We start from the raw sequence: 113,622 nt of genomic DNA on the forward strand, positions 1-113,622 counted from the left end.
CTCGGCCTCCTCGACCGCCTGCGGCGCGACGGTGTCGACGTGCCGGGGGACGTCTCGGTCGTCGGCTACGACGACAGCCTCATCGCCCGCCTCGCGACCGTCGACCTCACGAGCGTCAGCCAGATCCCCCAGGCGATGGCGACGGCCGCGGTCGAGGCAGCGACGCAGCGACTCGACGCGGGGCGCACCGAGCCCGTCGAGCTCGTCCTCGAGCCGCAGCTCGTGGTCCGCGGCACGACGGCGCCGCGCGGTGACACGACGACCCGGCGCGGCGGCATACGCGAGCCGTGAGGGCCCGCACGTCGGTGCCGCGGGCTACGGTCGCTTCATGGCCGACAAGCTCACGCGTCAGGCGGCGTCCGACGCCCTCCCCACGTGGCGGTTCCTGCTCCAGCGGATGCACCTCACGGTGCGCGCGCCCGGCGTCGCGACGGCCTTCGACTTCGTCGCGCGGGTCGGCGCCGTGGCGGCGCCGCTGGGCCGGCAGCCCGACCTCGACGTGCGCGGCGCCGTCGTGCACCTCGCCGTGTCGACCGAGCCCGCCGGTGGTGTCAGCGACGCCGACATCGCGGTCGGTCGGGCCGTCGACGCAGTGGTCGCCGAGATGGGGCTGACGTCGCAACCAGGCACGCTCACGGTCGTCGAGATCGCCATCGACGCCATGGACATCGATGCCGTCCGTCCCTTCTGGGACGCCGTCCTCGGATGGGACGTCATCGCCCGCGACGACGTGCAGGATCCGCTCCGCCTGGGCCCGGCCGTGTGGTTCCAGCAGATGGACGAGCCTCGGCCGCAGCGCAACCGGATCCACCTCGACGTCACCGTGGCCCACGACGAGGCGCCCGGACGCATCGAGCGGGCTCTGGCCGCGGGAGGGCACCTCGTGTCCGACTCGAGAGCGCCGGCGTTCTGGATCCTCGCCGACCCCGAGGGCAACGAGGCGTGCGTCTGCACGTGGCAGGGCCGCGACCCGGTCAAGGCGGACTGACTCCCGCCGTCAGTGGGCCGTCGCGTCGGCGGCCGCGAGCGCGACGAGCTCGGCGATCTCCTCCGGGTGCGTGAAGAGGTTGTTGTGCGAGCCTCCGAGCAGTGACGTGCGCACGCTCGGTGCGCTCGCGGCGGACGAGGCGAGCCGGTCGAGCCACGTGACCGGCACGAAGGCGTCGCGCACCCCTGCCGTCACCGTCACGGGCACGGGCAGGTGTGCGATCCGCTCCTCGGGGGCGTCGTGCAGTCCCGACTGGAGCATCGCGATGATGCCGGTGCGACCCCGGTAGACCTCCATCGCGTCGATCTGGTCGAGGCGGTCGTCGCGGTAGGCGAGGAGGGTGGCCAGGGCCAGTCGGCGCAGGCGACGTTGCTCGGGGGCGAAGGTCGTCCCGGCGAGCACGAGCGAGAAGTCGCGACGCCGGGCGCTGAGGGCGAGGGCGGCGGTCAGCGCGGCCTGCCCGCCCGTCGAGTGGCCGAGCACGACGACGGGGTGCCCGGTGGCCTGGGCCTCGATCCAGCGCGCCGCGGTCAGGCCCGCGGCGTGGATCGACGGGCTCGTCGGCCGCGGCAGGTTGGAGCCGAAGCCGGGTAGGTCGAGCACGGTGCAGGCCAGGCCCCGGGCGACGATGGCCCGCGCGGTCGGCACCGTGTAGAACGGCAGCCCGAGGCCGGGGAGGACGACGACGAGCGGTGTCGTGCGCGGCGCTTCGCCCCCGAGAGCCAACGACCGCACGACGTGGCCACGGAGGCTCGTGAACTGCACGCGCACGTCCGGCCCGACGTCGCGACCGAGCACGTCACGCGGCCTCACGAGCGCGCGCCGTGGCGCGTGGCCGGAGCCGTGCTGGCACGCACGACCAGCTCGGGCTCGATGACCACCGGGGCGGGTGGCGTCGTGCCGGAACCCCGGTCCGAGGACCCGCCGTCGAGCCGGTCGGCCAAGGTGCGCACGGTCTCGGCGCCGAGCCGCTCGGCGTCCTGGCGCACCGTCGTCAGGGCCACGTGCGGGTAGCCGGCCTCGGTGATGTCGTCGAAGCCGACGACGGACACGTCGCCGGGCACGTGGAGCCCGGCCTGCCGCACCACGTCGACGAAGCCGATCGCGCAGCGGTCGTTGAAGGCCGCGACGGCCGTGGGACGTTCGCGCGGGCCGAGCCCGAGGAAGGTGCGGGCTGCTTCGGCGCCCTCGAGCTCGGTGACGCCGCCGGTCAGGACGACCTCGGTGAGGGTCGGTGAGCGGCGCATCGCCGTGCGGTAGCCGCGTCGCCGCTCGGCCGCGCCCGCGGTTCGACCGCCGTCGAGGAGGGCGATCCGCCGGTGGCCGAGGCCATGGAGGTGCTCGACCGACAGGCGCAGCCCGGCGGCGTCGTCGGTGCGCACGACGCCGACCTCGCCGCGGGCGACGGGTCTCAGGACGCTGACGACCGGAAGGCGGGCGGCAAGTCGCTCGAGCCGGGCCGTGTCCTGGCTGCTGCCGAGCAGGATAATGCCCTCGCACCGCTCGGCGAGCAGGGTCTCCACCGCGGCCGCCTCCGAGCGCGACGGCGTGACGCCGCTGAGCACGAGCTCGTAGCCCGCCGCGTCGGCGTGCGTGTAGAGGCTCTCGAGGAGATCGCCGTGGAAGGCGTGGCCCACGCTGAACGTCACACCGAGCGTGCGGGTGCGGCTGCTGCCGAGACGGCTGGCGCGCGTGTCCGGGCGGTAGTCGAGCTCGCGCGCAGCGGCGAGGACCCGCTCGCGGGTCGCCTCCGACGCGCCGGCGACACCGCGGAAGACGATCGACACGAGGGCGCGCGAGACCCCGGCACGTGCGGCGACGTGCTCCATCGTGACCCTCTCGCTGCCCACGTCGCGACTCTAGAGCGCTCCATGAGGGTCGGCCAGCCCTTGACCGGCGTGGCGGTGGACCGGTTCAATAAGTCCCAAACTAGAGCGCTCTAGTACCGATCTGCGAAGGAGCAGCCATGACGCGCATCGAACCGGTCCGAATCGGTCTCATCGGGGCCGGCCGCATCGGCACCCACCACGCCACGACGCTGGCTCGGAGGCTCGGCGAGGCCGAGCTCGTCGCCGTCGCCGACCCCCGCGCCGCGGCGGCCGAACGTCTGGGTGAGGAGCTCGGCGTCGACTGGCTCACCGACCCGCAGGCCCTCATCGACGACCCACGGGTCGAGGCGGTCGCCATCACGTGCGCCAGCACGGCGCACGCCGCGCTCGTCGTCGCTGCCGCGGAGGCCGGCAAGGCCGTCTTCGTCGAGAAGCCGATGGCGATGACCCTGGCCGACGCCGACCGCGCCGTCTCCGCGGCCGAAGCTGCCGGCATACCTCTGCAGGTGGGGTTCAACCGGCGCTTCGCCCGCGACTTCGCTGCCGCCCACGAGACCGTCGCCGCCGGCGGCATCGGGACACCGCAGCTGATCCGCTCGCTCACCCGCGACCCGGGTCTCGCCGACCCGGCCGGAGTGCCGCCGTGGACGATCTTCACCCAGACGCTCATCCACGACTTCGACGCGCTCAGCTGGTTCAACCCCGGCGCGACGGCCGTCGAGGTCTCCGTCATGGCGGACGCGCTCGTCGAACCCGACTTCAAGGACGCCGGCCTGCTCGACACCGCCGTCGTGACCATCCGCTACGACAACGGCGCGATCGCCGTCGCAGAGGCGAGCTTCTCGGCCGCCTACGGCTACGACGTGCGCGCCGAGGTCTTCGGCTCGGCCGGCATGGTCACCGCCGGCAGCCCAGCCCACCTCAGCACGGCGCACTGGGGTGCGGCGGGGATGGCGAGCCCGACGGCCCGCGCCGACACCGACCTCTTCACCGACGCGTATGCCGCCGAGCTCGCGGCCTTCTGCGCCGCGGTCCGCGCCGGCGGCCCCACGCATGTCGGTGGCGAGGACGCCCGCGCCGCGCTGCGGATCGCGCTCGCCTGCATCGAGGCCGTCGAGACCGGCGGCACGGTGACGATCCGCGACACTGACCGCGTGGCGACCGGGGCGGGTGCCTGATGGCGACCCCGTTCACGCTCGCCGTGAGCGCCGAGATGGTCTACCTCGACCTGCCCTTCGCCGAGCGGGTGCGCCGCATCCACGGGCTCGGCTTCCAGGTCGAGATCTGGGACTGGACGCGCCACGACGTCGACGAGCTCGTCGCCCTGCGTGACGAGGGCGTCGTCTACTCGTCGATGACGGGCTACGTCCGCGGCCGGCTCGGCGACGCGGAGGGGGCCGACGAGCTGCTCGCGACCGCCGCCGAGTCGGTCCCGGTGGCGCGGCGGCTCGGCATCCCGCGGCTCAACCTCCACGGCACGGGCCTCGACGACCGGGGCCTGCCGGTGCGGCCCGAGCCCGTCGCGACCGGGCCGATGTGGCTGACCGCCGAGCGCACCCTGGGGCGGATCGCCGAGCTGGGGGAGCGCGAGGACGTGACGTTCGTGCTCGAGAACCTCAACACCGCCGTCGACCACCCCGGCGTGCCCTTCGCGACCGCCGCCGACTGCCTGGCGCTCGTCGCGGCCGTCGACAGTCCGCACCTCAAGCTGATGCTCGACCTCTACCACGCCCAGATCGGCGAGGGGAACCTCATCGAGCTCTGCCGCCGGGCGTTGCCGCACATCGGCGAGATCCAGGTGGCGGACGTGCCCGGCCGGTGCGAGCCCGGCACCGGCGAGATCGCCTACCCGGCCGTCGCGAGGGCCCTCGCCGAGATGGGCTACACCGGTCCGGTGGGTCTCGAGGGCTTCGCCTCCGGCGACGACGAGCTCGCACTGCAACGCTTCCGCGACGCCTTCACCCCCTGAGTCAGCCGCGCCCGCCCGCGCCGATCCCGTCGGGGAGGATGCCGCTGCCGAGCGCGGCCGCCCGGAGCGGCGCGGCCAGCTCGGCGACCCGGCGCGTGCCCTCGAGCCCCAGGTGAACCCAGCCCTCCAGCGACATCCGGTCCGTCTCGTGCTCGAGGTCCTGGCGGAAGGCGAGCCCCTCCTCGGTGAGCGCGTCCCCGTCGACGAGCCCCCGCTCGGTGAGCCGCTCGACGCCGGCGGCCCACTCGTCGTCCGACCAGCCGCGGCTCGACCGCATGAAGCCGGTGGTGCCGGAGAAGAGCCCGCCGACGACGACCGACTCGACGGGGTCGAGCCCGGCGCGGAGCAGCGCTGCCACGTGACCGTCCCCGCGGTGCTCGCGGATGAGGGTCGAGGCGTGCCAGAGCGCGAGCCGCGGCTCGTCGGGCCACGCGAGCCCGGCGTGGGCGGCGTACAGCGGGCGTCCGGGGGCCGTGAGGCCCGCGCAGACGGTGCGGGCGAGGTCGAGCAGCTCGGTGACGTCGGTGTCGCCGACGACGCGATCGAGCACGGCGGTCATGCCGGCGCGACGGGCCCGCTGCACCTGCTCGGGGCTCGCCACCGCCCACGACGAGGGCAGGGCCTTGGCGTGCAGCCACGGTGCGAAGACGTAGAACGTCGCGGTCGGGACCTCGGGCCCGACCGCCCCGAAGGCGGCCGACCGCGCGGCGAAGTAGCTGAGGCGCGGGTGCAGGCCGAGGGCGACATAGGCGTCGCGCACCTCGTCGGCGAAGTAGCCGAGCACGTGGAGCGTCTCGAGACCTCCCCAGGCCCGCCGGGAGGCACGGATGAGATCGAGGTCGTCGGCGTCGTGGCTCATGACGAGCACCCTAGGACGCGCGCCGGGGGAGCCTCAGCGGACGACGAGGGCGAGCGCCGACACGATGGTCGCGGCGAGCACGAGCTGGTCGAAGCGGGTCTGGCTGAGGCGCCGTGCCGTGTGCAGCCCCACCCACGTGCCGACGAGGACGAGCGGAGCGAGCAGGGCTGTGCGCCAGAGGGTCTCGACGCTGAAGAGACCGAGTCCGATGCTGAAGGGCAGCTTGCAGAGGTTGACGCCGAAGAAGAAGAGCGCGCCCGTGCCGAGGAAGCGGCGCTTCTCGACCCCCTGCGCGACGAGGTAGAGCGTCATGACCGGGCCGGCAGCGTTCGCCGTCATCGTCGCGAAGCCCGCGGCCGCTCCCGTGCCGAGCGCGGCGGCGCGTGAGGAGCCGACCCGGGCCGTGTCGGGGGAGCGCCACGTGAGGACGAGCTGGAGCGCCGCGAGGACGAGGAGGAGGCCGCCGATGGCGCGACGCAGCGTCGCGTCGTCGACCCAGGAGAGGAAGAGGGCGCCGAGGGCGAGTCCGGGCAGCACGGCCGGGATGAGCCGCTTCAGCAGTCCGAGGTCGGCGTCGCGGCGGTAGTGCCACACGGCGACGACGTCACCGATGAGGAGCAGCAGCAGGATCGCCGCCGTCGACTCCTTCGTCGGGAGCACGAAGGCGAAGATCGCGATGGAGATGCTCGCGACGCCGCCGATGGCCGTCTTGGCGAAGCCGATGAGCAGCGCGGCGACCCCGAGCAGTGCCAGCGACGTCACGGTCATGGCATCGGAGCGTAGGCCGCCGCGGCCGGGCGCGTCCGTCCGTCCACGGCATACGGCTTCGGTCAGACACCGGTCAGACGTCGGGTCAGGCGCCGGGTCAGACGGCGGGTCAGACCCCGAGCGAGGCGCCGAGCTTGCCGAGCAGGCGCGCGAGGGTGGCGCGCTCCGACGCGGTGAGTGGCTCGAGCAGGCGCGCCTCGTTGGCGAAGTGCTCGGGCGCCGCGCGGTCGATGAGCTCGCGACCCTTGTCGGTGAGCACGACGATGCGGCTGCGGCGGTCGCCGCCTGCGACCCGGCGCTCGACGAGGCCGGCGCCCTCGAGCCGGTCGAGACGCTTGGTCACGGCGCCCGACGTCACCATGGTCTGGTCCATGAGCTCGGTCGGGGTCAGCTCGTGCGGCTCCCCGGTGCGGCGCAGGGTCGCGAGCACGTCGAAGTCGCCCTCGCCGAGTCCGTACGCGTTGTAGACCTTGACGAGCTCGGTCGTCAGGGCCAGGGCGACGCGGTGCAGCCGGCCGATGACGAGCACCGGGGTGACGTCGAGCTCGGGGCGGACGACGGCCCACTGGTCGACGACGTGCTGTGCGTGGTCCTCGCGGCGCTCCATGGATGGAATATATCTTCTCCGGAAGGTATATTACCTTCCATGGAAGGTAATCGAGCGAGCTGGACGAACGTCGCGCTGACGGCGCTCCCCGCCGCCATCTGGGGATCCACGTATGCCGTCACGCAGCAGTGGCTCCCACCCGGCCGTCCGCTCTTCGCCGCCACCGTCCGGGCGCTGCCCGTCGGCCTGCTCATGCTCCTCTGGCTCCGGCGCCTGCCTCGGGGCGACTGGTGGTGGCGCTCGCTCGTCCTCGGCTCGCTCAACATCGGCCTCTTCTACGCGCTCCTCTTCTTCGCGGCCTATCGCCTGCCGAGCGGCCTCGGTGCCACGCTCGTCGCCACCGCCCCCATGGTGACGATGGCGGTCTCGTGGATGCTCCTGGGCCAGCGGCCCGCCCGGGTCTCGGGGGCCGCCGGTCTGGTCGGCCTCGTCGGGGTCGCGCTGCTCGTGCTGCAGAACGGGCTCGACAAGCCGCTCGACCCGGTCGGTCTCGGGGCCGGGCTCCTCGCCGTCGTGCTGTCGTCGTGCGGCTTCGTCCTGACGAGGAAGTGGGCGCCCACCGACGACGTCGTCACCATGACGTCGTGGCAGCTGGTCGCCGGTGGCCTCGTGCTGCTGCCGATCGGGCTCGTCGTCGAGGGCGCGCCGCCGGCCCTCGACCTGCCGGCCGTGGGGGCGCTCGTCTACCTCGGTCTTCTCGGCAGCGGCGTCGCCTACGTCCTGTGGTTCCGGGGGTTGGCGATCCTCGGCCCGACCTCCGCCTCGATCATCGGCCTCGTCAACCCGGTGATCGGCGTCCTGCTCGGCGTCGCGCTCCTCGGCGAGCGCTTCGGTCCCGTGCACCTCGTCGCCATGGTCCTCGTCATCGGCAGCGTCCTCGCTGCACAGGAGCCGGTCCGGGCCCGTTTCTCCCGGCGCGCCCCGTCGACCGGCGAGCGCACGTCGACCCGGCGGCATACGCCCGCTCTTCCCAGCGGGGCTCCGGCGGGTAAGGCTGTGGCATGGCCACCGACACCGACCACACTTTCGACGTCATCGTCATCGGGCTCGGACCGGGCGGTGAGCACGTCGCCGGGAGCCTCGCCGAGCGCGGCCTGCGCGTGCTCGGCGTCGACCGCCGACTCGTGGGCGGTGAGTGCCCCTACTGGGGCTGCATCCCGTCGAAGATGATGATCCGCGCCGCCGATGCGCTCGCCGAGGCACGTCGTGTCGACGGGCTGGCGGGGTCGGTCGGCGACGTCACGCCCGACTGGTCGGTCGTCGCCACGCGCATCCGCGAGGAGGCGACCGACGGCTGGGACGACAAGGTCGCCGTCGAGCGACTGACCGGCAAGGGCGCGACCTTCGTCCGCGGCACGGCCCGGATCGCGGGACCGGGCCGCGTCGACGTCGACGGCACCGCCTACACGGCGACGACGGGCATCGTCGTCAACACCGGCACCACGGCAGCGATCCCACCGGTCGACGGTCTCGCGGACACGCCCTACTGGACCAACCACGACATCGTCGAGGCGACCGAGCTGCCTGCGTCGGTCGTCGTGCTCGGCGGTGGTGCCATCGGCTGCGAGCTGAGCCAGGTCATGGCCCGGTTCGGCGTCGACGTGACGGTCGTCGAGGCCGCCGACCGCATCCTCGCGCTCGAGGAGCCCGAGGCATCCGAGCACCTCAAGCGTGCTCTCGAGGCCGACGGCATCACCGTGCGAGACGGTGTCGGCGCCGAGAAGGTCACCCACGACGGCTCGACGTTCACGGTCACGCTGGCCGACGGCTCGACGCTGGCCGCCGAGAAGCTCCTCGTCGCCACCGGCCGCCGGGCCGACCCCGCCGCCGTCGGGCTCGACACGGTCGGCGTCGCCCGGGACTCGCGCACGGCGCCCGTCGACGACCGCTGCCGCGTCGCCGACGGCGTCTGGGCCATCGGCGACATCACCGGGAAGGGCGCCTTCACGCACGTCTCGATGTACCAGGCGGGGGTCGTCATCCGTGACGTCCTCGGCGACGACGGCCCACCGGCGGAGTATGCCGCCCTCCCGCGCGTCACGTTCACCGATCCCGAGGTGGGTGCCGTCGGGATGACGGAGGCGCAGGCTCGCGAGAAGCTCGCGAACGTCCACGTCGGCGTCACCCCGCTCGGCGAGACGACCCGCGGCTGGATCGCCAAGGCGGACGGTCTCATCAAGGTCGTCGCCGATGCCGACCGAGGCGTCCTCGTCGGCGCCACGACGATGGGTCCGGCCGGGGGAGAGGTGCTCGGGGCGCTCGCCGTCGCCGTGCACGGCGAGGTCCCCATCGAGCGGCTCCGCTCGATGATCTACGCCTACCCGACGCTCCACCGCGGCATCGAGGACGCGCTCGGCCGCCTTGCCTGAGCGGCGCGTTGCGCCGACGGCAGCGGGCGCTGCCTGCGTCAGTGCTCCGTGTGGCGGGGCACTGACCGGGCGACCTTCGGGTGACGGGTCGGTGACGGCCGCGCGGCGCGCGGGCGACGAGCATCCGGGCCTGCACGGGCGGCTCGAGGCGGGCGATACGGTGAGCGCATGGCACAGCGACTGCTCGCCCTCGACCTCGACGGCACGACCCTCAACCACATGGGCGAGCTCTCCGACCGCGTCCGTGACGCCGTCCAGGCGCTGCCCGACGACGTCGCCGTCGTCATCGCGACGGGCCGCTCGATCATCGCGACGACGCCCATCCTCCAGGCGCTCGGCCTGCGCCAGGGTTACGCCATCTGCTCCAACGGTGCGCTGACGCTCCGGCTCGACCCGGCTGCGGCAGAGGGCTACTCGATCATCGACATGGTGACCTTCGACCCGCGGGCGGTGCTCGAGAAGATGCGCGTCGCCCTGCCCGACGCGCTCATCGCCGTCGAGGAGCCCGGCGTCGGCTTCAAGGTGAGCAAGCACTTCCCCGACGGTGAGCTCATGGGCGAGTCCCGCGAGGTCGACTGGGACGAGCTCATCGCGCACCCCGTCACCCGCGTCACCCTCCGCCAGCCCGAGGCCACGGCCGAGGAGTTCATGGAGATGGTCGAGCGCGCCGGCCTGCACGGGGTGTCGTATGCCGTCGGCTGGTCCGCGTGGCTCGACATCAACCCCGAGGGTGTGTCCAAGGCGAGTGCGCTCGAGCTCGTCCGTCGCCAGCTGCGCGTCGAGCCGATCCACACCGTCGCGTGCGGCGACCAGCGCAACGACCTCGAGATGCTGCACTGGGCCGCGTGGGGCGTCGCCATGGGCAACGCCCCCGACCAGGTCAAGGCCGTTGCCGATGAGGTCACTGGCCATGTCGACGACGACGGACTCGTGCCCGTGCTCGAGGCCGTCGCGCAGGCCGCGCGGGCAGGTGTCGCCTTCCGCGACGGTGTCGAGTCGGCCGCGACCGCGCGGCTCGAGCTCTAGACCCGGACGACGGGGTCCCGCGTGCCGATCGTCTTCGTCCACGGCGTCGCGGTCCGCGACGAGGACCCCACCCTCGCCCGGGCGACGCGGGCCTTCGGGGAGGTCCCCTGGACCACCATCGAGGCGCAGCTGCGTGAGCACGTCGCGCCCGCCGTCTCGGACGACCCCACCGGGGTGCCGATCATGCGGATCTACTGGGGTGACCTCGGCGCCCACTTCGCCTTCGGCGGCCGATCCCTCGTCTCGCGACCGCTCGACCTGCCGGAGGCGGCCCAGGACGCTGCAGGCGCCGTGGCGGAGGCCGCCGCCGAGGTCGTCGACGACGTCGCTCCCGCGCCGCGGCACATCCGACGGCTGCGCGGGGCGGCCACGTCGCTGCGGCGGCCGCTCGAGGACTTCGTGCCGGTCTTCCTCGGCGACGTCCTGACCTACGTGTCGACGCGAGGCAGTGCCGAGGCGCCGGGGCCGATCGTCGAACGCGTCCTGGCCGGCCTCGACGCCGCGGCCTTCGCCGCCGAGAGCCGGGACGAGCCGCTCGTCGTGCTCACCCACAGCATGGGCGGACAGATCGTCTACGACCTCGTCACCCATTTCCTGCCCCGGATGCCGGAGCACCGGGGCATCCGCATCGACTACTGGTGCGCGGCCGCCTCGCAGGTCGGCCTCTTCGAGGAGCTCGGGCTCTTCCTCGAGAGCGCGCCCGACCGCGGGCCCGGCCCGGCGGCATACCCCCCTCCCGAGCACCTCGGTGGCTGGTGGAACGTGTGGGACCACGCCGACCTGCTGAGCTTCCGTGCGGAGGGCATCGTCGAGGGCGTCGACGACTCGGCGTTCTTCGCGGCGGGCAGTCTCGCGACCGACCACTACCGCTATCTCGCGAACGCCGACTTCTACCGCGCCCTCGCCGGCCGCGTCCGTGCCAGCATCGGACGACCGGACCGTCGCTGAGCCGTCGCCGGAGGATTCCCGGGTGTCGTGTCGAGAACCGTCCGACCCGTTCGACGTAGAGGTGAGCACGGTCCGACGACCGTGCACCGACCGCAGGAGGAGACCGCCATGCGTTTCATGATCATCGTCCACAGCACCCCCGAGACCGAGCAGGGCACGACCGGCACCGAGCAGCAGTTCGCCGACATGCAGGCCTACAACGAGGAGATGCTCAAGGCGGGCGTCTTCGTCGACGGGCAGGGGCTGCACCCGAGTGCCAAGGGCGCACGCGTCACCTACGAGGACGGTGACTGGGTCGTCACCGACGGACCCTTCGCCGAGGCCAAGGAGCTCGTCGCCGGCTTCAGCATCATCGACGTCAGCTCCCGCGAGGAGGCGCTCGAGTGGCTCCGGAAGTGGCCGGTCTCGTGCGCGCCCGACCCGGGCCAGGCGCTCGAGCTGCGCCAGGTCTTCTCGCCCGAGGACTTCGGCGACGCCTTCACCCCCGAGCTGCGCGAGCGCGAGGAGCAGATGCGCGCCGAGGCCGCCCGCAACGCCGCCCAGGGCTGAACCGACACCGGTCCGTGCCAGAGTGTCGGGGTGTCATCCACCGCCGACCAGACCCACGAGACCACCGCGTCACAGGCCACTCGGGCATCCCACGACGACGTCCAGCGCACGCTCGAGGCCGTGTGGCGCATGGAGGCCGCCAAGGTGACGGCCGTCGTCGCCCGCGTCGTGGGCGACGTCGGTCTCGCCGAGGACCTCGCGCAGGACGCGTTCGTGCAGGCGCTCGAGCAGTGGCCGCGCGACGGGATCCCGACGAAGCCAGGTGCCTGGCTGACGGCGACCGCGAGGCGGCGGGCCATCGACCGCATCCGGCGCGACGTCAACCTCGCGAGCAAGCTGCAGCAGGTGGGACACATGGAGGAGCTGCGCGTGGCCGAGCTGGCCGAGGGCGACTTCGACGCCGCGCTCGAGGACATCGACGACGACGTGCTCGGCCTCGTCTTCGCAGCGTGCCATCCCGCGCTGACGGCCCAGGCGCGAATCTCCTTGACGCTGAGGATGATCGGTGGCCTGACGACGCGCGAGATCGCCCGCGCCTTCCTCACCACCGAGCCGACCATCGCCCAGCGGATCTCGCGGGCGAAGAAGACCCTGAGCCAGGACGGCGTCACCATCGAGGTGCCGTCGGGCGCCGAGCTGGCCCCACGCCTCGCGTCGGTCCTCGAGGTCGTCTACCTCATCTTCAACGAGGGGTATGCCGCCACGTCGGGTCGCGACTGGGTGCGCGGCGACCTCATGGAGGAGGCCATCCGGCTCGGACGCGTGCTCGCGGCCCTGGCGCCCGGGGAGCCCGAGGTGCACGGCCTGCTCGCCCTCATGGAGATCCAGGCCTCGCGCACCCGGGCCCGCATCGGTCCCGACGGCGAGCCCGTTCTGCTCCTCGACCAGGACCGCACGAAGTGGGACTGGGCCCTCATCCGTCACGCGCTCGCAGCGCTCGAGCGTGCCGTGTCGCTCGTGGACCCCGCGCGTGGTGCCGCCGGCCCCTACGTGCTCCAGGCCGCCATCGCCGCGTGTCACGCCCGCGCCCGCACGGCCGACGCCACCGACTGGGCGCGCATCGTCGCGCTCTACGCCCAGCTCGGAGCGAGTCGCCCGTCGCCCGTCATCGACCTCAACCGTGCGGTGGCCCTGTCCTACGCCGAGGGGCCGGCCGCCGCGCTCGAGGTCGTCGACGGACTCGTGGCCTCAGGATCGCTCGCCGACTACCACCTGCTGCCGAGCGTCCGTGGCGACCTGCTCGCCCGCCTCGGCCGCGACGAGGAGGCCCGCGCCGAGTTCGCCCGCGCGGCAGGGATGACGCAGAACGACGCCGAGAAGGCGCTGCTGCTGCGCCGCGCCGCCGGCGACGGCTGAGCGGCCGCCGACCTGCGCGGTCGCCCAAACCGCCGATCCACCGGACGGGTCTGATGTATCAGGACTACCGTCGAGACACCCTGCACTGACAATGGCTGTCGATCGGGTGGAGGTCTGCCATGGCCGTCGTGCACCAGAGCTGTGTCGGCTACGGCGCCGAGCCCTTCGCGTCGCTCGTCGCCGACTATCCCGGCGACGACGTCTACCCGTCGGCCGACTTCCGCACCGAGTGGGGGCCCGTCTTCCACCGGGGACGGCTCGACGGCAGCGCCCGCGTGCTCGTCCTCGGCCAGGATCCCGCGACGCACGAGGCGATCTCGCGCCGCATCCTCGTCGGTGAGGCCGGCCAGCGCGTCCAGGGGCTGCTGGCCAAGGTCGGCGTCCACACGGCACACGCCATGGTCAACGTCTACCTCTACAGCGTCTTCGGGCAGGCCGCCGGCAGCCGCCACGCCAAGGACCCGGCCATCGCCGCCTACCGGAACCGCTGGCTCGACGCCCTGCTCGTCGGCACCGACGTCACGGCGGTCGTCGCCCTCGGCGACCTCGCCGCGACGGCCTACGCCGCCTGGGTCACGACGCAGCCCGACACGGCGGCGTCGCTGCACCTTGCAGCAATCCGGCACCCCACGTACGCAGAGGGATTCGCCCGGGCGTCGGGCACGCCGCTCGCTGAGACGACCGCGTCGCAGCTCGCGAACTGGAACGACCACCTCGCCGACCTCGCTGCACACGTCGCCCCCGAAGGACCCACCGACCTGACTCCGTATGCCGCCGCGTGGGGTCCCACGGACCTCGCGCCCATCCCGGAGGTCGACCTCCCACCCGGCGCGCCCTCGTGGTGGCGCGACGTCGACGCGTGGGCGTCCCGCACCGGCGACGACAAGCAGACGAAGCGCGCGACGATCAGCGTCGTCGTCCCGAAGGGAGCCCGCACATGGCCGGCACTGTGAAGCGCAGCGCACCGGGTCCGTTCGCCAAGGCGTACGCCCGCGGCATCACCGAGGAGCTTCCCGAGCCGACGCGCCGCTCCCGGGCGCTGCCGCCGGCGCCCTTCGCGCTGCACGGCGCCGTCATCACCCCCGACGGGGCGTGGTCGAGCGGCTACGTCACGGTCGCGGGCGGGCTCATCGACCGGGTCTCCAAGCGCAGGCCGACCGACGTCGCCGTGCTCGAGACCGACGGCGTCATCCTGCCCGGTCTGCTCGACCTGCACGGCCACCCGGAGTTCAACGTCTTCGCCGCGTGGGAGCCGCCGAAGCTCTACGACAACCGCTACGCGTGGCGACGGTCGAAGCCCTACCAGGCACTCGTCCGCGACCCGCAGAACGTCCTGCTCACGCAGGTACCGCCCAAGACGCAGACCCGCTACGCCGAGGTGCGCGCGCTCGTCGGCGGCGTCACCGGCATCCAGGGCGCGTCGGGGGCAAGCAGTGCGTCGTCCGAGCCCCTCGTGCGCAACCTGGACCAGTGGGCCTTCGGTGCACACCGCGCGCGCTCGATGATCGACCTGCCCTCGGGGTCGTTCGGGCTGCCGAGCTTCGAGGCCGTCATGGCGCGGATCGCGGCCGGCGACGTCAACGCCTTCTACCTGCACCTGTCCGAGGGGCGGCGTGGGGATGCCGTGAGCGCCAAGGAGTTCCAGCGTTTCCTGACGCTCGGCGGGGCGACCTCGGCGACGAACATCATCCACGGCAGCGCCCTCACCGCCGACGACCTCCACACCGTCGCGGAGCTCGGCTGCCGGCTCGTGTGGTCGCCACAGTCGAACCTGCGCCTCTACGGCGAGACGACCCTCGCGGGCGAGGCCATCGCGGCCGGGATGCCGGTCGCCCTCGGCGCCGACTGGCTGCCCTCCGGGTCGACGAGCCTGCTCGCCGAGATGAAGGTCGCCCGCCGTGAGCTCGCCCGCCAGGGTCACCCGGTCGCCGCCGCCGACCTCGTCGCCATGGTGACCTCCGTCGCGGCGCGGCTCGCCGGGCTGGACGACCATCTCGGCTCCGTCGCCCAAGGGCGCCCGGCCGACATCGTCGTGCTCGAGCGGCACCACCCGGACCCCTACGAGAACGTGTGCCTCGCGGACCCCTCGTGGGTCGACCTCGTCTGCATCGGGGGCGACATCACGTACGCCCGCGCCGACTGGTTCGGGCAGCTCTCCGGTGCCGCGACCGGCACGACGGTCGAGGACCTCACCGCGTGGGGCAAGCCGATGCGGCTCGACACCGGCTACCAGGGCGGCACGGACGTCCCATCGCTGACGGCCGTGCGCACGGCCCTCACCACCGCCTACCCGGCCGTGGGCCCGATCTTCGCCTGACGGCATACGCGTTCTCGACCGCAGGTCGTCGAGTCCCTTTGGTGGCAAAGGGGATGCTTCGCGCTCACCCGCACGGGGTGATTTCCCCCTCGGCGACCCTGATTGCCGTGCAGCCCCGGATCCCGCTGGCTACCTTGACGATTCGTCACCCCTGCGGGTGACGTCACGCACCCGGGGGTCCGCCGGTGCAGGTCCACCGCGCGAGGAGCGAGCACGCTCGGCATCGCAGACCGGAAGGATCATCATGTCCCGCGAGCACCCGACCACGCCTCAGGGCAGTGGCCTGACACGACGCACAGTCGCCAAGGGCGCCGTGTGGTCGGTCCCGGCCGTCGCGCTCGTCTCGGCGGCCCCCGCCATCGCCGCCTCGGGTGGAGGGCCCCTGAACTTCGTCGGGACGCCCTGCAAGCTCCCGGGCAACAGTGCCCAGGACTGCGCCGGGGTCTTCGCCGGGTTGCCCGGACTAGACCCGGCCAAGGCGTTCGCGGTCCCCCTGCTCGTCACCAACAACACGGTCAAGCCGATCGTGCTCAAGCCGTCGATCGCGATCAGCTCGTCCGGGCTGCCGTTCGTCGTCGTGGGGATCGTCCCCACCTACTGCACCCGGATCGCCCCGGGCGCGTCGGTCAAGGTCATCGTCTACGCGAACTCCGACAACAGTGCGAACCAAGGGGTCACACTGTCCATGACGGTGCGGTGGGGCCATGACTGCAACGACACCGACCACCCGCCGATCAGCATCCCCGGTGTCTCGATCACCGGCTTCGCTCCGTGCTCGTCGAGGACGCCGTTCCCGACGGGATCGCCGACCTGCGACCCGCCCTTCTACCAGAGCGGGTGAGCCTCTCGCGCCCGCGCCGCGTGGGTCAGGCCGCCGCGCCGGGGCCCGGGAGGACGTCGACGTCGTCGGCGTGCATCGGCTCGCCGCAGTGGCTGCACCTCGGGTCCACCGACGCGATCTCGCCACAGGCGTGGTGCCGGTAGAGAACCGGTGGACCGGCCGGGCCGGCCAGCCAGCGGTCGCCCCACCGAACCATGACCATGAGCATCTCGACGAGCTCGGTCCCCTTGTCGGTGAGGTGGTACTCGAAGCGGGGACGCGCGTCGTAGGGGCGCCGCTCCAGCACGCCCTGCTCGACGAGGTGGTGGAGCCGCTCGGTCAGCACCTTGCGCGAGATGCCGAGGTCGGCCTGGAGCTGGTCGAACCGCGTCATGCCGACCCACACGTCGCGCAGGATGAGCGGCGACCAGGGCTCGCCGATGACGTCGAGCGTGCGGGCGATCGAGCACGTCATGTCGCCGAAGCGGGTGCGCTGCATGCGCCTAACCTAGCATTTGGGGTTCCCTGAAGGAACTCATGCTGCTACGGTGGCGAAGTCTCTTCAAGGAACGCCGGAGACGTCACGACACGACACCGCGAAGGAGCACGACATGCTCGACGACGACGTCCGCACCGTCCTGGACGGCACCCCCATCGCCCACCTGGCGACGACGCTCCCCGACGGTTCGCCGCACTCGGTGCCGCTCTGGATCGGCACGGTCGGCGACCGCGTCGCGTTCCTCACCGGACCGCAGTCGCGCAAGGCCCGCAACCTCCGTCGCGACCCCCGTGTCGCCATCTCGCTCACCCCGCCTGAGGACCCCTTCACGCCGCTCGTGCTGCGAGGCCGAGTCGTCGACTGGCTCGACGGTGACGCCGGTTGGGCGGCCGTCGACGACCTCGCGACGAAGTACACCGGCGCCCCCTACGGCCGCGACGTCGAGCGGGTCGTGGCGCTCGTCGAGGTCGACCACCAGAAGCTGGGGATGTGACCTCGGTGGACGACAGCACGGGACGCACGAACGTCAGCGACGCCGCCGCGTTGCCCCTCGCGACCGACACCGAGGTGCAAACGCTGGCCGGGACCGCCCGCCCGTTCACCTTGCTCGTGCTGCGGTGGGCACCCGGGCGTCACCAGGACGGCGCCGAGGCCTTCGAGCGCGCGCACCAGCGGCGGATGGTCGGCCTCCGTGCCGGGGGCGTGATCGCGGTGCTCTGCCCGGTCCTGTCCGACGAGGTCGCCGGGGTCGCCGTCATGACCGTGAGCCCCGAGGTCGCCGACGAGGTCATGGCGGCGGACCCGTGCGTCCTGGCCGGGATGATGACCCACGAGGTGCTGCCCTGCCTCGGCTTCCCCGGTGACGCACTCCCGGTCTAGCCGGGCGCCCGAACACGATCCGAACACGACCCGGACCGAGGCTTCACCCGGGTGCGCGAACGTAGGGGCATGACCACCGACACCCGCCGGACGACCGGCCTCAAGCGCTCCTCCACCGCCCTCGGGGCGGCCGTCCTCGTCCTCGGCAGCCTCGTGCTCGGCGCCTGCTCGAAGACCGACTCGGCCGGCACCGCCACCAGCACCATCGGTGCCGCGCCGATGCAGGACTCGGCCGCCGCTGACGGCGACACCATCGACCTCGTCTCCGCGGCCCTCGACACCTCCGCCGTCGACGCCTCCGCCCTCGACATGCCGGCCGTCGACGACGCGACCCGAGGGGCAGTTGCGGCCGCGAAGGGCGACCGCAAGGGTCTGCGCGCCCGGATGCTCCGCGCGCTGCACGGCACGTGGGTCACCGAGGGCACGTCCGGCCCGGTCACCCACCAGGCGATCCGCGGCGACGTCACCGCCGTCTCGAAGGGCTCGATCACCGTCAAGGCCAAGGACGGCTTCTCGCAGACCTTCGCCGTGGCAGCCGACACGAAGGTCCGGGTCCGTTCGAACGGCAAGGGCGCCGACTCCACCATCGGGGCGGTCGCGGTGGGCACCAAGGCGCTCGTGACCGGGGTCGGCGCGACGAACCTGACGGCCCGTCTCGTCGTCTTCAAGGTCACGACGTCCCAGCCCGGCGGCTCTCCCTCCCCGAGTGCGACGAGCTGAGACGCGGCACCCGCCCGGGGACGGGCCGGACGGGTTGCGCAGTCGAGGGAGGCGCCCCGGCCCCCAGCGGGACGCCTCCCTCATGACGGTCGACACGGCATACGACCGCGTATGCCGTGTGGCCCGTCGGCCGGGCGGACGGGCTGCCCGTCAGGCGAGTGGCACCGACGGTGCCTCGTCCTCGGGCTCGCCGGCCCGCTCGGCGTCTGCGTCGGCACGCCTGTTGGCCGCCAGGCTCGTCACGGTGACGACCGCGAGGATGCCGATGATGACGCCGAGCGAGAGCAGCGTCGGGATCTCCGGGACGGCCGGCCACGCGCCGTGCGCCCAGTGCAGGACGAGCTTGACGCCGATGAAGGCGAGGATGAGCGACAGGCCGTGGCCGAGGTGCACGAGCTTGGCCAGGGCGCCCTCGAGGACGAAGTAGAGCGCGCGCAGGCCCAGCAGCGCGAAGGCGTTCGTCGCGAAGACGAGGTACGGGTCGCCGGTGATGCCGTAGACGGCCGGCACGGAGTCGATGGCGAAGACGATGTCGGTGCCGAGGATGGCGACGGCGACGAGGGCGAGCGGCGTCAGGGCGCGCTGGCCACCCTGGCGGACCGTGAGGCTCGTGCCAGCGTAGGTGTCGGTGACGGGGTGGATGCGGCGGATCAGCCTGACGGAACGCAGCTGGTCGACGTCGATGCTGTGGTCGGTGTGCGACAGCGCGTCACGGCCGACCTTGACCGCCGTGGCGAGCAGGATCGCGCCGAAGAGCAGGAAGGTCCACGCGAAGCTCGCGATCATCTGCGCGCCGAGCGCGATGAAGACACCTCGGAGCACGAGGGCGCCGCCGACGCCGATGAGCAGCACCCGCTGGCGCAGCTCGCGCGGCACGGCGAACGCCGAGAGCAGGATGATGAAGACGAAGAGGTTGTCGACCGAGAGTGACTTCTCGACGATGTAGCCGGTGTAGTACTCGACGCCCTGCTGCGCGCCGTACTGCCACCAGAGCCAGCCGCCGAAGACGACGGGGATCGCGATGTAGAAGGCCGACCAGCCGATCGCCTCGCGCATGCTCGGGTCGTGCGGGCGGCGGGTGATGAGGAAGTCGATGACGAAGAGGGCGGCGACGCCGGCGATCGTCGCGATCCACAGTGTCGGTGAGCCGATCGACTCGGCGGGCGGCGCCGGGGTGGCGGCGGACAGGGCAGTGAGCATGAGTCTCCTCAGACCGTGATGTCTGAGGTCTCCTTCACCGACTGCCGTCGGCCACGGACCGGGGTGGTCGTGGGACCACCGTACTGACCGGAGCGCGCGAGGAAGTACTCCCCTCGCTCGTCAGTCTACGGGTGACGGGGCCGCCTCCAAAACGGCCTGTCGAGGGTTGCGAGCGGGGAGCGGCGCGCTCAGGCCTCGCGCGTGCCTTGCACCGCGCGGCCGGCGAGCTCGTCGGCGTCGACCGGGCGGGCCCCGGCGGTCCAGTCGCTCTCGTCCTTGGCGTACTGCAGCCCGTAGGCCGGCTGGCCGGGCTGGGTGCGCCAGCCCTCGGCGAGCGGGCCGAGGTCGAGGGTGTCGTAGCCGATGGCGTCGAGAGCCCGTCGAACGGCGTCCTTCGCGGCGGCGTCGTCACCGGCGATCGCGAGGGCGCTGCGGCCGTCCGCGCCGGAGGGCAGGAGCGGCTGGGCGAGGTCGCGCAGGTGCTGGAAGTAGATGTTGTTGAAGCCCTTGACGACGTGCGACTGCGGCAGGTGCGCCTGGAGCAGCTCGGAGCTCGTCGTGGAGCCGTCGTCGAGAGCCTCGATCTGGCCGTCGCGCTGGGGGTAGTAGTTCATCGTGTCGATGACGACCTTGCCGGCGAGCTCGTCGACGGGCACGTCGCGGTAGGCCTTGAGCGGGATCGTCACGACGACGAGGTCGCCGGCCGCGGCGGCCTCCTGCGCGGTGGCGGCTCGGGCGTGCGGGCCGAGCTCGGCCACGAGGTCCGTGAGGGTCTCGGGACCCCTGCTGTTGCTCAGCACGACGTCGTGTCCGGCCGCGATCGCGAGCCGGGCGACGGTGCTGCCGATGTTGCCGCTGCCGATGAAGCCCCAGGTGGTCATGCCTCGTCAACCGTCGGGGTGCCCCGCCCATTCCGAGGGCGGGACGGTCCTGCCGATGGTGTGGCGTCCGGTGGGGTCATCACCCCACCGGAGGCAGGACCATCCGCCGATCCATGCGACGGGCCTTCACGGCACCGCACCGAGGGCGTATGCCGTCCGCTGCCCAGAGCGGGCCGGCGCCGTCAGGGCGTGGTGGCGTGGGGGAAGCGCAGGGTGAAGCGGGCGCCTCCCTCGGTCGCGTGCCCCGCCTGCACGGTCCCGCCGAGCAGGTGGGCGAGCCGCCCGACGATGGCCAGGCCGAGCCCGGTGCCGACGGGGCGGATGCCGCGGTAGCGCTCGTGCAGGACCGACGGCTCGAACGCGACGGCGAGGTCGTCGTCGGTCAGCCCGGGACCGCCGTCGCGCACCTCGACGACGGCCACGTCCGTGGGGAACCCCGGCTCACGGCGCACCTCGACGACGATCGGGCGGCCGGACGGGGTGACCCGTAGGGCGTTCTCGAGCAGGCCGTCGAGGAGCTGGCGCACCCGGGCCGGGTCGGTGACCGTCCACGTGGCGGCCACGGACGGGACGAAGGTGAAGGGAACCCCCACGGCGGCGCACCGCCGGGACCAGATGGCCTCGACCTCGCGGCCGAGGGCGACGAGGTCGGTGCGCTCGGGGTGGATGCTCTGGCTGTCGGCGCCGAGCCGCGCGAGGTCGAGCAGGTCGCCGACGAGCCGCTCGAGACGCTTCGCCTCGGTGAGGACGACGCCGCCGACCCGGGCGGTGTCCTCGGGAGGGACGACGCCGCTCGCGAGCGACTCGGCATAGCCGCTGATGCCGGTGAGGGGCGTGCGCAGGTCGTGCGACACCGAGAGGAGGAAGTCGCGCTGGCGCTCCTCGGACCGGGAGAGCGAGCTCGACAGGGAGTTGAGGGCGCTCGCCACCTCGGCGACCTCGTCGGGGCCCTCGACCGGCACCCGGACGTCGCGCTGACCGGCCGCGAGGGCGTGTGCCGCGTCGGCCGTGCGCCGCAGCGGCCGGGACAGGCGCCGTGCGACGGCGACGCTGACGACGACCGCGACGACGGCGGCGATGGCGAGCGCGAGCAGGACGCGGCGCACGAGCCGGTCGGAGTCGGCCGTCGCGTCGGACCTGCGCTGGACGAGGACGATGCCGCCGGCGTCGGTCGGGCGGCCCTCGACGAGGACGAGCGCGCCGCCGAGGTCGTCTCGGGTCGAGATGGTGCGTCCGGCGAGCAGGGCCTTCTGCCGGGCCGGGGTCAGGGCGTCACGGGCGAGGGCGCTCGTCGACGTCACGGCGCCGCCGCGTCCGATGCTCGCGGACTCGATCCCGAGCGCGCCGAGCGTACGGACCGCCTTGTTCTGCGCTGCCCGCGCGACGACGCCCGAGTCGGCGCGCTCGGCGGCGGCGTCGGCGATGCGCGACAGCGTGCGCCGGGCCGAGTCGTCGGCGGACGTGCGGGTCAGGCCGACGGCGAGCAGGCCGGCCAGGAGCGCGGTCAGCACCGCGATGCCGACGGCGAGCAGGACGATCCGTCGCGACAACGTCCCCCGCGAGCCGGTCACGCCCCCGGCCCGGTCGCTCGTAGGTCGTCCGGGGCAGGGGCGGCACCCTCGTGCGGAGCCCGCGCGGCGGCATACCCGACGGATCGGACGGTGCGGATCGGGCTGGCGTCGCCGAGCTTGGCGCGCACCTGGGCGACGTGGACGTCGACGGTGCGCCCGCCCACCGTCGCGGCATACCCCCAGACGTCGCTGAGCAGCTGCTCGCGCGTGAAGACGACCCCCGGACGCCGCACGAGGTGCGTCAGGAGGTCGAACTCCGTTGCCGTCAGGGCGATCTCGCGCCCGGAGACCCGCACCTCGTGGCTCGTCAGGTCGATGCTGAGGTCGCCGGTGCGGAGCACCTCGGGTGCTCGGGAGTCCCCGCGGGTGCGTCGCAGCACGCCCCCGAGCCGTGCCACGAGCTCCCGCGGGGAGAAGGGCTTCGTGATGTAGTCGTCGGCCCCGAGCTCGAGACCGACGATGCGGTCGACCTCGTCGTCGCGGGCCGTCACGAAGAGGACAGGGGTCCAGTCGCCGCGCCCCCGGAGACGGCGACACACCTCGATGCCGTCGAGGACCGGCAGGCCGATGTCGAGCACGATGGCGCTCGGGCGCAGGTCCCGGGCGGCGTCCAGGGCGCTCGCCCCGTCGGTCACGACCTCGACGCCGTAGCCGGCGGCCCGGAGGTTGAGCCGCAGCACGTCGGCGATGGCCGGCTCGTCCTCGACGACGAGCACGAGACCGCGGCCGGGGTCGGGGCGGCGGTCAGGGCCGGGGTCGGGCTCGGTGGACACGATCGCAGCGTAGTGAGCGCAGGCGGCGCGCACGTCACGCTCGTGTTCGGGTCGTGTCAGAGGTCGGGGGCACTCACTCGACGGGGACGGGCTGCGCTCTCGGGCGGGCACGGCGGCGACGGGACACGACCCACGCGACGGCCCCGGCGACGACGAGCACGACGACCGCGGCGCCCCACCACGACCCGGCCTCAGCGGCGAGCCAGGCCTGCACCACGGCGAGCCCGACCGTCGCGTAGAGCACCGCCCAGAGGGTCGACCCGACGACGGCGGCCGGCAGGTACCAGCGCAGCGGCATCCGCATCACCCCGGCGGTGAGGTGGATCGCCGTCTGGACCCCGACCGTGAGGTAGGACAGCGTCACGGCGAAGGGCCCGAAGCGGCGCAGCAACGCCTCGGCGCGGGCCGTGAGGTCGCCGTGCGTGCCGCGGTAGCGACGCCAGCCGGCCATGGCCCCGCGCCCGACCCAGTAGGTGCCGTTGGACCGCACCATGGCGCTCGCGAGGAGCGCGAGGAACGCCTGCCAGAAGGGCAGCGCAGCCAACGTGTCGAGCATGGCGCCAGCCTAGGCGGGGGCTCGTGCCCGGCCCGCCGCGGGCCACGCCCCCCGTCAGCGTGGGCGGAAGTCGACCTCGGCCGCGGGCACGACATCGCCGGTGCGGCCGGGCGCGTCCGACCAGGACCAGTAGGTGTTGGTGTGGGCGATGACCTGCTCGGGGGCGACAGGGACACCCCACTGGCGGAGGTCCTCGGTCGTGTGGGCGTCCCCGACGAGGGTCGTGTCGTAGCCACGGACGAGAGCGCCGTGCAGTGTCGAGCGGATGCAGGCGTCGGTCTGGGCGCCGGTGACGACGACCCGACCGACCCGGCGCTCGGCGAGGACCGACTCGAGGTCGGTGTCCTCGAAGGAGTCGCCGTAGCGCTTGTGGACGAGCGGCTCGGACTCGGCACGGGCCAGCTCGGGGACGTACTGCCAGCCCTCGGTGTCGATCGGCATGTTGTCGTCGGAGTGCTGCACCCAGATGACGGGGACCTGCTCGTTGCGCGCCTTGTCGACGAGGGCGTTGATGCGGGCGATGACGCCGTCGCGGTCGTGCGCGCCCGAGACGACGTCGTTCTGGACGTCGATGACGAGCAGGGCCGTGTTGGGGCGTCCTTCGAGGGTGGTCATGGTGTCTCGCACCTCCGGGTCTCGGTCTGCTTCCTCGTCCCGACGACGCTACGCCTGCGCACCGACAGCGTGGGCTCTCAGGGCGCGACGAGGAGACAGAACGGGTGGCCGGCCGGGTCGGCGAGCACGACGAGCGGCTCGCCGTCGTCGTCGGTGCGATCGAGCAGCACCTGCGCGCCCAGCGAGAGCGCGCGATCCCGATGACGCTCGAGGTCCGCGATGGTCGGCACGGCGTAGTCGACGTGCAGCTGCATCGGCACCTCGTGGCTCGGCCACGTCGAGCGCGGCAGCGGACCGTCGACCTGCTGGACCGCGAGTCGCCGCACCCCGTCGGCGTCGAGCAGCACGAGCCAGTCGGCGTCGTCCTCGGCCCCGCCTGTGGGCGGCTCATCGCCCGGCCGGTAGTGCAGGCCGAGCAGCATGCGGTAGAACTCGGCGAGCGCGCGGGCGTCCTCGGTGTCGAGGGCGGTGTGCATGAGACGTGGGTATGCCGGGTGCTCGGTCACGGCTCTTCCTCGGTCGCGGTCGCCACCCACCCTAGGAGCGCCCGCGGGGTTAGCGTGCCCGTGTGGGTGTGCCGATCGACCGGACCCGCCCCACCCCGCAACACACCGAGAAGGTCACAACACGCCGGGGTCCGATCGCGGGGTGTTGTGACCTGCACGGTGTGTTGCGTCTGCATGCCCGAGGTGTTCGCGACCCTCGTCGGCCTCGCCCTCCACGCGCCGAAGAACACCGTCGACCGCATCCTCAAGGGCGCCCGCCTCCACCCCTGACCCACCCCTCGTCGAGTGAGCGTCCGACCACAGTCGAGTGAGCACGTCGTCACTCCAGTCGCCGTGGAACGGGACGGAGCGCTCACTCGAGTGGGACGGGGCGCTCACTCGAGTGGGACGGGGCGCTCACTCGAGTGGGACGGGGCGCTCACTCGAGTGGGATGCTGGGCCTGCCATGACGAACCCGACCCACCTCTCCCGCGAGCTCGCCATCACGTCCGCATCCAACCCGCGTCTCAAGGGCCTGCTCGCGCTGCGTCGCCGTCGCACGCGCGAGGAGACCGGCCAGACCCTCGTCGAGGGCTACGAGGAGATCGGCCTCGCCCTGTCGGCCGGCGTGCGGCCCGGCACCGTCTACGTCTGCGAGGAGCTCTTCAGCCCTGCCGGCCGCGCCGGCAGCCAGGACATCGGCCACCAGACCGACCTCCTCTCGCGCCTGCGCCACGACCGGGTCGAGGTCGTCCACCTCAGCCGCAGCGCCTTCGAGAAGGTCAGCTACCGCGAGGGGCCGGACGGGCTCATCGCCGTCGTCGACCGCATCGGCGTCTCCCTCGGCGACCTGCGGGTCGACGGTCCCGACCACCTCACCCTCCTCAGCCAGGGCGTGGAGAAGCCCGGCAACCTGGGAGCGATGCTCCGCACCGCCGACGCCGCGGGGGTCGACGCCGTCGTGGCGGCCGACCCCGTCACCGACTGGGGCAACCCCAACGTCGTCCGCGCGAGCAAGGGCACCGTCTTCGCCGTTCCGGCCGCGAGCGCGACGACGGCCGAGGCGCTCGAGTGGCTCGCGGCCAACGAGATCCGTCTCGTCGTCACGACGCCCGAGACCGACCTGCTGCACACCGACGTCGACTACACCGGCCGCGTCGCCATCGCCGTCGGGAGCGAGAAGCACGGCGCCGACCGCACCCTGCTCGACGCAGCGACCCATCGTGTCCGGATTCCCATGCACGGCAAGGCGAACAGCCTCAACGTCGCCGCCTCGGCCGCCATCGTGCTCTACGAGGCGGTCCGCCAACGCGACGCGCACTGACCGGGCGGCCCTCGGTGAGCGCGCGGGACGGCATACGAGATGACGCCCAGGTTTCATTCATGTGACGCGTGTGACGAGCCCCGCAAGAGACAGGCAGGGGTGGTCAAGAGCACCCCTTGGCGTGTGTCACGATGTTCTGTATGCGAGTTGACCACGTCTCCTATGCAGCGGAGGCCGGTGGCCTCAAGGCCACAGCCGCCCGACTGTCCGAGCTCATCGGCGTCGCGCCGGTCGACGGAGGGGTGCATCCCCGGTTCGGCACGCGCAACGTGATCTTCCCCCTGGCCAAGGACCACTACCTCGAGGTCGTCGAGGTGCTGGACCACCCGGCCTCCGACAAGGCCCCCTTCGGGCAGGCCGTCCGCGCCGCCTCCGAGGCCGGCGGTGGCTGGCTCGGCTGGGTCGTCGCCGTCGACGACATCGCCGTCGTCGAGCAACGCCTCGGTCGCGAGTCGGTCCCGGGCAACCGGCACCGCCCCGACGGCACCGAGCTCAAGTGGCGCCAGCTCGGCATCAAGGGCCTCATGGCGGACCCCCAGGTCCCCTACTTCATCGAGTGGGACGACATGACGGTGCACCCCTCCGCGGGCGCCGACACGTCGGTCTCCATCGACAACCTCCAGATCGCCGGTGACCCCAAGCGCGTGCGCGAGTGGCTCGGCCCGGAGGACACCTTCGACAAGGGCGGCATCGACTTCACGTTCGTCGCCCCGCACGGCACGCCGGGTCTGCTGTCGGTCACCTTCGACACCCCGGCCGGCAAGGTCACCATCTGACCGAGTCACCAACTCGCACGCGAACGGCGGTCACCCCGAGGGGTGGCCGCCGTTCGTCGTCCCGAGGGCGTATGCCGTGTCGCGGGTCGGGCGGCCGCGCGCGGTTCGGTTACGGTGCCTGAATGCCGTTGGAGCCGCCGGTGTCGGGACGCGACCGTCGGGGGGCCGTGCCGCCCCTCGATCTCGAGACGTTGCCCCGCGAGGTGCGCGCGGCGGTGATGGCGATGGTTGCCGGGCACGAGGTCACGCTCCGCCGCGACGGACGCGAGATCGGCGTGCTCGTGCACCGCCCGAGCGTGCTGGTGGGCACCGTCGTGGGCGGACCGGAACCGGGGCGGGACGGCCGCGAGGGCGACGACGGTCGGGGTCCGGAGCGCGTGCCCGAGGGCGTCATGGTGGTGGCGACGGCGACGAAGCTGTCGAAGGCCGCTCGCCAGCGCCTGTCCGACGAGCTCGGCGAGGGCTACATCGTGCTCGACCTGCTCAGGGCCCCGACGAGCGCCGACGTCGTGCTGACCCACCCGGTCAGCCCGCAGCTGCTCGGGTCGCTGCGCGGGATGTTCCCGCGCGCCCGGATCATCGTCACCGAGATCGAGGACGACGAGATGGGTGTCAGCGCACCGGGTCCCGTCAGCCGGCTGCTCGACGCGGGGGCGTCCGCCTACCTGCCACCCCGCCCGTTGCGCGAGGTGGCCGCGAACGTCCATGCGTACCTGACCGGCTCCGGTGCGCAGCAGCTCACGGCCGGCGACTCCGGGACGCCGCCACGCGTGGCGCTGGGTTGGTCGCCCGAGGCCGCCCCGCCTCCCGGCTGAGGTGTCCGCGCCGCGGAAGCCGCCGTGGGCTCACCTCGTCCCGCAGCTGCACGGGGTCCGAGGTGTCGACCGAAGCATCGAGTCGTCCTGACGCCCTTCAGGACTCGACGCAGAACTCGTTGCCCTCGGGGTCGGCCATGACCACGAGGTCGCCGTCGCTGCCGATCACCGTGGCGCCCAGGGCGACGAGACGCTCGACCTCTGCCTCGACGGTGTCCATGGTGCGCAGGTCGAAGTGCTGTCGGTTCTTCGCCGTCTTCGCCTCCGAGACGGGCTGGAACCACAGGGTCGGTCCGCCCCAGCCCGCCGGCTCGACCCAGGCCCGCTCGTCGGTGCTGTCCTCGTCGACGTTGGAGCCGAGGGCCGCGGCCCAGAAGGTCGCGAGCCGCAACGGCTCGGCGCAGTCGAACGTCACCGACTTCACGAAGGCCACCATGACCCGAACCTAGCGGCTGGAGGGGCGGGCTGGCCGGGTCTGCCGGGTCAGCGGTGCCAGCGCTTGAGGCGCAGGGAGTTGCTGACGACCAGCACCGACGACAGGGCCATCGTCGCGCCGGCGATCATCGGGTTGAGCAGGCCGAAGGCTGCGAGCGGGATGGCGGCGGTGTTGTAGCCGAACGCCCAGGCGAGGTTCTGCTTGATGATGCGCAGCGTCTCGCGGGAGAGCCCGATCGCGTCACCGACGGCGTCGAGGTCGGTGCGGACGAGGACGATGTCGGCCGAGTCCATCGCCACGTCGGTGCCCGAGCCCATCGCGAGACCGAGGTCGGCCTGGGCGAGGGCCGCGGCGTCGTTGACACCGTCGCCGACCATGGCGACGACCCGACCGGCCTTCTGCAGCTCGGTGACGACGGCGTGCTTCTGGGCCGGCAGCACGTCGGCGCGCACGTTGGAGGCGTCGATGCCGACCTGCTCGGCGACGCTGCGCGCGTTGGAGGCGCTGTCGCCGGTGAGCAGGTAGGGCGTCAGGCCGAGCGCCCGGAGCCGCGCGATCGCGGCCTTGGAGGATTCGCGCACCGTGTCCTCGACGGTGAGGGCCGCCTGCGCGACGCCGTCCCAGCCGACGTAGACGGTCGTGCCGGCGTGGCTGCGGGCGTGCGCCATGAGCTCGGGGTCGACGCTCTCGAAGAGGACGGCCTTGCCGACCGTGACCTCGGTGTCCTTGATCCGCGCGGTCGCCCCCTCGCCCGGGTTCGACTGGAAGTCGCGGATGCGCGGCAGGTCGAGCCTGGCCAGCCGGGCGCCGTCGACGACGGCCCGGGCGATGGGGTGCTCGCTGCCCTGCTCGACGGCGGCGGCCGCGATGAGGGCGGCCTTCTTGGAGAGCTTGCCGCGCACGGTGATGCTCCGCAGCCGCAGCTCGCCGGTCGTCACCGTGCCCGTCTTGTCGAGCACGACGGTGTCGACGCGGCGCGTGTCCTCGAGCACCTGCGGTCCCTTGATGAGCGTGCCGAGCTGGGCGCCGCGGCCGGTGCCGACGAGCAGGGCCGTCGGCGTCGCGAGACCGAGGGCGCAGGGGCAGGCGATGATGAGCACCGTCACGGCCACGGCGAGCGACGTGCCGAGGTCGTGTCCCGTGAGGAGCCACGCGACGAAGGTGACGACCGCGATGACGAGGACGACGGGGACGAAGATGGCGGAGACCCGGTCGGCGAGGCGCTGGACGTCGGCCTTGCCGGTCTGGGCGGTCTCGACGAGACGCTGGATGCCGGCGAGCATCGTGTCGGCGCCGACCTTGCGGGCCTCGACGACGATGCGCCCGGTCGTGTTGATCGAGCCGCCGGTGACCTCGTCGCCGGGGGAGACGTCGACGGGGGTCGACTCGCCGGTGACGAGGCTCGCGTCGACGGCGCTCGACCCGTCGCGCACCGTGCCGTCCGTCGCGACCTTCTCACCGGGCCGGACGACGAACTGGTCGCCGACGACGAGCTGGTCGACGGGGATGCGCAGCTCGCTCGTGATCCGCGACTGCGGGTCGATGCGCAGGACGGAGACGTCCTTGGCGCCGAGGTCGAGCAGCGAGCGCAGCGCGTCCTTGCCGGAGTCCTTGGCGCGCGCCTCGAGGAAGCGGCCGACGAGCAGGAACGTCGTGACGACCGAGGCGACCTCGAAGTAGAGGTGCATGCCGCCCTGGAGCAGCTCGACGACGGAGTAGCCCCAGGCCGCGAGCACACCGATCGACACGAGGGTGTCCATCGTCGAGGCGAGGTGACGGGCGTTGACGGCAGCGGCGCGGTGGAACGGCCACGCGCACCAGAAGACGACGGGCGTCGCGAGGAGCAGCTCGAGCCACGGGCTCGCGCCGAACGTCGGCAGCACCATGGCGAGCAGCAGCACCGGGACCGTCAGGGCGATGGCGACGACGAGCCGGGGCTTGAGGACGTCCTGCGCCGGCGTGTGGTCGAGGTGGTTCTCACCCGAGCCGTCGTGGCCCGTCTGACCGTCGTGGCCCGTCTGGCCGGAGGAGCCCGCGTGGCCCGCGTGGCCCTCGGGGCCCACCGGGGGCGTCGCAGTCGTCGCGGGACGGGGGTCGACCTTCGTGGTCGCGGCGGCGTCGCGGACCTTCTGGCGGGCCAGCTCCTGGGCCCGCAGCTTCTCGAGCAGCGCACCGGCGGCGGGCCTCGCCACCTCGTCGCCCGCGGAGCCGGCCGGGGCGCTCTCGGACGGCACGGCATACGTGCTCGGGGCGGTGGGGGCCGCCGGGGCAGGGCGCGAGCCGTCGATGACGGTGGCGCCATAGCCGGTCTTCTTCACCTCGGCGACGATCTGCTCGACCGTGACGGGGGCGGTGAACGAGACGAGCGCCTTCTCGGTGGCGAGGTTGACGGTCGCGGACTCGACGCCGGCGACCTTGGAGAGCTTGCGCTCGATGCGGGCCGAGCAGGAGGCACAGGTCATGCCGGTGATGGCGAGGCGGACCTCGTCGGGGGTCCGCTCGGCCGTGGTCACCGGCGCCTGGCCCTCGGTCATCGGAGGCTGTAACCGGCCTCCGCGACGGCGTCCGCGACGGCGGACGGGTCGAGGGGGGCCTCGCTCGTGATGGTGACGGGGGAGTCCTCGCCGGGGTGCAGGTCGACCGCGACCGCGACGACGCCGGGCAGCGCGGACAGCTCACCGCTCACGGCGGCGGTGCAGTGGCCGCACGTCATCCCGGTCACGGTGATCTCGGTCTGGGTGGTGGTGCTCATCGGGTGCCTCCTCGGGCAGTGGTCGGTGGGGGTGCTCAGCTGCGCACGAGTCGGGCGATGGCCTCCGAGGCCTCGCGCACCTTCTCGGCGGCGGCCTCGTCGGACTCTCGGGCGGCGTCGACGACGCAGTGGGCGACGTGGTCCTCGAGCAGGCCGAGGCTCACCGCCTGCAACGCCTTGGTGATGGCGCTGACCTGGGTCAGGATGTCGATGCAGTAGGTGTCGGTGTCGACCATCTTCTGCACTCCACGCACCTGCCCCTCGATGCGGCGCAGCCGCTTCAGGTAGTCGTCCTTGCTGCCGGTGTATCCAGCCATGGCACCTCCTCGTCGTGGTCAACAGGATACCCCTCTGGGGTATTCCCCTCCGGTCACGAACCGCCGAGCACCTCCTTCGCCAGCCGTTTCGGCGCCTTGGCCAGCCAGGCGTCGGTGACGACCTCGCGGATCTCCTCCGCCGTGAGCCTGCCGAGGTCCCGCTCGAGCAGGAGCACGGCGTTGTAGCCGTTCCAGTGCGGCGTGGTGAACCACGGCGAGTCGGGGTCCGAGACCATCGACTCCTTGTCCTCGGCCGTGCACGAGAAGGCGAGCACGTCGTCGTACGGCTCGCCCGTCGCGGGGTCGTACGCGTCCTTCCGCGGGCCGCGGGCGAAGGCGAACGTCTTGCCCCTGACCTGGAAGCTGGGTCGCCCGCCCGACGGCGGGTCCCTCGTCACCTCGGGCAGCGTGGCGGCTGCCTCGTCGATGTCGCTGAGCCGGGCGGGGCGCGAACGGGCCATGCCCTCGCACGTTAGCCCGCCCGACGGCATACCTGAAGGGGCCACGCGGCCCCGTGCGAACCGGGCGCCGGGCACCCCGGCGGACGGTGCGGCGGATCCGGCCAAACCGGTCACGAAAGTCGCGGTTCGGGCGTATTTTCTGGGGTGAGCAGCCCACCTCGATGTGTGGGGGTTAGCGTGGCCGTCTCGGGGCTCAGACTCAATCTTCTCGGTGCTCCGACGCTCGTCTCGGGAGACGATCCCGTGGCGCTGTCGCCGGGCACCGCGGTGCTCGTCGCCTATCTCGCGCTCGCACCGCGCGAGGGGCGCCGGCGCGCGGTCGCCGCTGCCCAGCTCTTCTCCGACTGCCCGGAGGACTCGGCCCGCCGCCGGCTCAACACCGCCGTCTGGCGGCTCCAGTCCGAGGTGCGCGCGAGCACGGGCGTCGAGCTCGTCGGCCGCTCCGGTGGACGGTCCGTCGCGCTGAGCGCGGCCGTGCCGATGACCGTCGACGCCGTCCACTTCGAGGACCTGCTGACTCCCGTGCTGCGCCGCGGCGTCGTCGACCTCACGGACGACGACGTCCGCCGGCTCGAGGACGCCGTCGCCCTGCACCGCGGCCGGCTCGTCGAGGTCTGCGACGACGAGTGGGTGCTCGGGGCGCGACACCGCATCGAGACCCTCTACCTCACCGCCCTCGACTACCTCGTCCAGCACCACGGCAGCCGCGGCGACGTCGCCGCCGTCGACCGCTACGGGACGCTCGCGCTCGCCATCGAACCGCTGCGCGAGGACATCCACCGGCACCTCATGGGGGCCTACGCGGCGTGCGGCCGGCACGACCTCGTCGAGCGGCAGTTCGAGCAGTGCCGCCTGACCCTGCTCGCCGAGCTCGGCGCCGACCCGATGCCCGAGACGGTCGCGCTCTACGCCCGGATCACCCGTGGCGATGCCGGTCAGGCCGCCTCGGTGGCCGCGCTCGTCGCCGAGCTCGAGCGGGCCCGGCGCGAGGTCGTGCGACTCGCCGAGATCGTCGACCGCGCGCTCGATCGCCTGCACCGCATGCCCTGACGGGCACCGGGGGCGTATGCCGTGTCGCCGGGGAGGCGACCGACCCCGGCCCCCAGCGGTCCCCGACGGTGGTGGGTCGGTGGTGATCGGGTCGTGATCGGGCGGCAGGGGTGTCGTGAGCGGTCGGTGATCGGGGGCCGGGACGCTCGTTCGTGAGCAGAAGGGTCACGGCCTGGTGATGCGAGCGTGGAGGCGGCGATTCCTCATCGACGTGTGGGCCGAGCCCCGCGACGTCGACTCGCTCCCGGCCGTCATCAGGGCCCGGGTGCGCGACATGGCCACGGACGAGGAGACCTACGTGGGATCGTTCGCCGAGATCGAGCAGATCGTCGAGGCACGCCTCGACGACGACGACGTGGCCCCGAGGCGCTGGGAGCGACCGTGATCCGCGAGGTCAGCGAGGCGCTGCGCGACGTCATCCACCGGGCCACCCCCGACCTCGGTGCGTGGGTGGTGCTCCACTCGCTGTCGCAGGGCGACAAGACGGCCCTGCCCGACACGAAGGGCATCCTCGCGCTCATCGCGGTCGCCGAGCACCCGCACCTGCGCAACCGGCCCCTCGTCGACGGGCTCGCCGGCCTCGTCCGGGCGCCGCTGTCGCTCCAGCTGACCTACCTCGTGACCTACGTCGGCGACCACGACGAGGCGCAGACCCGGCTGGGCCGCATCGTCCAGGCCTTCCACACGACGCCGATCGTGCGTCCGCCGGACCTGGCGCCACCGCTGTCCGACGAGGTCGAGAGCATCGCCGTCCGGCTGCTCGCGCCGAACGCCGACGAGCGCAACCAGGTGTGGGGGTCGCTCGGTCGGGCCGGGCGGCTCGCGCTCTTCTACGAGGTCGACGTCGCTCCGGTGCCGGTCCTCGAGCGGGACGGCCGCGGCCGCGTGCGCGAGCACCGCATCGACTGGGTGGGGGCGACGTGAGCGTCCAGCCGGCGGCCCCCCACCTCGCGACCGTGACGACGACGCTGCGGCACACCGTGCGCCTCGTCCACGCCTCGACGGGTGCGCGGCTGCGCGGCCTCGACGCCCACCTCGAGCCGGCCCCGGTCGGCTGGAGCCTCCGCGTGCTCCCGGACGTCCTCGTCGTCAGCGCCCGCGCCGACGCCCCGGAGCCGGCCGCGCCGCCGACGGTCGTCGTGACCCTGACCGACGGGGCGCTCGCCGACGTCCTCGTCGTGCCGCCGGTCGTGGGCCGGCCGCCGCGGACGCTCGTCATCGACCTCGACGCCCCGGACGTCGAGCACGTCGTCCACCCGGTCCCGATGACCCTCACCGTCGTCCTCACGACGCCGTCGACGGGCGCGCCGCGCACCGGTGCCGCCGTCACGGCGCGCGCGACGTCGGGCCCCGACCCCCGCCCGAGCATCGCCCTGCCCGAGGTCGGGACGGGAACCTATCGGTCCGCGCCCGTCGAGTGGACCGCCGCCTTCACCCCGCTCGACCTGCTCGTCGGCGGCCAGCCGCTGCGCACGCTCGCCGTCGACGTCTCGACGTCGTCGACGACGGTCCACCTCGTCGACACGACCTGACGAACCGCACCCCACCGCACGACATCACCCGAGATGCACCACGACCGAACCGCACCACGACCGAACCGATTCGCACCGCACCCCACCTGAACCGCACGACAGAGCACGAGCCGAGGAGGGCACCGTGACGACCTACCTATCACCTGGCGTCTACGTCGAGGAGGTCCCCTCGGGGCCGCAACCGATCGCAGCCGCCCCCACGAGCGTCGTCGCCGTCCTCGGCACGACGCGCCGGGGGCCCGTCAAGGAGCCGACGCGCGTCACGGGATGGGCCGACTTCGTGCGGACGTTCGGGGCCGCCACGGCACGGGGCTTCACGGGGGAGTCGGTCTTCGGCTACTTCGAGAACGGCGGTCCCGCCGCCTGGATCGTCCGGGTCGACCCGTCGACCGGCGCCTCGTGGACGGCCTTCGACGTCTCCGGCACGGAGAGCTTCGACATCGAGGCGAGCTCGCCCGGCACGTGGGGCAACGACCTGTCGGTCGCCGTCTCGGCCGACGAGTCGGCCGCGTCGGGCTCGTTCTACCGCGCGACGACGACGTCGGCGACGGGCGCCATCGCGAGCGGCGGGAGCGGCACGATCGCCGTGGCCTCGACCGCGGGGCTCAAGCCGGGAGACACGGTCGCCCTCGTGGCCGCGCCGACGAGCGGGTCGGTCGCGGCACCGCCGACCGCGCTCGTCACGGCACTGACGACGACGTCGATCACGGTCGGCAGCGCGAGCGCCGCCGTCACCCTCCCGGCCGGCTCGGTCGTCGCCAGCGCGGCCGCCGCTGGGGCGACCTCCGTCTTCCTCCCCTCGGGCAAGGGCTTCAAGAAGGGCGACGTCGTCGTCGCCGTCGCCCCGAACGGCACGCGGTCGAGCGCGGTCGTCACCGACGTCACGACCGCCGGCAGCGGCGTCACGCTGACCCTCGACGCGTCCCTCGGCGCCGTCCCCGGCGCGGCCTTCGTCCAGCGCCGCACCGATTACCGGGCCACCGCGACGATCGCCGGCACCCCGGCCGGGTCACCGCCGTCGCTCAACGTCTCGGCGTCGGCCCTCGCGTTCGACCGCCCGCTCACCGCACCGATCGCATCCGAGCTGACGGCGAGCGGTGTAGAGCACGCGGCCGCCCGTCTCACGACCGGCGACGGCCGCACCGCCTCCTGGCAGACGAACCGCTTCGTCGTCGTCGGCGCCACCGCCGCCCCGAGCGGCCCGGTCACCGTCAACGCCCCCGTCACCGCGGTCCTGCTCGCGGACTCGGGGCTCGGGATCACCGGGCTGACGGCCGCCGACGTCGGGAACGCGTACGGCTTCCTCCCCGCCGGCGCCAAGGTGACCTACACGGGCGCCGGGTCGACTCCCGCCGTCGTCGCCACCCGGACGGCCGGCGGGTTCACGCTGGCGCCCGCGCCGGTCGCGACCGACACGTACACCGACGCGACCTTCACCCTCCAGGCCGACGCGGACGACGGCATCGCCGTCCGCTGCGCCGTGGCGCCCCGGGTCGGCGACGTGCTCGGTCTCGGTACGGCATACGCCCCGATCACGGGCGTCGACGCGGCCGGTGGTGACACGTACGTGCTCCGTTTCGCGGCGAGCACGGCCGTCTCCAACGCCGCCCAGGCGCGGTTCCCGCTGTATGCCGTCGAGTCGGCGTCCCTCGTGGCCGCGCGGTTCACGCTGGCGGTCTCCGTCGGCGGAACCGTCGCCGAGTCGTTCGGCGGCCTGTCCCTCAGCCCCGACCACCCGGCGTACTTCGCCAAGGACGACGTCGTCAACGGCGCGTCGTCGCTCGTGACCGTGACCGCGCGGGCCGGCGGTGCTCCGCCGGTGTCGCTCGCGGCGGCGCCGTTCTACACGGCCGTCGACCGGATCGGCGCCGACAAGGCCCCGACGAACGACGACTTCCGTGCGGGCCTGACCCGGCTCGAGGAGGTCGCCGAGCCGGCCATGGTGATCTGCCCGGACGCGCTGACGCTCGACGACCCGCTCCTGCAGGCCGACCTCGTCGGCCAGGTCGTGACGCACTGCGAGAACTTCCGGCGCTTCGCCGTCGTCGACGCGCCCGACCTCGACGACACCGATCTGCTCTCGTGGCGCAACACGACGCTGTCGAGCACGTATGCCGCCCTGTACGCGCCGCACCTGCAGATCGTCACGATCGACCCCGACTCGATCGACCGCTTCACGACCGTGCCCCCGTCGGGCTTCGTCGCCGGGGTCTTCGCCCGCACCGACCGGCTGCGCGGCGTGCACAAGGCGCCCGGCAACGAGACGGTCACCGGCATCGTCGGGCTCTCGCAGGCCTACACCCAGCGTCGCCAGGACCTGCTCAACCCCGGTGGCGTCAACCTCATCCGCGCCTTCCCCGGCCGCGGCACCCGGCTCTGGGGTGCCCGCAACACGACCGACGACACGACGTGGCGCTACGTCAACGTCCGTCGGCTCTTCAACATGGTCGAGACGTCCGTCGACCGTGCCACCCAGTGGGTCGTCTTCGAGCCCAACACCGCCCAGACGTGGATCCGCGTCAAGGTCTCGGTCGAGAACTTCCTCGACCAGCAGTGGCGAGCCGGGGCGCTCGCGGGCACGAAGCCGGAGCAGGCCTACCGCGTCCGCGTCGGGCTCGGCGAGACGATGACCGAGACGGACATCGACCTCGGGCTCATCATCACCGAGGTCGCGATCGCGCCGGCCAAGCCCGCGGAGTTCGTCGTCTTCCGCTTCAGCCACAAGCGGCTGTCCGAGTGACCCGCCGTGACCAGCCGCGATCAGCAGAGAAGCATACGCCGCCTGAATCCTCTTGTGAGCCAAGGAGCCTGACATGTATCCCATGACCACCCTGCACTTCACCGTCAGCTGGGGCGACCGCCAGCAGACCTCGAGCTTCTCGGAGGTGAGCGGGCTGACGATGGAGGCCGAGGTCGTCGAGTACCGCGGCGGCGCCGACCCACAGTTCTCGACGCGCAAGCAGCCGGGCCTGCGCAAGTTCTCCAACGTCACCCTCAAGCGCGGCATCGCCCCGACGGAGGCCGGCAACGGGCTCTTCGAGTGGTACAACTCCATCACCGTCGGCGCGGTCGAGCGGCGCGACGTCACGGTGAGCCTCCTCAACGAGGAGCGCGAGCCGGTCATGACGTGGAAGATCAAGGAGGCCTGGCCGGTCAAGATCGAGGGTCCCGGCCTCAAGTCGACCGGTACCGACGTCGCCATCGAGTCGGTCGAGTTCGCCTGCGAGGGCATCGAGATCGAGGCGAAGTAGCCGATGCTCCCGCTCGCCTCACCCGCGCTCGTGCCGTTCACGACGGCGCACTTCGTGCTGGCCATCGACGGGCTCGCGTCCGTCAGCTTCAGCAAGTGCACCGGGCTCGCGGGTGAGGTCGCCGTCGAGGAGTACCAGGAGGGCGGCGAGAACCGCTTCGCCCACCGCTTCCCGACCCGGGCGTCCTTCCCCAACCTCGTCCTCAACCAGGGCGCCGGCCCGCTCCAGGAGCTGTGGGACTGGTTCTACGAGTTCCACGTCACGGGCGTCGTGACGCCGCGCGACGGGACCGTCGTGCTCATGAGCACCGTCGAGGGTGCCCTCACCCCGGTCCGCGTGTGGGCCTTCACCCGCGGCTGGCCGGTCAAGCTCACCGGCCCGGACCTCGACGCCCAGAGCTCGGCCGTCGCCGTCGAGGCGGTCGAGATCGCCCACCACGGGCTCGTCCTCAAGAAGGTGGTCTGAGTGCCCGTCGTCATCAGCGAGATCGTCACCGAGGTCGTCGTCGCACCGAGGACGGACGGGGGCGGCCCGACGGCCGACGCGCCACTCGATGACGCCGCCATGGAGGCCATCGTGCGGCGGTCGGTCGAGCGGGTCCTCGAGGTGCTCCGGCGGGAGTGGGACCGATGAACCTCACGGCCACCCAGCTGACCAAGCTGACCATCGACGCGTACGCCGACCTGAAGTTCGAGCAGCCCACCGGGCTGCGCTGGCAGGCGCTGCTCAACCCGACCGAGCTGTCCTTCTCGCGCAAGAACCTCTACCAGGCGACGCAGTCGGTGGGCACGTCCGCGCCGCAGCAGTCCTTCAGCGGCGGCGAGCCGGACCAGGTGCAGATCGACCTGCTGCTCGACGGCACCGGGGTCGTCGGCGAGCCCGGTGGCATCGGCGAGCTGCTCGATGCCCTCCTCGCGCTGACGAAGTTCCAGGGCGACACGCACCAGCCCTACTACGTGCACTGCTACTGGGGGCGGTTCAGCTTCCGCGGCATCCTCACCCAGGCCGACGTGACGTACAAGCTCTTCGACCGGGCGGGGGAGCCGCTGCGGGCGACGGTCAAGCTGTCGCTCAAGGAGGCGCTGTCACCGCAGGAGGTCGCGGCAGAGGACCGGCCCGCCTCTCCCGACCTCTACCAGACGTGGCTCGTCAAGGACGGTGACGCCCTGGACGCGATCGCCGCCCGGGTCTACGGCGACCCCGCCTACTGGCGACCGCTCGCGGCGGCCAACCGGCTGACCAACCCGCGCGGACTCACCACCGGGCAGCTGCTGCTGCTCCCGCCGCTGGGGACGTCCCGATGACCGCGCCGACGACCCAGCGCGACCGACCGGCCTTCGAGGTGCGGGTCGGCGGGACGGCGCTCGAGCCGATCGTCGCCGCCGACGTCGTAGAGCTCGAGGTGCACGAGGAGGTCGGTCGCCACGGGCGGCTCACGCTCCTCGTCCAGAACTGGGACGCCGACCAGCGGGTCGTACGGCACAGCGACGACGGGCCGTTCACCCCCGGAGCGGGCATCGCGGTCTCCGTCGGCTACCACTCCGATCTCACCGAGGTCTTCGACGGCGTCATCGCCTCGCTGACGACGCACTTCCCGAGTGGCAGTCCTCCGGTGCTCCGGGTCGAGGGCCGGTCGCGGTCCGTCCTCATGGACCACCCGCCGCGGTCGCGCCAGCTCGCCGACGTCACCGACGCCGACATCGCCTCCGCGGTCGCCGCCGACTACTCGCTCGACACCGACGCGGCAGACGGTGTGACGCACCCCTTCTGGGCCAGCGACCGGGTCAGCGACTGGGATGCCCTGACCACCCGGGCCGGCGAGCTCGGCTGGGTCGTCTTCGTCCGCGGCACGAAGCTCGTGCTGCGGCCGCCGTCGGCCGCGCAGGACCCGCTCGAGCTCGACTGGACCCGGTCGCTCGTCGAGCTGCACCTCACCGAGGACCTGACGCGGGCCATCGACACCGCGGTCGGGGTCGGCTGGGACGTCGACGCCGCCGAGGCGACCGAGAGCGAGCAGAGCGCGAGCGCGGCCGACCTCGACGTCGGTGACCGGCAGACGCACTCGGCCGCCGTCGGCGACGCCGGCTGGCCCCTACGCGCCGAGCGCGTCGAGTCGGACGCGGTCGCGGCATCCGACGAGGCCGACGCGAGAGCCGTTGCCGCCCAACGACGCTCCGCCTTGAGCCACGTCCACGGCACCGGCGTCGTGCAGGGCGAGCCAGGGCTGCGCTGCGACGGCTGGCTCTCCATCGCCGGCGTCGGACGGCGGATGTCCGGACCCCACTACGTCACCGCGGCACGACACCGGCTCTCGGCCCAGGGCTACGTCACCGAGTTCCAGGTGGGATCGCCGCCACGGCTCGTGCCGCGGGCAGCGGCCGACGACGGGTCGGCCCGCTCCGGTGGCCGCGGGCCGGCCCTCGGGATCGGCCTCGTCGAGGCGCTCGACGACCCGGCGTCGCTCAACCGGGTCAAGGTGCGCCTGCCCTGGCGCAGCGACGGCGGCGACGGCGTCTGGGCCCGCCTCTCGAACGTCGACGCGGGCGACGGCTACGGGGCCGTCATCGTGCCTGCCGTCGGGCAGGAGGTGCTCGTCGGCTTCGTCGGCGGCGACCCGGCCAGCCCCGTCGTCCTCGGTTCGCTCTACAACGGGAGCCTGCAGCCCCCCTTCACCGTCGACCCGGACACGAACGCCGTGCGAGCCCTCGTCTCACCCGACCAGCACACCCTGCGGCTCGAGGACGGCACCGACAGTGCCGTCACCCTCAAGAGCGGCAAGGGTCACTCGATCGTGCTGTCCGACAAGGACTCCGCCGTCGTCATCACCCATCAGGACTCCGGCAATGCGATCCGCCTGTCGGCCGACGGCATCGAGCTGACCGCGGCGCAGGGCGACATCACGCTCTCGTCGTCGTCCGGGACCATCTCGCTCGACTCGCTCAAGCTCGCGGCCAAGGCGTCGGGACCGTCGAGCATCGAGAGCTCGGCGACCCTCGACGTCAAGGCCTCGGGATCGCTGGGGCTCAAGGGATCCCTCGTGACCATCAACTAGCCGGACACCACGTTTCGGACCACCACACCAACGACAGCGAACGAGGAGGAGACATGCCGGGGGCAGCACGCGTCGGTGACACCACCGCGCACGGGGGCACGGTCGTCGGACCGGGCGTCGCCACCGTGCTCATCGCCGGGATGCCGGCCGCCGTCCTCGGCGACATGCACGCCTGCGTCATCCCGCCGCCGTCGCACCTCCCGGCCAGCCCCTTCGTCGCCGGCTCCGCGACCGTCCTCGTCCAGGGCCGACCAGCCCTGCGCGCCGGCGACGCCTGCGGCTGCGGCGCGTCCGTCGTCGTGGGCAGCCCGATGGTGGTGATCGGATGAGCACTACCGACTACCCGCAGGTCGGGCGCGGCTGGGCGTTCCCGCCGCGCTGGGAGCGCGTGGGCGGCGACGGCACCGGCGCGACCGGCGCGACCGGCGCGACTGGCGCGACCGGCTCCGTCGAGCTCGTGACGAACAACGGCGCCGAGCACGTGGGGGAGGCGCTCGTCCTGCTCCTGCGCACCATGATCGGCAGCCGCGTCATGCGACCGGACCTCGGTGCCGGCGTCGACCGCTACGTCTTCGAGCCGCGCACCTCGGAGGCCTGCCACCGGCTCGCCGACGACGTCCGCCGGGCCCTCGTCCTCGGCGAGCCGCGGGTCATCGTCGACGCCGTCGAGGCGGTCCCGGCCGGCGAGGCCGACGACCGGGTCGACGTCACCATCGAGTTCCGCATCGACCGGCACCGGCGGCCGACGAGCCTCGTCGTGCCCTTCTACCTGGCCGGTGCGTCATGACCCCGGCAGGGCGCACGCCCGAGCAAGTCGTCGCCGCCATGGCCGCCGCCGCACGGCTGACGCCCTACGACGCGGAGGGGAGCTGGGCCGACGTGCTCTTCGCGACCGACGCGCTCGGTGTGACGGCGCCATCCCCGGCCGGGGCGCCCGACCGGGAGCTGCTCGCCGCGGTCGCCGCCGAGTACGCCGCCCTCGACGAGCACCTCGCGACGCTGCCGGAGCGGACCCGTCGGACGTGGCTGGAGGACCTTCTCGGTATCGGACGCCTCCCCGCCCTCCCCGACCGCGTCGTCGCGCAGGCGACCGTCGACCCCAAGGCGGCACCCGCCGTGCTGCCGCCGGGCACGCCCCTGCGCGGCGGCAAGGACGCCTTCGGCAACGAGCGCCGCTACGTCACCCTCGATGCCCTGACGGCGCACGGCGCGGCCCTGACCGGCGTGCGGTCCTTCGGGCCCGGTGACCCCGTCCGCGCCCACGGGGTCGCGGCCACGGCGCCGGACTTCCCGCTGCGACCCTCGGCCGGTCCGGAGGCCACGCACTCCCTGCGGATCCACTCGCCCGCCCTCGCCTTCGACGGTGGAGACCTCACGGCGCAGGTCGCCTTCACGGGTGCGGCCGGTGCGGACGGCCTGTCCACGATGGTCTGGCGCTGGTCGCGGGCCGACGGCACGATGAGCGGCACGACGGGTGGCACCCTCGCCGGGTCGACCGTCACGGTCACGCTGACCGGTGGCTGCGGGGCCCCCGACGGGGAGACCCCGTGGATCGAAGGTGTCGTCGCGACGGGCGCGGCTGTCCCCGTGGGTTTCTCGTTCACGGGGGCCACGGTCCGCGTGACGGACCGGTCGGCATACGTCCCCGAGGCCGCCTTCTACAACGACGGCGCCGTCGACGTCACGAAGGAGTTCCAGCCGTTCGGCGCGGTCGCCAAGCGCGGCGACGCCTTCTACGTCCGGTCCGACGAGGCCTTCGGCAAGGCGCTCGCGACGGTCGAGGTCGCCGTCCAGGTGATGCAGGAGGGTGGCGCGCCGCTCTCGTCCTCCGCCGGCGGTACGGGCATCCCCGTGTGGCTCGCGGAGAACCTCAAGACGCAGCTGATGAGCATCAAGAACGCGCTCGGGTCGCAGTACGCCTCGGTCGAGACGCAGTGGACGTCGATCTACGGCTCCGTCTCGACGACGACGACCCCGTCGGTCGTGTGGCAGCGCCGCGAGGACGGCGCGTGGAAGCCGCTCGGATCGGCGTCGTCGAGCTTCGGCACGCTCTCGGCGACGGTGAGCGGGTCGGCCGTGGCGTCCGAGACCTTCGCGGTCGCAGGCCAGCCGGGCCACTACCTCCGGGCCTTCCTCGCCCAGGGCGACTTCGGCTGGACCGACTACCAGGCCAAGGTCGCCGACTTCGCGACGCGCGCCGTCGCCGGCACGGCCCCCAAGCCGACCATGCCACCCGTGCCGGTGCCGCCGATCGCGTCGGCCGTGACGGTGCGCTACACGACGACCCCGGTCGAGGCCACGCTCGTCGAGGCGAGCAGCGGCTGGCGGCGACAGCGGCGCGTCGGCGGAGCGGCTGGTCGCTTCACGCCGTTCCGGCTCGTCGTGTCCGACCTCGGCGCGACGGCCATGGTCGCCATCGGGCTCGAGCTGCCCGACGCCGCCCTCGGGTCGAGCGTCTCGCTCTACCTCGACGTCGACTCCGCCTCGCCGTGCGGCAGCTCCGACACGGTCGAGGCCGCGTGGCAGTTCTGGGACGGCACGACGTGGGCGCCGCTCGCCGTCGCAGACGGCTCCCGGCAGCTCCGCGAGGCCGGTCTGCTCCGCTTCGTCGCCCCGCGCACCTGGGCCGTCGGCTGCGACGACCTCTCGGCCGACACCGGCCGCTGGGTGCGGATCGCGACCGACCAGCCGGGACGCCTCGGCGTCCTCCTTGCGGTCGTCGTCGACGCCGTCGTGGCCGAGTTCGTCTCCCGGGCGGCCTATCCCGGACTCGACCCCAGCTCGGCGGAGGCCCTCCCGGTCGGCACGATCAAGGGCACCCTCGCGCCCGTCCCCGGCGTCAAGAAGGTCACCAACCTCGCGTCGGTGCGTGGTCGGTCGCCCGAGACCGACGCCGACTACCTGGCGCGTGCCTCGGCGCGAGTTCGCCACCGCGACCGGGCCCTGACCCCGTGGGACCTCGAGCAGCACGTCGCACTCGCCCTTCCCGAGGTCGCCGCCGTGCTGTGCCTGCCGCACACCGGCAGCGACGGGCTCCGCGCCCCCGGTCACGTCGGCCTCGTCGTCGTGCCGGACCGTCCGCTCGACGTCGCGCCCCGGCCGTCCGTGAGCCTGGCGGGTCGCGTCGTCGACCTCGTCCGGCCCCGCGCGCCGATCGGTGCCACCCTCCACGTGCTCTGCCCGGACTACCGTCCCGTCACCGTCGTCGCGTCGATCCGGCTGCGGCCGGGCGTCGCCGCGCTCACCGGCACCCAGGCGGTCACCGCCGCCCTCGAGCGGGTGCTGCACCCGACGGGCACCGTGCCCGTCCGCTGGGGCCGCGACCTCTACGCCTCGACCCTCATCGCCGTCCTCGAACGTCAGCCCGACGTCGACGTCGTCCTCGACTTCGCCCTGCACGACGGGTCGGGCGGCCCCGTCGAGGTCGTCGCCGTCGACCCGTGCCGCGGGCTCTACTGCTCGTCCGGCGACCACCACCTCTCGTGCGAGGAGCAGCTGTGAGTCCCACACCGCCCGCCGGGCCCTCCGCCGACCGGGCCACGCCGATCACGCGGTTCGTGCCGGTCGCCCCCGACGCGGACTGGGAGACCGTGCGGGCCCGCATGGTCGACCACCTCACCGCGACGGCGACGCCCGAGTGGACCGACCACAACGCCGCTGACCCGGGCATCACGCTGCTCGAGGTCCTGGCCTACGGCCTCGCCGACCTGCACTACCGGACGGCCGAGCGCCACCTTCACGACTGGCCGCTCGAAGTGCGCGCCTGGGCTCCAGACGCCGAGCGGCACTGGGACACCACGCTGCCCGCCGGGCGGTGGGACCCGGAGACCGACCCCTCGGATCCCGCGCTCGCCGCCGCCGACCTCGCGCCGGTGTCGGCCCTCGCCACCGTCCTCGGCGCACCGGCGACGTCCGCGACGGTGCTCGAGCCCCTCGTCCGCGCGTGCCGGTCGCGCGCCGACGCGGTCGCCCTGCTGTCGGCCGAGCCGTGGGCGAGCGCCGTCCGGGCTGCCGACCGACCAGCGGTGGTCGCCCTGATGCGCGCCCGGCTCGTGCGCCAGGTCGCGCAGGAGCAGGCCGGTGTCGTCGCGTCCGCCGTGACCGCCGCGCAGGCTGCCGCTGTCGCCGCCGCTCCGCGGCGCGCCGACCCCGACGCCCCGCTCGACGCCCCGGCCATCGATGCCGCGGCCGCCGCCGAGCTCGCGTGGTCCCTGCCGCTCTGGGACGAGGAGGTCGTCGCCCTCGTGCGACGCGAGCGGCGCCGACGCTCCCGCGAGGTCCTCGTCGACGGCCTCGACGTCCTTCGCGCGACGACGGCCGACACCCTCGCGGCGACGCGCTCCGCCCTGACCCTCGCGGGGCTCGACGCCGACGAGGTGACGTATGCCGTCGCGGCCGCCCCGCAGGCGGCGGGCCTCCTCCCCGAGGACCTCGAGGACGAGCAGGGCCGCACGCTCGTCTGGCCACCGCATCCGGTGCAGGCGCTGACGTGCGAGCCGGTGACCGCCGACGACTACGCCCGTCGGGCGCGGGCCCACCCGGACGTCGTGCGCGCCTGGACGGTCAAGGGCCGGCTGCCCGGCATCGCGTGGAACGGGCTGCCCACCGACGCCATCGCGTCCGTCGCCGTCGACGAGCACGCCGCCGCGTTGACGCTCGTCGTGGAGAGCCGCACCGAGCCCACCACACCCGCGCGCCGGGACGCCTTCCTGCGCGACGTCCTCACGACGGCCGTCGGACCCGAGGCGGGTGCACCCTTCCCCGACTGGCGCGACGACGTCGACGACCTCGAGCCACGACGCGTCATCGGCGATGAAGTCGGCGCGAGCCTTCTCGAGCGGGCGCCCGTCCTCGTCCAGGCGACGCTCGTCACCGAGGTCGGCGCCAACCGCGAGGCCGTCGTCGACGACGCCCGGGCCCGGATCGCCGCCTTCTTCGAGCGCGGTCGACCCGAGACGTTCGCGCCCACCCCGGCGCCGGTCGTCGACGGCCCCTGGCCCCGCCACGACCAACCCACCCTCGGCTGGGTGCCCGGCGCGGCGGTCCGCTTCACCGAGGTCGTCGAGGCGATCGTCGGCAACCCGCTCGTGCGCGGCGTCGAGGACCTCGCGATGAAGGTCGAGGGCGACGCGGACTTCCTCCCCGCGAGCCACGGCTACCTCCCGATCCCGCGCAACGCGGTGCCCCGGCTCGCGGACGCCCGCTGCATCCGGGTGCGCTTCTCGCTGACGAGCCGGTGCGGCGATGCCTAGCCAGAGCCCCGTGACCGCCGCCACGACCCCCGCGCGCGGGCCCGACCACACCCGGCTCGCGTCGCAGCTGCCGGCCGTCTACCAGGAGGACGAGCTCTCGTACGCCCAGGTCGACGCCTACCTCGGCCTCGCCGACGAGCTGAGCCACGCCGTCGTCGAGCACCTCGAGGACCTGCTCACGGCGCTCGGTCCCGACGCGGTGCTGCGTTGGCCCGCCGACCTGCCCCTCGACGCGGGGGCCGACGCGCTCGTGGCGCACCACCTCGAGACCTACGACGAGGTCGCGCGGTGGGCGAGCGTCACCTTCCCGACGAGCTGGCCGGGCACCGAGCGAGGCCTCCAGCAGCGTCGCGAGCTCCTCGCCCGCTGCACGAGGCTGTGGCGTCGCCGCGGCACCCCGCGCGGCTTCCTCAGCTGGTTCTGCCTGTGGTTCGACCTTCCGGCCGCAGGGCGGCCCTACCTGCTCGAGCACTTCAAGGCACCGGGCGCCGGCCTCACTGCCGAGCCCTACACGGCGACCCTCTTCGTCCCGACGAGCGTGCCCGTGCCGAGCACCGGTGACCCGTCGACCGCGAAGGGCTTCGTCGACTGGGAGCGTCGCGAGGAGGCGGTCGACTTCGTCCGGCGCTACGCCCCCGCACACGTCGACCTGCGCGTCTGCTTCACCGACCCGGCCGTCTTCACCGACCTCGCGGTGCTCGCGTCCCCTCCGACGCTCCCGGCCACGCCCACGGCGGACGAGGTGACGGCATACGCCATCGCCGTCCAGCAGCAGCAGGCCGACCTCAACGCGCTCCTGTGCTCCGTCGTGTCGGTCGTGAGCCACGCGAGCGGCATCCACCTCTACGAGTGCATCGACGCCGGCCGAGGCATCGACCGCCTCGGCGTCGGCCTCCTGCCGACCGATTCGACGACGTGAGTCCCGAAGGGAAACCAGCGATGGCAGACAACCAGTACCCCGTCTTCGTGGACGGCCAGACCCTCACCGAGGCCGAGCTCAACGACCTCCGGGACTTCCTCCACCAGCGCGACCGTCTCGTCGGGCGCCTCGTCGGCTTCGGCGTCAACGCCGGGCTCGGGGGCACGGTGACGACGCCGACGACCCTGACGGTCGGGCCCGGCCTCGCGATCGACCAGCGGGGCGAGCCGCTGCTCCTCGGGGCGGAGCAGACACTGCCACTGCCGCCCGTCGCCGAGTCGGTGACGTACGACTTCGTCGATGCCACGGCCGAAGGGTTCAGCGTCGTCCTCGAGTCGACCGACACGATCGAGCCCACCCCGGACTGCGGAGAGTCGGGCTGCGCCGGGCACGCCGAGCTGCACACGCGGGGGGTCGCGCTGCGGGTCGTCGCCGGCCGGGTGACCGGCACGCGGATGGACTTCGCGGCCGAGCCGCTGCTCAGCGTCGAGCCGATCCGGCTCGCCCTCGACTCGTCGCCGATCAACTCCTACCCGACGCTGCGCAACGCCATCGCCGCGCGGCTGACGAACGGCACCCAGCCCCTCGTCGACCCCACCCTCATCGCCAACCTGCAGGCCACGTCGATCGCGAGCGCCGACACCGCAGGCGTCAAGGGCTACAAGTGCGGCTGGCTCAACATGGTGCTCTTCGCGACCCTCGACCTCCTGCGGGTCCGCGCCCTGCTGGCCCTCACGTGGGACCGCGACACGACGCGCCCCGGTGTCGTCCTCGGCTCGGTGCACCAGGTGGCCGGTGTGTGGGTCTTCGACTGCGCCTACCGGCACGCGTGGGAGCCGCCGCGGGGGTTCACCGAGGCGTTCCTCGGCGGATCGTGCACCGACCCGGCGGGTGCCTTCCGCGACGAGCTCGAGGCCCTCCTCGCCGGCTTCGCGCCGCCCGACCCGGCGCCGGTGGGCGACCCCAAGCCGCCCATCGCCTGCCCCGTCGGCTCCATCCGCGTCGGCGACCGGTGCGTCAAGATCGTCTTCCCGCCCAAGGAGATTCCGGACAAGTGGCGGCACAAGTGGGTCTTCGACCCGCGCGAGCCCGTCTGGAACCCACCCATCAAGACGTGGGAGCGGCCCGACGTCGTCTACGAGCGACAGCCCATCGACGTGCTCGGGGAGCAGGAGTTCCCGCTCACCGACTTCCTCGGCCACGACGCGAACGACGTCAGGACGGTGCTCGGCGGCTTCATCACGGGCCAGGGAGCCATCGCCGACGTCCGCGTCATGTCGGCCGGGGACGTCATGACCCTCGACGGCTACGCGCCCGCCGGTGGCTTCGCGGCCTCGGACTCCGTCGTGCTCGGCACCGACGCGAACGGCGTCGTCGTCTCGACGGGCCGCGTCCCGACGGTGCAGAACGTCAGGACCGTGGGATCGGCGCTGCCGGCGGCCGTCGGAGCCGCGACCGAGGCGATGGCGGCGGCCACCGAGCTGCGCGGCCTCTCGACCGGCTTCGAGACCCACCTCGGCCAGCTCGACCAGACGGTCGCCGGGCTCGGGGGCACGATCTCGACGCTCCAGACGGACTTCACGTCGTTCCGCGGCAGCTTCGACGCCGTGACCATCACGAACCGCCTCGGCGAGCTCGAGTCCGGCATCAAGCGCATCGACACCGTCACGAACCGGATCGACGTCCTCGAGGGCAAGGTCGAGGTCATCTCGAAGTTCGGCGACGGCATCAAGCTCGACCCGAAGGTCGGTGGTGGCGGCGTCATCGCCGTCGACCCGAACATCGGCACGCACGTCGGCGGCGGCGTCATCGGCAGCCCTGGCGGCGGGGGAGTGATCAGCGGTCCGGGCATCGGTGGGATCGGTGGGATCGGTGGGATCGGTGGGATCGGTGGCGTCGTCAAGCCGTCCGGGCAGGTCGACCGCGACCTGGCCCGGGGGGTCGCCGACTTCGCACGCACGACGGTGGACGCGCTGCGGTCGCTGCCCAACCCGCGCAACCGCAGCTTCAGCAGGTACGCCGCCGCGGCCGACCGCGCCCATGCCGCGCTCGCGCAGGCGGTGGCGCCCCCGGACACGCCGGAGGAGGCGGTCGAGACGCTCGAGCCGGCCGCCCTGACGGCGGCGACGATCGAGGTGCTGGGCACGCTTCGGACCCTCGTCAAGGCCGCGGGCGTCCCGAAGGACGTCGGTCGGCAGCTCGACGCGCAGCTGCGTGACCTCGGGGGCCTGGTGCCGTGACCGACGTGGCCGTCGACGTCCTGCGACTGCGTGGGCCGGGTGCGCAACGACTCGCGCGCGTCGCGGCCACGACGCTGCCTGCCGCCCTGGACCGGGCCCTGGCCGACGTCGGCGACATCCGTCTCGAGCACGTGTCCGTGACGCTCGACCTGTCCGTCGACGACTACGACGACGAGACGCTGGCGGTGTTGTGGGCCGAGGCGATCCGCGCCCAGGTCCTTGCCGGCGGGGTCGGCCGTCGCGACGCCGTCGCGCCGGGTGGCGATGCGGACGCGTCCCTGCGGTCGCACTCGCGGCCGTCGCCGGTCGACGTCGCCGTCGCCGCGCGGCTCTGGACGGCAACGGCCGGTCCACGTCCCGCCGACCTCCCCTCCGCCGTGCTCGCCCTCGCCGACCCCCAGATGGCGGCGTCTGCCCGCGCGCGGCTCGCCTGCGCCGAGTGGGACGCCGTGGTCGACACGATCGAGGGAGCCCTTGCGCCGCAGACAGGTTCAGGCGCTGCGGCCTCGACGGACGCGCCGTCGTCACGGTCCTGGGCGGACCCGCCCCAGCCCCCTGTCGCACCAGCACCGGACGACGCGTCCACCCGCGACGCGACGCCGGAGGACGTGGCCCCCACCACGACGCCGCGCCCCGTCCGTGAGGCCGAGATGCTCGCCCGGCTCGCAGCCGTCGCCCAGGTCGCCCCGGAGAGCGGCGCGCCCGTCGTGCTGGCCGACCTCACCCGGGCCGCCGGCCTCGTGCTGCTCTACCCGTGGCTCGCCGACCACTGCCGTCGTGCCGAGGCGCTGCACCCGCGGCTCGACCCGGTCGACGTGCGCGAGGTGGCCCTGGCCGCGGTCGTCGATCCCGACGACCCCACGCTCGCCGACGACCCGCTCGTCCAGCTCCTCGCCGGCCGCCCACCGGCAGCCGACGTCGGGCCCCGAGCACGTATGCCGCTCAACGGAGCCCGCGAGATCGCCGAGTCGGCGGATGGCGTGCTCACCGGCTTCGCGGGACTGCTGCCGGGCTTCGAGCGGTCGAGCCAGGCCTTCGTGCGCGCGTCCTGGGTCGTGCGCGCCGGCCTGCTCGACACCGACCGCGACCCGGTGCTGCTCACGGCCGCGACCCACCCGCTCGACGTGCTCCTGCCGCGCCTGCCCTACCCGGTCGGCCTGCTCAAGCTGCCGTGGTCACCGCCCGTCACCGTGAGGTTCCGATGAGAGCCGGGCCGGAGCCGGTGTCCGGGACCTCCCGGGCCCCAGCCGGACCACCGGAGGTCACCGAGCTCCGGGCGGCCTTCGAGATGCTCGACGCGCTCGTGGCCGTGCGGATCGAGGAGCGGCGGGGTGGACCCGCCGGGCGACCGCTCGGCCTCGAGGGCGCCGGCGAGGGCCTGCCGTCGCTCGAACGCTTTGCGGGAGTGGGCCCACTCGCCGAGCTCGTCACGCTCACCGGCCTGTCAGCCGCTGAGGCGGTCATCCTCGTGGCCGCGGTCGCGCCCCACGCCGACGAGCGCTTCGCCGTCCGCTACGGCGCCCTCACCGACCGTCCGTCCGTCGTCGGCCTGACCGGCGAGGTGGCCCGCACCCTCGTCGCCCGGTCGTTCCGCGGCCGCCTCGACGCCACCGTCCTGCTCTCGTCGCAGGGTCGCCTGCGCGCCCAGGGCCTGCTGACCCTGGACCCGCCCGGGGACCTGTCCGGGGTGCTGCGACCCGACCCCGCGCTCGTGGCCTGGCTGCTCGGCCTCCCTGCCGAGGTGCCCGTCGCGTCGTCGGACTTCCCGGCCCGTCCGCTCACGACCGTCCACACGTTGGCCGACGTCGTCCTGCCCGCCGCGGCGCGCACCCGCGTCGACGACCTCGCGGCCCGGATCACCCAGCGTGACACCGTCGTCGACGACTGGGGCTTCGGCGCCCACCACGACCATGCCAGCGGTCTCGTCGCACTCTTCCACGGGCCGCCGGGGACCGGGAAGACGATGACGGCGGCGGCGCTGGCAGCGTCAGCCGGCCTCCCGGCATACCTCGTCGACCTCTCGGCGCTCGTGTCGAAGTACATCGGGGAGACGGAGAAGGCCCTCGCCAAGGTCTTCGAGCGGGCGGCGCGCGAGCGCTGCGTCCTCGTCTTCGACGAGGCGGACGCGGTCTTCGGGGCGCGCACCGAGGTCGGCGACGCGCACGACCGCTACGCCAACCAGGAGGTGTCCTACCTGCTGTCCCGGGTCGAGCAGCACCCCGGCATCGTCGTCCTCACCTCCAACCTGCTCGCCAACATCGACACGGCCTTCCAGCGGCGCATCCACGTCATGGTCGAGTTCCCGGAGCCGGGACCGGGGGAGCGTGAGCGGCTCTGGGCCGCAGTGGCGCCCGCGTCGCTGCCGATGGATCCGTCGATCGACCTGCACGACCTCGCGCGCCGCTACCCGCTCACCGGCGCGCAGATCCGCGACGCGACGCTCGATGCCGCCTACCTCGCCGCGTCGAACGGCCGGGTCGTCACGACCGCGCACCTGCTCGACGGCATCCGTCGCCAGTTCGAGAAGGCGGGGCGGACGGTGCCGCGGTGAGCACGCCGGTCACGACCCGGGCGGGACCGGGGCCCGGCCCGGACGCCGAGCGGGCCGGGGCCGGCTCGACGCGGTCGCCGCGGGATGCCGTCGCGCCGCGATCGCCGACCGCGGGCGGGGCTCCCGTGCTCGGGACCGTGCCGCGACCTGCAGGCGGTGGGGCCGAGGCGGCGGTCGTCGCGCTCGATCCGGCCACGACAGCAGGCGGCCTGTCGGCCGTGCAGGCCGAGTGGGGCGTCGACGGTGGGGCGGTCGTGCTCAGCGGACGGGGGCCCTTCACGGAGCTGACGGGGCGCGCCGGGTTCCGGTCCGACGGGTCGCTCGACGGCAGCGTGGAGATGAGAGCCCGCGTCGGCCTGCTCGGCCTGCACCTCGGTGAGGCGACCTGGCGGGTCGAGGGCTGGGCGCCCGAGCAGATCCTGGCGGCCCCGGCCGTGACGCTCCGCGGGACCACGCTGGGGGTCGACCTGCGGCCGCTCCCGGCGGAGGCCGGCTGGTCGTCGCCCGAGGGCGTGGACGCGCCCCGGAACGGCGCACAGGCGACGATCCACCTGCCCGGTGACGCCGTACCTCCGGGACTTCCCCTCACGCCGCGCGTGGCCGAGGTCTACCGGGGCCTGCTCGGCGTCGACGTCAGCGGCATCCGGGTCCATCCGGACGCCCCCGTCGCGGGTGCCCCTGCCTTCGTCACCGACGAGGACCTCTTCCTCGCGCCCGGGGTCTTCGGCGTCGACAGCCCCGAGATGCTCGCCGTGCTGGACGCCGCGATCCGGGCTGCGCTGAGCGGCCTCTTCGGCGCCGTCACCGGGGAGCCCGCACCGCTCGTGCCACCAGCCCCGCCCACCCCGGCGGCCCCCCCGGCCGACACGACCGTGGTGCCGGCCACCGTCCCGGAGCCCACCTCGCCGAGCGAGGTCGCCGACGGCGCGGCCGCGCGCACGGGTGAGGCACCGGCGACCGGTGAGACCGCGGGGCAGGCCACGGCGGCGGTGGCCGGGGCGGGCGGGGCGGGCGCGGTGGGCGGCGACGCAGGGACCTCGGCGGACGGCATACCCGGCGGCGCCGGGGGCGAGCCGACGGCGGAGGGGGAGGCTGCTGCGCCGGTGGTCGAGCTGATCATGCCCGAGCCGCCCACGACCCTGACTCCTGCGGCCACGGCTCGCGGAGCGTCGGTCGCCGGGGCAGCGCGGGGTGCAGCCGGTGCGGCGCGGGACCTGCCGTCGGCGGACGCCAACGTCGCCGACTCCCGGGGCGCCGTCACCGAGCCGGCCGCCGAGACGGCGGCCCGCGCCCGCGAGGAGCTCGCCGCCGAGCTCGGCGAGCGGCCCGCGCCGAGCCCCGAGATCGTCGCGCTGTGCGAGCGCATCCGGACGGCGATCCGCGAGAACCGTCCCGAGGACGAGGACCAGCTCCTCGAGACCGACCCCACCCACGAGGCGCAGGCGGCCGGTGCGACGATCACCAGCTCGGTCGAGACGCAGACGGCGGAGGTCGGCAGCAGCTACGACGCGATGGGCTCACCGCCCGCAGGGACGCCCGCGCTGTCCCCGACCCCGATCGCAACGCCCTCGCCGACGTCACCGGGGATGGGCGTCGACGCCGCCGGAGCCGCTCCCGACCCCATCCCACCCGAGAACACCTCGCTCGACGCGGACGTCGCGGCCACCGACCAGCGGATCGCCGACTCCGGGATCGACACCCGCGTCACGCAGGAGATCCCGGACGGACCTTTCGCCGAGGCGCGCGCCGCGCGGGGTGAGCTCGGTGAGGCGGCCCAGCGGACGCCACAGCAGATCCAGGCCGAGCAGCAGCAGGCCATCGACGCCGCTCAGGGCGACATGGCCGCGCTGCAGCAGCAGGCGGTCGCGGCCATGCGGGCCTCGCGGTCCGGCACCGTCGGGACCGTCGCGGGTGCCCAGGGCGGCATGGTCACCTCGGAGGAGCAGACCCGCGAGTCGGTCTCGACCCGGGCCCAGGGCATCTACGACCAGGCGCAGACCCAGGTCAACGCGCTGCTCGAGCCGCTGAGCCGCACGGCGATCGCCCGCTGGGACGCCGGCCTCGCCCGGCTCTCGCAGGACTTCCACGACAGCCTCGACCGGGTCAAGCGCTGGATCGACGACCGGCACTCCGGCGTCGGCGGTGCGATCCTCGCCGTCGGCGACTACATCGGCGGCCTGCCCGACTGGGTGACGGACGAGTACAACCGCGCCGAGCGCGAGTTCGGCGACGGCGTCTGCACCCTGCTCACCGACATCTCGAGCGACGTCAACGGCGTCGTCGCCGCAGCGCAGGCCGTCATCAACCACGCCCGGGACGACATCGACACGGCCTTCCGGGCCATGGAGTCGGAGTTCCCCGAGTGGGCGGCGCAGGAGCGGGCGCGGTTCTCCGGGATGCTCGACGGCCTCAGCCAGCGCGTCACCGACGCCCAGACGAGCTTCGTGCGAGACGTGTCGCAGCGAGCCGTCCAGGCGGTCAACGAGGTGCATGCCGAGGCGCAGGCCCGCCGGGACGAGGCCGGTGGCCTCATCGGTCGGGTCGTCGCGGCCATCGAGGAGTTCATCGACGACCCGGTGCGCGCCATCATCAACGGGCTGCTCCGGCTCGTCGGGATCCCGCCGGCGGCCTTCTGGGCGTTGATCGCCCGGATCGAACAGGTCATCTCGGACATCGCCGACGACCCCGAGACCTTCATCAACAACCTCGTCGCCGGGGTCAAGCAGGGCTTCGAGCAGTTCTTCGACCACTTCGGCACCCACGTGCTGCACGGGTTCTGGGACTGGCTCTTCTCCGGGCTCGAGACCCCGATCCCGATGCCGCGCGACTTCTCGGCGCGCTCGCTCTTCTCCTTCGCGCTCCAGCTCATGGGCGTCACGTGGCCGCGCGTCCGCGAGATCCTCGTGCGGCACATCGGGCCCACCGCGGTCGACGTCATCGAGGCTGCCTGGCAGCTCGTGTCGGTCCTCATCGAGCGCGGACCCGAGGGCCTCGTCGAGCTCGTCAAGGAGCAGCTGACCCCCGAGAACATCGTCAACATGATCCTCGAGGCGGCGGTGCAGTACCTCGTGGAGACCCTCATCCAGCAGGTCGTCGTCCGCGTCATCGGGATGCTCAACCCGGTCGGTGCCATCGCCCAGGCCATCGACCTCATCTACCAGGTGTGCTCGTGGATCTTCCGCAATGCGGCGCGGATCTTCCGGTTCGTCGAGGCGATCGTCAACGGCATGGCCGACGTCATCGCCGGCAACATCGGCGGCCTGGCCGCCGCCGTCGAGCGCTCGCTCGCCTCTCTCATCCCGCCGGTCATCGACTTCCTCGCCGGCCTCTGCCACCTCGGTGGACTGCCCGGCGAGATCGCCGACGTCATCACCCGCATGCAGGCGGTCGTCTATGCCGCCATGGACCGGGTCATCGGCTTCCTCGCCGAGCGGGGGCGGGCGCTGCTGGCGCGCATGGGGATCGGTGGCGACCCCGAAGAGGGTGGCCACAACGACGACACCGAGCTCGGCGCGACGGTGTCGTTCACCGCCGACGGCGAGCGTCATCGCCTCTATGTGGTCCGTGAGGGTCCGCACGCTCACCTCATGGTCGCCTCGACCCCGAGCACCATTCCCGAGTGGATCACGCGCTGGAGGGGCATGCTGGACGGCCAGCCACCCAAGCCCGAGACCGAGGAGAACCGGCAGACGGCTCGGACCCTGCTCAACGCGCTGGAGGCTGCCAGTGGCGAGGCCAACATCTTGGCCGAGGAGCTGGCAGTGGGCTTCGAAAACGCGGGCCGAGACCCGGCGAACCCGGCACCCGCGCCCGACGACTCGGCGCTCGAAGGACGTGAGCGGTCGGTGGCGCAGAGTCTGGACCGGCTCTTCGAGCTGTTCGGTGAGGGGGACCGCGCAGAACAGCTGGGCCAGATCAGGGAGGCCCTGCCACGGCATGGGCTCGTCCGCACCCAGGAGGTCGTGTCTCGGTGGATCAGCGACTACGTCGCGCCGGTCGAGGCGAAGCCGTTGGAAGGCAGCCAGGGCAAGGTGTGGTTCACCCAGCGCTTCGTTCCGGAGTCGCTCGTCCCGTCCGAGGTCCTTGGCTCCGGCTCCAACCACGTCGCCCTCCTGCCGTACTTCGAAGAGCGGAACAGGACCGGGGGTGCGGCCACCGACGCCTTCGCCACCTACGCCCTGGTGCGTCAGTCCAGCCCTGTGCGCGCGCCCTTCTTCAGATCACTGGGCAACCGGTTCGCCGCCAAGCTGCGCGAGGACGCGGCCCTCCGCCTCCAGGGCTCAGGGGACAGCGAGCTGCTCGAGCGAGTTCGGGGCATCCGCTACCAGCCCAGCAGCAGCCAGTACGGGGTCTTCCGGCCGTGGCCCGACACCGAGGTGTCCGTCCTCGTTGAGGGCACGGTGCTCGCCGGAGGAGGCATCCTGCCCACCCTTCGTGCGTTCGCGAACAACCAGTCGGTCGGTGGGGTGACCGGGGCGGAGTTCACCGCAGAGCTCACGCGGCACGCGCCCTCCCGACAGTGGGCGTCGCGAGAGCTGCGCGAGGCCGTCCCGGGGCAGCACGAGTGGATCCCAGTCGACCAGATCGGCTCCGTCCTGACGCGCGTCCTCGCGACGACGGCCGGTCCGAGGACGGCCGCTCGCTGGGTGTCCCTGCTCGAGAACCTGCGCACCTCGACGGATGCCGTCATCTTCTCGATCAGGGTCATCCCGGTGACCATCGTCCGCCGACCCGGAGTGGTGGAGGAGTCGGGACTGCTGCAGGTTCGCTCGCACGCAGGGTCGACGGCGTACGACGCAGCTGGACGGCGCACGCAGCCGACCTTCCACAGTGCCGGCCCCGGATCAGCGGGGTTGACGACCGGCACCACCGCGTTCCATGACGCCTTGCGTGCGTTCTACGTCACCCACGCGTCGATGGACGCCGCTGCGTGGGTCGACGCGCTGCTGGACCACCTGCGCACGCTGATGTACCACGGAGAGGACATCGGGGTGCCGGCCTCGATCCTCGACCAGCCCCTGGGTCTCTACTACACCCCGCCGGGCGGGGAGTGGGGCGGGGACCGGACGGTCCGCCAGTTCCTTCAGGACGCCGTAACCAGGTGGCAGGAGATCGAGAGCAACTTCAACCAGGCGAAGGGGAGACTCCCGACATGAGCGACGAAGCCGACGAGACGGCATACGGCCCCGGGACGCGGTGGGTGGCACGGCGGACCGGGCGCACGCCCGAGGAGCTGACGGCCTCGCCGGCTGCGGCGGTGGCCGCGGTGGTCGACGCCGTGCGACAGGTGGCGGCGCTCGCCGCCCGGCTCGAGTCCGAGGACCCCGAGGTCAGGGCGGCGGCCCAGGCCGAGGCCGACGCCCTGCGCCGACAGGTCGAGACGGAGCCCACCCCCGGTGAGCGGTTCGGCTCGCGCGTCGCCCAGGTGCTCCGGGACGCTGCCGAGCGGCTCGACCGCCCGCGCTGAAGGCAGCCACGGGGACACAGCAAACGGCGCCCGGGAGCCGGCCGCACGCGTGGGCTGCCGGCCGAGGCGGAGCTTGCTGTGTCGTGAGGGCCCCTGTGCCGTATGCCGTCAGGCGAGGTAGTCGTCGACGAGCCGGCTCGCGAGGGCGGTGTAGGTCTGCGGCGTCAGGGCCACGAAGCGGGCCTCGACGTCGGCGGGCAGCCCCAGCCCGCGCACGAACTCGCGCAGGTCGTCTCCGTCGATGCGGCGACCGCGGGTCAGCTCCTTGAGCCGCTCGTAGGGTTCCTCCATCCCCGGAACCCCCTGCGCCCCAAGGGCCCTCATCGCGGACTGGATGGGCTCGCCGAGCACCTCCCAGTTGGCCTCGAGGTCGGCTGCCATGCGCTCCGGCACGGCGTCGAGACCGGCGAGGCCGCGGGCGACGTTGTCGAGCGCGAGCACCGAGTGACCGAAGGCCGTGCCGACGTTGCGCTGCATGCTCGAGTCGGTGAGGTCGCGCTGGAGGCGGCTCTGCACGAGCGTCCCGCCGAGCACGTCGAGCAGGGCGTTGCTCACCTCGAGGTTGGCCTCGGCGTTCTCGAAGCGGATCGGGTTGACCTTGTGGGGCATCGTCGACGAGCCGACCGTGCCCTGGCCGCGCACCTGCGCGAAGTAGCCCATCGAGATGTAGGTCCACACGTCGGTGCAGAGGTTGTGCAGGATGCGGTTGAAGCGTGCGACGTCGGCGTAGAGCTCGGCCTGCCAGTCGTGGCTCTCGATCTGCGTGGTCAGCGGGTTCCACGTGAGGCCGAGGCCCTCGACGAACGCGCGTGACACGGCGGGCCAGTCGACATCGGGGAGGGCGAGCGCGTGCGCCCCGAAGGTGCCGGTCGCGCCGTTGAACTTGCCGAGGTACTCCTGCCCCTCGACGCGGCGCAGCTGCCGGCCCAGGCGGTGCGCGAGGACGGCGAGCTCCTTACCCATCGTCGTCGGCGTCGCGGGCTGGCCGTGGGTGTGCGCGAGCAGCGGCACGTCCTTGAGCTCGCGCGCGAGGTCGGACACCTGCGCGACGAGGGCCTGCGCCTTGGGCAGCCACACCTGCTCGACGGCGCCCTTGACCATGAGGGCGTAGGAGAGGTTGTTGATGTCCTCGCTCGTGCAGCCGAAGTGGATCAGCTCGGCGAGCCCCTGGTCCTCGTCCGCCGGGGCGATCGCCGTGAGGCGCTTCTTGAGGAAGTACTCGACGGCCTTGACGTCGTGGACGGTGACCCGCTCGATCTCGCCGAGCTCGGCGACCTCGTCGGTGCCGAAGTCGTCGACGACCGCTCGCAGCGCAGCGATCTCGTCGTCGGTGAGCCGGCGTACGCCCGGCACGACGCCGTGGCTCGTCTGGTGGATGAGCCACTCGATCTCGACGTGCACGCGCTGCCGGTTGAGCGCCGCCTCGGACAGGTGGTCGACGAGGGGCGCGACGGCGCCGCGGTAGCGACCGTCGAGCGCCCCGAGCGCGATGGGCGGGGTTGCGTCAGCGAGCGTTGCCATGCCGACATCCTCCCAGAGCGCACGGAGTGGTTCGTATGCCGTCCGGCGCGGTCGGTGGGTGCCGCGCGGACCGGGCCCGGCGGCATACGCCCTCGCTCGGCGGGGTCTCAGTCGGCGGCGGGCTGCTCGGGGAGCTGCATGACGGAGAACGTCTCGCCCTGGGGGCCAGCGACGAGCGCCATCCGGCCGTAGGGGGTGTCGAAGGGCGGCTGCCTGACGGTGCCGCCGAGCGCCGTGACCCGGTCGGCGGCCGCGTCGGCGTCGGCGACGGCGAAGTAGGCCATCCAGTGCGACGGCACGTCGGCCGGCGCGGCCGCGGGGATGGCGCCGATGCCGCCGACGGGCTTGTCGCCGTCGAGCGTCGCGACGGAGTACTGGAAGCCGCCCTCGCCGATCTCCTGCAGGCGGTAGCCGAAGACATCGGTGTAGAAGGTCCTGCTCGCCTCGTAGCTGCGGCTCATCGACTCGGCCCAGCAGAGGGACCCGGGCTCGTCGACGAGGTCGGTGCCCGTGTGCTCCTTGGCCTGCCACAGGCCGTAGGCGGCCCCGGCCGGGTCGGCGCCGACGGCGAGGCGACCGACCTGGAGGACGTCCATCGGCCCGAGGAAGAAGACGCCGCCCGCCGCCTGGGCGCGCTCCGCCGTGGCGTCGACGTCGTCGGTCGCGAGGTAGACCGTCCACGCGCTGACCTGCCCGGGGTCGTCCGGGTTCTTGGCCATGGCGCCCGCGACGACGTGACCGTCCTTGCGGGCCATGACGTAGCCGCCGGCCTCGGGCGGGAGGTCCTCGAAGGTCCAGCCGAAGAGGCTGCCGTAGAAGTCGCGGGCGCGGTCGAGGTCATCGACCATGACGTCGGCCCAGCACGGCGTTCCGGGTGCGAAGGACTCCTCGTGGACGGGCACGGGCGGCTCCTGGGTCGGTGGGGTCGGTGGGGTCGGTGGGTCGGCGGGTGAGTTGGGGGGGTGCTCGCTCGGGTGGCGGTCAGTCGAGGTCGGGGACGAGGAGCGAGAACACTTCTCCCTCAGGGCCGCTCAGCACCGCGCCCATCCCGTAGGGCCCGTCGAACGGCCCCTGGAGCAGCGTGGCGCCGAGGTCGAGCGCACGCGCAAGGCCCGGCACGACGTTGCGCGTCGCGAAGGACGCGACCCAGTGGGGCGGGATCTCGGCCGGCCACTCGCCGTCGATCTCCGCGAGACCGTAGGCCGGGTTGCCGTCGCCGGTGTGTGCCGTCGCCCAGCGTGGGCCGCCGTCTTCGGTCTCGTCGGTGAACTCGTGGCCGAAGACGCCGAACTGGAAGTTCTGCACCATCTCGTAGTCGCGGGTGAGCAGCTCGTTCCACGTGAGCGACCCGGGCTCGTCGAGGATGCCGCTGCCCGGCAGGTCACCGGGCTCCCAGACCCCGAAGTACGAGCCGCCGGGGTCGACGGCGATGAGGGTGCGGGACAGGGCACCGATGGAGACGGGGCGCCCGAGGGTGCGTCCACCGTAGGCGTGGATGGCGCGCGCCGCGACGTCGATGTCGCCGACGCGGAGGTAGGTCGTCCACTGGCTGGGGATCGACGCCGTCTCGGGCTTGCGGCTGATGCCGGCGACGGGGTGCCCGTCGAGGAGCGCCATCGTGTAGCCGCCGGTCGCGGGGTCGCCGGCCAGCCAGCGCCAGCCGAAGAGCTCGCTGTAGAACGTCTGGGCGCGTGGGACGTCGCTGACGAGCAGGTCGACCCAGCACGGGGAGCCATAGGGATAGTCGGGCACAGTCAGATTCAGGTCTCGCATCGGGTCAGGGCTGCTCCGTGTCGTGCTGGGAGTGTGCGCGTCCGGCCAGCCGGCCGTCCAGCTGGTCCCTGACGTGGTGAAGGATGCCATGACAGGCCGCCTCGACCTCTGCGAAACACCGGGCGAAGTGCTCGGCCCCGCCGTACCACGGGTCTCCGGTCTCGAGGGTGCCGGCGGCGACGGCTTCGGGATCGAACTCGCGCACGAGCCGGATCTTGCTGCGGTTGTGCGGGGTGCGGGCCAACCGCTGCAGCGTGCGCACGTGTCCCTCGTCGGAGGCGAGGACGAGGTCGAGGTCGTCGAACTCCTCGGGGTCGAACTCGCGGGCCCGGTGCCGAGACCCGTCGTAGCCGTGCTCGGCGAGGACCGCTACGGTGCGCGGGTCGGCGTGCTCGCCGACGTGCCAGTCGCCGGTGCCGCTCGAGCTGACCCGGACGTGGTCGGCGATGCCGGCGTCGTCGACGAGGCGCTGGAGGATCACGTGACCCATGGGCGACCTGCAGATGTTGCCGCTGCACACGAAGGTGACGTGGAGTGGGCGAGACGACATGGTGCCCATTGAACACCGCGGATCGGGCCGCGAGGCCCGAAGGGCGGTGCCACCTCGTCACGGTGTCGTCGAGCGGGTCGAGGGAGCCTCCAGTGCGCCGGTGCTGGGGTTGGCCGTGTGACCCGTGGGGCTGTCGGTGGCCGGTGGGACGGTGTGACCATGACGACGACCGCGCACCCGTCCGCCGTGGGGGCCAGTGCCCCCGAGGCCCTCGAGTCCTGCTTCGCCGCGTGCGTCGCCGCCGGTGACCTCGACGGCATCGTGGGGTTGTATGCCGCCGACGCGGTGGTGAGCCTTCCGCGCGGTCGCGAGGCGGCGGGCTCCACCGCCATCCGCTCGGCGTTCGCTGCCGCATTGGCAGCGGGCGTCCTCGGTCCGGTCGGTGGGCCGGTGCCGGCGGTGTCGGCCCGCGCGGTCGTGACCGGCGGGCTCGCGATGACGACGTCCACCACCCCCGACGGCACGGTGCGCACCCAAGTGGCCCGGCGCACCGTCGACGGACGATGGGTGTGGGTGCGCGACGGTTCGCGACTGCGCGACGTCGAGGCCTGCCTCCCCGCGCCGTCGGGCGACCTGGCGGTGGCGTAGTTTCGCTCTGTGACCGATGCACCCCCTGGCCCTGAGGCTCCCGCCCCGGCCGCTCGTCGGTCCCACTTCGTCGACCTGACGCCGCTGCGGGTCAGCCCGCCCTTCGCCCGGCTCTGGTTCGGCAACACGCTTGCCGGCATCGGCACCTTCGTCACCAACACCGCGGTCGGTCTGCACATCTACGACCTGACGCGCTCGACCTTCATGGTCTCGCTCGTCGCGTGGTTCTCCCTGCTGCCGATGATCCTCGCGGGGCTCTACGGCGGCGCCATCGCCGACCGCTTCGACCGGCGCGCGGTGGCCCTGTCCGCCTCGACGGTGGCCTGGGCCTCGACCGTGGTCCTCGCGACGATCGTCTGGCTCGGCGCCGAGCAGGTCTGGATGTTCTACGTCATCACCACGGTCAACGCCGTGGCCGCGACGATCGCCTCGGCCACGCGACAGGCGATCACGCCGCGCCTGCTGCCCAAGGAGCAGCTGCCCAAGGCGGCGGCGCTGCTCGGCATCTCGGCGGGGATCATGGTGACGGTCGGACCGGGGATCGCCGGCGTCCTCGTCGCGCGGGCCGGCTACGCGTGGACCTACACCGTCGACGTCATCCTCTTCTTCGCCGGCTTCTTCGGGCTCTGGACCCTGCCGCGCATCCGGCCCGAGGGGGAGCGGCCGACCACGGGTGGATTCCGCTCGGTCGTCGACGGGCTCGCGCACCTGCGTCGCGCGCCGAACGTCCGGATGAGCTTCATCGTCGACATCATCGCGATGACGTTCGGCCAGCCGATGGTGCTCTTCCCCGCCGTCGGCGCGATCGTCATCGGGGGCGGGTCGGTCACGGCCGGCATCCTGCTCGCGTCGTTCGCCGTCGGCGGCATCCTCTCGAGCCTCGGGTCCGGTCGGGTGACCGGCCTGCGCTGGCAGGGCCTTGCGATCCGCAACGCGATCGTCTCCTACGGCCTCGCGATCCTCGGCTTCGGCATCGTCCTCGCCGTGACCGAGCTCGGCGGGCACGCGGTGCAGTCGATGGACTTCGGTGACGCCAACCGGTGGGCGCTCGCGCTCGCGGCCCTGTGCCTCGCCGTGGCCGGAGGGTCCGACAACATCAGCGCGATCTTCCGCCAGTCGATCCTCCAGGCTGCCGTGCCCGACCACCTGCGCGGCCGCACCCAGGGCGTCTTCACGGTGGTCGTCACGGGCGGGCCACGCCTCGGCCAGATGTTCGCCGGGACGCTCGCGACCCTGACGGCGACGTGGGTGCCGTCCGTCGTCGGCGGCGTCCTCGTCGTCGTGCTCGTCATCGTCTCCGTCGCCCGGGTGTCGTCCTTCCGACACTACGACGCCCTCGACCCCCAGCCCTGACCCCCTCGAGTGAGCGCTCAACCCCACTCGAGTGAGCGCTCAACCCCACTCGAGTGAGCGCTCAGTCCCACTCGAGTGAGCGCTCAGTCCCACTCGAGTGAGCGCTCAGTCCCACAAGGGCGTGACCGGAATCAGTGCCCGCTCACTCGACTGTGACCAGGCGCTCACTCGACTGTGACCGGGCGCTCACTCGACTGTGACCGAGCGCTCACTCGACTGTGACCGGGCGCTCACTCGACTGTGACCGGGCGCTCACTCGACGTGTCTGGGGCGGGAGATCGGGCCGGGTGGGCGGGGGTGATGACGCGCTTGCCCGCGCGCGGAGAGCCCGCCCGGGCGTCAGGCGTCGGGGTAGCCGGTGGGGTTGGCGCTCTGCCAGCGCCACTGGTCGACGCACATGTCCTCGATGGTGCGCTGCGCTCGCCAGCCGAGCTCGGCGTGCGCGCGCGACGGGTCGGCGAACGACTCGGGCAGGTCACCGGCACGGCGTCCGACGACCTCGTAGGGCAGCTCGCGCCCCACGGCCATCTCGAAGGCGTGCAGCACCTCGAGGACGCTCGTGCCGTGGCCGGTGCCGAGGTTCCACGTCGAGACCGGCTCGTCGACCTGGCCCAGCTTGGTCAGCGCCGCGAGGTGGCCGGCGGCGAGGTCCTCGACGTGGATGTAGTCGCGCAGCGGCGTGCCGTCGGGGGTCGGGTAGTCGTCGCCGAAGACGAGCAGCTTGTCGCGCCGGCCGACGGCGACCTGGGCGATGAACGGCATGAGGTTGTTGGGGATGCCCTGCGGGTCCTCGCCGATGGTGCCGCTCGCGTGCGCGCCGACCGGGTTGAAGTAGCGCAGCAGGGCGATCCGCAGCTCCGGGTCGGCGGCGGCGACGTCGCGCAGGATCTGTTCGATCATGACCTTGGTCCAGCCGTACGGGTTGGTCGCCGCCGTCGACATGTCCTCGGTGAGCGGCGGGCTGTTGTGGCCGTAGACGGTGGCCGAGCTGCTGAAGACGAGCTTCGTGACGCCGTGTCGCCGCATCGCGCGCACGAGCGAGAAGGTCGAGACGAGGTTGTTCTCGTAGTACTCGAGCGGCAGCTCGACGCTCTCGCCGACGGCCTTGAGCCCGGCGAAGTGGATGACCGCGTCGATCTTCTCGTTGGCGAAGAGGTGCTCGGTCTTGTCGTGGTCGCGCAGGTCGAACGACCGCACGTCGAGGTGGGTGCCGGTCAGGGCCTCGAGACGGTTGACGACCGTCGGCTTGCTGTTGCCGAAGTTGTCGACGATGAGCACCTCGTGCCCCGCCGCGACGAGCTGGACCACCGTGTGCGAGCCGATGTAGCCGGCTCCGCCGCTGACGAGTACGCGCATAACGCCACCCTATCGAGGGCGGCCCCCCGCGTCGGCAGGCCCTCAGACGAGCGTGAGCTCGGCGATCGCGCCGAGGTAGAGCGCGAGCGGCGTGGCGATGAGCACGGCCGACACGGCATACATCGTCGCCGCGACGGCGGGGATCGGGAGGCCGGCGATCCGCTCGGCGTCGAGGAGCCCGATGCGCGCGGTCGCGACGCGTGTGCTGTCGGCCATCGCCATGGCTCCGGCCGGCTTGGGCCCGCCGGCCATGGCGACGATGGCGCGCCCGGTGCTGACGGCCCCGGCGTGACGGACCGCGGCGCGGTCAGCGAGCACCTCGATGAGCAGGTGCACCTCGCGCAGGGCGTCGTCGCTGCGCAGGAAGCCGGGCATCGCCTCGTGGACGACGGTGAAGAACTCCATGACGAGGTCGTGCCGGGCGCCGAGGTGGGCCCGCTCGTGGGCGAGGACCGCCGACAGCTCGTCCGGGCCGAGCCGGTCGAGGGTGCCCTGGGTCAGGACGACGCGCCGACGGACGCCCGGGACGCAGTAGGCGGTCGGGGTCGTGTGCTCGAGGACGCGCATGTGCCGGTCGGCGCCCTCACCGGGCACGCCGAGCAGGTCGACGAGATCCCGGTGGCGCCGGCGGGCGGTCCGCAGGTTGCGCCCGACCCGGTCGGCCGAGAGGAGGAGCCGCACGGCGACGACCCCGCTGAGCGCGGCGGACACGGCGAGCGTCACCCAGTGCTCGGAGAGGCGCACCTGCCTCCCGACGAGGAGCGGGATCGCGGCCGGTGCCGCGAGCAGCGCGGCGAGCACGGCGGCGACGGCGGTGGACTGCCACAGCACGAGCGCGGCCCGGGGCGCGCGACGCAGGGACGTCGCCCGGGCCAGGGCGCGCGGCACCGGCCACGCGAGCAGGACCGCGAGGACGACGAGGGCCGCGACGACGAGCACGGTCAGGTGGTGCGGCGGGCCGCGGAGGGGGTCATCGCCCGGTCAGCGCTTCGCGTCGTCGGGGCGCCGCGCCTCGAGCTCGGCGAGGGCGGCCTTGAGCTCGTCGATCTCCTCCGGGGTGGACTCGTCGAGGAAGTGGAGCAGCGCGGTGCGTCGCTTGTCGCCGGCGAGCTCGCCGAGCGTGTGGTGCAGCGACTCCGACGTCAGCTCGGCACGGGTCGACGCGGCGGTGTAGCGCCAGGCGCGGCCGTCGCGCTCCCGGTGGACGAGGTCCTTCTTCGCCATCCGGTCGAGGACGGTCATGAGCGTCGTGTAGGCGAGCCCGCGCTCGACACCGATCGCGTCGTGGACCTCCCGGACGGTCCGCCCCTCGGGGTGGGCGTCCGCGGTGGTCCAGAGCTCCTCGATGACGGCGCGCTCGAGGTCGCCGAGACGGTTGCGGGGTGTGCTGGGCATGGCGTTCCAATCTACCGACGGGGCGGGTCGGCTTCGTGCGTGCGGTCGCCCGAGTGGGGGACCGGGTCTGCGGTGGTCCGGGACATCGTCCCCGACGGGGGGCGGCGCACCTCGAGGACACGGTCGAACAGGTCGGCCCCGTCGTCGCGGTGGGTCACCATGATGATCGTCTGCGCGGACGCGGTGCCCGCCACCCCTGTCGTACCCGGTGCGCTCCCGAGTCGCGTCAGGTCCTCGACGACGGCGCGGGCCGTGGGCGGGTCGAGGTGGGCGACCGGCTCGTCGAGGAGCACGACGGGGCGGCCGCTCACGTGGGCGCGGGCGATGCCGAGGCGGGCGCGCTCGCCGCCGGAGAGCCCGCGTCCGGTGGACCCGAGCGTCGTGTCGAGGCCGTCGGGCAGGCTCTCGAGGAGGGTCGTGAGGCCGGCCGCCCGGAGGGCGCGCTCGACGTCGGCGTCGTCCGCCTCGGGCCGGGCCAGCGTCAGGTTGTTGCGCAGGCTCGTCGCGAAGACGTGGGTCTCGTCGTCGACGACGGCGATACGCGCCCGGGTCTCCTCGAGCGGCTGGCCGAGCACGTCGGTCCCGCCGAGGCGGTAGGTCCCGCCCGACGGGTCGAGGTGGCGGGCCAGCACGGCCAGCAGCGTCGACTTGCCGCTGCCGTTGGGTCCCGTGACCGCGATGCGACTCCCGGCGGGCACGTCGAGGTCGGTCGAGGCGAGGTCGGTGTGCTCACCCGTCCACGAGGCGGTGAGTGCCCGCGTCGTGACGTCACAGCGTGCGTATGCCGTCTGCCCGGGCCGGGTGCCCGGCGTGTCGTCGGGCGCCTGGCCGGGCTCGGCGGCGGCTGCGAGGCGGGGCTCGTCGGCGACGGCCGGGGTGAGGTCGAGCAGTGCGTCGATGCGGTGCGCGCTGCCGCGGGCTCGGGCCAGGGCGCGCGTGGCGTCGACGAGCGGGGTGATGGCCTCGGAGACGGCGACCGGGGTGAGCACGAGCAGCGCCTTGACCGGGGTCGAGACGGCGAGGCCCTGGGCGATGACGGCGGTCGCGGCCACCGCAGCCCCGACGACGACGAGGAAGAGCGCGGCCGCCGCGGCCCGGCCGAGACTGATGCGTCGGGTGGCCCGGTCGAGCGAGGCGTGGGCCTCGTCGAGCCAGCCGAGCGCCGTCGCCCAGCCCCCGACGGCGCGCAGCTCGCCCGACTGGCTCGCCATGAGCTCGCTGACGCGGGTCACCTCGGCGCGGGCCGCGAGCAGCTCTGGCAGGGAGCGGGACTCGAGGTGCGCCGCGAGCGTGCTGATGAGGCACACGGCCACGCCGAGCGCGAGCATGACGAGGCCGACGGGCCGGGACAGCACGAGGGTGAGGGCGATGGCGATGCCGCCCGCGACGGCCGTCGAGATGACCGGCACGGTGACTCGCACCTGCGCGTCCACGACGTCGGTGAGGTCGTCGACGACCCCGGTCAGCACGTCGGATCGGCGGCGTCGCCCGAGCCGGGCAGGCGTGAGCGGCACGAGCGCCTCGTAGGCGGAGGTCCTCCGCTCGGCGAGCATCTCGAGCGCGGCGTCGTGGCTCGTCAGCCGCTCCCAGTAGCGGAAGACGGGTCGCGCCATGCCGAAGGCGCGGACGGCGACGATCGCGGTGAGCAGGGTGAGGATGACGGGCTGCTGTGACGCCCGGACGATGAGCCACCCCGAGGTCGCGGTGAGGGCCATGCCTGACGCCGTGGCGATCCCGCCGAGCAGACCGCCGCGAACCGTGCCCGCCGAGGGCCACCAAACGCGTCGGGTCGGGACGGCGCTCATCGGTCGCCCTCCTCTCCAGCGGTTCGAGGTGCTGCCGACGGCGACGTCGCCTCCCGGACCACCTCGACCGGGGAGGCGTTCGTGGCGGCGAGGACGACGTGGTGCTCGGCGTGCGCGAGCAGCTCGTCGCGGTGCGTGACGGCGACGACGACGCGACGCTCGGCGAGCTCGGCGACGAGGGCGGCGACGTGCTCGGCACCCTCCGGGTCGAGGTGCGCGGTCGGTTCGTCGAGGAGCAGCAGGGTCTCGGGGGCGAGCCAGGCGCGGGCCAGGGCCAGCCGTTGACGCTGTCCGGCGGACAGGCCGAAGCCGTCGTCGCCGAGGTCGGCGGACAGCCCACCGGGGAGCGCCGCGACGACCCCGTCGACACCGACGGCGCGCAGCGCCTCCCAGAGCTGGTCGTCGGTGGCCGGGTGGCCGATCGTCAGCGCCTGGCGCACCGACCCGGTCGAGAGGAAGGGCCGCTGCGTCACGTAGTGCGACGGAGGAGCCTCGACGGTTCCGGTGCTGGCTCGGCGCAGACCGGCGAGGAGGTCGAGCAACGTCGACTTGCCGACGCCGGACGGCCCGGTCACGACCGTGAGGCCGGGACCCGCCACGAGGTCGAGGTCACGGACCACGGGAGCCGGCGACCCGGCATACGCGTAGGTGAGGCCGGCGACCCGCACCTCCCCGACCCGCCCGCTCTCCGGCGCCACCCCACCGAACGCAGCGTTCGGCGCGGGGGTCGCGGGGGACTGTGGCGCCGCCGGGGTGGGGGTGGGGTCGAGCTGGGCGAGGATCGCGTCGAGGGCGACGGCACCGTCGGCGGCGGCGTGATACTCCGCGCCGACCCGGCGCACCGGCCAGTACGCCTCGGGCGCCAGGAGGATCGCGACGAGCCCCGCCCCGAGCGCCATCGAGCCGTGCGAGAGGCGCAGGCCCACGGTGACGGCGACGATGGCGACGGAGATCGTCGCGAGCAGCTCGAGCGCGGCGGACGACAGGAACGCGATGCGCAGGGTCTCCATGGTGGCGCGCCGGTGCCGGTCGCTGACCTCGCGCACCGTCGTGGCCTGGCGGTGGGCCCGGCCGTACGTGACGAGCGTCGGCAGGCCGCGGACGACGTCGAGGAAGTGGCCCGAGAGCGAGGCGAGCGCCGCCCAGCGGCGTTCCGTCGACTCGGCCGTGGCCTTGCCGATGAGCGCTGCGAAGACCGGCAGGAGCGGAAGCGTCAGCGCGACGACGAGCGCACTCGGCCAGTCGACGACGACGAGCGTCGCGATGGCGAGCACCGGCACGACGGCCGCGGTGACGAGCGTCGGGAGGAAGCGGGCGGCGTACGGCTCGACGGCCGCCGCCCCCGAGGTCGCGAGCGAGACGGCTGGGCCCGGCTCGAGCCGCGCGTCGGCGTCCACGGTGCCCCACCGGCGCAGCAGCGCCGCCCGCAGCGCCGACGAGACGGAGACCCCCGCCCAGGCGGCCACCCGCTCCGTCGTCGCGGCGAGGACGGCCCGCACGACGAAGAGCCCGAGCAGCCAGACGAGCGGAGACGTGAGGTCGGTCCCCTCGACGACCGCGACGACGACTGCCGACAGCGCGAAGGCGGTGGCGATCGTCGTGGCACCGCTCGCGATGCCGGTCGCGGCGAGGACGGCCACGGGCCTCCGGGCGGCAGGGACCGCCCGGAGGAGTCGTGGGTCGAAGGGCTTCACGGAGTAGGTGCTCTCTCGTCGGTTCGGACGGATGGGTCGTCTGGCTGGACGGTCAGCGGGAGACCGGCTCGAGCGGTGCGTCCTCGGGAATGTGATTGACCGTCAAGCGCTTCCGGAACACCCAGTACGTCCAGCCCTGGTACATCAGCACGATCGGGGTGAAGATCAGGGCGACGATCGTCATGACCTTGAGCGTGTAGTCGGTGCTCGAGGCGTTGGCGATGGTGAGGTTCCAGTCCGGGTTGGTCGAGCTGGGCATGACGTTCGGGAAGAGCACGAGGAAGTACGTCGCGACCGCCATGGCGATGGTGACGGCCGTGCCGATGAAGGCCCACCCCTCACGCCCGACCCGGTTGGCCGCGAGGGCCCCGAGCAGGGCGGCCGCCGCGACGACCGTGGTGACCCACGAGGCGAGCTTGCCGTCGCCGAGGCCGATCCAGAGGAGCAGGGCCACGGCGAGCACCGCGGCGACGATGCCGACGCGCCCGGCGATCTGCCGAGCCTCGTGGCGGATCTTCCCGTCGGTCTTGAGCGCCACGAAGATCGCGCCGTGCGTGAGGAAGAGCGCGACGAAGACGAGCCCACCGAGGAGGCCGGCCGGGTTGAGCAGCGAGAAGAGGTTGCCGGTGAACTCCTTGTTCGCGTCGATCGGTACGCCGCGCACGATGTTCGTCAGTGCGACACCCCAGAGGAGCGCAGGCACGAGCGAGCCCCAGAAGATCGCCTGGTCCCAGCGGGCCTTCCACCTCGCCTCGGGCCGCTTGTGGCGGTACTCGAATCCGAGGTTGCGCACGATGAGCGCGACGAGGATGAGCAGCAGCGGTAGGTAGAAACCGCTGAACAGCGTTGCGTACCAGTGCGGGAAGGCCGCGAAGGTGGCGCCACCGGCGGTGAGCACCCACACCTCGTTGCCGTCCCAGACGGGCCCGATGGTGTTGAGCAGGACACGGCGGCGCTTCTCGGCGTCCGCGTCGTCGGACGCGTAGCGCTTGCCGCCGAGGACCGGCAACAGCATGCCGACGCCGAAGTCGAAGCCCTCGAGGACGAGGTAGCCCGTCCAGAGCACGCCGAGGACGATGAACCAGAAGGTGGCGAGATCCATTGCAGCTCAGCCCTTCTCAGTAGGCGAAGACGAGGGGTGCGTCCTCGTCCCGGTCGGCGGGGTCCTGGGGCTCCTCGAAGGGCTCGGCCCCCTTGCGGACGTAGTGCAGGAAGAGCTTGATCTCGACGACGGCGAGGGCGCCGTAGAGGAGCGTGAAGACGACCATCGACGTGATGACCTCGCCCATCGAGACGCTCGGCGAGACGCCGTTGGCGGTCGTCATGAGGCCGAAGACGAGCCAGGGCTGGCGGCCGACCTCGGTGAAGATCCAGCCGAAGCTGTTGGCGAAGACGGGAAGGAGCGGAGCGGCCACGGCGGCATACGCGAGCCATCTGGCGGTCGGGGTGCGCCCCTTGCGCGTCAGCCACAGCACGGCGATCGCGATGAGCGCCGTGGCGATCCCGAGCCCGATCATGAGACGGAACGTCCAGTAGGTGGTCGGGATGTTGGGGACGAAGGCGGTCGCGACGTCGGCCACCCGGGGGTTGCCGCTCGCGCCGTAGGTCTTGGCGTACTCGGCCTTGAGGTCGTTGATCCCCCGGACCGCGCCCTGGAAGTTGCCCGTCGCGAGGAAGCTGAGCAGGCCGGGGATCTCGATGATCGCGTTGGCGTGCGACCCGTCGAGCGAGCCGACCGTCAGCACCGAGAAGGGGGCGCCCTCGCCCGCGGGAACGGGCTCGTAGAGCGCCTCGGCGGCCGCCATCTTCATCGGCTGCACCTCGGTCATGATCTTGCCCTGGACGTCGCCGGTGATCGTGACGCCGACCGCGGCGACGAGCGTCAGGACCGCGCCGATGCGCGTGGCCGTGCGGTACATCGGCGCGTCGGTGCGGGCCACGTCCTGCGCGTCGTCCGCGGCCGCCTTGGCCTCACGGCGCATGAGCCAGAGCGAGACGCCCATGACGACGCCGGCGCCGGCCATGTAGGCGGCGAAGATGACGTGCGGGAAGGTGACGAGCTGGACCTTGTTGGTCAGCACCGCGAAGAAGTCGGTCAGCTCGGCGCGGCCGCTGGCGGCGTTGTAGGTGTAGCCGACCGGGTGCTGCATGAAGGAGTTGGCGGCGAGGATGAAGTACGCCGACAGCACCGTGCCGATGTGCACGAGCCACATGGTCGTGGCGTGCAGCTTCTCCGGGAGCCGGCCCCAGCCGAAGATCCACAGCCCGAGGAAGGTCGACTCGAGGAAGAAGGCGAGGAGGGCCTCGATGGCGAGCGGGGCGCCGAAGATGTCACCGACGAAGCGGGAGTAGTCGCTCCAGTTCATCCCGAACTGGAACTCCTGCACGATGCCGGTGACGAGTCCGAGCGCGAAGTTGATGAGGAAGAGCTTGCCGAAGAACTTCGCCAGCCTCATCCACTGCGGGTTGTGCGTGCGCACCCAGGCGGTGTGGAAGACGGCGACGATGAGGGACATGCCGATCGTGATCGGCACGAAGAGGAAGTGGTACACGGTGGTGATGGCGAACTGCCACCGTGCCAGGTCCGTTGCATCCATGGGGGCTCCGCGAGGTCGCGCCAGAACTACATGACGTAGTAGATGCTAGCGGGTGCGATCGTCGACGTCGTCCGGCCTGTCGAGGGATGGACGTGACCCCGCTCACCCCGACCCGCGCCTGCCGCTTGACGCGCTTTGTATCAATGAGTTAAATGATTGCGACAAAGACCGATGAAGGGGAACGGCATGGATGCTCGCGTGATCACGTGGTACCTCGGACCGGTGGTGCTGCTGGCGCTGGTCGTCAACCTCGCGCGGTGGCTCGGCGCGCGCCGGCTCGACGCCTTCGCCGCGCGGGCCCGTCGCCGGGCCGCCCTGGGGTCCGTCGTGGGCGCACTCCTCGCGTATGCCGTCGCCCAGGCGGGCGTCGACGGGGCCGCCGCGTCGCCGTCGGGGGAGGGCGCCACGGCCCACCCGGCCGTGCCGGCGCTGGCCGCCGTGGCGGGCATCCTCGTGGCGGCAGTGGCCGAGCGCTGGGCGCCCCGCCGGTCGACACCCGGCCCTCGTCGCGAGGCCGCCCTCGACATCCGCCGCGGCACCGAGTCGGTGCGCCTGACGGGCTATGTCGTCGCGGGGCTCGTACTCTGTGCCGTGGGCCTGCTCGTCGGGTGGCTGACGTCGGCGCCCGGTGGCCGACTCGGCATGCGTGAGTGGGAGGGCGTCGTCGTCACGACGACGAGCGCCTACCCCGGCCGCGACTACACGCTGGGCACGATCGGTGCCCTCGTGCTGCTCGTGGTCGCCACGTGGCTCGCCCTGCGCGTCGCCGACGCCCGTCCGGCGTACGTCGACGACCCCGACCTCGACCGGGCCCTGCGGCTCGGGGCGCGCGTGCGAGTCCTGCGGTGGTCGGCCGCCGGGTCCCTCGTGACGGCGGCCGGACTCTGCCTCACCATCGGTCCGCAGCTCAACGACGTGACCCAGCGGCTGCGCGGCGCCGTGAGCGGCGCGGACCTCCCGCCGGCGCCCGTCGCGCCCACCGACTGGACCCAGGACGTCGCCTTCGCGCTGACGTTCCTCGGTTTCGTCGCCCTGGTCGTCGCGCTCTTCTGCCTGCTGTGGGACGCCCCCGCCGTTCCGAGCTCGCGTGCGGCGAAGCAGCCTGCGGCGTCGACGGTCTCGTCGTCAGGGGGTGGGTCTCGATGAGCGACGACCTGCGCATCGTCGTCGACCTCGAGGTCGCAGAGCCCCCCTTCGAACAGGTCCGTGCCCAGCTGGCCGGCCTCATCGCGACGGGCCGGCTGCTGCCGGGCGACCGCCTCCCGACCGTGCGGGCCCTCGCCGCAGACCTCGGGCTGGCCGCCAACACCGTGGCGCGCGCCTTCAAGGAGCTCGAGGCGGCCGGACTCGTCGAGACGCGGCGTCGGGCCGGCACCGTCGTCGCCTCCGGGGAGCACACGGCCGACGTCGCGGTCATGGCGCTCGCGGCGAAGTTCGCGGCAGCAGCCCGCGACGCGGGGCTCGACGCCGCAGCAGCGGTCGACCTCGTCAGGGCCGCGCTCAAGGCACAGACCGGCTGAGCGGTCGTATGCCGGGTCGCTCGGTCAGGCGTGCCGCGCGGGCTGGGTGCCGAGCGGGCTCTGGGCGTCCTTGGTCGAGAGCTGGACCGGGCGGCGCAGCGGGTGCAGCAGGCGGGCCGCCGTGATCCGGTGCGAGCGGTCGCGCGGGACGGGACGTGCTCCGGCCGGCGCCGGCACGGGGGCCGGTCGGGTGGACTGCACGGCCCAGGCTCCGGCCATGCGTGCGGCCTGTGGAGGGATGCCCATGACGTTCTCCTCGTGTCGTCCGGCTCGACGGAGTCCGCGAGCCTCGACGATCAGAGGGGCGGCACGCCGTCGTGATACGTCCGGCCGCCTCGGCCGGTGGGGCGCGAGGTAGCGTCTGCGTCATCTGCAGGGAGATGGACGGGGGATATCGATGAGTGGGTCGCGAACACCTCTGGGGCGCGGCGTGACCGGACGCTCCGCCGGGCACGGGCGTGCGGTGACGGTTGCCGCCCTCGTCGCCCTTGTCGGCGTGGCGACCGCGGCGTGCACGGGCGGAGGTGCCCCGACCCCGCCGCCCACGGTGCAGGCGCCGTCGATGACGACGCTTCCCGAGGGTGGCGGCACGGTGACGGTAGACCGGCTCGAGCCCCCGGTGTCGTCCCCTGCCGATGTGACCCGCCTGCTCGTCGACCACGCCGAAGGCATCTTCTGGAGTGGTTCGGCAGAGCCCGGGACGGCTTTTCCCACCCGTGTCGGTCAGCGCTACCAGCTGACGGGCCGATGTCTGCCGGCCACCACCGGAGGAACGCTCGTCGTCGACGTGCTCGGTCCCGGGAAGGGCGGCGCCGCTGGTGCCCCGTCGCAGCCGATGTCGGGTGCGCGCGTCGCCACGATCACCGTGCCGTGCGACGGGACCGAGTCGCGTCTCGACCTCCGGAACCTGCCATCCGGGTCGGGCGAGCTCATGGTCACCGAGGCCACGACCCAGGTCGCCACGGGCTGGGTCGTGCTGACTCGGGGGTCCTGACGCCGTGCACCTGAGCGCCCGCCGGAGCGGGTGACCGCCGGTCAGTCGACGAGGTCGACGTCCCAGCGTTCGTCGTCGCGCAGGCCCGGTGTCGTCCACGTCGGGTCCGGTCGCCACCGCGTCCACTCGTCGGCGAACGGCCAGTCGCCGGCGGCGAACGAGGCCCGCCCGTGCTCGCCGTTGAGGCGGATCGCGGCCGCCTGCTCGGCGGAGGTGCGGCCCTGCTCGACCGCGGCCTCGAGCTCGTCGGCGTCCTTGACGTTGACCGTGCCGTCCGCCTCGATCCAGAGGTCGAGCACGTGGTCGCCGGTGAAGGTGTCGTGGCCCGCGCGGCGGTGGGCCGTCTCGAGGTTGACGTACCAGCCGCCGAACTCCCAGCGGTCGTGTGCCGCCGGGTCGCCCGGGTCCCCCGGGTCCGTCGAGGCGCCGTCGTCCACGTCCCAGAAGAGCCAGACCGACCACGGGAGCCCGGCCGGGGCGATCCTGAGGATGCCGGCACCGCGCCACCGCGTGCGCGCCTGCACGCGCTGGGCGTCCCGGAGGAAGCGCTCGGCCATCGGCACGTCGCGCAGGTCCGAGCCGTCGGCATACCGCTTCGTCAGGTGCACGGTGCCGGGTGCGAGCCAGGCCACGAGACCGCGCTCGTCGTCGCGGACGACCCGCATGGGAGACGCCGTCTCGGGACGGCCCGGCTCCCACGCGTGGTCGCGGTAGCGCCACATGACGACCTCGCCGGGGTCGAGGAAGGGGGCGACGCCGAGCGGGCGCGCACCCTCGGGCACCGACACGGCATACGGCTCGAGCACGGGTCCGGGGCGGGGCGCGCTCATCCCTTGGGCCGCTCGTCGACGATCCGGCGCGCCTTGCCGATCGAGCGCTCGATCGACCCGGGTTCGCGCATCTCGACCCGGCACGTCGTGCCGATGCGGGCCTTGATCGTCGCCTCGAGCGTGCGGGCGATCTGCTCGGCGGCACCCTGCTCGAGCCGCGAGAGCGGCTCGACGAGCACGGTCAGCTCGACCATCCGGCCGGGCTGCGTCAGGACGCACTGGAAGTAGGGCGACAGTCGCGGCTCTGCGAGCACGTGCTCCTCGATCTGCGTCGGGAAGACGTTGACGCCGCGGACGATCATCATGTCGTCGGTTCGCCCGGTGACCTTCTCCATCCTCCGCATCGACGGGACCGCGGTGCCCGGCAGCAGCCGCGTCAGGTCGCGGGTGCGGTAGCGGATGACAGGCATCGCCTGCTTCGTCAGCGACGTGAAGACGAGCTCGCCGAGCTCGCCGTCGGGCAGCACCTCCTCGGTGATCGGGTCGATGACCTCGGGGTAGAAGTGGTCCTCCCAGATGTGCAGGCCGTCCTTCGTCGTCGCGGCCTCCTGGGCGACGCCGGGCCCCATGACCTCCGAGAGGCCGTAGATGTCGACGGCGTCCATGCCGGTGCGCCGCTCGATCTCCCGGCGCATCGACTCGGTCCACGGCTCGGCGCCGAAGATCCCGACCTCCAGGCTCGTCGTCGCCGGGTCGACGCCCTCGCGCTCCATCTCGTCGAGCAGGCTGAGGAAGTAGCTGGGCGTCACCATGATGACGCGCGGCTGGAAGTCGCGGATGAGCTGCACCTGCCGCTCGGTCATCCCGCCGCTCACCGGCACGACCGTCGCGCCGAGCCGCTCGACGCCGTAGTGCGCGCCGAGGCCGCCGGTGAAGAGCCCGTAGCCGTAGGCGACGTGGATGACGTCGCCCGGGTGACCGCCGGCGAGCCGGATCGAGCGGGCCATGAGGTCGGCCCACGTGTCGATGTCGGCCTTCGTGTAGCCCACCACGGTCGGGCGGCCCGTGGTGCCCGAGCTCGCGTGCACGCGGACGACCTGCTCGCGTGGCACGGCGAACATCCCGAAGGGGTAGTTGGCGCGCAGGTCCGCCTTGGTCGTGAACGGCATACGGCTCACGTCGTCGAGCGTTCGCAGGTCGTCAGGGTGGAAACCCTTGGCCTCGAAGGCCGCTCGGTAGTGCGGGACGTTGTCGTATGCCGTCCGCACGGTCCGTTGGAGCCGCTCGAGCTGGGTGCCCCGCAGCTCGTCGACCCCGACCGTGGGGATCTCGTGGTCCGGCAGGCTCGGGCGGCTCTCGGGTGACTCCGTCGTCATGCGCCCATTGTGCCCACACCGCCGGGACGGGGCCCCTCGCCCCGACGACGTCGAGGTGGGCACCCTCTGGGGAGAGTGCCCACCTCGACGTGTGCGGCGACCGTCAGGCGTCCGGCGTCTCCAGGGACTCCGCGTCGGCGGCGGCCTCGTCGTCCTCGGCGCGCATGCGCTTGAGGAACGACTTCGTCCGCTCGTGCTGCGGGTTGCTGATGACGTCCTTCGGCTTGCCCTGCTCGACGACGACGCCACCGTCCATGAAGACGACGTGGTCGGCGACGTCGCGGGCGAAGCCCATCTCGTGCGTCACGACGATCATTGTCATGCCCTGGTCGGCGAGCTCGCGCATGACGCGGAGGACCTCGCCCACGAGCTCGGGGTCGAGCGCGGACGTCGGCTCGTCGAAGAGCATGAGCTTGGGGTCCATCGCGAGCGCCCGGGCGATGGCGACCCGCTGCTGCTGGCCACCGGAGAGCTGTGCCGGGTAGGCGTTCGGCTTGTCGCCGAGACCGACCTGCTCGAGCAGCTCGAGCGCCCGCGCCCGCGCCTTCGTCTTGCCGACCCGCCGCACCTGGACGGGTGCCTCCATGACGTTCTGGAGAGCCGTCATGTGCGGGAAGAGGTTGAAGCGCTGGAAGACCATCCCGATCTCACGGCGCTGCGTGGCGACCTGCTTGTCCGTGAGGTGGTGCAGCTGCCCACCGTCGTCGCGGAAGCCGACGAGGTCGCCGTCGACCCAGATGCGGCCGCCGTCGATCTCCTCGAGCTGGTTGATGCAGCGCAGGAACGTCGTCTTGCCCGACCCCGAGGGCCCGAGCAGGCAGACGACCTCGCCGCGGTGCACGTCGAGGTCGATGCCCTTGAGCACCTCGTTGCCGTGGAAGCTCTTGAGCACATTGAGCGCGCGGACGAGCGGCCGGTCCTCACCGGTGCGCGATCGGGCGTCGGCCCCCGAGGTTGGCCGGGTGGTCGGCTCGCGGGTGGGCTCGCTGGTGGTGGTGTCTGACATCAGGCGCCTCCTGCCCCGGCCGGACGCGCGAAGCGCTTGTTGGGTGCCCCGGTGCCGAAGCCTCGGCCGAAGCGCTTCTCGAGGAAGTACTGCCCGACCATGAGGACCGACCCGACGAGGAGGTACCACGCCGTGACGGCGACGAACGACGGCATGATCTGCAGGGTCCGGGTGCCGATGGCGCGGGTCTGGTAGAAGAGCTCGGTGATGATCGGGATGGCCGAGAGCAGCGAGGTGTCCTTGACCATGGCGATCGTCTCGTTGCCCGTCGGTGGCACGATGACGCGCATCGCCTGGGGGAGCACGATGCGGCGCATGGACTGGCCACGGTTCATGCCGAGAGCGGCCGCGGCCTCGTTCTGACCCTTGTCGACCGACAGGATGCCGGCACGGGCGATCTCGGCCATGTAGGCCGCTTCCGACAGCCCGAGGCCGATGATGCCCGCCAGCAGGCTGCTCGAGAACTGGTTGACGTCGAGGGTGAAGAACGTGAAGTCGCTCGAGAGCCCCATGAGCGAGGCCAGCTGCTTGCCGAACGGGATGCCAAAGTCGAGGTTGGCGTAGAGGAAGCCGATGCCGCTGCCGATCATCGCGAGGAGCACGAGGCGCGGGATGCCTCGGAAGAACCACGTGTAGACGAACGAGACGCCGCGCAGGACCGGGTTCTGCGACAGGCGCAGGATCGCGATGATGACGCCGCCGACGATGCCGATGGCCATCGAGCCGATGGTGCCGACGATGGTGCCCTTCCAGAGCCCTTCGAGCACCGGCTTCTGGTTCATGATCTCGAGGGCCTTGGAGAAGCCCCACCGCTCGTTCGTGATGAACGAGCTGATCAGCATCGCGACGAGGACGATGATGACGGCGAGCGCCACCCAGCGTCCGGGGTGCCGGACCGGCCGGGCCTCGATGAGGCCCGGCCGGTCGTCGGTGGTCGGTGTGGTCACCGGATCACTCACGGGTTGAGGGCGAAGTCGCTGATCGCGCCGGCCTCGACGGAGAACTTCTTGAGGGCCGCCTCGTAGCTGCCGTCCTTCTGCGTGGCCTTGAGCGCCTCGACGAGCAGGTTGGCGAAGTCCGTCTGGTCCTTCGGCACGACGTAGCCGTAGGGGGCCGAGTCGTAGATGGCGCCGAGGGCCTCGAGCTGGCCGGTCTGCTTGACGGCGTAGAGGCCGACCGGGGAGTCGGCGAGCATGGCGTCGGTCTTGCCGCTGACGACGTCGGCGGTGACCTGGTCCTGACCCTCCTGGACGATCTGGTTGATGGCCGGCTTGCCGGCGTCGGTGCACTTCTTGCTGCGGGCGGTGAGGTCGTCGATCTGCACGGTGCCCTTCTGGACGCCGATGTTGCGGCCGCACGCGTCGTCGAGGTTGACACCCTTGGGGTTGCCCTTGGCGACGACCCACTGGGTGCCGGCCTTGTAGTAGCTCACCATGTTGACCTGCTTCTTGCGGTCCGGGTTGATGGTGAAGCTCGAGACGCCGACGTCGTACTTGCCGCCCGTCACGCCGAGGATGATCGAGTCGAAGCCGGCCGGGACCCACTCGGTCTTGAGGCCGAGCTTGGCGGCCACGGCGTTGAAGACGTCGACGTCGAAGCCCTCGACCGTCTTGCCGTCGCCCGCGAGCATCTCGCTGGGGGCGTACGTCGGGTCCGTGCCGATGACGATCTTGCCCGCCGACTTCAGCTTGGCGGGGACCTTGGCCGCAAGGGCCTGGTCGACGCCACCGCCGGCGGCGGCCGTCCCGGCGGGGGTGTTGCCCGCGCCCGGCGAGCTGGACAGCGAGTCCGACCCACAGGCGGAGAGGGTGAGGCCGGCGGCGACGAAGCCGGTGACGGCGATGAGGGACATGCGACGCATCAAGATGGTCCTTCCGGGGCGAACGCGGTCATTCAGGTGCGGGCGCGACGGTGCGCCGCCTGATTGGCCGATCCTGCCATCTTTCGGTGCCGGTTCCCACGGATGCAGCCGAACCGTTAGCGGGGACACAGGAACGCCCCCGGCGCGGCCGCGCAGAGGCACGTCGAGGGCTCGGTTAACGTCCTCGGCGCCCGCTCGGGTAGTCTTCGTGCCAGTGGCCCGCCCAGTTCTGCCTCGGGCCGCTTCTTCTTGGCCTGGCGGAGTGTCGCCGGCCCCGTCGATTCGCTCTTGCGCCGCGACACCTCACAGCTGAGGCCCCTCGCGCCGGGCAGAACGACCGCATCCACTTTTTGGAGTACCCACCTGTGTCCACTGACACGAACTTCGCCGTTCTCGGCGTGCCCGCCGACCTCGTCACGATCCTCGACGGTCTCGGCATCACCACCCCGACGCCCATCCAGGCGGCGACGCTGCCCGACTCCCTCGCCGGCCGCGACGTCCTCGGCCGTGGCCGCACCGGCTCCGGCAAGACGTACGCCTTCCTGCTGCCGCTGCTGACCCGCCTCTCGCAGTCGCGGCGGAGCCGTCTGGCCCGACGCCCGCGCGCACTCATCCTCGCCCCGACCCGCGAGCTCGTCACGCAGATCGACACCGCGATGGCCCCGCTCGCCAAGGCGCTCGGGCTCAACTCGCAGACGATCTTCGGCGGCGTCGGCCAGAACCCGCAGGTCCAGGGCCTCCGCAACGGCGTCGACGTCATCGTCGCCTGCCCGGGTCGCCTCGAGGACCTCATGCAGCAGGGTCACGTCATCCTCGACAGCGTCGAGGTGACGATCCTCGACGAGGCCGACCACATGGCCGACCTCGGCTTCCTGCCGGGCGTGCGCCGGATCATGGAGAAGACGCCCCGCGACGGCCAGCGTCTCCTCTTCTCGGCGACGCTCGACGGCGCGATCAACGTCATCGTCAACAAGTTCCTCCACCAGCCGGTGACGCACGAGGCCGACTCGGCTCAGTCGCCCGTCTCGACGATGAGCCATCACGTGCTCCACGTCGACAACGGCTCGCACCTGCCGGTCATCCTCGACCTCACGGCTGCCCCCGGCCGCAAGGTCGTCTTCACGCGCACCAAGCACCGGGCCAAGAAGCTCGCCAAGCAGCTCAACGCCTCGGGAGTTCCGGCCGTCGAGCTGCACGGCAACCTCAGCCAGGGTGCCCGCACGCGCAACATGGACGACTTCCACTCGGGCCGGGCGCAGACGCTCGTCGCGACCGACATCGCCGCTCGCGGCATCCACGTCGACGACGTCGCGCTCGTCATCCACGCCGACCCGCCGGTCGAGCACAAGGCCTACCTGCACCGCTCGGGCCGCACCGCCCGCGCCGGCAACGACGGCATCGTCGTCACGATGATGCTCGACGAGCAGGTGCGCGACGTGCGCGACCTGACCCGCAAGGCCGGCATCAAGCCGACGACGACGCGTGTCCAGCTCGGCCACCCGCTCCTGACCGAGCTCGCCCCCGGCGACCGGTCGTATGCCGGCGGCCTCGTCCGCGAGGACGCCCCGGCCCGCTCGGGCTCGAGCTCGAACTCGGCGTCCGGCGGCTCCGGCCGCGGCCGTGGTCGCGGTCGCGGCACCGGCGGTGCCCCGGCCGGTGGCCGTGGCGCCGGCTCCGGTCGCCCGGCAGCCGAGCGTCCGAGCGAGGGTGGACGCGGCCGAGGCCGTGGCGACCAGGGCTCCGACGCGCAGGGCGGCGGCGCCCGCGGTGCCGGCCGCTCCGGCGGCCGTGCTGCCGGCGCCGGTCGTGGTCGCGGAGGTCAGGGCGAGGGCCAGGCCGGAGGCCGCCGTCAGGGCGGCGCTGGCAACGGTGGCGGCTCCGGCCGTCGCGGTGGCTCCTCGACCGTCTACTCGACGAGCAGCGGCGGCAGCGCCGCGGCGTTCTCGGCAGGCACCCGTGCCGGTGGCCGCCGCTCCCGCTGACCCACCCGCGCGTCAACCGTCGAGAGGCCACGAACCGGGCTCGTTGTCCCGGTTCGTGGCCCTTCGACGTCAGGGGCGCTTGAGACTGCGGCTCCGGCCGCGGAACTCGGCGATGATCTGACCGTCCGACTCCCGCCTGACAGTCACGTCCGTGATGCCGCTGCGCCCGAACGCCGAGCGCACGTGGCCCTCGGCGACGAGCACGTCACCGAGACGACCCGGCGCGGTGAAGGAGATGTCGGCCCCCGCTGCCACCGTGAGGCGCCCCCGCGAGTTGCAGGCGAGCGCGAAGCACGAGTCGGCCAGGGTGAAGATGTAGCCGCCGTGGCAGATGGCGTGGCCGTTGACCATGTCGTCGCGGATCGTCATCCGGACGACGGCGTGGTCCTGCTCGACGACGACGGCGTCCATGCCGAGGCGTCGCGAGGCCTCGTCGTCGTCCCACATCTGCCGGGCGAAGGCGACCCCGGCCTCGACGTCCTGGCCGTCCCCGCCACCGGCAGGCAGCTGGGTCTCGCTCACGTGACGCTCCCGTCGGTCAGGGCCGGGCTCGGCCGGTAGCGACCCCCCGGGAAGGCCCGGTCGAGCTCGGCGATCTGCCGGCCGACGACGTCGAAGCCGATCTCGCGACCCCACGCGATGGGCCCCTTCGGGTAGCGCGTGCCGAGCCGCATCGCCGTGTCGACGTCGTCGACGCTCGCCTCACCGCGGGCGACGAGGTCGACGGCCTCGTTGACGAGCATCGCCAGGGTCCGAGCGAGCGGGTCGGTCGCGACCGGTCCACCGACGAGGCGCTCGGCGAGCGCGACGTCGGGCTCGGCATCGGTGACCGAGCCGTCGGCGGCATACGCGTACACCCCCGAGCCCGTCTTGCGGCCGAGGCGGCCGGCCTCGACGAGCCCCTGCTGGAAGGCCGTCGGTGCGTAGCGCTCGTCACGTCCCGTCTGCTCCCACACCGACGTGCCGACGGCGAGGTTGACGTCCTGCCCGATGAAGTCGGTGAGCTCGAGCGGACCCATCGGGAAGCCGCCCTTCTCACGGAGCGCCCAGTCGACCGTCGCCGCGTCGGCGACACCGCTCTCGACGATGCGCTGCGCCTCGCCGTAGAAGGGACGCGCGACGCGGTTGACGATGAAGCCGGGGGTCGAGCTGCACCGCACCGGGGTCTTGCCCCAGGCGTCCATGAGCGCTACGGCGTGCTCGACGAAGGCCCGCGCGGTGCGCCTGCCGTGCACCACCTCGACGAGCCGCATGACAGGGGGCGGGTTGAAGAAGTGGAGCCCGAGCACACGCTCCGGGTCGGCGACCTCCGCGGCGATGGCGTCGATGTCGATGCTCGACGTGTTCGTCGCGAGCACGGTCGTCGGCGGCTGGACGTCGGCGAGGTCGGCGAAGATCCGGCGCTTGAGGTCGAGGTCCTCGGGCACGGCCTCGATGACGAGCCCGCACTCGGGCAGCTCCTCGACCGACGTGGCCGAGGTGATCCGGGCCAGCACCGCAGCGGCGTCCTCGTCGGACAGGCGGCCCTTGTCCACGAGCCGCGCGACGGCGGCGCCGATCCGGTCGACGGCACCCGCCGCGGCGCCCGGCATAGAGTCCACGAGGGTGACCGCGTGGCCCGCGGTGGCCGCGACCTGGGCGATGCCGGCCCCCATGGCCCCAGCCCCGATGACGCCGACGGGTCCGAAGGCGGACTGGTCGGGATGGTCCGTGCTGGCCTCGGTGGTGTCCGTGTCCATGCCCGCCATCCTGCCGCGTGGGCCGCTCCGGGTGCGCGGCGGGCGCCCGCGGACCGTCCGTGACGGCATACGGCCGAGGTCCCGAGCGGGGCTAGCATCGACCCGTGACTGCACCGGCAACGACGCCCACCCACCCCCTGCTCGACGCGCACGCGGGAGTCCTCGACGAGATCCGTCAGGCCCTGGCGAGCCGCAGCTGGTACTCCCGCTACCCCGAGTCGCCCAGCCCGCGCGTGTACGGCGAGACCGCCGCGGCCGACGGGCTCACCGCGCACGAGGCCCACCTGGACGGGCCGTATGCCGCGCTGTCGAGCCAGCCGACCGACGGCACCCTCGTGGGCAGCGAGGTCTCGCCCTACGGGCCGACGCTCGCGGTCACCTACCCGGCGCTCGACGTCGACGCCGGGCTCGCGGCGGCACGGGCGGCGATGCCGGCCTGGCGCGACGCGGGACCGCAGGTGCGGGCCGCGGTGTGCGTCGAGATCGTCGACCGCATCAACAAGCGCAGCTTCGAGATCGCCAACGCCGTCATGCACACGTCGGGGCAGCCCTTCGTCATGTCGTTCCAGGCCGGAGGCCCGCACGCCCAGGACCGGGCGATCGAGGCGATCGCGGCCGGGCTCGTCGAGCAGGAGCGCGTGCCCGCGTCCGTCGTGTGGGAGAAGCCTGGCCGGGACCGCGAGGGCAACCCCGCGCCGACGCGGATGCAGAAGGACTACCGCCTCGTGCCCCGCGGGGTCGCGCTCGTCATCGGGTGCAACACCTTCCCGACGTGGAACGCCTACCCCGGCATCTTCGCCTCGCTCGTCACCGGCAACCCGGTCGTCGTCAAGCCGCACCCCCGCGCCGTGCTGCCGCTCGCGATCTCGGTCGAGGTGGCGCGCGAGGTGCTCGAGGAGGCGGGCTTCGATGCCGCCCTCGTGCAGCTCGCGGCCGAGGCCGACGGGCAGGGGCTCGCCAAGACCCTCGCCGAGCGCGACGAGGTCGCGATCATCGACTACACGGGAGGCCCGACCTTCGGGGCCTGGCTCGAGGAGTCCGCGGCCGCGCACGGCAAGCTCGTCTACACCGAGAAGGCCGGTCTCAACTCGATCGTCGTCGACTCGACCGACGACCTGCGCGGGACGCTCGGCAACCTCGCCTTCAGCCTCACGCTCTACTCGGGCCAGATGTGCACGGCGCCGCAGAACCTCTACGTCCCCGAGGGGGGCATCGACACCGACGAGGGGCACCTGTCCTTCGACGAGTTCGGCGAGCGCCTCGCCGGAGCCGTCGGTCGCCTCATCGGTGACGACGCCAAGGCCGTCGAGCTGCTCGGGGCCACGGTCAACGACCAGGTCCGCTCCAACGCCGACTCTCTTGCCTCGATCGCCGAGGACGCCGGCGGGCGCGTCGTGCTCGACTCGCGTCGCGTCGCGCACCCGACGTGGGCCGATGCCGTCGTGCGCGCCCCGGGTCTCGTCGCCGTCGACGTCGCCCGCGAGGACGTCTACACCCAGGAGTGCTTCGGTCCCGTCGGCTTCCTCATCCGGACGGCCTCGACGGAGCAGTCGCTCGCGCAGCTCGCCGACACGGTGCGCGAGCACGGCGCGATGACCGCGGCCGTCTACTCGACGAGCGACACGGTGCTCGACGCGGCGCGTGACGCGGCGGCCGAGGGCGGGGTCGCGCTGTCCGAGAACCTGACCGGGCAGATCTTCGTCAACCAGACGGCGGCCTTCTCCGACTTCCACGGCACCGGCGCCAACCCGGCCGCGAACGCTGCCTACACCGACGCCGCCTTCGTCGCGAACCGCTTCCGCGTCATCACGTCGCGCCGACACGTCTGAGCTGCCGGTGGTCCTCGCTCCAGCTCAGCTCGACCGGGCGACCTTGCAGCGCAAGGTGGTCCGCACTCTCGTCGGGTCGCAGATCCTCGGCGGCGTCGGCATGGCCTGCGGCATCGCCGTCGGCGCGCTGATCGCCGAGGACCTCAGCGGCACCGAGGCGCTCGCCGGTGTCGGCACGACAGCCCAGGTGCTCGGCACGGCGCTGCTGACGATCCCCGTCGCCCGCGCGACGGCGGCCCGGGGCCGCCGCGTCGGACTGCGCTGGGGTCTGGCCGTGGCCTTCGTCGGCGCGGCAGTCGTGCTCGCGGCCGCCGTGCTCCGCTCGTTCCCGCTCTTCGTCGTCGGCATGTTCCTCTTCGGCGGCGGCACGACCGCCAACAACCAGACGAGGTATGCCGCCGCCGACCTCGCGGACCCCGCGCGCCGCGGGCGCGACCTGTCGATCGTCGTGTGGGCCACGACCATCGGCTCGGTGGTCGGACCGAACCTCGTCGGACCCGGCAAGGCCCTCGCGCAGCGCCTCGGGTTGCCCGAGCTGGCCGGGACGTTCCTCTTCTCCCTCGTCGGCTTCGTGGCCGCCTGGCTCGTCGTCGACCGGCTGCTGCGGCCAGACCCGCTGCTCACCGCCCGTGCCCTCGACGCCGCCCACCGCGAGGAGGGACGCCGGGCTGCGGCGCCCGACGTCGTGGCCGACCCGGCGTCCGGCGGCGTCGCCGACGTGCCGAACCACGACGGCTCGATGCGTCGCGGCCTCGCCGTGGTGCGGTCGAACCCACGGGCTCTCCAGGCGATCCTCGTCATGGCGCTGGGCCACCTCGTCATGGTCAGCGTCATGGTCATGACGCCGATCCACATGAAGCACGGTCACGCCGAGCTCGAGGTCATCGGCTTCGTCATCTCGGTGCACATCCTCGGGATGTTCGCCCTGTCGCCGCTCGTGGGGGCGGCCGTCGACCGCTGGGGCGCACCGCCGGTCGCCATGACGGGGGGCGTCGTGCTCACGGTCGCGTCGCTGCTCGCGTCGCGCTCCCAGGCCGGCTGGTCCGGCCTGCTGCTCGTGGCCCTCTTCCTGCTCGGAGTGGGGTGGTCGTGCACCCTCGTGTCGGGCTCGACCCTGCTGACGTCGGTGGTCACGACCGACGAGCGTCCGGCCACCCAGGGACTCGCCGACGTGCTCATGGGTCTCGCGGGTGCCGGGGGAGGCGTGGCGGCCGGCATCGTCGTCGGGTCGCTCGGCTACTCGGCGCTCGCGTCGGGGTCGGCGGCGGTCGGCGTCGTCATCCTCGTGGTCGGCGCGGCCCGCGTGCGGCGCACCGCCGCCGACGTCAGGTGAGCAGGGTCAGCACGAAGCCGATGAGCGGCAGCGTGCCCTGGGTCAGGGCGGCCCGCAGGTAGCTGCGTCCGGTGGTGACGAGCACGGCCGCGGCGGCGACCATCGAGCCCGTGCAGAAGAGGACGAGGGTTCGGCCGGCGGTGTCGTGGTCGGTCCACCAGAGCACGAGCCCCAGCGCAGCACCGATGCCGAGGAAGAGGTTGTAGAAGCCCTGGTTGTACGCCATCGGCCGGGTCACGTCGGCAGCCGCCTGGTCGGCGACGCCGAAGCGCCTCCACACCTCGGGGCGGGTCCAGCCGACGCTCTCCATCCAGAAGATGAAGAAGTGCAGCAGTGCGGCCAGCCCGACGAACACGCTCGCGGCGATCCTCATGCTCGGATCGTAGGCCCCCTCGACTGGCAGGCGGTGGGCTGTCAGGCGGTGATGCGCAGGGTGCTCGTGCGGTCGGGCTTGACGAGCACCTCGATGCGGTCGGCGACCCGCGACTTCAGCTCGGTGACGTGGCTGACGATGCCGACGGTGCGGCCCCCCTCACGCAACCCCTCGAGGGTGTGCATGACGTCGTCGAGCACGTCGGGGTCGAGGGTGCCGAAGCCTTCGTCGACGAAGAGCGTGCCGAGGTCGACGCCGCCGGACTCGGCACGCACGACCTCGGCCAGGGCGAGGGCGAGCGACAGCGAGACGTAGAAGGTCTCTCCTCCGGAGAGGGTGCCGACCTCGCGGACCTGGTTGGTGTGCATGTCGTGGACGCGCACCCCGAGCCCCGACTTGGCGTTGCCCTTCTTGGCGTCGGTGTGCTCGAGCGTGTAGCGCCCGCCGGAGAAGCGGCCGAGCTCGGTGTTGGCCGCCGACAGCACCTCGGTGAAGCGCCGGATGAGGACGTACTTCGCGAGGTCGAGGTTCAGCTGGTTGTCGCCGTTGCCCGCGACGAGCTGGCCGACCCGCACGGCATCGGCGGTCGAGGCGATGACGGCGGCGTTGCGGGCCATGGCCTCGCGGATGTCGGTCACCCGTCGCTTGGTGCGCGTCACCTGGTCACGGAGGCTCCCGTGCTCGTTGCTCGCGGCCTCCATGTCCTTCTTCGCGGCAGCGGCCAGGGCCTCGAGCTGCTCGATGTCGTCGAAGAGGGCGTCGAGCTGGACGTCGGCGAGCTCGGGCCCGGTGAGCCCGGCCCGCACCTGGGTGCACGCTCGCTCGAACTCCGCGATCTCCTGCGTCTTGGCGTTGATCCACTCGGCGCCGCGGTCGGCCGCCATCCACTCGGCGACGTCGGCGAAGCCGAACTGCGCCAGGTCGGCATCGCGCGCCGCGGTGTCCTCGGCGACGGACGAGGCGGCGACGTCGCGCTGCCCGAGAGCGTCGACGAGGGCGTCGATGCGTGCGGCGCCGGCGACGAGGGCGTCGCGTCGCGCGGTCACGGTGGGGTGGCCGTCGCGGGCCTGCTCGACGACGGCGGTCTCCTCGGCGATGCGACCGTCGAGGTCGACGACGGACTGCTCGGTGCGCGCGAGCTCCGCACCGAGCCGCGCCGCCTCGGCCGTGAGGGCGTCGACGCGGCCGCGCAGCTCGGTCACCCGCGTCACCCCGGCGCCGACGTCGGCCCGGGCCTGCACCGAGGCCGTGAGCTCGTGCGCCGCCGCCTCGGCCCGGGCGCGGGCCTCGGTCACGTCGAGACCGTCGCACCGTGCCGCGAGCTCGCGCACCTCTGACCGGAGGGCCGCGAGGCCCTCCGCGGCGGCGGCGGCCTGCTCGCGCAGCCGGCCGACGCGGGACTCCTCGGCGTCGATCTGCTCGGGGGTGACCGCGTCGAGGGTCGGGTGGGCAGGAGAGGGGTGCTCGACGGACCCGCACACCGGACAGGCGTCACCGTCGACGAGCGAGAGCCCGAGCTCGCCGGCGATGCCGTCGATGCGAGCCCGGCGCAGCCCCGCGAGCGACGACTCGGCTGCCGCCACGGTGCCCAGCGCCTCGGTCGCGGCCGACTCGGCTCGCGGCACCCGGGCCACCGCGGCCGCGTGGGCCATCGATGCCTCGAGTCGCACCTTCGCCCGCTCGCCCTCGGCAGCGCGCCCGTCGAGCAGCGCCGCCAGCCGGCGTGCCTCGGTGAGCGCCGCCTCGTGGGTGGCGATGGTCGCGGGGAGGGCCCCGAGCTCGGTCGCCACCGATGCCACCGACCGGCGGGTGCTGTCGAGCCGCTCGCGCAGCCGTGCCAGCTCCGCGATGCGGCCGGCGAGCGCGCCCTCGAGCGCGATCGCACCGGTGAGGGAGCCGACGACCTCACGGGCCTGGGCGGCGGCCTCGCGCAGACCAGCCGGTCCGCGGTCGCGCAGCGCCGGGTCGACGCGGGCGCGAGCCTGCGTCAGGGCTGCCTCGGCGCGCTTGAGCGTCGCCTCGGACTGGGCCAGGGTGCGCACGGCACCGGCCACGGGGCGGGCCTGGCGTGCCCGGGCCACCTCCTCACCGAGCTGCTGGAAGACCACCGCCTGCTTGCCGAGGTCGTGCTCCTGCTGCTGGAGCTGGATGAGCCGTTCACGGCGCTGCATGCGCAGGCGGGCGTCGCTGACCATGTCGGCCATCTGCTTGTGCGTCTCGATGGCCTCTCGGCTCGCCTTGCCCGCGTGCCGCTCGCGCGTCGTCAGCTCGTCGACGACCTGGGCCAGCTCGGCGTCGAGGGACTCCGGCGTCGTGCGGCTCAGGTCCTCGAGCTCGTCGCGGCGCCCGGTCTCGAGCCCGGCCGACACCGCGAGGGCGTGCACCGCGAGCCGGATCTCGTCGACCGCGGACTGGCGAACGGCCTGCGCGGCCCGCCCGGCCTCGACGATCTCGTCCTGGACCCGGCGGAAGAACGCCGTGCCGAAGACCTTCTCGAGGAGCTTGCCCTTGTCCTCGGACCGGGCGCGCAGGAACGTCGCGAACTCGCCCTGCGGCAGGATCACGGTCTGCACGAACTGGTCGCGGGTGAGCCCGACGGCCCGGGTGATCTCGTCGTCGCAGTCGCCGATGTTGGTCGACAGCAGCTCGCCGCCCTCGAGGTCGTCCGGTGTCTGGAGGCGCCACAGCTTGATCGTCGGCTGCTGCACCGTCGTGCCGTCGCCGCGCGACTTGGGTCGCTCGAAGCGAGGCGTGCGCTGGACGCGGTAGAGCCCTGACTGCGTCTCGAAGACGAGCACGACGACCGGCACGGTGCGCGGGTCGGCGTGGTGGGAGTGGATGCGCTCGACGTCGGCCGAGGCCTGGGCGACCTTGCCGTAGAGCGCGAACGTGATGGCGTCGATGATCGTCGACTTGCCCGACCCGGTGGGCCCTTCGAGCAGGAAGAGCCCGGCGCGCCCGACGGTGGTGAAGTCGATGACCTCGGTGCCGGCGTATGGCCCGATGGCCGTCATCGACAGGTGGTGCAGCTGCACGTCACGCCACCTCCTGCGCCTCGGCCCGGTGCTGGGCCCTGACCGCGGCCTCGAAGCCGGCCTCGAAGACGTCCACCTCGCCGCCGCTCGCCTCGGTCTTGGTGACGTAGGCGATGAAGTCGGAGCCGAGCTCGCGGGGGTCGCGCTCGCTGACGACGGTCGTGCCGGCGCGGCCCCGGTCGATCGCGCCCTCGGGGTCGTGGAAGACCTGAAGGGCGTGCGGGAAGCGGGACTTGAGGCGGTCCATGAGCGAGTCGGGCCGCACCCGGTCGGTGACGGTGACGCGCACCCACGCGGCCTCGGCGCTCGCGAACGCCGGCGACTCGAGCAGCTCGTCGAGGCGACCGCGCAGCGTCGCCATGGCGCGTGGCTGCACGATCTCGACCGGGGTCACGCGGGCCGGACCGGACGCGTCGAGGTCGACGAGGAGCACGACCTTCTCGTGCTCCTGCTCGGAGAAGGAGTAGCGCAGCGGTGACCCCGAGTAGCGGACGACGGAGCCGTCTGCGGACTCCGGCGCCTGCGGCCCGTGGAGGTGTCCGAGCGCGGCGTAGTCGATGCCGGCGAAGACCGTGCCGGCCACCCGGTCGACGCCGCCGACCATGATCGAGCGCTCGGAGTCGCTCGGCTCGGCACCCGCCACGAACGCGTGGGCCAGCACGACCGACCGCACGCCCGGTCGGTCGGCGAGGTCGGCGCGGATGCGGTCGCACGCCGCCCCCACGACGGCCTGGTGCGACCGGGGGAGCGGCTCGCCCCCTCCTGCCAGCGCAACGCGCGCGTGGTCGGGGTCGAGGTAGGGGATGCCGTAGACCACGGCCTGCACGCCGTCGCTGCCCTCGAGCCGGACCGGGAGGTCGAGCTGGCCGAGGTCGGTGACCATGCGGATGCTGTCGCGGAAGAGGCCGGCGCCGTAGCCGAGGCGGATCGCCGAGTCGTGGTTGCCCGACGTGACGACGACCGTCGTGACGGCCGAGAGCCGGGACAGCGTCCACTCGAAGAGCTGGACCGACTCGACGGGCGGCACACCGCGGTCGTAGACGTCGCCCGCGACGAGCACCGCGTCGACCGGAATGCCGTCGGGCGGGTCCTCGACGAGCTCGCAGATGCGCTCGAGCACGGCCGACTGCGCCTCGTGGAGGTTCACGCCGTGGAGCGTGCGCCCGAGGTGCCAGTCGGAGGTGTGGAGCAACCGCATGCCACGACGGTAGGTCCCCGCGCCGACACCCTCCCAGCCGACACCCCGGTGCCGCGCTCGGCCCTCGGCGAACGGTCGCGTCGCCCGCCTGACCGTCGGCGCCGGCACCTACCGTGCCCGCATGGAGACTCCCGGGCGTCCCCGCGTCGTCGTCTACAACCAGGTCAGCGTCGACGGGAAGGTCGTCGGCTTCGACACCCACCCCGACCGCTACTACCGCCTCGGCTTCCGATGGTCGTGTGACGCGATCCTCATGGGCAGCACGACCGCCCTCGTCTTCGGGCCGCCGGAGACGAAGGAGGCCCAGCAGCACACGCTCCCGCCGCCGCAGCTCCTGCCGGTCGTCCCCGGCTTCGAGACCCTGGTCACCGAGCCCCGTCCTCTCCTCGTCGTCCCCGACAGCCGTGGGGTCGTGCGCGGCTGGATCCACGCGCTGGCCCAGCCCTGGTACCGCGACGTCGTCGTCCTCGTCACCCGCCACACCCCGCCGGGCTACCTCCGGTACCTCGACCACCGCGGCATCGAGCACGTCGAGGCCACCGACCCTGCGACCGACCGGGTGGACCTCGCGGCAGCTCTCGGCCACCTCGCGGCGACCCACGGCGTCCGCCACGTCCGCACCGACGGCGGCGGGGCCCTGACCGGCGCGCTCCTCGCCGCCGGCCTCGTCGACGAGATCGTCGTCCTGCTCGACCCGGTCGTCTCGAGCGACCCGGACGGTCAGCGGCTCGTCAGCCTGCCCCGCTCGGGCCCACCCGGCGGCATACCCCTGCGTCTGCGTGACGTCGAGAGCTTCGACGACGGCGCGCTCCTCCTGCGCTACGCCACCGTCTCGGGGGCGGGAACGTCATGAGCCCGCCCTCCACGTGGAGGGCGGGCTCACGGCGTCCGTGCTCTGGGCGGTGCCGCCTCAGTCGGTCTTGATGAAGCTGAGCAGCATCGACACGAAGGTGATGATGAGGCCGCCGAAGACGGCGTCCCAGAAGAAGTGCTCGACGTGGAAGGGCAGGTCGAGCTTGCCGGCCAGCCACGACGTCAGCTCGAGCATCAGGGCGTTGACGATGAAGACGAAGAGCCCCAGCGTCAGGATGATGAGCGGCAGCGAGATCAGCTTGAGAATGGGCTTGATGAAGGTGTTGAGGATGCCGAAGATCAGGGCCACGAGGACGACGGTCCAGACGACCTGACCCGTCGTCCCGCCGCCGAAGGTGATGCCGGGGATGGCCCACGCGGCGATCCACAGGGCGATGGCGTTGATCACCGTCTGCAGCGCGAAGTTGAGGAGCATGCGCTCAGTGTTCCACGGGCGCAGGCGCATCGGCGGGAAGACCGGGGTGCTCGTCGCCGGGGATCCGCGGCTGGAACATCGCGTTGAGGCGCAGCAGGTCCGGCTCGACCATCTTCAGCGAGCCGACGGCGTCGGCGAGCTGCACGCGCTCGATGCGGCCCTTCTGCAGCGCGACCATCTGGCCCCACGCGCCGTCGAGCGCGGCCTCGACCGCAGCCACGCCGAAGCGGGTGCCCAGGACGCGGTCGAACGCGACCGGCGAGCCGCCGCGCTGGATGTGGCCGAGCGCGGTCATCCGGCTCTCGATGCCGGTGCGGCCCTGGATCTCGCGGGCGAGGATCGAGCCGATGCCGCCGAGGATCTGGTGGCCGTACTTGTCGACCTCCGGCGCCGGGATGTCCATCGTGCCGGCCTTGGGCAGCGCGCCCTCGGCGACGACGACGATCGTCGCGAAGCGACCCTTCTTGTGCCGGTGGACGATCCGCTCGCACACCTCGTCGACGTCGAAGGGCTCCTCGGGCACGAGCGTGATCGCGGCGCCCCCGGCGAGGCCCGACCAGATCGCGATGTGGCCGACGTGCCGGCCCATGACCTCGACGACGAGGACGCGGTGGTGGCTCTCGGCGGTCGTGTGCAGCCGGTCGATGGCGTCGGTGCAGATCTGGACGGCGGTCTGGAAGCCGAACGTCATCTCCGTCAGGGAGATGTCGTTGTCGATCGTCTTGGGCACGCCGATGACGGGAAAACCGTTCTCGTGCAAGCGGTTGACGACACCCATCGAGCCCTCGCCGCCGATGCCGATGATGGCGTCGAGCCCGTGCCGGTCGTAGGCCTTGCGCACGCGCTTGAGGCCGTCCTCGTGGGCGAACGGCTGGTCGCGGCTCGTGCCGAGGATCGTGCCACCGAGGGGCAGGATGCCGCGGCACCGGTCGACGTCGAGGATCTCGTAGTCGTTGTCCATGACCCCGCGCCACGCGTTGCGGAAGCCGATGACGGTGCTGTCGTACGTGACCTCGGCGGCGCGGGTCGCGCCCCGGATGACGGCGTTGAGGCCGGGACAGTCCCCGCCCCCGGTGAGGATGCCGATGCGCATGATCTGACTTTCGTGAGGCTGGGCATGAAGAAGATGTCGAGGCGGCGGTGGCGCGACGATGTGAGCCTAGCCACAGACCGGCGTCGCCGTCAGGAGAGCGTCCATGGGCCGGTCGCCCGCGTGGACACTGGCTCTACAGTTCGGGTATGAGCGACAGCCCTGAGACCGTCAGCGAGAGCGTGACCGAGAGCGCCACCCCGGAGGAGGCGTATGCCGCCGCGCAGGCGTCGGGCGCCACGGTGCGGCTCCGCGACGTGCTGGCCCAGATGCCCGACTACAAGCCCGGGAAGCCCGCGTCGGCACCCGCCGGCGTTGCGGCGTACAAGCTGTCGTCCAACGAGAACCCCTACGGTCCGCTCCCGTCGGTGCTCTCGGCGATCGACGACGCGGCTGCGACGGTGAACCGCTACCCGGACATGGCCGTCACGGCGCTGACCGAGCGCCTCGCGAAGGCGCTCGACGTTCCGGCCGAGTGCATCGCGACGGGCACCGGCTCGGTCGCGGTCCTCGCCCAGATCGTCAACGCCGCGTGCGACGCGGGTGACGAGGTCGTCTTCGCGTGGCGCTCGTTCGAGGCCTACCCGATCGTCACGCAGCTGGCCGGGGCGAAGCCCGTCATGGTCGGCCTCGACGAGCAGGCCCGCCACCGCCTCGACGCGATGTTCGCCGCGATCACCGGCCGCACCCGCGTCGTCCTCGTCTGCACTCCCAACAACCCGACCGGGCCGTGCGTCCACCAGGCCGAGCTCGAGGCCTTCCTCGACAAGGTCCCGAGCGACGTCATCGTCGTCGTCGACGAGGCCTACGTCGAGTTCGTCCGCAACCCCGACGCCGTGCGCGGGCTCGAGACGTGGCGCCACCGCCCCAACGTCGTCGTCCTGCGGACCTTCTCCAAGGCGTACGGCCTCGCCGGCCTCCGGGTGGGGTATGCCGTCGCGCACCCACCCGTCGCCGCCGCGCTCCGCAAGACGGCCACGCCCTTCGGCGTCAACTCGGTCGCGCAGGTGGCCGCCATCGCCTCGCTCGACGCGTTCGACGAGCTCAACGCGCGCGTCGAGTCGCTCGTCGCCGAGCGCGACCGGGTCGTCCGAGCCCTCGGCGACCAGGGCTGGAAGCTTCCGCAGTCCGATGCGAACTTCGTGTGGTTCCCGCTCGGCGCCGACTCGACGGCCTTCTCGCAGGCGTGTGCCGAGGCCGGCCTGACGGTGCGGCAGTACGGCGACGACGGCGTGCGCGTCACGATCGGAGAGGTGGACGCGAACTCGCGGCTCATCGAGGTCGCCGAACGCTTCGGGGCACGCTGACCGAGCCGATCGGGGCGACAATGGGCTGAGCCGCGCGATGTCGCGCGGCAGTCGGTGCGGGTCGTGGCGCGGGAGGTCGCGGATGGGCACGGTGCGAGCGCGGCTCGCCGGTCGCGCGCTCAGCGGGGGCCTCGCGCTGCTCGGTGTCCTGCTCGTCGTGCCGTCGCTGTTCTCGCCGACCCGGGAGATGGCGGTCGCCGACCGCGAGCACGGCTCACTCCTGTCCCGCCAGTGGGAGTGGAGCTGGGGACGTGTCCGGGTGGCCGGTCTCGAGGGGGTCGAGCTGCGCGACCAGTGGAACCCGTTCGGCCTCGCCGTCCTCGTGGTGCTCCTCGTCGCGGGCCTGGCGGGAGTCGCGGTCTGGCTGGCCCGCCGGGTCACGTGGGGTCACGTGCTCGGGCTCGTCGCGGTCGGGCTGCTGACGGGCCGCGTCCTCACGACCGTGACCGACCGGCTCGGCCGATCGCTCGGCGAGGTCGACCAGGGGGCTGCCGGCCTCACGGTCCGGACGGAGATGACGCAGGCGGGGTCGTTCGAGACGGCCGCTGCGTGCGTGCTCGTGGTCGCACTCGTGCTCATGGGCGTGGCCGCGGCCCGGTCCAGGGGCGAGAGCGCCCTGCCGGCGGTGCTGGCCGGCACGCCGGCTGCCGGCCCTGCGGCTGCACGACCTCCGGCAGGTCGGGAAGGGGCGGCCGGACTGCGCCCTGCCGGTGAGCACCTGACGACCGCGCCGGTGTCGTTCGACGACTCAGGTCCCGCCGGTGCAAGCGGGGGGACGGACACGCCGGCGACGGCAGGCAAGCCGGGGAGGACGCCGTGACGGACATCAGGACGCACCTGGTCGCCGGGCGGCTGACCGCCGCTCTCGTCGGTCTCGTCGGGGTGCTCCTCGCGTTCCCCATGCTCGCGCTACCGACGCACGCGATCCTCCAGAAGCCTCCGTATGCCGCCGATCCCGACGCGTCGCCGTTCCGGCTGTCCGTGTGGAGCTGGGGGCACGTCGCCGACACGACGGGCAACACCGACGGCCAGATCGACGTCGGCAGCCCGACGGGCCTGTTCATCTTCGTCGTGGCCCTTGCCGTCGGCCTCGCCGGCGTCGTCGCATATGCGTTCCGGCCCGGCACCGACGGCCGGATCCTCGGTGTGGCGGGACTCGCGTGGGCCGGGTCCCACGTGGTCGGTGGGCTGGGGCACCGGCTGGGCGACACCCTGTCGGGCCTCTTCGACGACGGAGACCAGCTCGTCGTCCAGACCCTGCCCGCCGGCTACCTCGAGGTGGCGTCCGCCGCGCTGCTCGTCGTGTCGCTCGGTCTCCTCGTCCTGCGACCCCTCGTTGCGTTGGTGAGGTCGGCCGTCGTCCGCGCCGGGGCGCTCGCTCGCCGTTTGTCCGCGCGTGGCGAGACGTCCGACGCGGCCGGCACGACGGAGCCGGCCACGCCGCGTGTCGGCATCGCGACGATCCGTGACGTGCCCGGGGGCCCCGAGGTCCGGGCTGCCGGGCGGCGCGAGCACGCTGGCACGGGTGTCGGCTTCTCCGACGACCCGGCCGCCGACCCCGACCGGTTCCGGCCGCCGCGATGACCGGCGGACCCGTCCACGACGCCCACCCGGAGGCCGGGCCGGGATGGCGTACGCGTGTGGCGGTGGCCTCGCTCGGCGGCGTCGGCGTGCTGCTGGCGGCGTCCACCGTCGTCTGGCCGACGAAGGTCGTCGCGGTCCGGGTCCCGGAGGTCGGCGACTTCACCAAGGGCTACGAGCAGCTGATCTGGTCGTGGGGCCGCGAGGTCGTCTACACCTCGGACGGCGTGCTCCTCGACGCGTTCTCCGGCCCCGACCCGGTCGCGCGAGCGGTGCTCCTCGTCGTCGTCCTGCTCATCGCCGCGGCCGGACTGGTCGCCCGGCTCGTCCGTGGCGGGCGACCCGGTGAGGTCGCGTCGGGGGTCGGCCTGGCTCTCGCGCTCGCGACGGTCGCGGCGTCCGTCGTGCAGCGGCTGTCGGTCGACGACCGCACGATCGGCCTGCAGCCAGGGCTCGTCGTCGTGACGACGACGGTCGGCTGGCTCGAGGTCGCGTCGGTCGTCCTGCTCGTGGCGGCGCTCGCCGGCCTCGTCGTCCCCGTGCTGCTGCCGCGCGTGGCGGACTCGGCCGCCGGCGCGGTGGCAGGCGTGGTGGCGCGGCTTCGGCAGCGCCACGCCCTCGTGGAGGCCACCCCACCGCTCGTCGCCACCCTGATGGACCCGGGTCCGGTCGGCTCGGGGCGGGCGCCCGAGGTGGGCTTCAGCGACACGCCCTTCCCGACGCGCGCGGACGGGGGAGCGAGGCCGCCGACCGACGCCGACGGCTGAGGGCGGGTCGGCTGTCGGAGAACGGCCCGTGTCCGGACCCCCGAGTGTGGGTGGGCGGGCCTACCGTCGGGACATGGACATGAAGCTCGAGCTGGTGGCTGTGCCCGTGACCGACGTCGACCGGGCCAAGGAGTTCTACGTCGAGAGGGTCGGTTTCGTCCTCGACCACGACCACACGGTCAGCGACGAGATCCGTTTCGTGCAGCTGACCCCGCCCGGGTCGGCCTGCTCCATCGCGATCGGCAAGGGTCTGACCGAGATCGTCCCCGGCGGCCTCGACAACCTCCAGATGGTCGTCGCCGACGCCGACGCGATCCGGGCCGAGCTCGTCGGTCGCGGTGTCGAGGCCTCCGAGGTCGACGAGCAGCCGTGGGGACGCTTCGTCCACTTCAGCGACCCCGATGGCAACCGCTGGTCGCTGCAGGAGCTGCCCGCCTGGTCCGCCGGGGCCGGCGGCGACGGCGTCGACCCCGGGGCCTGACGCGTGGTCTCGGGGGCGACAGCGCCGGTGGGTCGGCGAGCGCGGTGGGCGGTGGTCGCGCTCCTCGTGGCCGGGGCAGCGCTCGTCTCCGCGGTCATCGTCTGGCCCACCCAACGCCTGGTGAGCCAGGGCCCGGGTGGTGCCGAGCCCATCGTCGACATCTGGCTCTGGGGCCGGGCACAGGTCGTCGAACGCCTCGGGAGCACGGCCTCGATAGGTGCGACCGGGGCGTCAGCCTGGACGCTGGTCGCGCTCGTGGCCGCCGGCGTGCTGGCACTCGTCGCAGCGGTGCTGTGGCTGGCGGCCGCTCGCCGACGCGACGCCTCCGGGCCGCGGCGCGGGGTCGCGGCAGCGGTCGCGGTCCTCGCCGCGGCCGGAGTCGCGGCCAGCACGGGGCTGACCGGGGTCGTCGAGTTCGGCTGGTTCGCCTACGGCAGCCCCACCGGTGAGCCCGCCGGTGACACGGGCCAGATCCTCGTCGACAGCACGGTCGTGGCCGCCTTCGTGCCGGTCGCGATCGGTCTGTGGATCGTCGCGCTCGTCGTGGTCGTGGTGACGACGTTCCGCGGGCGGCTCGCCCCCGGAGCGGCGGGAGTCGTGAAGCCCGCCTGACCACGCACGCGGTGGGCTGTCGCACCTGCCGCCTAGGTTCGGGGCATGCTCACCGCCGTCGCCGTGTCCGGCTACCGCTCGCTGCGCGAGGTCGTGGTGCCGCTACACGGGCTCGACGTCGTCACGGGCGCGAACGGCAGCGGCAAGTCGAGCCTCTACCGGTCGCTCCGGCTCCTCGCCGGCTGCGGTCGGGGCGACGTCATCGGCACCCTGGCCCGCGAGGGGGGGGGGGCTCCAGTCCGCGCTCTGGGCCGGCCCGGCGACCCTCGGCGGCGCCCGCGACCGGGGCCATGCCGTGCAGGGCACCCGGCGGAGGGGCCCGATCAGTCTCCGGCTCGGCTTCGCGTCCGACGACTTCGGCTACCTCGTCGACCTCGGCTTGCCGCAGCAGTCGACCGGGAGCGAGGCGGGCACCCCGTCGGCGTTCCTGCGTGACCCCGAGATCAAGCGCGAGGTCGTCTGGGCCGGACCCGTCATGCGGCCCGGTTCGGTGCTCGTGCGCCGCCGCTGGGGTGTCGTCGAGACGAGAGCCGTCGGTGGGAGCGACGACGGCTGGGCCTCGGAGTGGGGACCCGACGACGGCGATGCCGCGGAGTGGGAGTCCGATCCGGCCGAGGTGCCCGGCTCCCGAGCCGGGTCACGCGCGGCCGCCTACCGCTCGCCGGGTGGCCCCGCGGAGGCTGTCGTCCGGCGCACCGAGCGGCCGGGCTGGACCGAGCTGACCCGCTCCCTGCGACCGTGGGAGAGCATGCTGACCGAGCTCGCCGATCCCGACCGGGCCCCCGAGCTGCTCCGGGTGCGTCGGATGATCCGCGGCTGGCGCTTCTACGACGGGTTCCGCGCCGACGCCGCGGCCCCGGCCCGGACGCCCCAGGTCGGCACCCGCACGCCCGTGCTCGCCGACGACGGACGCGACCTCGCCGCCGCGCTCCAGACGATCCGGGAGAACGGCCGGTCCGAGCTCGACCACGCCGTCGCCGACGCCTTCGACGGGGCGATCCTCGACGTCACCGTCGACGGCGGTCGCTTCGACGTGGAGCTGCACCAGCCCGGCATGCTGCGGCCGCTCGCGGGCGCTGAGCTGTCCGACGGCACCCTGCGCTACCTGCTCCTCGTCGCGGCGCTGCTGACGCCCGACCCGCCGTCCCTCATGGTCCTCAACGAGCCCGAGACGTCGCTGCACCCCGACCTGCTCCCGCCGCTCGCACGCCTCGTCAGGTCTGCGGCCGAGCGCAGCCAGGTCATGGTCGTCTCCCACTCCGAGGCGCTGATCCGCGAGCTCGGGGTCGTCGACCCCGACGACGACGAGGCGCCCGTGGGCCTCGGCTCACCGGCCCGCGGCATCACCCTCGTCAAGGACCTCGGCGAGACCTTCGTGCAGGGTCAGGGACTGCTCACCACCCCGGCCTGGACCTGGGGCACCCGGCGCTGACCGCGCCGGCGAGCGGGCCCCGGGCACACGGCATACGCCCTCTCGCGACGGCTCAGGAGGCGACGTGGTCGGCCCGGTGGTCCGAGGGCTGCCCCGGGTCCAGGGGGCCGGGGCAGCGCCGGATCCGGGCGGTCGCGAAGGTCGTCCACGCAGCCGTGACCAGGAGGTAGCAGGCAAAGGCGCCGACGAGCCAGCCGATCGGGTCGTAGATGCCGCGGGCGGCCTGGTAGGCGAAGCAGGCCGCCATCAGGACCTGAGGGACGGCCAGGGCGGGGTAGCGCTCGGCCCAGTCGAGTGCCGTGCGCCACGTCGCACGATCCGTCCGGGGTCGTTGTCCCTTCACGACCGCGAGCACCAGATCGTGCCGGGTCCGTCGCGGCAGCGACCGCCAGGCCTTGCTCACGGCCCACGCGCTGGCACGGTCCGGTGTTCCCATGCTTGCCCCCGTCGTCAGTGTCGGGCCATCGTCGCACGTGCGATCCCGGCAGAGGGGGGCATCGTCGTCCCGCATTGTGAGATTCGCAGGGCTCTCCGGTAAGTTCCGGGTCGAGGACCAAGCACGTGTCCGTCGTCACGAACGGCGGCCCTGCGCCCCCAGAAGCCGACGAGCGGGTGACCCCCGTTTGCGGGCCGAACGAGTAGGCCGGTCTCACCGGCGAAGGAGCCCCAGTGAGCGACAAGGTTGTCGCCGAGCTGCAGGAGCCGACCCCCGCGGTCGGCGACGGTGGCCCGGACATGATCCAGCTGCTGACCCCCGAGGGTCAGCGCGTGTCCCATCCCGACTACGACAAGTACGTCGCGGACCTGACGCCCGAGGACCTGCGGAGCTTCTACCGCGACCTCGTCCTCATCCGTCGGCTCGACGCCGAGGGCTACGCGCTCCAGCGCCAGGGTGAGCTCGGCCTGTGGCCCAGCCTGCTCGGCCAGGAGGCCGCCCAGGTCGGCTCCGGTCGTGCGCTCAAGCCGCACGACTTCGTCTTCCCGACCTACCGCGAGCACGGCGTCGGCTTCGTCCGTGGCATGGACCCGCAGAGCTCGCTGCAGCTCTTCCGCGGCGTCAGCCAGGGCGGCTGGGACCCGCAGGAGAACAACTTCCACCTCTACACGATCGTCATCGGAGCCCAGGCGCTGCACGCCACCGGCTACGCGATGGGCGTGCGGATGGACGGCAACGTCGGCACCGGCGACCCCGACCGCGACACCGCGGTGATCTGCTACTTCGGCGACGGCGCCTCCTCGCAGGGTGACGTCAACGAGGCGTTCGTCTACGCGGCGAGCTTCGACGCGCCGGTCGTCTTCTTCTGCCAGAACAACCAGTGGGCCATCTCCGAGCCGGTCGAGAAGCAGACACGCATCCCGCTCTTCCAGCGCGCCCGCGGCTTCGGTTTCCCCGGCGTCCGCGTCGACGGCAACGACATCCTGGCCACGTATGCCGTGACGCAGCACTGCCTCGACGAGGCCCGCAACGGCAACGGCCCGCTCCTCATCGAGGCCTACACGTACCGCATGGGTGCGCACACGACGGCCGACGACCCGACGAAGTACCGCGTCTCGGCGGAGGTCGAGGAGTGGAAGTTCCGCGACCCGATCCTGCGCCTCAAGACCCTCCTCGCGCACGAGGGCATGGCCGACGAGGCCTTCTTCGCCCGGATCGACGAGGAGGCCGACCAGTTCGCCGCCGAGCTGCGCGAGGGCTGCGTCACGATGGAGACGATGGCCGGCGAGACGATGTGGGACCACGTCTACGCCGAGGACCACCCCGTCATGGAGGCGGAGCGTGCCGCCTACCTCGCCTACAAGGCGAGCTTCGAGGAGGCGAACTGATGGCCGGCCAGCTCGAGAAGGTCACGCTCGGCAAGAGCATCACCAACGGCCTGCGCAAGGCCATGGAGGCCGACCCCAAGGTCGTGCTCATCGGTGAGGACATCGGCAAGCTCGGTGGCGTCTTCCGCATCACCGAGGGCCTGCAGAAGGACTTCGGCGAGGACCGCGTCATCGACAGCCCGCTCGCCGAGTCCGGCATCGTCGGCACGGCGGTCGGCATGGCGCTGCGCGGCTACCGCCCCGTCTGCGAGATCCAGTTCGACGGCTTCGTCTACCCGGCCTTCGACCAGATCGTCAGCCAGGTCGCCAAGATGCACGCCCGCGCCCTCGGTGCGGTCAAGATCCCGATGGTCATCCGCATCCCGTTCGGCGGCGGCATCGGCAGCCCGGAGCACCACTCCGAGAGCCCCGAGGCCTACTTCGCCCACACCGCGGGCCTGCGGGTCGTGGCGTGCAGCAACCCCGAGGACGCCCACTGGATGATCCAGCAGGCCGTCGCCTGCGACGACCCGGTGATCTTCTTCGAGCCGAAGCGCCGCTACCACGACCGGGCCGAGTACGACACGACGGCGACCACGGCGCCGCGCGGCCTCTTCGAGGCCAACGTGCTCCGTGAGGGCACCGACGTGACCCTGCTCGGCTACGGGCCCGTCGTCAAGACGATGCTCGAGTCGGCCGACGCCGCGGAGGCCGAGGGCACGAGCATCGAGGTCATCGACCTCCGCTCGCTCTCGCCGCTGCCGATCGACACCATCGTCGAGTCGGTGCGCAAGACGGGTCGTCTCGTCGTCGTGCAGGAGGCGAGCAGCTTCCTCGGCATGGCGTCGGAGATCTCGGCGCAGGTCACGGAGCAGTGCTTCTACGAGCTCGAGGCCCCGGTCGTGCGCGTCGCCGGCGCGAACATCCCCTACCCGCCGAGCCGGATGGAGGAGGAGTTCCTCCCCGACCTCGACCGCATCCTCGACGGCGTCGACCGCGCGCTCGCGTACTGAGAAGGGCTGCGACACATGGCAATCAAGACGTTCAACCTGCCCGACCCCGGTGAGGGGCTCGTCGAGGCCGAGATCGTGGAGTGGAAGGTGTCGCCCGGCGACACCGTCAAGGTCAACGACATGGTCCTCGAGATCGAGACCGCCAAGTCGCTCGTCGAGCTGCCCATCCCGTGGGCCGGCACCGTCAAGGAGCTGCTCGTCGAGGTCGGCCAGACCATCGACGTCGGCACGCCGATCATCTCGATCGACGACGGCAAGGGTGGCGACGACGCTCCCGCCGCCGTGCCGTCGATCCCGGGCGAGAAGGCCGCTCCGGCCGAGGGCGCCGCCGGTTCCGAGGCGATCCTCGTCGGCTACGGCGCCAAGGCCGGCGCCACGGCTCGTCGTGCCCGCAAGGGCATGGCCGCCGCACCGGTCGCCGCGGCGCCGACCGAGACCGAGCAGGTCGCGGCTGCCGCACCCGTCCCCGAGTCGGCCGCGCCGGCTCCCCGGGTCGAGTCGCCGGCCCCCGCCGTCCCGATCGCGGCCGCTGCCGGTGGCCGTCCCAAGGCGAAGCCGCCGGTCCGCAAGCTCGCCAAGGACCTCGGCATCGACCTCGCGTCCGTGACACCGACCGGGGCCGACGGCATCATCACGCGCGACGACGTGACGAACCACGCGAGCGGCGCCGCCGTGAACGGCGTTGCAGCACAAGCTGACTCCGCCGTCGGCGTGGCCGCCCCGGCCATCGCGCGTATGCCGTTCGGTGCGGGTGAGCGCGAGACGCGCACACCGATCAAGGGCGTCCGCAAGATGACGGCGCAGGCGATGGTCGGATCGGCCTTCACCGCGCCGCACGTCACCGAGTGGATCACCATCGACGTGACGAAGACGATGGAGCTCGTCGATCGCCTCAAGGGCAGCCGCGAGTTCACGGATGTCAAGGTCACGCCGCTGCTCGTGCTCGCCAAGGCGCTCGTCCTCGCGGTCAAGCGCAACCCGGGCATGAACGCGACGTGGGACGAGGCCGCCCAGGAGATCGTCCAGAAGAACTACGTCAACCTCGGCATCGCCGCGGCGACCCCGCGGGGCCTCATCGTCCCGAACATCAAGGACGCCCACGCCATGACGATGCTCGAGCTGGCGCAGGCCATCGGCCAGCTCACGGCCACGGCTCGCGAGGGGCGCACCCAGCCGGCCGAGATGTCGGGCGGCACGTTGACGATCACCAACGTCGGCGTCTTCGGCGTCGACAGCGGCACCCCGATCATCAACCCGGGGGAGTCGGCGATCGTGTGCTTCGGCGCGATCCGCAAGCAGCCGTGGGTCGTCACCGATGCCGACGGCAACGACGAGATCGCGATCCGCCACGTCACGCAGCTCGCGGTGAGCTTCGACCACCGTCTCATCGACGGCGAGCTCGGGAGCCGCTTCCTGTCCGACCTGGCAGCCATCCTCGCCGACCCGGCCCAGGCTCTCGTCTGGGGCTGACCGCGCGCACCTCGAAGGGCCGGCTCTCGCACGAGAGCCGGCCCTTCGCCGTTCCGCCCCGACGGCGACGCCCCGGTACGGACCACGGTCGGATCGGGACACACCCCCACGATTGGGGGTATGCCGACCCCACGGGTGGCGCGTGCGCCACGCCGCACGCCGCGCCACGATGGTGGACGTCCCGATCGAGCGATCGCACGTGAGCAGTGGAGGTCCGTCATGGGTGGGCAGCACGTGCACGGACCGGACCCTAGGTGTGCCCGAGCAGGACGGGGGCCCCGCCGGTGACCGCCCTCCGCTCGGAGCCGACGGCCCCAGGAACGCACGTCGTCCGCGTGCTCGTCGTCGACGACGTGCACATCCTCCGGATCGGGCTGGCCTCGCTCTTCTCCCTCGAGGGTGACCTCGAGCTCGTCGGCGCAGCCGAGAGCGGAGAGCAGGCGGTCGAGGTCGCACGGCGCACCCGCCCCGACGTCGTGCTCATGGACATCCGGATGCCCGGCATCGACGGGGTCGAGGCCACCCGGAGGATCCTGCAGGACCTGCCGGCGACGCAGGTCGTCGTGCTGACGGGAGAGCCGTCGGTGCGTGGTCGGCGGGCGGCGCTGGAGGCCGGCGCTGCGGCATACATCGTCAAGGATGCCGTGCCGTCCACGGTCCTCGACGCCGTCCGTGGCGTGGGCAGGGGCCCCCGTCCAGGGATGCCGCACTGACCCTCCGGGCGCCCCGCCCGGGGAGGCTCAGGGCAGCTGCAGCTCGCTCGCGAAGGACGTCGGGAAACGCGCCACGAGCTCGGTACCGCCGTCGTCGCGGCGAGCCAGGCGCAGCGACCCACCGATGTCGGTCAGGGTGTCCTCGAGCAGGCGCAGGCCGAGGTGGCCGGTGGCGACCGGGCCCGGAGGCGGCCCGCCGCCGTCGTCGAGCACCGTCACCGTGACCTCGTCGCCCTCGACGGCGGCGAGGAGGGTCGCGCGGGAGGCTCCGGCGTGCTTGACGACGTTGCGCAGCCCCTCGCGGAGGATGCGGTAGGTCAGCTGGATCGCCTCCCTGGACAGGTGGGCGTAGCTCGGGGAGATGTCGACGTCGACGGCGATGCCCGACTCGCCGGCCCGGGTCGCCAGGATGTCGAGGGCCGACGTGAGCCCGGGCAGAGACGGGTCGGCCGGGTAGAGGTCGGTGACCAGTCCCCGCAGGGATGAGATGTCACCGCGGAGGCTCTGTCCGGCCGAGTCGAGCAGCTCGCGCGCCTCGACCGAGCTGTCCGGCAGCTGGCTGGCGACCATCGGAAGGGCGTAGCCGAGGGCCGCGAGGTTCTGGATCAGGCCGTCGTGCAGCTCCTCGGCGATGCGACGCCGCTCCATGTCGGAGGCGGCGAGGGAGTGGCGCAGCATCGCCCCGCGTTCGGTGCGCGCGTGGTCCACCCGACGGGCCAGCGACAGGGCCAGCGGCAGGAGGAAGAGCGTCAGGATGAGCATGGCGCCCACGGCCAGTGCCGTCAGCGCGTAGAGCAGCAGCCGCTGGTCGCTCTCGAGCCGCTCGGTCGACCAGTAGGACTCGATGACGACCGGCTCTCCGTCGGCATCGAACGCGCCGACGTAGACCTCGAGCAGCTGACCCGCGGTGCGCTCCTCGACGTTCTCCACCTTGCTGAGATCCGAGACGTCCGCGACGACGTCCTGGGTGCCGAAGAGCGCGGCGACGTCCTCGTCCATGACGTACGTGCGGCCGATGAGGTCGCGTTCGTCCGACCAGATGACGTTGCCGTCCATCGACCAGAGCTTGACGTGGACGAGAGACCCGTCCCGCAGACGCGACTCGACGACCGTGACCAGGCTCTGGGAGGAGTCCGGGCGCCGGGCGCGCACCGCCGTGTCGACGAAGGGCGCCGCGACGTTGGTCGCGAAGGTCCGGCCTCGCAGGCTCGCCTCGCGCAGCGCGAGGTCCGCCGCCAGCGCGCGTGCCACCAGGACCGCCCCGACCGCGACGATGAGGAAGGCCACGAGCGTCCACAGCCCGAAACGGGTGATGGCCTCGCGCACGATCGACCGTGGGCGGCCGTGGGTCCCACCGGACCCTTGCGAGCCCGGTGCGCTAGCCACGCCTGGTCGGTGCGATGAGGCCCAGCCGGCTCGCGGTCACGACGGCCTCGAGCTGGGAGTGCGCGTGCAGCTTGCGCAGCAGGGTCTTGACGTAGCCGCGACACGTCAGCACCGAGATCCCCAGCTCGCGCGCGATCATCACGGCGTCGGCACCGTCGGCGAGGCGGCGAAGCACGTCGGCCTCGCGTGGCGTCAGGCGAGGCACGGGGGCCCGGTGCCGGTCCGCCCCTGTCCGCACGATGGTACGTAGCAGTCCGGGGTCGATGGCGAAGCCCTTGCGGGTCGAGGACCGCACCGCACCGAGGATCTCGTCGAGCGAGCCGTCCTTGGGCAGCAGCGCGCACGCCCCGGCGTTGAGCGATCGCGTCAGCAGGGCGTGGTCGACGAACGCGCTGAGCACGATGATCCGCACGTCCGGCACGGCCTCCATGAGGTCCGTAGCGAGGTCGATGCCGTCATCCTGGCCGAGCCTGACATCCATGAGGATGACGTCCGGCTGCCAGTAGGCAGCGAGCGCGCGGGCCTGGGCGGCGTTGAGCGCCGTTGCGACACAGTGGAGATCGGGCTCGCCGTTGATCACGAGCCCGATGGCGTCCGCCAGGACCTTGTGGTCGTCCACGACGAGGACGGACGTCTGTGTGCTGTCGACGCACGGTGAAGCCTTCATGGGCACCCCCCCGGGAGCATCTGATCCCGCCAGTATCAGCCCTGCCCCCGGGCGCTGTCCCACGAATCCGAAGCCTTCGGAGTGTGTCGGCCCTCACTGCGCAGTCCCCGGGGAGCCCCCCCCCCCCCCCCCCCCCCCCCCCCCCGCCCCCCCCCCCCGGCGGACCCCGAGGTTCTCCCGAGCACGTGCGCCCACCATGGGCGTGGATCTCCCTCGCAGGTCGAGGGAGCCACTGCCGCAGAACAGTTCGACCGGAACGTCGGGCTCCGTGGAGCTGCAGGCGCCACGGAGCTCGCCCTCCACCACCTGAGGAGCAGGCATGAGCACGTCCACGTCTTCGGAACAGTTCGACCCGCACTCGACCGAGTCCGGCGGGATCCAGCGACGCACCCTCCTCCGGCTCGGGGCCGCAGGCGGGCTCGGGGCCGCCATCGTCGCGGCCCGCGGATTCGGCGGTCCCGTCCTGGCCCAGCAGGGACTGCTGTCGCCCGACGGCGCCTTCGCCGCCTCGTCGACGACGTTGGGCGACCTGCTCTTCTACGTCGAGGCCTTCCCGACGAGCCCGCTGATCCTGTCGCCCTTCACCGACCCGCTGCCGATCCCGAAGGCACTCTCCCCGGTCCCGGCCTCGACCTTCAGCGGCTGGGCCAAGCCTCCGGGACCGGGTGTGGGACAGCAGAACTCGTTCGGCAGCGAGCAGCACCAGATCTGGCCCTCGAAGATCGGCTACCCGGACCCGATCGTCTACAAGATCGACCTGCTCCTGCGCACCCACTCGTTCACCACCTCGCAGGTGCTCCCCATCGACTCCAACGGGAAGCCCACGGTGTCGTTCGACGCGTACGGAGCGACCTACGCCGCCGGCACGAAGCGGTGGTTGCCGATGAGCACCATCTACGGCTTCAACGGCACCTTCCCGGGGCCGCGGATCAACGCGGAGTACGGCAAGCCCGTCCTCGTCCGTTTCGAGAACCACCTCGACGAGAACCCGCTGGGCCTGGACCGGCAGGACTTCGGGTCCCCGGACTGGTCGTTCCTCACCCACCTGCACAACGGCCACACCGCACCCGAGAGCGACGGCAACCCGCACTACTGCATGACCTACGGTCCCAAGTCGACCGGCTACGGGCCGGGCACCTTCTGCGACAACCTCTACCTCAACTGGCCGGCCGGTGGTGACGACCGCGAGAAGCAGAGCTTCTTCTGGTTCCACGACCACCGGATGGACCACACCGGCTCCAACGTCTACAAGGGCATGGTCGGGCTCTACCCCATCTACGACCCGAAGTACGGCCTGGACATGGGTGACGAGCGCCAGGGGCTCAGGCTGCCCGGCGTGCGTCGGGACAACGCCGACGGCTCGTTCGACGTCGACTACGACGTCCCCCTCGCCTTCTACGACTGCCGCCTCGACGACGGTGTCACGACGCACAAGGACGTCCACGACGGGATGGGGGAGTTCCCGGCCGCGAAGAACCCGGCGACGCACCCGGAGTGGTGGGGCAAGACCTTCTACAAGCACTTCCCGAACCACGGCTTCGTCGGCGACATCTTCACCGTGAACGGCACGGCCTACCCGACGATGGTCGTGCGGCGGCGGAAGTACCGCTTCCGCTTCCTCGACGCCTCCCTCGCCCGCATCTACGAGTTCAAGCTCATGGCCTCGACCAAGGGCCCGAAGTCGTCGGCGTCCCTCGGCTACAGCGGTGACGAGCTCGAGGGGCAGTACCGCATCCCCGACGGGCAGCAGTGCATGCAGTTCACGCAGGTCGCCTCGGACGGAGGCCTGCTGCCGTTCGCGATCAAGCGCGACTCGTTCGAGCTGTGGCCGGCCAAGCGGCGCGAGGTCATCGTCGACTTCACCCGATACCAGGACGGCACGCCCACGACGAAGGGCGACGTCGTCTACCTGACGAACGTCATGAAGATGCCCAACGGGCGCATGTGGTCGAACTCGTCCCGGTTCTCCCCGGACCCGAACTACAAGGTCCCGGTGCTCAAGTTCGTCATCGGCGACGACGCCCCGGACGACAGCCTCATTCCGGCGCCGGGCCAGCTGCTGCGCCAGCTGCCACCGCTGCCCGGCAACTGGCAGAGCATGCTCGACAACCGGCTCATCTTCGAGGTGGAGCGGGGCAGCTCGTCCGCAGACGTCGAGTGGCTCATCAACGGCCAGCCGTTCGACCCGTCGCACGACGGCGTGAGCCTCAAGAACCCGGCCGGCAAGACGCTGCCCGCGCAGCAGAAGGTCGGGAGCTTCAACCTCTGGGAGATCCGCAACGGCGGTGGCGGCTGGGTGCACCCGTTCCACCTGCACATGGAGGAGCACCGCGTCGTCATGCGCAACGGCAAGGACACGACGAAGGGCGACCCCAGTCACCCCGACGACGTCTCGCGCGAGGACCTCGCGGCCCTCGACCCAGGCGAGTCGGTCATCGTCTACCGCGGGTTCCGCGACTTCGTCGGACCGTACGTCGCCCACTGCCACAACCTTGCCCACGAGGACCACGCGATGATGTTCGGCTGGGAGATCACGCCGTAGGGAGCGTATGCCGTGTCGTCGCCCTCCCCGCGGAGGATCACGACACGGCATACGCCGTGATCCACCACTGGGAAGGAAAGGCACTGCCATGACCACCTCCTCGACCGTCGTACCGGCCCCACCCACGGTCCCGGGTCGCCGCCGGGCCGTCCCGTGGGCGACGGTGCTGCCGCTCGCCGTGGTGCTCGCGTACGCGGACGGCTTCTGGGTGACGTCGATGCGCGGAGCGGTCGGGGCCGTCGGTCGCGGCCAGGGTCCGTACACGACGTGGTGGCACGAGTCGAGCGTCGTCGTCCCGTTCTACGTCTGCGCCGTCCTCGGCGCCCTCGCCCTCGCCGTGCACGTAGCGGATCGGCGCAGGGGTGGCGGCCGGACCCCGCTCCTGCTGACCGCCGGACTCGTCGTCGTGGCAGCCACGCTCGTCGGGTTCGTCGAGATGGCGGTCGGGGCGGCCTACGACTTCCACCTCCAGTCCGGGCAGCTCGAGATGATGTCCTCGATGCGCGGCGACTGCCGGGCGGACTGCATCGAACGGCTGCGCGCGGACACGTGGTGGTTGCAGGTGCGCGCCACGGGGGTCGGGACGGGCCTGCTGCTCCTGACGAACCTCGGTGCTGTGGCCTGGGTCACGATGTTCCTCGGTGGTCGGCTCGACACCGTGCGCCCGTCACGCGCTCGCGGAGGGTGGGCGGCGGTCGTCGGCGGGCGAAGGCTGCTCCTCGCGGCGGCGCTCGCGGGGGGTGCGCTCATCCACGTGGCCGTCGTACCAGAGCACCTCGAGGAGTGGGTGGCGGCGGCCTGGTTCTTCGTCGCGCTCACCCTCGTCCAGGCCGCCGCGGCCGTCCTGGTGCTGCGTGGGCCGGTGCCGGACCGCCTCGCCCTGCTCCTCGTCGCAGCGACCTCCGTGGGTCCACTCGTCGTGTGGGTGTGGTCCCGCGTCTGGGGACTCCCGTTCGGGCCCGACCCCGGCGTCCCCGAGGCCGTCGGTCTCCCGGACTGCGCCGCAGGCGTCCTCGAGCTCGTGGCGCTCGTGCTCGCCGTCGCCCTCCTGCGCCGCGGCGCGGGCGACCCCGATCGGGCGGTCGCCGACCGTCGACCTCGGACCGAGCACCTGAGCAGGCTCGCGCTGACGGCCGTGCTGGCGGTGACCCTCATCGGCGTCGCCGCGAGCCAGCAGGGGTGGTTCGACATCGTCCGCCCGGAGAACCCGGCGAGCTCGGAGATGGGCTAGCAGAAGAACGCCGCCGTGTTCGTGAAGTGAGCCGACTGCTCACCCCCAATCTTCGGGTCCGGCCTCCCCGCACGTGGTGGACCCGGCAGACCGCCTCCCCGCCCGACCATGGAGGGGTCAAGGGAGGGGTTGACATGATGAACTCGAGCCTGGGGGCGCGAGCGAGGGTTGAGGGACCCGTTCGAGCCGAGATCACACTGTGTCGGAGCCTGCGCGTGTCGGTCGGGGACCGGTCGATCGGAGCTCGCCAGCTCGGCGGGGCGAAACCGCGACAGATCCTCGTCGCGCTGCTGCTGCGGCCCGACCAAGCCGTCTGCAAGGCAAGTCTCGTGCGGCTGCTGTGGGACGACGCACCGCCGGCGGGTGCCCTGAGCACCCTCGAGGGATACGTCAGCCTCGTCCGAAAGCGGCTCGACGCCCTCGCTCCCGGGCTCGGCAGTGCCGTGCGCACGGAGCCGGGCGGCTACCTGCTCGACCCGGCCTTCGTCGACGTCGACGTCCACCGCTTCCGGCGCCTCGCCGCCCACGCCCGCGCCTGCTCGGGACCAGCCGCCGTGCGCGGCTGGATCGGCGCCTTCGACGCCCTCGACGTCGTCGACGCCCTCGGGGGAGCCGGCGCCCTCGGCGGTCTGCTCCTGCCCGACGAGCACCTCGACTGGATCGAGCAGGCGCGCGAGGAGCTCGACGCCGAGCTGCTCCGGGCCCTCGTGGACGCCGCGGGAGTGGCCCTCGACGCCGGAGACCTCGACCGTGCCCACCGCTGGGCCAGGGAGGCGCTTGCCGCCGACCCCTACGACGAGGCCGCGTGGGGCGTCGTCCTCGAGTGCTGTGAGCGGCGGGGGCGCTACGCAGAGGGCCTGCGGGCCTACGACGAGTGCCGGCGGCTGCTCGCGGACGAGCTCGGCTGCACGCCCGGACCCGGGGTCCGCGAGGTCTTCGGCCGTCTCCTGGACGGCGCGAGGCAGGCTGACGACGACCCGCTGTCGGCGTTGGTCGACGCTGTCGTCCGCCTCCACGTCGCAGTGTCGCTCCCGGCCGAGCCGGACGAGGCCCTCGACGGGACGACCGGCCCGGGGCGCCCGGGCACGGCGCGGCAGCGGGGCGGCATCCCTCCCGTCGAGGAGGACTGGCGGCTGCTCGAGCGACTCCTGTCGATGGCGCGCAGCGGTTGGCACCCGACGGCCCGGGCCACCGCCTGACCGCGCGGGGCTCGGGCCCGCTGACGGTCAGCCGGAGAGGGCGCGCCTCATCACGGCGTCCATGGCGCGGTCCGGCAGCAGCCGGCGCGCGGTGACGATGGCACGTGCTCCGCGGCCGGCGGGGTAGCGTGCCGCGGGGTTCGTGGCCTCCAGTGCCTTGAGCACCTTCTCGGCGACGGCCTCGGGTCCGGAGCTCATCCGCGGGGTGTCGACGCGTTCGAACATCACGGCCATCCGGCGGGCGAGGTCCTCGTAGACGGTGCCGACCGACTGCTCGACCATGCTCTCGCGGGCGATGGTGTTCCATTCCGAGATGATCGGGCCCGGCTCGACGATGACGACGTCGATGCCGAAGGGGGCGAGCTCGATGCGCAGGCTGTCGCTGAAGCCCTCGACGGCGAACTTCGTGGCGTGGTACCACGCACCGAGCGGCTCGTAGATCTTGCCGCCGATGCTGGAGATGTTGACGATCCGGCCGCGGCGCCGCGTGCGCATGTGCGGCGTGACGAGCTGGGTCAGTCGCGCGAGGCCGAAGACGTTGACCTCGAACTGCCGTCGCGCCTCGTCGATCGGCACGTGCTCGACCGGTCCGTACGAGCCGTAGCCGGCGTTGTTGACGAGGGCGTCGACCTGGCCCTCCTCGGTGATGATGCGGTCGACGCCCTCGACCATCGATGCGTCGTCCGTGACGTCCATGGCGAAGGGGATGATGCCGCGCGACTCGAGCGCGGCCATGCGCTCGACGCGGCGGGCGACGGCGTACACCGTCCACCCGGACTCGACGAGATGGACGGCGATGGACTCGCCGATGCCGGAGGACGCGCCGGTGACGAGGGCTACCTTGCTCATCCCGACACCGTATGCGGCCGCGCTGGGACCCGTGCGTGCGGCCACCTCCCAGCGCGGCTGGGCCGGACGGCATACGCCCTCTCTCACGTCGTCGAGGGGCCAGAGCTCGTGACGAGCTCTGGCCCCTCGACCGCTCGAGACCGACAGACCGTGGCCTCTCGACGGTTCAGGTCGGGGAGCGGGCGCGGTCAGCGCACCAACGCCTCGGCCTGCTCGGCGACCCTGGCGTTCTGCCGGTCGACGAGGTAGGCGGCGGTGAGGTCGTCACCGACGGTGGAGAGGAGGCGGATGTCGACCGCCTCGTGGCGCTCGGCGACGGTCGGCTCGACGGTCGTCATGACCGTGCGGGCGTCGCGCTCGGCCACGGCCGTGGCGAGCTCGCGCTTGAGCGCCTCGTCGAGGATGCCGCCGGGCACCTTGGCCCGGGCCGCGACCTCGACGGCGAACCGCTCGGTCTCGGCGGCGAGCGCGGCGTCCTCGGTCGTCAGCATCCGCGACGTGCGGTGCAGCAGCGCCGCGCCGGCGTCGAGGTCACCCTCGCCGAGTCGGGTCACGGCCTGGCTCAGCAGCGGTCGGTCGCCGCGCAGCGCCGAGTCGGCGAGCAGGCCGAGGCGCAGTCCGAGCAGACGCTCGTGCGTACGCGTGTTGCCGGCCTCGCGGCCGAGGGGCACCTTGAGCTCGTCGTCGGGCGCCGACTGCGACATCGTGTCGAGCAGCTCGATGCCGGCCTCGTCGGGCGTGTGCACGGTGTCGCGCAGCGGCACCTCCTTGATGAAGAGCGCTGCGAGCAGGGCGAGCGCGAAGGGCACGAGACCCCAGACGAACACCGTGTGCAGCGAGTCGGCCAGGCCCTGCTGGACACCCGTCGCGACCTGCGGGGGCAGCTTCGCGAGGGCCGACGGGTCGAGCACCGAGCCGGCGCTGACCTGCTGTCCGGACGCCTGCATCTGCTGCACCACGGAGGCGGGCAGGTGCGAGGCGATGTTGCCGGCCAGGCCGCTCGTCATGATCGTGCCGAAGACGGCCGTTCCGACGGTCGAGCCGACGTTGCGGAAGAACTGCGTCGACGCCGTCGCGACACCGAGGTCCTTGCGCTGCGAGGAGTTCTGGATGATGAGGGTGAAGACCTGCAGCGCCATGCCGAGGCCGATGCCGAAGACGATCATCGAGAGCGTCAGCTCGGTCTGGGTCGAGCCGTAGTGCAGCTGGGTGAGCAGCCAGAAGCCGACGCCCATGATGAGGATGCCCGCGATGGTCTGGAGCTTGTAGCGGCCGGTCTTGGTGATGACGAGGCCGGAGATGATCGACAGGCCGATCATGGCGACGGACATCGGCATGAGGATGAGACCGGAGTTCGTGGCCGAGGCCCCGAGGACGCCCTGCGCGTAGACCGGGAGGTAGATCATCGCTCCGAACATCATGACGGAGACCATGAAGGCCGCGATGTTGGAGAGCGTGAAGAGCGGGCTTCTGAAGAGGCGCAGCGGCAGCACCGGCTCGACGGCCTTGCGCTCGATGGCGATGAAGACGCCGAGCATGACGACGCCGGCGGCATACATGCCGATGATGGCGGGGGAGCCCCACGCGAGCGTCGTGCCACCGAGCGAGGTGGGGACGAGGAGCAGGATGAGGGTCATCGAGAGCGCGGCGATGCCGGCCTTGTCGACGACGGTCTCGCGCGGCGTGTGCTCGAGGTGGAGGAAGCGGCTGATGCCGAAGAAGGCGAAGACGCCGACCGGCAGCGTGATGAAGAAGAGGTAGCGC

Annotated in this window: 108 protein-coding genes and 1 pseudogene (2 of these 109 running past the window's edge); 62 read left to right on the forward strand and 47 right to left on the reverse strand. The window is 72.7% G+C overall.

Features of this window, described 5'->3' with window-relative positions; translation table 11 throughout:
* Both H283_RS0111600 and H283_RS0111605 read left to right on the forward strand, forming a co-directional pair.
* A protein-coding gene (locus tag H283_RS0111600) for a LacI family DNA-binding transcriptional regulator (protein WP_020143692.1) crosses the window boundary here: on the forward strand, positions 1-291 show its 3' end. The gene continues 777 nt to the left of window position 1, outside the view; the window shows 291 of its 1,068 coding nt (coding positions 778-1,068); its start codon lies off the left edge, out of view; its stop codon occupies positions 289-291.
* A 37-nt stretch (positions 292-328) separates the two neighbouring features.
* A complete protein-coding gene (locus H283_RS0111605; RefSeq protein WP_028785532.1) occupies positions 329-988 on the forward strand; it encodes a VOC family protein in 660 nt (219 codons plus the stop codon).
* A gap of 9 nt (positions 989-997) precedes the next feature.
* Here H283_RS0111605 and H283_RS26655 read toward each other — a convergent pair whose 3' ends face one another.
* A complete protein-coding gene (locus H283_RS26655; RefSeq protein ID WP_020143694.1) occupies positions 998-1,786 on the reverse strand; it encodes an alpha/beta hydrolase in 789 nt (262 codons plus the stop codon).
* A gap of 11 nt (positions 1,787-1,797) precedes the next feature.
* Entirely contained in the window at positions 1,798-2,838 is a 1,041-nt protein-coding gene (locus tag H283_RS0111615; RefSeq protein WP_020143695.1) for a LacI family DNA-binding transcriptional regulator, read from the reverse strand.
* A 116-nt stretch (positions 2,839-2,954) separates the two neighbouring features.
* Here H283_RS0111615 and H283_RS0111620 point away from each other — a divergent pair, with 116 nt between their 5' ends.
* Together H283_RS0111620 and H283_RS0111625 are read left to right on the forward strand one after the other, a co-directional pair.
* Positions 2,955-3,995 (forward strand): Gfo/Idh/MocA family oxidoreductase, encoded by a 1,041-nt coding sequence (locus tag H283_RS0111620; protein ID WP_020143696.1) that lies wholly within the window; start codon positions 2,955-2,957, stop codon positions 3,993-3,995.
* Positions 3,995-4,786, forward strand: coding sequence for a TIM barrel protein (locus tag H283_RS0111625; RefSeq protein WP_020143697.1), 792 nt, complete (start codon positions 3,995-3,997; stop codon positions 4,784-4,786). The genes H283_RS0111620 and H283_RS0111625 overlap by 1 nt, the downstream gene beginning before the upstream one ends.
* Position 4,787: 1 nt before the next feature.
* Here the strand turns inward: H283_RS0111625 and H283_RS0111630 are convergent, their stop codons facing one another.
* The 3 genes from H283_RS0111630 to H283_RS0111640 form a co-directional block, all read right to left on the reverse strand.
* Positions 4,788-5,645: a hypothetical protein gene (locus H283_RS0111630; protein WP_196805972.1), complete on the reverse strand. Its 858-nt coding sequence runs from the start codon at positions 5,643-5,645 to the stop codon at positions 4,788-4,790.
* A 33-nt stretch (positions 5,646-5,678) separates the two neighbouring features.
* A complete protein-coding gene (locus H283_RS0111635) occupies positions 5,679-6,413 on the reverse strand; it encodes a sulfite exporter TauE/SafE family protein (RefSeq protein WP_020143699.1) in 735 nt (244 codons plus the stop codon).
* 109 nt (positions 6,414-6,522) lie between these two features.
* Entirely contained in the window at positions 6,523-7,020 is a 498-nt protein-coding gene (locus H283_RS0111640) for a MarR family winged helix-turn-helix transcriptional regulator (RefSeq protein WP_020143700.1), read from the reverse strand.
* A 39-nt stretch (positions 7,021-7,059) separates the two neighbouring features.
* On the opposite strand from H283_RS0111640, the pseudogene H283_RS24875 reads away from it, so the two are divergent.
* The 9 genes and pseudogenes from H283_RS24875 to H283_RS0111685 form a co-directional block, all read left to right on the forward strand.
* A pseudogene (locus H283_RS24875) lies at positions 7,060-7,887 on the forward strand (DMT family transporter); the annotation flags it as partial.
* 134 nt (positions 7,888-8,021) lie between these two features.
* A complete protein-coding gene (locus H283_RS0111650; protein ID WP_020143702.1) occupies positions 8,022-9,389 on the forward strand; it encodes an NAD(P)/FAD-dependent oxidoreductase in 1,368 nt (455 codons plus the stop codon).
* A gap of 168 nt (positions 9,390-9,557) precedes the next feature.
* Entirely contained in the window at positions 9,558-10,415 is an 858-nt protein-coding gene (locus H283_RS0111655; RefSeq protein ID WP_020143703.1) for an HAD family hydrolase, read from the forward strand.
* Positions 10,416-10,436: 21 nt separating this feature from the next.
* On the forward strand, positions 10,437-11,363 hold the full coding sequence (locus H283_RS28150; RefSeq protein ID WP_020143704.1) for a hypothetical protein: 927 nt from the start codon (positions 10,437-10,439) through the stop codon (positions 11,361-11,363).
* A gap of 108 nt (positions 11,364-11,471) precedes the next feature.
* Positions 11,472-11,912: a YciI family protein gene (locus H283_RS0111665; protein ID WP_043649315.1), complete on the forward strand. Its 441-nt coding sequence runs from the start codon at positions 11,472-11,474 to the stop codon at positions 11,910-11,912.
* Between the two features lie 30 nt (positions 11,913-11,942).
* Positions 11,943-13,268, forward strand: a complete 1,326-nt coding sequence (locus H283_RS0111670; protein WP_020143706.1) for a sigma-70 family RNA polymerase sigma factor — start codon at positions 11,943-11,945, stop codon at positions 13,266-13,268.
* Between the two features lie 119 nt (positions 13,269-13,387).
* Positions 13,388-14,221 (forward strand): uracil-DNA glycosylase family protein, encoded by an 834-nt coding sequence (locus tag H283_RS0111675; RefSeq protein ID WP_020143707.1) that lies wholly within the window; start codon positions 13,388-13,390, stop codon positions 14,219-14,221.
* The gene (locus H283_RS0111680; protein WP_020143708.1) at positions 14,206-15,585 is read left to right on the forward strand and encodes an amidohydrolase family protein; all 1,380 of its coding nucleotides are present in this window, start codon (positions 14,206-14,208) and stop codon (positions 15,583-15,585) included. The genes H283_RS0111675 and H283_RS0111680 overlap by 16 nt, the downstream gene beginning before the upstream one ends.
* A 244-nt stretch (positions 15,586-15,829) precedes the next feature.
* On the forward strand, positions 15,830-16,426 hold the full coding sequence (locus H283_RS0111685; RefSeq protein WP_156023139.1) for a hypothetical protein: 597 nt from the start codon (positions 15,830-15,832) through the stop codon (positions 16,424-16,426).
* Positions 16,427-16,451: 25 nt separating this feature from the next.
* Here the strand turns inward: H283_RS0111685 and H283_RS0111690 are convergent, their stop codons facing one another.
* Entirely contained in the window at positions 16,452-16,904 is a 453-nt protein-coding gene (locus tag H283_RS0111690; protein ID WP_020143710.1) for a helix-turn-helix domain-containing protein, read from the reverse strand.
* Between the two features lie 112 nt (positions 16,905-17,016).
* Between H283_RS0111690 and H283_RS0111695 the strand changes: the two genes are divergently transcribed.
* The 3 genes from H283_RS0111695 to H283_RS26665 all read left to right on the forward strand — a co-directional run bounded on the left by H283_RS0111695 (position 17,017) and on the right by H283_RS26665 (position 18,503).
* Complete coding sequence (locus tag H283_RS0111695) at positions 17,017-17,397, forward strand: TIGR03618 family F420-dependent PPOX class oxidoreductase (protein WP_020143711.1); 381 nt, start codon at positions 17,017-17,019, stop codon at positions 17,395-17,397.
* A gap of 5 nt (positions 17,398-17,402) precedes the next feature.
* Positions 17,403-17,783, forward strand: a complete 381-nt coding sequence (locus H283_RS28155; protein WP_196805973.1) for a hypothetical protein — start codon at positions 17,403-17,405, stop codon at positions 17,781-17,783.
* A 69-nt stretch (positions 17,784-17,852) separates the two neighbouring features.
* Positions 17,853-18,503 carry a hypothetical protein gene (locus H283_RS26665; RefSeq protein WP_020143713.1) on the forward strand — a complete coding sequence of 217 codons (651 nt, stop codon included), beginning with the start codon at positions 17,853-17,855 and terminating at the stop codon, positions 18,501-18,503.
* Positions 18,504-18,653: 150 nt separating this feature from the next.
* Here H283_RS26665 and H283_RS0111710 read toward each other — a convergent pair whose 3' ends face one another.
* The 7 genes from H283_RS0111710 to H283_RS0111740 form a co-directional block, all read right to left on the reverse strand.
* A complete protein-coding gene (locus H283_RS0111710; RefSeq protein ID WP_020143714.1) occupies positions 18,654-19,703 on the reverse strand; it encodes a TerC/Alx family metal homeostasis membrane protein in 1,050 nt (349 codons plus the stop codon).
* 188 nt (positions 19,704-19,891) lie between these two features.
* Positions 19,892-20,584, reverse strand: a complete 693-nt coding sequence (locus H283_RS0111715) for an NADPH-dependent F420 reductase (protein ID WP_020143715.1) — start codon at positions 20,582-20,584, stop codon at positions 19,892-19,894.
* A gap of 182 nt (positions 20,585-20,766) precedes the next feature.
* Positions 20,767-22,155, reverse strand: coding sequence for a HAMP domain-containing sensor histidine kinase (locus tag H283_RS0111720; protein WP_020143716.1), 1,389 nt, complete (start codon positions 22,153-22,155; stop codon positions 20,767-20,769).
* Positions 22,152-22,928 (reverse strand): response regulator transcription factor, encoded by a 777-nt coding sequence (locus H283_RS28160; protein WP_051103629.1) that lies wholly within the window; start codon positions 22,926-22,928, stop codon positions 22,152-22,154. The genes H283_RS0111720 and H283_RS28160 overlap by 4 nt, the downstream gene beginning before the upstream one ends.
* A 73-nt stretch (positions 22,929-23,001) precedes the next feature.
* On the reverse strand, positions 23,002-23,484 hold the full coding sequence (locus H283_RS0111730; protein WP_020143718.1) for a DedA family protein: 483 nt from the start codon (positions 23,482-23,484) through the stop codon (positions 23,002-23,004).
* A gap of 54 nt (positions 23,485-23,538) precedes the next feature.
* Entirely contained in the window at positions 23,539-24,099 is a 561-nt protein-coding gene (locus H283_RS0111735) for a cysteine hydrolase family protein (RefSeq protein WP_020143719.1), read from the reverse strand.
* Between the two features lie 77 nt (positions 24,100-24,176).
* Positions 24,177-24,605 (reverse strand): VOC family protein, encoded by a 429-nt coding sequence (locus tag H283_RS0111740; protein WP_020143720.1) that lies wholly within the window; start codon positions 24,603-24,605, stop codon positions 24,177-24,179.
* Between the two features lie 445 nt (positions 24,606-25,050).
* Here H283_RS0111740 and H283_RS0111750 point away from each other — a divergent pair, with 445 nt between their 5' ends.
* The 3 genes from H283_RS0111750 to H283_RS24895 all read left to right on the forward strand — a co-directional run bounded on the left by H283_RS0111750 (position 25,051) and on the right by H283_RS24895 (position 27,499).
* Positions 25,051-25,908: an RNA methyltransferase gene (locus H283_RS0111750; protein WP_020143722.1), complete on the forward strand. Its 858-nt coding sequence runs from the start codon at positions 25,051-25,053 to the stop codon at positions 25,906-25,908.
* A gap of 140 nt (positions 25,909-26,048) precedes the next feature.
* The gene (locus H283_RS0111755; protein WP_020143723.1) at positions 26,049-26,684 is read left to right on the forward strand and encodes a VOC family protein; all 636 of its coding nucleotides are present in this window, start codon (positions 26,049-26,051) and stop codon (positions 26,682-26,684) included.
* Positions 26,685-26,806: 122 nt separating this feature from the next.
* Positions 26,807-27,499, forward strand: coding sequence for a hypothetical protein (locus H283_RS24895; protein ID WP_156023140.1), 693 nt, complete (start codon positions 26,807-26,809; stop codon positions 27,497-27,499).
* Between the two features lie 97 nt (positions 27,500-27,596).
* Here the strand turns inward: H283_RS24895 and H283_RS0111765 are convergent, their stop codons facing one another.
* From H283_RS0111765 to H283_RS0111785, 5 genes are read right to left on the reverse strand one after another with little or no spacing between them, the layout of a single operon-like run.
* On the reverse strand, positions 27,597-27,935 hold the full coding sequence (locus H283_RS0111765; protein ID WP_020143725.1) for a VOC family protein: 339 nt from the start codon (positions 27,933-27,935) through the stop codon (positions 27,597-27,599).
* 47 nt (positions 27,936-27,982) lie between these two features.
* The gene (locus tag H283_RS0111770) at positions 27,983-30,469 is read right to left on the reverse strand and encodes a cation-translocating P-type ATPase (RefSeq protein ID WP_020143726.1); all 2,487 of its coding nucleotides are present in this window, start codon (positions 30,467-30,469) and stop codon (positions 27,983-27,985) included.
* The gene (locus tag H283_RS0111775) at positions 30,466-30,687 is read right to left on the reverse strand and encodes a heavy-metal-associated domain-containing protein (protein ID WP_020143727.1); all 222 of its coding nucleotides are present in this window, start codon (positions 30,685-30,687) and stop codon (positions 30,466-30,468) included. The genes H283_RS0111770 and H283_RS0111775 overlap by 4 nt, the downstream gene beginning before the upstream one ends.
* 35 nt (positions 30,688-30,722) lie before the next feature.
* Entirely contained in the window at positions 30,723-31,004 is a 282-nt protein-coding gene (locus tag H283_RS0111780; protein ID WP_020143728.1) for a metal-sensitive transcriptional regulator, read from the reverse strand.
* A gap of 53 nt (positions 31,005-31,057) precedes the next feature.
* Entirely contained in the window at positions 31,058-31,465 is a 408-nt protein-coding gene (locus H283_RS0111785; RefSeq protein WP_020143729.1) for an MmcQ/YjbR family DNA-binding protein, read from the reverse strand.
* 243 nt (positions 31,466-31,708) lie between these two features.
* On the opposite strand from H283_RS0111785, the gene H283_RS0111790 reads away from it, so the two are divergent.
* From H283_RS0111790 to H283_RS0111885, 20 genes are all read left to right on the forward strand, one after another.
* The gene (locus H283_RS0111790; RefSeq protein WP_020143730.1) at positions 31,709-32,515 is read left to right on the forward strand and encodes a bacterial transcriptional activator domain-containing protein; all 807 of its coding nucleotides are present in this window, start codon (positions 31,709-31,711) and stop codon (positions 32,513-32,515) included.
* Between the two features lie 178 nt (positions 32,516-32,693).
* Positions 32,694-32,900: a hypothetical protein gene (locus H283_RS28165; protein ID WP_369791898.1), complete on the forward strand. Its 207-nt coding sequence runs from the start codon at positions 32,694-32,696 to the stop codon at positions 32,898-32,900.
* Positions 32,897-33,439 (forward strand): Pvc16 family protein, encoded by a 543-nt coding sequence (locus H283_RS0111800; protein ID WP_020143732.1) that lies wholly within the window; start codon positions 32,897-32,899, stop codon positions 33,437-33,439. Before H283_RS28165 ends, H283_RS0111800 begins: the two co-directional genes overlap by 4 nt.
* Positions 33,436-34,047 (forward strand): hypothetical protein, encoded by a 612-nt coding sequence (locus tag H283_RS28170; RefSeq protein WP_020143733.1) that lies wholly within the window; start codon positions 33,436-33,438, stop codon positions 34,045-34,047. The genes H283_RS0111800 and H283_RS28170 overlap by 4 nt, the downstream gene beginning before the upstream one ends.
* A 124-nt stretch (positions 34,048-34,171) precedes the next feature.
* Positions 34,172-36,787, forward strand: coding sequence for a phage tail sheath subtilisin-like domain-containing protein (locus H283_RS26670; RefSeq protein ID WP_020143734.1), 2,616 nt, complete (start codon positions 34,172-34,174; stop codon positions 36,785-36,787).
* A 73-nt stretch (positions 36,788-36,860) separates the two neighbouring features.
* Positions 36,861-37,298, forward strand: a complete 438-nt coding sequence (locus H283_RS0111815) for a phage tail protein (protein ID WP_020143735.1) — start codon at positions 36,861-36,863, stop codon at positions 37,296-37,298.
* Between the two features lie 3 nt (positions 37,299-37,301).
* Complete coding sequence (locus tag H283_RS0111820) at positions 37,302-37,763, forward strand: phage tail protein (RefSeq protein ID WP_020143736.1); 462 nt, start codon at positions 37,302-37,304, stop codon at positions 37,761-37,763.
* Complete coding sequence (locus H283_RS27720) at positions 37,764-37,931, forward strand: DUF5908 family protein (protein ID WP_020143737.1); 168 nt, start codon at positions 37,764-37,766, stop codon at positions 37,929-37,931.
* Positions 37,928-38,602: a hypothetical protein gene (locus H283_RS26675; protein WP_020143738.1), complete on the forward strand. Its 675-nt coding sequence runs from the start codon at positions 37,928-37,930 to the stop codon at positions 38,600-38,602. Before H283_RS27720 ends, H283_RS26675 begins: the two co-directional genes overlap by 4 nt.
* Complete coding sequence (locus H283_RS0111835; RefSeq protein ID WP_020143739.1) at positions 38,599-40,350, forward strand: phage baseplate assembly protein V; 1,752 nt, start codon at positions 38,599-38,601, stop codon at positions 40,348-40,350. The genes H283_RS26675 and H283_RS0111835 overlap by 4 nt, the downstream gene beginning before the upstream one ends.
* A 53-nt stretch (positions 40,351-40,403) precedes the next feature.
* Entirely contained in the window at positions 40,404-40,679 is a 276-nt protein-coding gene (locus H283_RS0111840) for a PAAR domain-containing protein (RefSeq protein WP_020143740.1), read from the forward strand.
* Positions 40,676-41,137, forward strand: a complete 462-nt coding sequence (locus tag H283_RS24910; RefSeq protein WP_020143741.1) for a GPW/gp25 family protein — start codon at positions 40,676-40,678, stop codon at positions 41,135-41,137. Before H283_RS0111840 ends, H283_RS24910 begins: the two co-directional genes overlap by 4 nt.
* Entirely contained in the window at positions 41,134-43,851 is a 2,718-nt protein-coding gene (locus tag H283_RS0111850; protein WP_020143742.1) for a baseplate J/gp47 family protein, read from the forward strand. The genes H283_RS24910 and H283_RS0111850 overlap by 4 nt, the downstream gene beginning before the upstream one ends.
* Positions 43,848-45,602 carry a hypothetical protein gene (locus H283_RS24915; RefSeq protein ID WP_043649145.1) on the forward strand — a complete coding sequence of 585 codons (1,755 nt, stop codon included), beginning with the start codon at positions 43,848-43,850 and terminating at the stop codon, positions 45,600-45,602. The genes H283_RS0111850 and H283_RS24915 overlap by 4 nt, the downstream gene beginning before the upstream one ends.
* A 10-nt stretch (positions 45,603-45,612) precedes the next feature.
* Complete coding sequence (locus H283_RS0111860; RefSeq protein ID WP_020143743.1) at positions 45,613-46,521, forward strand: hypothetical protein; 909 nt, start codon at positions 45,613-45,615, stop codon at positions 46,519-46,521.
* 20 nt (positions 46,522-46,541) lie between these two features.
* Positions 46,542-48,761, forward strand: a complete 2,220-nt coding sequence (locus tag H283_RS0111865) for a hypothetical protein (RefSeq protein WP_028785537.1) — start codon at positions 46,542-46,544, stop codon at positions 48,759-48,761.
* Positions 48,758-49,966 carry a contractile injection system tape measure protein gene (locus tag H283_RS0111870; RefSeq protein WP_028785538.1) on the forward strand — a complete coding sequence of 403 codons (1,209 nt, stop codon included), beginning with the start codon at positions 48,758-48,760 and terminating at the stop codon, positions 49,964-49,966. Before H283_RS0111865 ends, H283_RS0111870 begins: the two co-directional genes overlap by 4 nt.
* A complete protein-coding gene (locus H283_RS24920) occupies positions 49,963-51,312 on the forward strand; it encodes an ATP-binding protein (protein ID WP_156023142.1) in 1,350 nt (449 codons plus the stop codon). Before H283_RS0111870 ends, H283_RS24920 begins: the two co-directional genes overlap by 4 nt.
* The gene (locus H283_RS0111880; RefSeq protein ID WP_020665707.1) at positions 51,309-56,468 is read left to right on the forward strand and encodes a hypothetical protein; all 5,160 of its coding nucleotides are present in this window, start codon (positions 51,309-51,311) and stop codon (positions 56,466-56,468) included. Before H283_RS24920 ends, H283_RS0111880 begins: the two co-directional genes overlap by 4 nt.
* Complete coding sequence (locus tag H283_RS0111885) at positions 56,465-56,779, forward strand: hypothetical protein (RefSeq protein ID WP_020143745.1); 315 nt, start codon at positions 56,465-56,467, stop codon at positions 56,777-56,779. The genes H283_RS0111880 and H283_RS0111885 overlap by 4 nt, the downstream gene beginning before the upstream one ends.
* Before the next feature lie 108 nt (positions 56,780-56,887).
* Here H283_RS0111885 and purB read toward each other — a convergent pair whose 3' ends face one another.
* The 4 genes from purB to H283_RS0111905 all read right to left on the reverse strand — a co-directional run bounded on the left by purB (position 56,888) and on the right by H283_RS0111905 (position 60,623).
* On the reverse strand, positions 56,888-58,300 hold the full coding sequence (gene purB / locus H283_RS0111890; protein WP_020143746.1) for an adenylosuccinate lyase: 1,413 nt from the start codon (positions 58,298-58,300) through the stop codon (positions 56,888-56,890).
* Between the two features lie 107 nt (positions 58,301-58,407).
* On the reverse strand, positions 58,408-59,202 hold the full coding sequence (locus H283_RS0111895; protein WP_020143747.1) for a VOC family protein: 795 nt from the start codon (positions 59,200-59,202) through the stop codon (positions 58,408-58,410).
* 79 nt (positions 59,203-59,281) lie between these two features.
* Positions 59,282-60,052: a VOC family protein gene (locus tag H283_RS0111900; protein WP_020143748.1), complete on the reverse strand. Its 771-nt coding sequence runs from the start codon at positions 60,050-60,052 to the stop codon at positions 59,282-59,284.
* Positions 60,053-60,077: 25 nt separating this feature from the next.
* Entirely contained in the window at positions 60,078-60,623 is a 546-nt protein-coding gene (locus tag H283_RS0111905; RefSeq protein WP_051103632.1) for a low molecular weight protein-tyrosine-phosphatase, read from the reverse strand.
* A gap of 159 nt (positions 60,624-60,782) precedes the next feature.
* Between H283_RS0111905 and H283_RS24925 the strand changes: the two genes are divergently transcribed.
* A complete protein-coding gene (locus tag H283_RS24925) occupies positions 60,783-61,211 on the forward strand; it encodes a nuclear transport factor 2 family protein (protein ID WP_156023143.1) in 429 nt (142 codons plus the stop codon).
* A 9-nt stretch (positions 61,212-61,220) separates the two neighbouring features.
* Complete coding sequence (locus H283_RS0111915) at positions 61,221-62,564, forward strand: MFS transporter (RefSeq protein ID WP_020143752.1); 1,344 nt, start codon at positions 61,221-61,223, stop codon at positions 62,562-62,564.
* Positions 62,565-62,903: 339 nt separating this feature from the next.
* On the opposite strand, the gene galE is transcribed toward H283_RS0111915, so the two are convergent.
* Genes galE through H283_RS0111950 form a run of 7 tightly spaced genes read right to left on the reverse strand, consistent with a single transcriptional unit; the run spans position 62,904 to position 71,411 of the window.
* Positions 62,904-63,920: a UDP-glucose 4-epimerase GalE gene (galE, locus tag H283_RS0111920; protein WP_020143753.1), complete on the reverse strand. Its 1,017-nt coding sequence runs from the start codon at positions 63,918-63,920 to the stop codon at positions 62,904-62,906.
* 42 nt (positions 63,921-63,962) lie between these two features.
* Entirely contained in the window at positions 63,963-64,859 is an 897-nt protein-coding gene (locus H283_RS0111925; protein WP_020143754.1) for a M56 family metallopeptidase, read from the reverse strand.
* A gap of 42 nt (positions 64,860-64,901) precedes the next feature.
* Positions 64,902-65,315 carry a BlaI/MecI/CopY family transcriptional regulator gene (locus H283_RS0111930; protein ID WP_020143755.1) on the reverse strand — a complete coding sequence of 138 codons (414 nt, stop codon included), beginning with the start codon at positions 65,313-65,315 and terminating at the stop codon, positions 64,902-64,904.
* 11 nt (positions 65,316-65,326) lie between these two features.
* Complete coding sequence (cydC, locus tag H283_RS0111935) at positions 65,327-67,120, reverse strand: thiol reductant ABC exporter subunit CydC (protein WP_020143756.1); 1,794 nt, start codon at positions 67,118-67,120, stop codon at positions 65,327-65,329.
* Positions 67,117-68,814: a thiol reductant ABC exporter subunit CydD gene (gene cydD, locus H283_RS24930; RefSeq protein WP_051103610.1), complete on the reverse strand. Its 1,698-nt coding sequence runs from the start codon at positions 68,812-68,814 to the stop codon at positions 67,117-67,119. The genes cydC and cydD overlap by 4 nt, the downstream gene beginning before the upstream one ends.
* A gap of 52 nt (positions 68,815-68,866) precedes the next feature.
* Entirely contained in the window at positions 68,867-69,916 is a 1,050-nt protein-coding gene (gene cydB / locus H283_RS0111945) for a cytochrome d ubiquinol oxidase subunit II (protein WP_020143758.1), read from the reverse strand.
* Between the two features lie 16 nt (positions 69,917-69,932).
* Entirely contained in the window at positions 69,933-71,411 is a 1,479-nt protein-coding gene (locus H283_RS0111950) for a cytochrome ubiquinol oxidase subunit I (protein WP_020143759.1), read from the reverse strand.
* 186 nt (positions 71,412-71,597) lie between these two features.
* On the opposite strand from H283_RS0111950, the gene H283_RS0111955 reads away from it, so the two are divergent.
* Together H283_RS0111955 and H283_RS0111960 are read left to right on the forward strand one after the other, a co-directional pair.
* Entirely contained in the window at positions 71,598-72,557 is a 960-nt protein-coding gene (locus H283_RS0111955; RefSeq protein WP_156023144.1) for a hypothetical protein, read from the forward strand.
* Positions 72,554-72,931, forward strand: coding sequence for a GntR family transcriptional regulator (locus H283_RS0111960; RefSeq protein ID WP_020143761.1), 378 nt, complete (start codon positions 72,554-72,556; stop codon positions 72,929-72,931). Before H283_RS0111955 ends, H283_RS0111960 begins: the two co-directional genes overlap by 4 nt.
* 24 nt (positions 72,932-72,955) lie before the next feature.
* Here the strand turns inward: H283_RS0111960 and H283_RS0111965 are convergent, their stop codons facing one another.
* Positions 72,956-73,177, reverse strand: coding sequence for a hypothetical protein (locus tag H283_RS0111965; RefSeq protein ID WP_020143762.1), 222 nt, complete (start codon positions 73,175-73,177; stop codon positions 72,956-72,958).
* Positions 73,178-73,361: 184 nt separating this feature from the next.
* Here H283_RS0111965 and H283_RS0111970 point away from each other — a divergent pair, with 184 nt between their 5' ends.
* Complete coding sequence (locus H283_RS0111970; protein ID WP_020143763.1) at positions 73,362-73,925, forward strand: hypothetical protein; 564 nt, start codon at positions 73,362-73,364, stop codon at positions 73,923-73,925.
* Positions 73,926-73,966: 41 nt separating this feature from the next.
* On the opposite strand, the gene H283_RS24935 is transcribed toward H283_RS0111970, so the two are convergent.
* The 5 genes from H283_RS24935 to H283_RS0111995 form a co-directional block, all read right to left on the reverse strand.
* Complete coding sequence (locus tag H283_RS24935) at positions 73,967-74,755, reverse strand: DUF402 domain-containing protein (RefSeq protein WP_020143764.1); 789 nt, start codon at positions 74,753-74,755, stop codon at positions 73,967-73,969.
* Complete coding sequence (paaK, locus tag H283_RS0111980) at positions 74,752-76,071, reverse strand: phenylacetate--CoA ligase PaaK (protein ID WP_020143765.1); 1,320 nt, start codon at positions 76,069-76,071, stop codon at positions 74,752-74,754. The genes H283_RS24935 and paaK overlap by 4 nt, the downstream gene beginning before the upstream one ends.
* 103 nt (positions 76,072-76,174) lie before the next feature.
* Positions 76,175-77,077: an amino acid ABC transporter ATP-binding protein gene (locus tag H283_RS0111985; protein WP_020143766.1), complete on the reverse strand. Its 903-nt coding sequence runs from the start codon at positions 77,075-77,077 to the stop codon at positions 76,175-76,177.
* Positions 77,077-78,024, reverse strand: a complete 948-nt coding sequence (locus tag H283_RS0111990) for an amino acid ABC transporter permease (protein ID WP_020143767.1) — start codon at positions 78,022-78,024, stop codon at positions 77,077-77,079. Before H283_RS0111990 ends, H283_RS0111985 begins: the two co-directional genes overlap by 1 nt.
* 8 nt (positions 78,025-78,032) lie before the next feature.
* Complete coding sequence (locus tag H283_RS0111995) at positions 78,033-78,938, reverse strand: ABC transporter substrate-binding protein (protein ID WP_020143768.1); 906 nt, start codon at positions 78,936-78,938, stop codon at positions 78,033-78,035.
* A gap of 365 nt (positions 78,939-79,303) precedes the next feature.
* On the opposite strand from H283_RS0111995, the gene H283_RS0112000 reads away from it, so the two are divergent.
* The gene (locus tag H283_RS0112000) at positions 79,304-80,920 is read left to right on the forward strand and encodes a DEAD/DEAH box helicase (protein WP_020143769.1); all 1,617 of its coding nucleotides are present in this window, start codon (positions 79,304-79,306) and stop codon (positions 80,918-80,920) included.
* A 69-nt stretch (positions 80,921-80,989) separates the two neighbouring features.
* Here H283_RS0112000 and paaI read toward each other — a convergent pair whose 3' ends face one another.
* Positions 80,990-81,442, reverse strand: a complete 453-nt coding sequence (gene paaI / locus H283_RS0112005) for a hydroxyphenylacetyl-CoA thioesterase PaaI (protein ID WP_020143770.1) — start codon at positions 81,440-81,442, stop codon at positions 80,990-80,992.
* On the reverse strand, positions 81,439-82,659 hold the full coding sequence (locus tag H283_RS0112010; RefSeq protein ID WP_020143771.1) for a 3-hydroxyacyl-CoA dehydrogenase NAD-binding domain-containing protein: 1,221 nt from the start codon (positions 82,657-82,659) through the stop codon (positions 81,439-81,441). The genes paaI and H283_RS0112010 overlap by 4 nt, the downstream gene beginning before the upstream one ends.
* Positions 82,660-82,763: 104 nt before the next feature.
* Between H283_RS0112010 and paaN the strand changes: the two genes are divergently transcribed.
* Positions 82,764-84,488 (forward strand): phenylacetic acid degradation protein PaaN, encoded by a 1,725-nt coding sequence (gene paaN / locus H283_RS0112015; protein WP_020143772.1) that lies wholly within the window; start codon positions 82,764-82,766, stop codon positions 84,486-84,488.
* 43 nt (positions 84,489-84,531) lie between these two features.
* Positions 84,532-85,821, forward strand: a complete 1,290-nt coding sequence (locus H283_RS0112020) for an MFS transporter (RefSeq protein ID WP_231372271.1) — start codon at positions 84,532-84,534, stop codon at positions 85,819-85,821.
* Here the strand turns inward: H283_RS0112020 and H283_RS0112025 are convergent.
* The 3 genes from H283_RS0112025 to H283_RS0112035 are packed head-to-tail and all read right to left on the reverse strand — an operon-like array spanning position 85,814 to position 90,427.
* Positions 85,814-86,194, reverse strand: a complete 381-nt coding sequence (locus H283_RS0112025; protein ID WP_020143774.1) for a DUF1304 domain-containing protein — start codon at positions 86,192-86,194, stop codon at positions 85,814-85,816. The two genes, H283_RS0112020 and H283_RS0112025, sit on opposite strands and share 8 nt — an antisense overlap.
* 41 nt (positions 86,195-86,235) lie before the next feature.
* Entirely contained in the window at positions 86,236-89,229 is a 2,994-nt protein-coding gene (locus H283_RS0112030; protein WP_020143775.1) for an AAA family ATPase, read from the reverse strand.
* Position 89,230: 1 nt separating this feature from the next.
* A complete protein-coding gene (locus H283_RS0112035; RefSeq protein WP_043649359.1) occupies positions 89,231-90,427 on the reverse strand; it encodes an exonuclease SbcCD subunit D in 1,197 nt (398 codons plus the stop codon).
* Positions 90,428-90,548: 121 nt separating this feature from the next.
* Here H283_RS0112035 and H283_RS24940 point away from each other — a divergent pair, with 121 nt between their 5' ends.
* Positions 90,549-91,280: a dihydrofolate reductase family protein gene (locus H283_RS24940; RefSeq protein WP_020143777.1), complete on the forward strand. Its 732-nt coding sequence runs from the start codon at positions 90,549-90,551 to the stop codon at positions 91,278-91,280.
* A gap of 57 nt (positions 91,281-91,337) precedes the next feature.
* Here the strand turns inward: H283_RS24940 and H283_RS0112045 are convergent, their stop codons facing one another.
* Positions 91,338-91,715 (reverse strand): phage holin family protein, encoded by a 378-nt coding sequence (locus H283_RS0112045; RefSeq protein ID WP_028785544.1) that lies wholly within the window; start codon positions 91,713-91,715, stop codon positions 91,338-91,340.
* 4 nt (positions 91,716-91,719) lie between these two features.
* Complete coding sequence (locus H283_RS0112050) at positions 91,720-92,808, reverse strand: 6-phosphofructokinase (RefSeq protein ID WP_020143779.1); 1,089 nt, start codon at positions 92,806-92,808, stop codon at positions 91,720-91,722.
* A 146-nt stretch (positions 92,809-92,954) separates the two neighbouring features.
* On the opposite strand from H283_RS0112050, the gene hisC reads away from it, so the two are divergent.
* From hisC to H283_RS24945, 7 genes are all read left to right on the forward strand, one after another.
* Complete coding sequence (gene hisC / locus H283_RS0112055) at positions 92,955-94,112, forward strand: histidinol-phosphate transaminase (protein ID WP_020143780.1); 1,158 nt, start codon at positions 92,955-92,957, stop codon at positions 94,110-94,112.
* Positions 94,113-94,194: 82 nt separating this feature from the next.
* On the forward strand, positions 94,195-94,932 hold the full coding sequence (locus H283_RS27725) for a hypothetical protein (RefSeq protein ID WP_020143781.1): 738 nt from the start codon (positions 94,195-94,197) through the stop codon (positions 94,930-94,932).
* A complete protein-coding gene (locus H283_RS0112065; protein ID WP_020143782.1) occupies positions 94,929-95,696 on the forward strand; it encodes a hypothetical protein in 768 nt (255 codons plus the stop codon). Before H283_RS27725 ends, H283_RS0112065 begins: the two co-directional genes overlap by 4 nt.
* The gene (locus H283_RS27730) at positions 95,693-96,460 is read left to right on the forward strand and encodes a hypothetical protein (RefSeq protein ID WP_156023145.1); all 768 of its coding nucleotides are present in this window, start codon (positions 95,693-95,695) and stop codon (positions 96,458-96,460) included. The genes H283_RS0112065 and H283_RS27730 overlap by 4 nt, the downstream gene beginning before the upstream one ends.
* A gap of 73 nt (positions 96,461-96,533) precedes the next feature.
* A complete protein-coding gene (locus H283_RS0112075; RefSeq protein WP_020143784.1) occupies positions 96,534-96,941 on the forward strand; it encodes a glyoxalase superfamily protein in 408 nt (135 codons plus the stop codon).
* A gap of 51 nt (positions 96,942-96,992) precedes the next feature.
* Positions 96,993-97,553 carry a hypothetical protein gene (locus H283_RS0112080; RefSeq protein ID WP_020143785.1) on the forward strand — a complete coding sequence of 187 codons (561 nt, stop codon included), beginning with the start codon at positions 96,993-96,995 and terminating at the stop codon, positions 97,551-97,553.
* 295 nt (positions 97,554-97,848) lie between these two features.
* Positions 97,849-98,985, forward strand: coding sequence for an AAA family ATPase (locus H283_RS24945; protein WP_020143786.1), 1,137 nt, complete (start codon positions 97,849-97,851; stop codon positions 98,983-98,985).
* A 52-nt stretch (positions 98,986-99,037) separates the two neighbouring features.
* On the opposite strand, the gene H283_RS0112090 is transcribed toward H283_RS24945, so the two are convergent.
* Complete coding sequence (locus H283_RS0112090) at positions 99,038-99,421, reverse strand: hypothetical protein (protein WP_020143787.1); 384 nt, start codon at positions 99,419-99,421, stop codon at positions 99,038-99,040.
* A gap of 233 nt (positions 99,422-99,654) precedes the next feature.
* Here H283_RS0112090 and pdhA point away from each other — a divergent pair, with 233 nt between their 5' ends.
* The 4 genes from pdhA to H283_RS24950 all read left to right on the forward strand — a co-directional run bounded on the left by pdhA (position 99,655) and on the right by H283_RS24950 (position 103,984).
* Complete coding sequence (pdhA, locus tag H283_RS0112095; protein ID WP_020143788.1) at positions 99,655-100,809, forward strand: pyruvate dehydrogenase (acetyl-transferring) E1 component subunit alpha; 1,155 nt, start codon at positions 99,655-99,657, stop codon at positions 100,807-100,809.
* Positions 100,809-101,801 (forward strand): alpha-ketoacid dehydrogenase subunit beta, encoded by a 993-nt coding sequence (locus tag H283_RS0112100; RefSeq protein ID WP_020143789.1) that lies wholly within the window; start codon positions 100,809-100,811, stop codon positions 101,799-101,801. The genes pdhA and H283_RS0112100 overlap by 1 nt, the downstream gene beginning before the upstream one ends.
* A gap of 15 nt (positions 101,802-101,816) precedes the next feature.
* Positions 101,817-103,271, forward strand: coding sequence for a dihydrolipoamide acetyltransferase family protein (locus H283_RS0112105; RefSeq protein ID WP_020143790.1), 1,455 nt, complete (start codon positions 101,817-101,819; stop codon positions 103,269-103,271).
* A gap of 284 nt (positions 103,272-103,555) precedes the next feature.
* The gene (locus H283_RS24950; protein WP_020143791.1) at positions 103,556-103,984 is read left to right on the forward strand and encodes a response regulator transcription factor; all 429 of its coding nucleotides are present in this window, start codon (positions 103,556-103,558) and stop codon (positions 103,982-103,984) included.
* 27 nt (positions 103,985-104,011) lie between these two features.
* On the opposite strand, the gene H283_RS0112115 is transcribed toward H283_RS24950, so the two are convergent.
* Together H283_RS0112115 and H283_RS0112120 are read right to left on the reverse strand one after the other, a co-directional pair.
* Positions 104,012-105,310: a sensor histidine kinase gene (locus H283_RS0112115; protein ID WP_020143792.1), complete on the reverse strand. Its 1,299-nt coding sequence runs from the start codon at positions 105,308-105,310 to the stop codon at positions 104,012-104,014.
* A 52-nt stretch (positions 105,311-105,362) separates the two neighbouring features.
* A complete protein-coding gene (locus tag H283_RS0112120) occupies positions 105,363-106,037 on the reverse strand; it encodes a response regulator transcription factor (protein ID WP_020143793.1) in 675 nt (224 codons plus the stop codon).
* Between the two features lie 319 nt (positions 106,038-106,356).
* Between H283_RS0112120 and H283_RS0112125 the strand changes: the two genes are divergently transcribed.
* The 3 genes from H283_RS0112125 (at position 106,357) to H283_RS24960 (ending at position 111,009) form a co-directional block, all read left to right on the forward strand.
* On the forward strand, positions 106,357-108,579 hold the full coding sequence (locus tag H283_RS0112125) for a multicopper oxidase family protein (RefSeq protein ID WP_020143794.1): 2,223 nt from the start codon (positions 106,357-106,359) through the stop codon (positions 108,577-108,579).
* An 88-nt stretch (positions 108,580-108,667) separates the two neighbouring features.
* Positions 108,668-109,810 carry a hypothetical protein gene (locus H283_RS26680; protein ID WP_020143795.1) on the forward strand — a complete coding sequence of 381 codons (1,143 nt, stop codon included), beginning with the start codon at positions 108,668-108,670 and terminating at the stop codon, positions 109,808-109,810.
* A gap of 215 nt (positions 109,811-110,025) precedes the next feature.
* On the forward strand, positions 110,026-111,009 hold the full coding sequence (locus H283_RS24960) for a BTAD domain-containing putative transcriptional regulator (RefSeq protein ID WP_051103611.1): 984 nt from the start codon (positions 110,026-110,028) through the stop codon (positions 111,007-111,009).
* A gap of 27 nt (positions 111,010-111,036) precedes the next feature.
* On the opposite strand, the gene H283_RS0112140 is transcribed toward H283_RS24960, so the two are convergent.
* Positions 111,037-111,858: an oxidoreductase gene (locus H283_RS0112140; protein ID WP_020143796.1), complete on the reverse strand. Its 822-nt coding sequence runs from the start codon at positions 111,856-111,858 to the stop codon at positions 111,037-111,039.
* 188 nt (positions 111,859-112,046) lie between these two features.
* Positions 112,047-113,622: the 3' portion of an MDR family MFS transporter gene (locus tag H283_RS0112145; RefSeq protein ID WP_051103634.1), read on the reverse strand. Its footprint extends 557 nt past the window's final position; 1,576 of the gene's 2,133 nt are visible here — the last part of the coding sequence; the start codon falls outside the window, past its right edge; it ends in the stop codon at positions 112,047-112,049.

It is taken from the genome of Terracoccus sp. 273MFTsu3.1, from assembly GCF_000383675.1.
Classification (GTDB): Bacteria; Actinomycetota; Actinomycetes; order Actinomycetales; family Dermatophilaceae; genus Terrabacter.

Coding starts and splice junctions, on each gene's coding strand:
- H283_RS0111605 (WP_028785532.1), top strand. CDS start 329: ATGGCCGACAAGCTCACGCGTCAGGCGGCGTCCGACGCCCTCCCCACG.
- H283_RS0111620 (WP_020143696.1), top strand. CDS start 2,955: ATGACGCGCATCGAACCGGTCCGAATCGGTCTCATCGGGGCCGGCCGC.
- H283_RS0111625 (WP_020143697.1), top strand. CDS start 3,995: ATGGCGACCCCGTTCACGCTCGCCGTGAGCGCCGAGATGGTCTACCTC.
- H283_RS0111630 (WP_196805972.1), bottom strand. CDS start 5,645: ATGAGCCACGACGCCGACGACCTCGATCTCATCCGTGCCTCCCGGCGG.
- H283_RS0111635 (WP_020143699.1), bottom strand. CDS start 6,413: ATGACCGTGACGTCGCTGGCACTGCTCGGGGTCGCCGCGCTGCTCATC.
- H283_RS0111640 (WP_020143700.1), bottom strand. CDS start 7,020: ATGGAGCGCCGCGAGGACCACGCACAGCACGTCGTCGACCAGTGGGCC.
- H283_RS0111650 (WP_020143702.1), top strand. CDS start 8,022: ATGGCCACCGACACCGACCACACTTTCGACGTCATCGTCATCGGGCTC.
- H283_RS0111655 (WP_020143703.1), top strand. CDS start 9,558: ATGGCACAGCGACTGCTCGCCCTCGACCTCGACGGCACGACCCTCAAC.
- H283_RS0111665 (WP_043649315.1), top strand. CDS start 11,472: ATGCGTTTCATGATCATCGTCCACAGCACCCCCGAGACCGAGCAGGGC.
- H283_RS0111675 (WP_020143707.1), top strand. CDS start 13,388: ATGGCCGTCGTGCACCAGAGCTGTGTCGGCTACGGCGCCGAGCCCTTC.
- H283_RS0111680 (WP_020143708.1), top strand. CDS start 14,206: ATGGCCGGCACTGTGAAGCGCAGCGCACCGGGTCCGTTCGCCAAGGCG.
- H283_RS0111685 (WP_156023139.1), top strand. CDS start 15,830: ATGTCCCGCGAGCACCCGACCACGCCTCAGGGCAGTGGCCTGACACGA.
- H283_RS0111690 (WP_020143710.1), bottom strand. CDS start 16,904: ATGCAGCGCACCCGCTTCGGCGACATGACGTGCTCGATCGCCCGCACG.
- H283_RS0111695 (WP_020143711.1), top strand. CDS start 17,017: ATGCTCGACGACGACGTCCGCACCGTCCTGGACGGCACCCCCATCGCC.
- H283_RS26665 (WP_020143713.1), top strand. CDS start 17,853: ATGACCACCGACACCCGCCGGACGACCGGCCTCAAGCGCTCCTCCACC.
- H283_RS0111710 (WP_020143714.1), bottom strand. CDS start 19,703: ATGCTCACTGCCCTGTCCGCCGCCACCCCGGCGCCGCCCGCCGAGTCG.
- H283_RS0111715 (WP_020143715.1), bottom strand. CDS start 20,584: ATGACCACCTGGGGCTTCATCGGCAGCGGCAACATCGGCAGCACCGTC.
- H283_RS0111730 (WP_020143718.1), bottom strand. CDS start 23,484: ATGCTCGACACGTTGGCTGCGCTGCCCTTCTGGCAGGCGTTCCTCGCG.
- H283_RS0111735 (WP_020143719.1), bottom strand. CDS start 24,099: ATGACCACCCTCGAAGGACGCCCCAACACGGCCCTGCTCGTCATCGAC.
- H283_RS0111750 (WP_020143722.1), top strand. CDS start 25,051: ATGACGAACCCGACCCACCTCTCCCGCGAGCTCGCCATCACGTCCGCA.
- H283_RS0111755 (WP_020143723.1), top strand. CDS start 26,049: ATGCGAGTTGACCACGTCTCCTATGCAGCGGAGGCCGGTGGCCTCAAG.
- H283_RS24895 (WP_156023140.1), top strand. CDS start 26,807: ATGCCGTTGGAGCCGCCGGTGTCGGGACGCGACCGTCGGGGGGCCGTG.
- H283_RS0111765 (WP_020143725.1), bottom strand. CDS start 27,935: ATGGTGGCCTTCGTGAAGTCGGTGACGTTCGACTGCGCCGAGCCGTTG.
- H283_RS0111770 (WP_020143726.1), bottom strand. CDS start 30,469: ATGACCGAGGGCCAGGCGCCGGTGACCACGGCCGAGCGGACCCCCGAC.
- H283_RS0111775 (WP_020143727.1), bottom strand. CDS start 30,687: ATGAGCACCACCACCCAGACCGAGATCACCGTGACCGGGATGACGTGC.
- H283_RS0111780 (WP_020143728.1), bottom strand. CDS start 31,004: ATGGCTGGATACACCGGCAGCAAGGACGACTACCTGAAGCGGCTGCGC.
- H283_RS0111785 (WP_020143729.1), bottom strand. CDS start 31,465: ATGGCCCGTTCGCGCCCCGCCCGGCTCAGCGACATCGACGAGGCAGCC.
- H283_RS28165 (WP_369791898.1), top strand. CDS start 32,694: ATGCGAGCGTGGAGGCGGCGATTCCTCATCGACGTGTGGGCCGAGCCC.
- H283_RS0111815 (WP_020143735.1), top strand. CDS start 36,861: ATGTATCCCATGACCACCCTGCACTTCACCGTCAGCTGGGGCGACCGC.
- H283_RS0111820 (WP_020143736.1), top strand. CDS start 37,302: ATGCTCCCGCTCGCCTCACCCGCGCTCGTGCCGTTCACGACGGCGCAC.
- H283_RS26675 (WP_020143738.1), top strand. CDS start 37,928: ATGAACCTCACGGCCACCCAGCTGACCAAGCTGACCATCGACGCGTAC.
- H283_RS0111835 (WP_020143739.1), top strand. CDS start 38,599: ATGACCGCGCCGACGACCCAGCGCGACCGACCGGCCTTCGAGGTGCGG.
- H283_RS0111840 (WP_020143740.1), top strand. CDS start 40,404: ATGCCGGGGGCAGCACGCGTCGGTGACACCACCGCGCACGGGGGCACG.
- H283_RS24910 (WP_020143741.1), top strand. CDS start 40,676: ATGAGCACTACCGACTACCCGCAGGTCGGGCGCGGCTGGGCGTTCCCG.
- H283_RS0111850 (WP_020143742.1), top strand. CDS start 41,134: ATGACCCCGGCAGGGCGCACGCCCGAGCAAGTCGTCGCCGCCATGGCC.
- H283_RS0111865 (WP_028785537.1), top strand. CDS start 46,542: ATGGCAGACAACCAGTACCCCGTCTTCGTGGACGGCCAGACCCTCACC.
- H283_RS24920 (WP_156023142.1), top strand. CDS start 49,963: ATGAGAGCCGGGCCGGAGCCGGTGTCCGGGACCTCCCGGGCCCCAGCC.
- H283_RS0111885 (WP_020143745.1), top strand. CDS start 56,465: ATGAGCGACGAAGCCGACGAGACGGCATACGGCCCCGGGACGCGGTGG.
- purB (WP_020143746.1), bottom strand. CDS start 58,300: ATGGCAACGCTCGCTGACGCAACCCCGCCCATCGCGCTCGGGGCGCTC.
- H283_RS0111905 (WP_051103632.1), bottom strand. CDS start 60,623: ATGTCGTCTCGCCCACTCCACGTCACCTTCGTGTGCAGCGGCAACATC.
- H283_RS24925 (WP_156023143.1), top strand. CDS start 60,783: ATGACGACGACCGCGCACCCGTCCGCCGTGGGGGCCAGTGCCCCCGAG.
- galE (WP_020143753.1), bottom strand. CDS start 63,920: ATGCGCGTACTCGTCAGCGGCGGAGCCGGCTACATCGGCTCGCACACG.
- H283_RS0111930 (WP_020143755.1), bottom strand. CDS start 65,315: ATGCCCAGCACACCCCGCAACCGTCTCGGCGACCTCGAGCGCGCCGTC.
- cydC (WP_020143756.1), bottom strand. CDS start 67,120: ATGAGCGCCGTCCCGACCCGACGCGTTTGGTGGCCCTCGGCGGGCACG.
- cydB (WP_020143758.1), bottom strand. CDS start 69,916: ATGGATCTCGCCACCTTCTGGTTCATCGTCCTCGGCGTGCTCTGGACG.
- H283_RS0111950 (WP_020143759.1), bottom strand. CDS start 71,411: ATGGATGCAACGGACCTGGCACGGTGGCAGTTCGCCATCACCACCGTG.
- H283_RS0111955 (WP_156023144.1), top strand. CDS start 71,598: ATGGATGCTCGCGTGATCACGTGGTACCTCGGACCGGTGGTGCTGCTG.
- H283_RS0111960 (WP_020143761.1), top strand. CDS start 72,554: ATGAGCGACGACCTGCGCATCGTCGTCGACCTCGAGGTCGCAGAGCCC.
- H283_RS0111965 (WP_020143762.1), bottom strand. CDS start 73,177: ATGGGCATCCCTCCACAGGCCGCACGCATGGCCGGAGCCTGGGCCGTG.
- H283_RS24935 (WP_020143764.1), bottom strand. CDS start 74,755: ATGAGCGCGCCCCGCCCCGGACCCGTGCTCGAGCCGTATGCCGTGTCG.
- paaK (WP_020143765.1), bottom strand. CDS start 76,071: ATGACGACGGAGTCACCCGAGAGCCGCCCGAGCCTGCCGGACCACGAG.
- H283_RS0111985 (WP_020143766.1), bottom strand. CDS start 77,077: ATGTCAGACACCACCACCAGCGAGCCCACCCGCGAGCCGACCACCCGG.
- H283_RS0111995 (WP_020143768.1), bottom strand. CDS start 78,938: ATGCGTCGCATGTCCCTCATCGCCGTCACCGGCTTCGTCGCCGCCGGC.
- H283_RS0112010 (WP_020143771.1), bottom strand. CDS start 82,659: ATGGACACGGACACCACCGAGGCCAGCACGGACCATCCCGACCAGTCC.
- H283_RS0112025 (WP_020143774.1), bottom strand. CDS start 86,194: ATGAGGATCGCCGCGAGCGTGTTCGTCGGGCTGGCCGCACTGCTGCAC.
- H283_RS0112035 (WP_043649359.1), bottom strand. CDS start 90,427: ATGCGGTTGCTCCACACCTCCGACTGGCACCTCGGGCGCACGCTCCAC.
- H283_RS24940 (WP_020143777.1), top strand. CDS start 90,549: ATGGAGACTCCCGGGCGTCCCCGCGTCGTCGTCTACAACCAGGTCAGC.
- H283_RS0112045 (WP_028785544.1), bottom strand. CDS start 91,715: ATGCTCCTCAACTTCGCGCTGCAGACGGTGATCAACGCCATCGCCCTG.
- H283_RS0112050 (WP_020143779.1), bottom strand. CDS start 92,808: ATGCGCATCGGCATCCTCACCGGGGGCGGGGACTGTCCCGGCCTCAAC.
- hisC (WP_020143780.1), top strand. CDS start 92,955: ATGAGCGACAGCCCTGAGACCGTCAGCGAGAGCGTGACCGAGAGCGCC.
- H283_RS27725 (WP_020143781.1), top strand. CDS start 94,195: ATGGGCACGGTGCGAGCGCGGCTCGCCGGTCGCGCGCTCAGCGGGGGC.
- H283_RS27730 (WP_156023145.1), top strand. CDS start 95,693: ATGACCGGCGGACCCGTCCACGACGCCCACCCGGAGGCCGGGCCGGGA.
- H283_RS0112075 (WP_020143784.1), top strand. CDS start 96,534: ATGGACATGAAGCTCGAGCTGGTGGCTGTGCCCGTGACCGACGTCGAC.
- H283_RS0112090 (WP_020143787.1), bottom strand. CDS start 99,421: ATGGGAACACCGGACCGTGCCAGCGCGTGGGCCGTGAGCAAGGCCTGG.
- H283_RS0112100 (WP_020143789.1), top strand. CDS start 100,809: ATGGCCGGCCAGCTCGAGAAGGTCACGCTCGGCAAGAGCATCACCAAC.
- H283_RS0112105 (WP_020143790.1), top strand. CDS start 101,817: ATGGCAATCAAGACGTTCAACCTGCCCGACCCCGGTGAGGGGCTCGTC.
- H283_RS0112120 (WP_020143793.1), bottom strand. CDS start 106,037: ATGAAGGCTTCACCGTGCGTCGACAGCACACAGACGTCCGTCCTCGTC.
- H283_RS0112125 (WP_020143794.1), top strand. CDS start 106,357: ATGAGCACGTCCACGTCTTCGGAACAGTTCGACCCGCACTCGACCGAG.
- H283_RS26680 (WP_020143795.1), top strand. CDS start 108,668: ATGACCACCTCCTCGACCGTCGTACCGGCCCCACCCACGGTCCCGGGT.
- H283_RS0112140 (WP_020143796.1), bottom strand. CDS start 111,858: ATGAGCAAGGTAGCCCTCGTCACCGGCGCGTCCTCCGGCATCGGCGAG.